Raw genomic sequence first — 107,714 nt, 5'->3', positions numbered from 1 at the left:
CCCCACCCCCCCCCCCCCCCCCCCCCCCACACCCCACCACACAACCTCCCCCCCCCCCCCCCCCCCCCCCCCCCGCCCCCCCCCCCGGACTGGTCGGTCATCGCACCGGTCCGAAAGTCGTGGTCGATTTTCGGCAAGCCCGGTGCGAAGATTTGGCGCCGGAGCGTGGCAATGCGTCCGCATGGACGTATGTCGCTCTGGCCGAAGCGGGGCGCCGATGCTGCGATACATCTTACGGCGGCTTTTGACCGCCATTCCGACGCTGTTCGTCATCGTGACAATGGCGTTCTTCCTGATACGCGTCGCACCGGGCGGCCCTTTCAATCAGGAGCGGGGCCTCAGTCCCGAGATCAGGGCCAATCTGGAAGCACAGTTCGGCCTCGACGATCCGCTCTGGCTGCAATATGCCCACTATCTCGGCAATCTCCTGCGCGGCAATTTCGGGCCGAGCTACAATTTGCCTGACTTCACCGTCACCGAACTGTTTGCCAAGGGGCTGCCGATATCGGTCCAGCTCGGCACCTCCGCGCTGATCCTGGCGCTGCTGCTTGGTTCGGTGCTCGGCACCATCGCCGCGCTCAACCAGAACAAGCTTGGCGACTATACGGTGATTGCGCTGGCGACCGCCGGCAGCACTATCCCCACCTTCGTCATCGCTCCTGTGATTCAGCTGGTGTTCGGATTGACCTGGAAGCTGTTGCCGATCGGCGGCTGGGGTGATGGCGCATTGATCAACAAGATCGGCCCGGTGCTGACGCTGGCCTTGCCGCAGATCGCCATCGTTGCCCGCCTGATGCGCGGGTCGATGATCGAGAGCTTGCGTTCGCATCATATCCGAACGGCGCGTGCGCTCGGCCTCTCCGACTGGTCGGTGGTGGTCAAGCACGCGCTGCGCGGCGCCATCCTGCCGATCGTTTCCTTCACCGGTCCGGCAGCCGCGGCGCTGCTCACCGGTTCGGTCATCGTCGAGACCATCTTCTCCATTCCCGGTGTCGGCCGCTATTTCGTCGATGCCGCGCTCAACCGCGACTACACGCTGGTGATGGGGACCGTGGTGGTGATCGCGCTCTTCACCATCGTCTTCAACCTGATCGTCGACGTCATGTACGCGGTCGTCGACCCGAGGGTACGCTATGACTGAGGGTGCGCTATGACTGACATCACAGCCGCCGCCGCTCCGCCGGCCGTCGTCGGCCGCTCGCTCTGGGGCGACGCATGGGCGCGCCTCAAAGCCAACCGCGCCGCCATGTTCAGCCTCTATTACCTGGCCTTCATTGGCGTCATCAGCATCTTCGGCCCCTGGTTCGTGCCGCATCAGTACACCACCATCTATGCCGACTATGTGCGCACGCCGCCAAGCTTTTCAGCCTATCCGAAGCCCGACATGATCGAGACGGCGCTCAAGGATGCCATCAAGCGCATGCGCGTCGACATCAAGGAGTGGAAACTGGACGGCAGTCGCGTCACCGTCACCGTCACCTCGACCAAACCGATCGACGACCGCAACATCCGCTATCTCGACCGCTCCGATGCCTTCGACGATACCAAGATAGAGAGCAAATCGGCCGACGGGCTCGAATTGACTATGACTGCGTCGGTCAAACAGCAGTACTTCCTGTTCGGCACCGACAACACCGGTCGCGATCTTCTCTCGCGAACGCTGATGGCAGGGCGCATCTCGCTGGCCATCGGCCTGCTTGCCGGCATTGTCGCCGTGGTCATCGGTGTCCTCTACGGGGCGGCGGCAGGCTTTTCCGGCGGCAAGATCGACGAGGTGATGATGCGCATCGTCGACGTGCTCTATTCCTTGCCCTTCATTTTCTTCGTCATCATGCTGGTGGTGTTCTTCGGCCGCAACTTCGTGCTGATGTTCCTGGCGGTGGGAGCGGTGCTGTGGCTCGACATGGCGCGCATCGTGCGCGGCCAGGCGCTGTCGATCCGGCGGCAGGAGTATGTCCAGGCGGCCGAAGCCATGGGCGTCGGCCAGCGCGGCATACTGCTGCGCCATGTCATCCCCAATCTGCTCGGACCAGTGGTGATCTACATGACGCTGCTGGTGCCGCAGGTCATCATCCTGGAAAGCTTTCTGTCCTTCCTCGGCCTTGGCGTGCAGGAACCGATGACCAGCTGGGGCGTGCTCATCTCCGTCGGCGCCAAGAACATCGGCACCGCCAACTGGCTGCTTTTGTTCCCCGCCTTCTTCCTCGTGTCGACGCTGTTTGCGCTGAACTTCGTCGGCGACGGCCTGCGCGACGCGCTCGATCCAAGAGACCGATGAAGATGGGACCGATAAAGATGGGGACCGATAAGATGGGGACCGTTGCGATGGAAACGCCCGAAACGATCCTCAGCGTCAAGGACCTTCGCGTCCGCTTCCGCACGCTCGACGGCGCGGTCGAAGCGGTCAAGGGCATCAACATCCACGTCAAGGCAGGGGAAACCGTTGCCGTGGTCGGCGAATCCGGATCCGGCAAGAGCCAGACCATGATGGCGGCGATGAGCCTGCTGGCGTCCAATGGCGAGGCGACGGGTCACGTCGATTATCGCGGCCGCAATCTTCTGACCATGACCAAGAGCGACCTCAACAAGGTGCGCGGCGCCAAGATCAGCATGATCTTCCAGGAGCCGATGACCTCGCTCGATCCACTCTATTCGATCGGCAACCAGCTTATCGAACCGATCCGCAAGCACCGCGGGCTGAACGCAGCCGAGGCACGGAACGAGGCGCTCAAGTTGCTCAGGCTGGTGCATATCCCCGATCCCGAGCGGCGGATGAAATCCTATCCGCACGAAATGTCGGGTGGCCAGCGCCAGCGCGTCATGATCGCCATGGCATTGGCCAACGACCCCGACATCCTGATCGCCGACGAGCCGACGACGGCGCTCGACGTCACCATCCAGGCGCAGATCCTGGTGCTGCTCGCCGAATTGCAGCGCAAGCTCGGCATGGCCATCGTCTTCATCACCCACGATCTCGGCATCGTCCGGCGCTTTGCCGACCGCGTCTACGTCATGCGCTATGGCGAGGTGGTCGAGGAAGGCGAGGCGGAAGCACTTTTCGCCAACCCGCAGCATGCCTATACCAAAATGCTGCTGGCCGCCGAACCGACCGGCACCAAGGCGGCGCCGCCGCCCAGCGCTCCGGTGCTGCTGGAGGGCCGCAATGTCGAAGTGACCTTCAAGATCGGCGGCGGCTTCCTTGCCGGCGAACCGCTGCTGCTACGCGCCGTCGATCACATTTCGATCCGGCTGAAGCGCAACCAGACCATCGGTATCGTCGGCGAGTCCGGTTCGGGAAAATCGACGCTCGGCCGCGCACTTCTGCGCCTGTTGCCCAGCGACGGTGTCATCCGCTTCGGCGACCGCGACATCTCCACCGCCGACCGCCAGGCGATGCGGCCGCTGCGACGTGAGATGCAACTCGTCTTCCAGGATCCGTTCGGCTCGCTGTCGCCGCGCATGACCGTCGGCCAGATCATCACCGAAGGGCTTCTGGTGCATGAGCCGAACCTGTCAGGCAAGCAACGCGATCAGCGCGCCGTCGAGGCCTTGCTCGAGGTCGGCCTCGACCCCAACGCACGCAACCGCTACCCGCACGAATTCTCCGGCGGCCAGCGCCAGCGCATCGCCATCGCGCGTGCCGTGATCCTGAAGCCCAAACTGGTGGTGCTGGACGAGCCGACTTCGGCGCTCGACCGCTCGGTGCAGAAGCAGATCGTCGAATTGCTGCGCAAGCTGCAGGCCGACCACGAACTGTCCTACCTCTTCATCAGCCACGATCTCTCCGTGGTGCGCGCCATGGCCGACTACATCATCGTCATGAGGCAGGGCAAGATCGTCGAGGAAGGCCCGACGGAAGAGATCTTCAGCAACCCGCAGGCCGCCTACACCCAGACGCTGATGGCTGCGGCGATCGATGTCACGCGCTTCAGGCTGAGTGCTTAAGGCGTGACGTTCAGCAGATAATCAGGGTAGGGCCAGTTCGCTTAGCCCGCTGACCTGGGGCATCTGTTGGCCCTTGTCGCGACAATGGCCTCTTGCCGCTGCTTCAGCAGTTCGATTCTGGCCGTCTCACGCTTGGCCACTGCGCTCTTCACGCGCGTGCCGCCGAGCAGCCAGTTCGGCACGCTGGTGTTGGCGACCTTGCCGCGGGTGATGGCGGTTTGCGAGATGTCGCGCGCGGTATCGCCTACGGCGGTGTTGAGCTCGGCGCATGTCATGCTGTCGTATTTCGCCGGGTTCACCGCGCTGCCCAGCGATGAGCAGCCTGCCGCCAGGGACAAAGCGAGCAGCGCTGACAGCCGGCTTGAAATCAACAAATTCATCTTCCGCAAACCTCGTTCCGGCCGCTGTCTCGGCGGCATTCCTATTATCGAGGTAGCGCGGAAGGTTGTCGCGTCAAAACACCATGCTGACAGCGACGCCGACGCAGCCGGTTTGCATCAAGCTATCTTGTGGGTCGGGAGAACAAACACCTAAGTGTCTGTTTTTTCTGGTCGGAGTGGCAGGATTTGAACCTGCGACCCCCTCGTCCCGAACGAGGTGCGCTACCAGGCTGCGCTACACTCCGTGACCAGACCGCGGGCTTATAGCTGCCGCATACCGTTCCTGCAAGCGGCAATGGCAGCGCTTCTGTCGCATTTCGTTGGCTTTCGTCGGCATTCCCGCAAAGCCAGGATGTTCTGTTGGGATAAACCCGGCTTAAAGCCTTGTGTGCTAAGTCGCAGCCTCGATAAATCGTGCTTTCGCCATCTGGAGCTCTGCTGCCTTGCCCCTGAAAATCGTAGGCGACGCCCGGTCCAACAGCTTCGAATTCGAAACCGAAGCGCTGATCAAGGCGTCCGGCTTTCGCGAATACGACGCGCGCTGGTGGTTTGGCCATGCCGGCTCCAGCCAACCGCCGGAGCTGAACCTGATCGGCGTCCAGGCGCTGGGCATGGGCCTGGGCACCTTGATCCGCCGTCTTGGCGCCGGGCCCGACATCGTCACCGGGCATGATTTCCGCTCCTATTCGCTTGCCATCAAGTTGGCGCTGGTTTCCGGCCTGATGGCTGCGGGCGCAAAGGTGAAAGACATTGGCCTGGCGCTGTCGCCTATGGCCTACTTCGCCCAGTTCGCGCTCGACGCGCCTTCCGTCGCCATGGTCACCGCATCGCACAACGAGAATGGCTGGACCGGAGTCAAGATGGGTGCGGCGAGGCCGCTGACCTTCGGACCAGACGAGATGAGCGCACTGAAACAGATCGTGCTGTCGGGCGATTTCGATCTTGCCGGCGGTGGCTCCTACGAATTCGTCTCCGGTTTTCGCGAGACCTATCTCGACGATCTGGTGAGCGACAAGCGCATCGCGCGAAAGCTGAAAGTCGTGGCCGCTTGCGGCAACGGCACTGCCGGCGCCTTCGCGCCACAGGCGCTGGAGCGCATCGGCTGCGAGGTGATCCCGCTCGATGTCGAACTCGACCACAGTTTTCCGCGCTATAACCCGAACCCGGAAGACATGCAGATGCTGCATGCCATCAGGGACAAAGTGCTGGAAACAGGTGCCGATGTCGGGCTGGGCTTCGACGGCGACGGCGACCGTTGCGGCGTGGTCGACAATGAGGGCAACGAGATTTTTGCCGACAAGGTCGGCGTCATGCTCGCGCGGGACATATCAACCCAATACCCCGGCTCGACCTTCGTCGTCGATGTCAAGTCGACCGGCCTGTTCAACACCGACAGCGTCCTGCGCGCCAACGGCGCGAAGACAGATTACTGGAAGACCGGCCATTCCTACATCAAGCGCCGGGTCGCCGAACTGGGCGCCGTTGCCGGCTTCGAGAAGTCGGGCCATTTCTTCTTCAATCCGCCGATCGGCCGCGGCTATGATGACGGTCTCATCACCGCGACCGCCATTTGTGAGATGCTCGACCGCAACCCCACAAGTTCGATGGCCGATCTCTATCGCGCGCTGCCGCTGACCTTCGGCACGCCGACCATGTCGCCGCATTGCGGCGACGAGGTGAAGTACGGCGTGGTCGATCGGGTGGTGGCGGACTTCCAGGCGATGCAGCGCGCCGGCAAGACTTTTGCCGGCCAGAAGATCGCCGAGCTGATCACCGTCAACGGCGTGCGCGTCGTGGCCGAAGATGGCACCTGGGGCTTGGTACGGGCGTCGTCGAACAAGCCGGAGCTTGTCGTGGTTGTCGAAAGCCCGGTATCGTCCGACCGCCGCCGGCAGATGTTCGAGGCGGTCGACGCCGTGCTGCGCCGCAGCCCCGAAGTCGGCGCTTACAACCAGACGTTCTGATTGGACCTTTCATGACCGAGCGCATCGTCAGTTTTGTCATGAGCGGCGGTGTCGGTTCGCGGCTGTGGCCGCTGTCGCGCGAGGACAACCCGAAACAGTTCCACGATCTTTCCGGCGACGGCTCGATGCTGGCCAAGACACTGCGCCGGCTGACGGCGCGGCCGGAGGGCGAAACGCCGATCTTCCTGATCGCCGCCGAGCGCCATGCCGAGCGCGTGCATGCCGACCTTGCCGGCCTCGACCTCGCCGGCGGTGGCCCGCTGTTCGAGCCGACCGGGCGCAACACGGCTGCCGCCGTGGCGCTGGCCGCGTTGCGCACATTGTCGGAGTTCGGCGACAGCCTAGTGCTGGTGGTGCCGTCAGACCATGAAATCGCCACGCCCAAGCAGTTCTGGCAGAGCGTCGAGGCGGGCAGCCAGGCAGCGCTTGCCGGCCGTCTGGTGGTGTTCGGCATCAAGCCGACGCAGCCCGAGACCGGCTATGGGTATATCGAAGTTGCAGCCGAAAGCGGCGGCGTCTTCGACGTGTCGCGCTTCGTCGAAAAGCCCGACCTCGCCACTGCGCAGAGCTATCTCAGTGCGGGCACCTTCTACTGGAACACCGGCATTTTCCTGTTTCGCGCCGGCGCCATGCGCGACGCATTTGCGGCCTTCCAGCCCGACATCTGGCAGGCCACCGAAGCGGCCTACAAGGCAGCGACTTCGGATCTGTCCGGCCTCTATATGCCGCTCGACCTCTACGCCGCCATCCCGTCGAACTCGATCGACTACGCCATCATGGAACGGGCCAAGGACATCGCCATGGTGCCGGCCGGCTTCCGCTGGAACGACCTCGGCTCCTGGCAGTCGCTGCTCGATGTCGGCCCTGCCGACGCCAAGGGCAATGTCGTCGTCGGCGATGTCGTCGCCATTGATTGCGAAAACTCCTACATCAGAAGCGACGGCCGGCTTTTGTCGGCAATCGGTATGAAGGATGTCGCCATCGTCTCGACGGCGGACGCCACCTTCGTCGCCCCGGTCAGCCACAGCCAGCACGTCAAGAAAATCGTCGAGCAGCTGGAAAAGTCGGGCCGGCTGGAAACCAGGTTCACGCCGGCACACGACCGCGTCATCGAGAGCGGCGCCTGGCGTCGGCGCGTGCATCACTGGCTGTTCGAGGAGACCTTGCCGCTGTGGTCGACTTCAGGCGTCGATGAGCGTCATGGCGGTTTCCACGAGGCGCTCGGCTTCGACGGCGAGGCGCTGTTGAAGCCCAAGCGCATGCGCACGACGGCGAGGCAAGTCTACGCCTTCGCCGTTGCCAAGGCCCGCGGCTGGGACGGTCCAGCCGATCGCCTGATCTCCCATGGCATCGCCTTCATGGCCGGCAAGGGCCGCACGGACCGGGGCGGCTGGGTGCGCACGCTCAATGTCGACGGCTCCGTCGCCGACCCAACCGAGGATGCCTACGACCATTCCTGCGTGCTGCTGGCGCTGGCGCATGCGCATATGTGCGGCGATCCGGATGCGCTGCGGCTGGGCCAGGAGACCTTCGTGTTCCTCGACGCGCATCTCGAGGACAGCCGCATGACCGGTTTCCTCGAGACGTCGGACGGGGAGGGCGAGCGGCGCTCCAACCCGCATATGCATCTGCTCGAGGCCTTCCTCGCCTGGTATGAGGCGACCGGCGACCGCACCTATCTGCGCCGCGCCGCGCGCATCATCGACCTTTTCCGCAGTCATTTCTTCGATGCCGAGAGCTGGACGCTGGGCGAATATTTCGATGCCGGATGGAAGCCGGCCGCCGGCGAGAAGGGCACATGGACCGAGCCCGGCCATCATTTCGAATGGGCCTCGCTGCTCACCGATTTCGTCGCCCGCAGCGGCCAGGGCGAGTTGAGCAATTTTGCCCGCAAGCTCTACGCCTCGGCCATCGCCAACGGCCTCAACCGCGCCACCGGCCTTGCCTATGGCGCCGTCTCAAGACAAGGCCTGCCGCTCGACCTTGTATCGCGCAGCTGGCCACAGGCAGAAGCGATCAAGGCGGCGATTGCGCTGGATGGCTCGGGTGGTCCCGACCTCAAGCCGGAAATCGAGGCGCGCGTCGGCCGCCTGTTCCGCTGGCACATCGATCCGGCCCCGCTCGGCCTGTGGATTGACCGCATCGACGAACGCGGCCGCTCCTTGGCATCGGACGTGCCGGCCAGCATCTTCTATCATCTGGTCTGCGCGCTGACGCAGTATCTGGACGGCACGGCGCAGAAGGGGTGAGGCGTTGGAGCTGCCAATCTCCCCCCTTGCGGGGGAGATGCCTGGCAAGGCAGAGGGGGGTGCTGTCCCGCCGACGTCTCAGCTACTCGAAGATCAGACCAAAGGTGGCGATCCGTCACACCCCCCTCTGGCCTGCCGGCCATCTCCCCCGCAAGGGGGGAGATCAGCTGTCACTTCGCTTTCAACCCTCAATACGGGCTCGCCACGTCCCCGGTCTCGACATACACCGCCTTCAGCTGCGAATAGAGCGCTAAAGCCGCCAGCGAGTTCTCGCGCCCGATGCCGGATTGCTTCACCCCGCCAAACGGAATTTCCACTGGCGTCAGATTGTAGGCGTTGATCCAGCAGGTGCCGGCCTGCAGTTCGGCGATCACCCTATGAGCGCGCTGCAGGTCGCGGGTGAAGACGCCGGCGGCGAGGCCGAATTCGGTGTCGTTGGCGCGGTCGATCACCTCGTCCTCGCCGTCGAACTTCAGCACGCTCATCACCGGCCCGAAAATCTCCTCGCGCGCAATGCGCATCTTATCGGTGACACCGGTGAACACGGTTGGCTCTACAAAGAAGCCGCCATCGAACCCTTGCAGCGACGGCACGTTGCCACCGCAGGCGAGCGTTGCTCCATCCTGCCTGCCGGCCGCGATGTAGGAAACGACCTTCTCCTGCTGCGCCTTGTTGACCAGCGGCCCCATCTGCGTCTCAGGATCGAGCGGATCGCCGATGCGGATCTTTTTCGTCCGCTCGACCAGCCGGTCGACGAAGCGGTCATGGATGCCGCTTTGTACGAAAACACGCGTGCCGTTGGAGCAGATCTGCCCGTTCGAATAGAAATTGCCGAGCATGGCGCCGCCGATGGCGTTTTCGAGATCGGCATCGTCGAACACGATCAGCGGCGACTTGCCGCCGAGTTCCATCGTCGCATGCTTCATCTTCGAACCGGCGAGCGACAGCACCTTGCGGCCGGTCGGCACCGAGCCGGTCACCGAAACCTTGGCAACGACATCATGGCCGACGAGGCCGGCGCCGACTTCGCCATAGCCTTGCACGACGTTGAACAGCCCGTCGGGCAGGCCCGCCTCTGAGTAGATCTCGGCCAGCGCCAGCGCCGACAGCGGCGTGTTCTCCGAAGGCTTGAATACCATGGCGTTGCCCATGGCGAGCGCCGGGGCGGATTTCCAGCCGGCGATCTGGATCGGATAGTTCCAGGCGCCGATGCCGACGCACACACCGAGCGCCTCGCGGCGCGTATAGGCAAAAGGTCCACCAAGATCGATCGCCTCGCCGTTGAAGGCGGCAACCGCGCCGCCGAAATATTCGAGGCAGTCGGCGGCCGATAGTGCATCCGCCACCAGCGTCTCCTGGATCGCTTTGCCGGTGTCGAGCGTCTCGATCCGCGCCAGATCGGCGTTGCGCGCGCGCAAAATGTCGGCGGCGCGGCGCAGGATGCGGCCACGCTCGACCGGCTTCATCCGCGCCCAGGCCGGTTGTGCGGCCCGCGCGGCTTCGATGGCGAGCTCCAGCACGTTCGGAGTCGCCGAATGCAAAGTGGCGATGACCTCACCGGTCGCCGGATAGATCACCGGCAGCGGCGCGCCGCCTTCGTCCTCGATGTAGCGGCCGTTGACATAGTGCGATGCCGTTGGCTGGGCGCGCATGCTGTTCTCCAGATGTATTCGCTATTGCGGAGCAGTCCGCCGGACAATGCCCTATCGATCCGCCACCTGCCAGCGCGGATTGATCCAGGGTTCCTGGTTGGATGGCGCCAGCGGCGTGCGGCCGAGAATGTGGTCGGAGGCCTTTTCGCCGGTCATGATCGAGGGCGCGTTGAGATTGCCATTGGTGACGCGCGGAAAGATCGAGGAGTCGGCGACCCGCAACCCGTCGATGCCGATGACGCGGCACTCCGGATCGACGACGCTCGTGATGTCATCGGCGCGGCCCATCTTGCAGGTGCCGCACGGGTGATAGGCGCTCTCGGCATGATCCCGGATGAAGGCGTCGAGATCCTCGTCCGACTGGACATGCGAACCTGGCGAGATTTCCTTGCCGCGGAAGCCGTCAAAAGCCTTCTGGCCGAAGATCTCGCGAGTCAGCCTGATGCAGTGGCGGAACTCGGCCCAGTCGTCTGGATGCGACATGTAATTGAAGCGGATCACCGGTGCCGCTTTCGGGTCGGGAGAGCGCAGCGTCACCGAGCCGCGCGACTTCGACCGCATCGGCCCGACATGGGCCTGGAAGCCATGGGCCTTCGCCGCCGCCTTGCCGTCATAGCGCACCGCAGCCGGGATGAAGTGATACTGGATGTCGGGGTAGTCGACGCCGGCCTGCGAGCGCACGAAGGCCGCGGCCTCGAAATGGTTGGTGGCACCGAGGCCGGTCTTGAAGAACAGCCACTGCGCCCCGATCAGAGCCTTGGAGAATGGGTTGAGAACCGAATTCAGCGTGATCGGCTGGGTCGATTCCTGCTGGATGTAGAGCTCCATATGATCCTGCAGATTGCGGCCGACACCGGGCCGGTCGGCCACGACCTGGATGCCGTTCTCCTTGAGATGCGCGGCCGGGCCGATACCGGATAGCATCAGGATCTTGGGCGAATTGATCGATGATGCGGCAACGATCACCTCACGTCGCGCCTTAACGACCTGAATCTGTTTGTGAGCTTCGATCTCGACGCCGACAGCGCGCTGATTCTCGATGATCACACGACGGGCGAAGCCTTTGATCACGCTGACATTTTGCCGCTTGAGCGCCGGCTTCAGATAGGCTGATGCGGCCGACCAGCGGCGGCCGCCGCGTATGGTCTGCTCCATCGGCCCGAAGCCTTCCTGCTTCGAACCATTGTAGTCGTCGGTCAGTTCGAACCCGGCTTGGCGGCCGGCCTCGACAAAGGCGCCGTAGAGCGGATTCTTGCGCGGGCCACGCTGGACGTGCAGCGGGCCGCCGTGGCCGCGCCAGCCGTCCTCGCCCCCGTCACTGTCCTCCATGCGTTTGAAATAGGGCAGCACGTCGGCGAAGCCCCAGCCGGCCGCCCCCTGTTCGGCCCAGTGGTCGAAGTCGCGTGCGTGGCCCCTGACATATACCATGCCGTTGATCGAGGACGAGCCGCCGATCACCTTGCCGCGTGGCGTCGCCAGCACGCGGCCGCCGAGATGCGGCTCTGGTTCGCTGGCAAAGCCCCAGTCGTAAAGGCTCATGTTGAGCGGGATCGACAGCGCCGACGGCATCTGGATCAGCGGCCCGATATCGGTGCCGCCGAACTCGATGACGATCACCGAATGCTTGCCGTCTTCCGACAGCCGGTAGGCCATGGCCGAGCCGGCCGAGCCGGAGCCGATGATGACGAAGTCTGCTTCAAGCATGGTTCACATGCGCCCATCGTTCATATGCGAAATAAAATCGGCGAGCGAGACATTGCCGCCGGTAGCCATGACCAGGACCGTTTTACCCGTCACATCCACCTTGCCGCCGAGCAGCGCCGCCAGAGAGGCGGCGCCTGACGGCTCGAGCACCAGCTTCATCCGCTCGAAGGCGATCTTCATCGCTTGCCTAACCGACTGGTCGTCGACGGTGATGCCGCGCACGCCGGCGGTCCTGACCGCCGCGAACGGCGCGTCGCCCGGCCGCCGCGACATCAGCCCGTCGCAAATCGATTTCGGCGCGATCGGCATGGTCTCGATGGCGCCATGCGCTAGCGATGCACCCATGCCGTTGAAGCCTTCCGGCTCGACGCCGATGATCTCGGTTGCCGGCGACAGATAGTGGAAGGCGAGCGACATGCCGCCGATCAGTCCGCCGCCGCCGACCGAGCAGAACAGAAGGTCGGCACTGGCGTCCTTTGCCTCGAATTGTTCGAGCGCTTCGAGCCCGGCGCCGGCCTGGCCGGCAACGATCTCCGGATCGTCGAATGGATGCAGCAACGCCAGCCCTTCGGTCTCGGCAATCTCGCGGGCCTTGGCGGCTGCGACCTCTTCACGGGCGCGCTCGCCATGATCGGTCAGCACGACGCGCGCGCCATAGCCTGCGGTCGCATCGCGCTTGGCGGCCGGCGCGTCGATCGGCATGACGATGGTGACGGGAATGCCGAGCGCCTGGCCGGCAGCCGCCAACCCTTGCGCGAAATTGCCGGAGGAGTAGGCGACGACGCCTTTTCTGGCCTCATCCGGCGACAGCCGCTTCAACCGCCAATAGGCCCCGCGCACCTTGAACGATCCCGCCCATTGCAGCGATTCCGGCTTGATAAAGACGCGGGCCGCACCCGTCTCGTTGGCCAAGGCTGTCGATTCCAGCAAAGGCGTGATCTGCGTCGCCTTCGACGTCACGGCATAGGCCTGTCTGAGGTGCTCGAGGGAGGGGACAATTGTCATCATTCGCCTCGCGGAAAGCGTTTCTGTTCCTCGAGATTGTCGAGGTTCATGTGGTTGCGCATGTAGCGTTCCGACGCCTTCTGCAGTGGCTGGAATTCCCAGGGGTAATGCGTGCCGTTGCGCAGCGCGGGATAAACCACCCAGCGCCGCGCCTGGCTGACGCGCACCGCGGCATCGAATGCCGTCATGTCCCAGCGCGCTCGCACGGCTCCCGTGAAGGCCGCCACCAGATCGGCATGCGCCGGATCGGTGGCAAGATTGGTGCGTTCTTGCGGATCGGCTTCGAGATCGAACAGAAGCGGCGGGTCGATCTCGCAATGGATGAATTTGTAGCGGCCGTCGCGGATCGCCACCAACGGCGCGTTGGAGCCCTCGGCGGCATATTCCATCAGCACCGGCGCGGTGCGCTGTCCGCCATCAAGCAACGGCAGCAGCGACTGGCCATCGGTCCACGGCGCGATGGCAGAGATGTCGATGCCGGCGAGATCGCACAGTGTCGGCGTCACGTCGAGGTTGGAGACCGGCGCCTCGACCAGCCCGGCAGGAATACCCTTGCCGGCGATCATCAGCGGCACCCGCGCCGAACCTTCGAAGAAGTTCATTTTGAACCACAGGCCGCGCTCGCCAAGCATGTCGCCATGGTCGGAGCAGAACAGGACGACCGTGTCGTCCAGCATGCGCGTGCGTTCCAGCACCGACACCATCTCGCCGACCTTGTCGTCGAGATAGGAGATGTTGGCGTAGTAGCCGCGCCGCGAGCGGCGGATCTGCTCGGGTGTGATGTTGAAACTGTCGTAGTCGCTGGCCCGGTAGAGCCGCTGCGAATGCGGGTCCTGATTGGCATAGGGGATGAATCCCACCTCCGGCTCAAGCGCCGGACAGTCTTCATAGAGATCCCAATATTGCCGCCGTGCGACATAGGGGTCGTGCGGGTGGGTGAAGGAAACCGTCAGGCACCAGGGCCGGCTCGCCGCATCGTCGGAGGTGCGGGCAAGATCGTAGAGTTTTTGCACCGCGTGGAAGGCGACCTCGTCGTCATACTCCATCTGGTTGGTGATCTCGGCAACGCCGGCGCCGGTGACCGAGCCCAGATTGTGATACCACCAGTCGATGCGCTCGCCGGGCTTGCGGTAATCCGGCGTCCAGCCGAAATCGGCGGGATAGATGTCGGTGGTCAGCCGCTCCTCGAAACCGTGCAACTGGTCCGGCCCGACGAAATGCATCTTGCCCGACAGGCAGGTGTAGTAGCCGGCGCTGCGCAGATGATGCGCATAGGTCGGGATCGAGGAAGCGAATTCGGCGGCGTTGTCATAGACCTGGATGCGCGACGGCAATTGCCCGCTCATGAAGGCGGCGCGGCCCGGCGCGCAAAGCGGCGAGGCCGTGTAGTTGTTGCCGAAGCGCGCCGAGCGTGCGGCCAGCGCCTTGAGGTGCGGCGCATACAGGAAGTCCGCCGGCCCGTCCGCAAACAGCGTGCCGTTGAGCTGATCGACCATGACGATCAGGATGTTGGGTCGCCTTGATATCACTGAGGGTGTCACTGTGTCTGTCGCCCGCCGAGTTTGATTTCGAGATAATCTTCGACCAGCGCGATCGCGGTTTGAGCATCCGGCACGCCGTCCTTCAGCGCGCGCCTGATGTACAGCCCGTCGATCATCGCCGCGACCGCTTCCGCCGCGCGGTCGGCCTCGTTGCGCGGCAGTATGCCGGTCAGTCCGCTCATCAGGTTGGAATGCAGCCGCCGCGCATAGACCCTGAGCAGCCGGCGCAGGGCCGATGATTTCTGTGCATCGACATAAAAGGCGAGCCAGGCCGCGATGGTTTCCGGCCGGAACTGGATGTCGGAGAAGTTGACGGCGACCACCGCCGAAACGCGTTCGCGCGGCGAGCCGGCGGATTGCAGCGCGCGCCGCATGTCGATCGTCAGCTCGGCCAGAATATGCCTCATCGTCGCCAGCAGCAGCTCATCCTTGGCGCCGAAATAGTGGTGAGCCAATGCTGACGACACACCGGCGCGCCCCGCTATCTCCGACATGGTCACGTCAAGCGAGCCGCGCTCGCCGATCGCCGAGATCGTCGCGTCGATGAGCGCCTTGCGGCGCAACGGTTCCATTCCGACTTTAGGCATGATGTTCCCGGCTTTTGCGGCGGAGATTATTTTTTATTGACGCGTCAATCAACAAAAAATCGATCCGATTGGAACCTGCACCAAGCGATTGTCGGCTTGCGGCCCTTTTCGATGCGGGCGGGATTATATTTGAACAATAAAGGCGAAGTGCGCCATTTGCCCACATGTTAGGCTGGCGCCAAGGATGGAGACCGCCATGACCGCATGCATCGTTGGCTGGGCGCATTCGCGCTTCGGCAAGCTGGAAGGCGAGACGCTGGAAGGCCTGATCACCAAGGTCGCGGTCGACGCGCTCGACCATGCCGGCATTGGCCCGGACGAGGTCGACGAGATCGTGCTCGGCCATTTCAACGCCGGCTTCTCCCCTCAGGATTTTACCGCCAGCCTGGTGCTGCAGGCCGATGACCGGCTGCGCTTCAAGCCGGCGACGCGGGTCGAGAACGCCTGCGCCACGGGTTCGGCAGCGGTCCGCCAAGGCATCCGCGCCATCGACGCCAATGCCGCCCGCATCGTGCTGGTGGTCGGTGCCGAGCAGATGACGATGACCCCCGGCCCCGAGATCGGCAAGAACCTGCTCAAGGCTTCCTATCTGCCGGAGGAGGGCGACACGCCGGCCGGTTTCGCTGGCGTCTTCGGCAAGATCGCGCAGGCCTATTTCCAGCGTTATGGCGACCAGTCGGACGCGCTGGCGATGATTGCCGCCAAGAACCACAAGAACGGCGTCGACAATCCGTACGCGCAGATGCGCAAGGATTTCGGCTACGAATTCTGCCGCCAGGAAAGCGAGAAGAACCCCTTCGTCGCCGGTCCGCTGAAGCGCACCGACTGCTCCCTGGTTTCCGATGGTGCAGCCGCCCTTGTGCTGACCGACACCTCGACGGCGCTGAAGATGCGCCGCGCCGTCGCCTTCCGCGCCAACGAGCATGTCCAGGATTTCCTGCCGATGTCGAAGCGCGACATCCTGTCGTTCGAAGGCTGCGAACAGGCCTGGAACCAGGCGCTGAAAAAGGCCGGCGTGACGCTCGACGATCTCTCCTTCGTCGAAACACATGACTGCTTCACCATCGCCGAACTGATCGAATATGAGGCGATGGGCCTGGCCAAGCCCGGCGAAGGCGCCAAGTTGGCGCTGGACGGCACGACGGCCAAGGACGGCAGGCTGCCGGTCAATCCTTCGGGCGGGCTGAAGGCCAAGGGCCATCCGATCGGCGCCACCGGTGTGTCGATGCATGTGCTGACCGCCATGCAGTTGACCGGCGAGGCAGGCGGCATCCAGGTGCTGGGGGCAACGCTCGGCGGCATCTTCAATATGGGGGGGGCGGCCGTCGCCAACTACGTTTCCATCCTCGACCGGATCAGGTAGAAGCGGCCCGTATTTTTGGGGCGTGGTGATGACAAATCCGGTTCTGGTCGAGGTCTTGCGCGGCGCGATCGTCGAGAGCGCCCATCGCGGTGCTGTCGCAATCTTCGACGGGGACGGCAAGCCTGTCCTGGAGATCGGCGATACGGCGCGGCCGGTGTTTCCGCGCTCGGCGGTCAAGGCGATCCAGGCGCTGCCGCTGGTCGAAACGGGTGCCGCCGATGCCTATGGCTTCGGCGACCGCGAACTGGCGCTGGCCTGCGCTTCACATTCAGGCGAACCCGCGCATGTCGAACTGGCGCAGGCGATGCTGGCCAAGGCCGGCCTCGACGAGTCGGCGCTGGAATGCGGCGCCCATTGGCCGTCGAGCCACGACGCGACGATCGCACTGGCCCGCACAGGCGTCTCTCCGAACGCGCTGCACAACAATTGCTCCGGCAAGCATTCCGGCTTTCTCTGCACCTGCGTGCACTCTGGAATTGCCCATCAGGGCTACGTCAAGGCCAGCCATGCTTTGCAGGAGATGGTGCGCGACGCCATGCAGGCGGTGACCGGCGCTGCCCACGATGCGGATCACCGGGCAACCGATGGCTGCTCGATCCCCACCTATGCCGTGCCGCTGAAAAGCTTTGCGCTGGGCTTTGCCCGCATGGCGACGGGCAGGAGCCTTGGCCCTGAGCGCGCCAAGGCGGCCAAACGCCTGCTGTCTGCCTGTATGGCCGAGCCTTTCCTGGTCGCCGGCACCGGCAAAGTGGATGTGGCGCTGATGCAGGCCGCGCCCGGCCGCATATTCGTCAAGACGGGCGCCGAGGGTGTCTATTGCGCCGCCGTTCCGGAGCTTGGCCTCGGCATCGCGCTAAAATGTGATGACGGCGCCGGCCGCGCCGCCGAGGTGATGATTGCCGCTGTGCTGGCAAAACTTCTCAGCGCCGACGGCGCACTGGAGGCGAACCTTCTGGAGCGGGCCAATCCGCCGATCGAAAGCCGCATCGGCGCCAAGGTCGGCTCGCTGCGGCCGACGACGGCGCTCAGCTGACCCTGTTTCGCTCAACCGTCAGATGCGCATAGCCGCTTACGCTTGACCGCGCGAGGTCGCCGGTCGCCGGTTCGGCCCAGCGCTGGCCGATGATGGCGCCGTTCTTGGCGCCGTCGATGACGTTGTCGGAAATGATGGCGTTTCCAGCGCCTTCTACCACAGTGACGGCGATGCCGGTTCCGGCCTGACGGATGATGTTTCCCGTCGCCACAACATTGCGCATATAAGCGCCCCAGCCGATCTGCATGCCGTAGAGCGGCGCGTTCTCGATGACATTGCCCGAGACGGTGGTGTCGGCCTCGACGCTGATACCGACGCCGAAGCCCGGCGCGTCGGCGGGGTAGGGGCCGGTGGCCGAGAGGTTGCGCACGATGTTGTTCGAGCAGACACCCATACGGCCGCCGTCGTTGAAATTGACGATCGAGATGCCGTTAGCGGCACCATCGACGATGTTGTTGCCGATGATGGCGCCTTCGAAGGAGAATTCGGAATAGAGCGCCGTTTCGCCCGACCGCGAGCACGTGTTGCCGGTCATCTGCAGATTGCTGGAACTGTTGGCGCGGATCGCCGAGAAGGCGCAGTCCGAGACGAAGTTGCCGGTGAGCGAGACATTGCCGGCACGGAAGGCGTTGATGCCATTGCCGTTCTGCCCGGTGCCGCCGCCGCGCGCGCCGATCCGCTGCACGCGGTTGCCGCTGACCATCGTGCCGTCCTCGGCCTGCTGCCAGCGATGGACAAGAATGCCGCCATTGCCGCAGTCGGATACGGTGTTGTCGGATATCGCCAGGCCAGCGGCCTCGACGGAGTAGATGCCGGCGTCCGCAGCCCCCGAAATCTCGGAGCGCTCGATGCGGCCCGACGCATGCTCCAGCGCCAGCCCATGCTTGCCGCTGCCGGTGATCGTGCAATTGTCGATGACGAGATGGGCGACGCGGCGCAGGTCGAGCAGGCCTTGGGCATCGTCGGCCAACTCGCCGTTGGCGCCGTCGAAGACCAATGCGGTGAACTCTATATGCTCGGCCTGTTCGGCCGTCAGCAAATGGCCATTGCCGCCATAGAGGATGCGCGAGGCGCCCGGCACGCCCGAAAGCCTGACGCGGGCGGGCAGGGTCAGGTTGGACACGACATAGGTGCCCGGCGGCAGGAACACCGGCGCGTTGCGGTCGCTGGCCTCGGCTAGCATCCTGGCGAAGGCCTTGCTCTGGTCGTCCGGTGCGTCCGGCTCCACGCCAAGCTCGGCGGCGTTGATCGAGCCGCGCACCGCCGTTTTCGCCAAGGCGTTGCCCACCGAAAGGCCGAGCACGGCAAAGCCGGCCGTCCCCTTCAGAAGCGTTCGTCTGTTCAACATCGGCACATCCCTTGCGATCATCCGGCTGATCGCAGGAATTGGGCCAGCCGCATCGGTCTCCGCTCGGCCATAGTCCGGCCAATGACCGGGTCCGGCAAGTGGCTTGTGCAGTCACGGAAGCGGGCCTAAGTTTATCCGATGAGCAGAGCTTTTACCCGCGAGGAAGACAGCGAAAACGCCATTGCCGGCATCGGCGAGCGGCCGATCAGCCAACACCGCAATCTGGTGACGGAGCGCGGCCTGGCGATGATCGAGGACAATCTGGCCGATCTGCGCGACATTTTGGCGAAAGCCGAGCGAAAAGCCGATCGCGAGCGCATTGCCGTTGTCTCGCGCGACCTGCGCTACTGGACAGCGCGCCGCGAAAGCGCCGAGCTTTCCGTGCCGGAACCGGGCAGCGACCAGGTGCGCTTCGGCATGGGTGTCACGCTGGAAGGCGATGACGGCAAGAGAGTGCACTGGAAGATAGTCGGCGAGGACGAGGCCGACCCCTCAAAGGGCAGCATCTCACACGTCTCGCCAATGGCCGTGGCGCTGTTCGGCAAGAAGGTCGGCGACGTCGCAAGCGTCAACGGCAAAGAATGGGAAATCCTCAAGCTGTCGGACGCCTGACGCCAGCTCACCCTATTTGCACAGCCAGCTTTCGCAACGCGGGCTCATACTTGGCCATGACATCGCGAGCAGCACGTATTTGCCGTTCGACGTCGTCACACGGCACCGGCCTTAGGATGATGCCGTCGTCGGTTTCGATGATCTGGAGTTCATCGCCCACTTGCAGGCTCAAGCTGTCGAGCGTTTCCCGCGGCAGGATTACAACGCCCGATCCGTCCTCAAGTCCGTGAATGATGGTGTTCATAGCTATACCATAGGTTGCGCCCGATATTGCAACGCAACTTTGATAAGCAGTGCAACTGTTTCAATCAGCCCGCCAGCAGCCGGTCCAGCAACCGATCCGCAGCCTCCGGGATAACCGTCCCTGGCGGGAAGATTTCCGCGGCACCCGCTTCCAGCACTGCGCCGTAATCCTGCGGCGGGATGACGCCGCCGGCGACGATCAGCATGTCGCTGCGGCCGAGCTTCTTCAGCGCGTCGCGTAGTTCGGGGATCAGCGTCAGGTGCCCCGCCGCCAGCGATGAGGCGCCGATGACATGGACGTCCTGCGCCACCGCCAGCCTGGCGATCTCGTCGGGTGTCTGGAACATCGCGCCGACCGTCACGTCGAAGCCGAGATCGGCGAAGGCCGTGGCGATCACCTTCTGGCCACGGTCGTGGCCGTCCTGTCCCATCTTTGCGACCAGGATGCGCGGCTTGCCGCCGGACTTCTTCTCGAAAGCTTCGAGCTTCTCCAGCAATCGGTCGACCGTCAGATTGTCGCCAAGCGCATTGCGATAAACGCCGGAGATCGTTTGCACCGAGGCGACGTGACGGCCAAAGACCTTTTCGAGCGCCAGCGAGATCTCGCCGACCGTGGCATTGGCGCGCGCGGCGCGGATGGCAAATTCCAGCAGGTTTTCGTTACCCTGCGCAGCGCGGGTCAGCGCATCGAGCGCGCTCTCGACCGCGCCGACATTGCGCGTGCCTTTCAGGTTCTGCAGCTTCGACAATTGCCGGGCCTTGACCTCGGCATTGTCGATCTTCAGCACGTCGACGTCGATTTCGTTCTCGGGGCGATGCGCGTTTACGCCAACCAGTATCTGCTCGCCGGAATCGATACGCGCCTGCGTGCGCGCCGCCGCTTCCTCGATGCGAAGTTTTGGAATGCCCTGTTCGGTTGCTGCCGCCATGCCGCCAAGCGCCTCGACCTCTTCGATATGGGCGAGCGCACGCGCCGCCAGATCGTGCGTCAGCCGTTCGATATAGGCCGAGCCGCCCCACGGATCGATGATGCAGGTGGTGCCGGATTCCTTCTGCAGGATCAACTGCGTGTTGCGGGCGATGCGCGCCGAGTGGTCGGTCGGCAGCGCCATCGCCTCGTCGAAGGAGTTGGTGTGCAGCGACTGGGTATGTCCCTGCGTCGCCGCCATCGCCTCGATCATGGTGCGGGTGATGTTGTTGTAGGGGTCCTGCGCCGTCAGCGACCAGCCGGAGGTCTGGCAATGGGTGCGCAGCGACAGCGAGCGTTCGTCGTTCGGTGCAAAATTCTTCTGCATCAGGGTCGCCCACAACAGGCGCGCCGCGCGGAGCTTGGCGATCTCCATGAAGAAGTTCATGCCGATCGCCCAGAAGAAGGAAAGCCGCGGGGCGAAACGGTCGATGTCGAGCCCGGCGGCGACGCCGGCGCGGGCATATTCGATGCCGTCGGCGATGGTGTAGGCGAGCTCCAGGTCCGCGGTCGCGCCGGCCTCCTGCATGTGATAGCCGGAGATCGAGATCGAATTGAACTTCGGCATGTGCTGGGAGGTATAGGAGAAGATGTCAGACACGATCCGCATCGAGGGCTTCGGCGGATAGATGTAGGTGTTGCGGACCATGAACTCCTTCAGAATGTCGTTCTGAATGGTGCCGGCGAGATCCTTCTGAGCAACGCCCTGTTCTTCGGCCGCGACGATATAGAGCGCCATGATCGGCAGCACCGCGCCGTTCATGGTCATCGACACCGTCATCTCGCCCAGCGGAATGCCGTCGAACAATTGCCGCATGTCGAGGATGGAATCGATGGCCACGCCCGCCATGCCGACATCGCCGGCAACGCGCGGATGGTCGCTGTCATAGCCGCGATGGGTGGGCAGATCGAAAGCGACCGAAAGGCCCTTTTGGCCGGCGGCGAGATTGCGCCGGTAGAAGGCGTTGGATTCCTCGGCCGTCGAGAAGCCGGCATATTGCCGGATCGTCCACGGCTGCTGGACATACATGGTCGGGTAGGGACCGCGCACGAAGGGCGGCATTCCCGGATAGGTGTCGAGATGCGGCAGCCCCTTGAGATCGCCCTGGCTGTAGAGATGCTTGACGGCAATACCTTCCGGCGTCAGCCGCTGGCCCTTGACCTCGACCGGCGCGCGCCGTGGCGCCGACCAGCCAATGTGGCTGAAATCCGGGATCACTGTGCGGCTCCGATTGCCTGGTCGATGCGGACCGGAAACAGCGCCTCGCACACCGCCACGCCCTCTGTGAAAGGCGGCCGCCGCTCAGCCGCCAGCGTCTCGACCGGGGCATCGTTTTTCAGCGGGTAAAGCGTGGTGCCGATGATTGCCCGTTCACCCGACCGGTAGGCCTCGGCGCGGCGCTCGGATGCTGCCTTGACGCGCTTCTGGATATGCCCTTGCTGCAGGCTTGCCAGAACGCCGCCTTCCGCTTCGATCCGCTGGAACTCTTCCCACGCCGCTTCGCACAGGCCCAGGGTCAGCGCCTCGACTGCGCCCGACCCAAATGCTGGGTCGGCGACATGGTCGATATGGCTTTCATTGGCCATGATCAACTGCGCATTGCGGGCGATGCGGCGGGCAAAGCCGGCCGGCAGCCCGAGGGCGACGGTGTGTGGCAGGATGGAGATCGAGTCCGCGCCGCCTGCTGCCGCTGCAAAGCTGGCGATGGTGGTGCGCAGGATGTTGGTTTCGGGATCCGCCGCCGTCATCATGCGGAACGACGTCTCGGCATGGATGTTGGCTGTCGATGCCGGGATGGAACAGGTTTCCTGGATGCGCGCCCACAGCCTGCGCAAGGCCCGGACCTTGGCCATCGACAGGAACTGGTCCTGGTCGACGCTCAGCGCAAAGCCGATATGGGGAGCGGCATAGACAAGCGGCTGGCGCGCATCCTCGAACATCCTGAGGTATGACACGGCGGAAGCGAGCATGGTGCCGAGTTCCTGCGCTTCCGTGGCGCCGGCATTGTGGAACACCCGCCCGTCGGCCTCCAGCAGCACACCCGGCACGCCCAGCGAGAAGAAATGCGCCAGCGATTGCGGCATCGATGCCTGCAACGCCTCGATCGACATGCGCAGCCGGCCGGTTCCGGCAAAGATTGCCGCCGGGTCGATGCCGAAGGAGAGGTTCAGCTTTGCCGGGTCGGAGCGGCGCTTGCTCAGGAACGCCACCAGCCAGTCGGCGACGGCACGGCTCCAGGGATGGGCGTCGATGCGGATCTGCGTGCGGTTGAGCGGTACGCCATCCAGCACCGTTTCCAGCGCCTGCGCCGTCCTTGGCAGGCCATAGCCGAACGCATTCGGAGCACCCTCGAAGACAAGCGACAATCCCGTCGCGCCTTGTGCCACATCGTCCAGGGCCTGCGCCTTGGCGCGGCCGATATCGGGATCGTCAATGCGCTGGCTGACGATCCAGGGCAATTTGGGGTTGGCGCGCACAAGCGGCTCGGCGCCGGCGGCGCGATCGTAGAGCGGTTCGATGCGAATCTGATCGTCGGTATGCGAGACCAGTTTTTCCTCGAAGGAGGCGCCGGCGAGCGCCTTTTCGGCCAAGGCCAGCCAACGCTGGCGCTCGACGTCAGCGGGTTCGATGCTCCTGGTCAAGGATCCGGCGCCCATCCATGTTCCTCGTTTTTATGCGGCCGCACCAGCGTCAGCCGTCCAGTCTACGGTTCCCTGCCAGATATCGCAATGCAATGCGCTTGCGCGGTTGGGATTCGCTTCCCTGACATAGGGCAGCCTGCGTGGACGAACCATGGAACGATTGCCAAACAGCGGCAAAATCCGCAAGTTCCAAAAACCGATTTGGAGGATTGGTTCAATTTAGACGATTGGCCCAATCTGGATGAATAGCCAACTGGATGGATAGCCCAATTGGAGAATAGCATTGTCGCTGCGCAATGGCCTGACTATACCCTGCGGCACGGCCACAGGCTTTTAACACATCAGTTTGCGGAGACATGGTCATATGGCTGACGACACCAGCATTTTCCTCGGCGCCAGCCGCAAGCCCGACGACAGCTATCAGCGCGCCGAACAGCTCTTGCTGCAATATGGGAACCGCCATGGCCTGATCACCGGCGCCACCGGCACCGGCAAGACAGTCAGCCTGCAGATCCTGGCCGAGGGGTTTTCCAATGCCGGCGTGCCTGTGTTCTGCGCCGATATCAAGGGCGACCTGTCCGGCATTGCCATGATGGGCAAGGCGCAGGATTTCCTGGTCAAGCGGGCCGAGCAGGTCAAGCTCGACCCTTACGACTTCCAGGAATTCCCGGTCATCTTCTGGGACCTGTTCGGCGAGCAGGGCCATCCGATCCGCGCCACCGTCTCGGAAATGGGGCCGCTGCTTCTGTCGCGGCTGATGAACCTCTCCGAAGCGCAGGAAGGCATCATGAACATCGCCTTCCGCATCGCCGATGAGGATGGCCTGCTGCTGCTCGACATGAAGGATCTGCAAGCACTGCTGGCCAACATCGCAGCGCGCGCCGACGAGATCAGCTCGCGCTACGGCAATGTCACCAAGCCGTCGGTCGGCGCAATCCAGCGCACGCTTCTGGTGCTGGAACAGCAGGGCGCGGCGCATTTCTTCGGCGAACCGGCTTTGCGCATCGCCGACATCATGCGCACCACCCGCGACGGCCGCGGCGCCATCAGCGTGCTCGCTGCCGACAGATTGATGATGAACCCCAGGCTCTACGCCACCTTCCTGCTCTGGCTGATGTCGGAGCTGTTCGAGGAATTGCCCGAGGTCGGCGATCCCGAAAGGCCGAAGCTGGTGTTCTTCTTCGACGAGGCGCATCTGCTTTTCGACGATGCGCCGAAGGTGCTGATCGACCGCGTCGAGCAGGTGGTTCGCTTGATCCGTTCGAAAGGCGTCGGTGTCTATTTCGTCACGCAGAACCCTTTGGACATCCCTGAAAAGGTTCTCGCCCAGCTCGGCAACCGTGTGCAGCACGCGCTGCGCGCCTATACGCCGCGTGAGCAGCAGGCGGTCAAGACCGCCGCCGACACCTTCCGGCCCAATCCCGATTTCGACTGCGCCACCGCCATCACCCAGCTCGGCACCGGCGAGGCGCTGGTCTCGACGCTGGAGGTCAAGGGCGTGCCGTCCATGGTGCAGCGGACATTGATCCGGCCGCCATCGTCCAGGCTTGGCCCGATCACAGCGGACGAGCGCCGCAAGTTGATCGACCAGAGCCCGGTCGTCGGCCAGTACGACCAGACCATCGACCGCGAATCGGCCTTCGAGATGCTGCAGAAGAAAGCCATGGGCGCGCAGGACGAGCAGGCGCAGCAGGCCGACACTGGCCGCTCGCGCTGGACCATTCCGGGCTTCGGCAATGACGATCCGCCGCCGCCGCAATCAGGCGGTCGCCGCGCCCCGGCGCCGCGCCCGTCCAACCGCCAGACGGTGGCCGAAGCCGCGATCAAAGCGGTGGTGCGCTCGGTCGGCTCGTCGGTCGGCCGCGCGATCGTGCGCGGGATTCTGGGCAGCCTGTCCAGGGGGCGGTAAAAGGCATCAGCCCGCCTCGGACATGATCAGCGGCCAAAATATCGCTATTGACGGCGGTTGGTAGGGATGGCCGGCCTCCTGGAACTGCGCGACGACAGCGCCCGTCTGGTCCTGGCGCCGCAAAAGGGCGCGGCGATCGCCCGCTTCGATGCACTGGTCGGCGGCGCAACGGTGCCGCTGCTCCGCCCCGACGATGGCACCGGCGCCTCCGGCTGCCAGCTTCTGGTTCCCTGGTCGAACCGCATCTCAGGCGGCGGTTTCGCCTTCGACGGCCGCTTCCATGCGATCGAGCCGAACGTGCCGGGGGAGGCCTTTCCAATCCATGGCGACGGCTTCCAGAGGGAGTGGCGGATTGCCAGCCACAGCGCCACCGAGGCGGAACTGGTCCTCGACGCCGGTGAAATCGGCCCCTACCGATATACGGCGCGGGTCGCCTATGAGCTGCATGACGGAGCCTTGGATGCCACGCTGACGGTGGAGAATCGCACCGGCATTCGCCTGCCTTACGGGCTCGGCTTTCATCCCTGGTTCCCGCGCAGCGTCGGAACGACGCTCGAGGCGAAGGCGGCGCGGGTCTGGCTGGAGGACAAGCATCATCTGCCGGTCGGCGTGGCGCCGGTGGCCGATTACCCCGCGTGGAATTTCTCGAACGCCTCCCTGTTGCCGCGGAGCTGGGTCAACAACGCCTTCGACGGCTGGGACCGCCGCGCCAGGATCACCCGGCCCGAGGACAGGATCGCTATCTCGCTCACCGCCTCGCCATTGCTCGACGTCTTTATCCTCTATTCGCCGTCGATTGATGCGGATTTCTTCTGCTTCGAGCCGGTGTCGCATACCGTCGATGCGCATCACGGCAAAGGGCTGACCCCGCTTGAGCACGGCGCTACGCTGAGTGCAAGCATGCGCCTCGATTGGCGTTCCGCTGCTTCGCTCTGATGCGTCATGTGCACACCCACTCGCGGATCTTGCATTTTTGTCCGTTCCGCTCGCACGCCTGCAGTGTCAGGTCTTCGGCATCCCGGCGTGTTTGCGCCGTCTCGGCGCCCCAACTGGTCAGCCGCCCTTCCGGCTTCTCGCCTACGGCGAGGGCGCCGCAATGCTTGTAGGGAAAGCCGGTATTGTCGTCATCGTCCCAATGGCGATGATTGCGGAATACGCTGACCACGGCGCAGCTGCCGCCGCCGGCGTTCTGGCAATGCTTCAGCGCGATGTCCATCGCCTCCTGCCGCTTGTCGGCGCCCCAAAAGAAGCCGTGCTTCTCGTCGGGGCTCGAATAGGCGATCGCCGCCCAGATGCCTCTCTCCTCCTGGGCCGGCGGCTCGGGCACGTCCGCCGCCGGGGCGAGGTCCGCCGCGCCCAGCCGTCCGGCGCAAAGCAACAGCATGCCGATCGCCGCAATGGCGGAATTCACCCTCATTGTACGCCTCCTTGTTTACCTGCTGCCGAGGCCACGGAAATGACAACGCAGCTGTTGCCGGTTGGCAGCAGCATCGCGTTGCCCCCTCCATTGGCCAGTTCATAGACGCTGATTTGTCCAAGATTATTGGCGAGCTTGCTGTCTTTCGGAAGCAGGGCCGGAACATCGGCGCAATTGGCCGCGAATGGCGCCACCCTGACCATCGTACCTTCGCAAACGGATGCGGTGGGTGCCGCGAACACCAGGCCTGCCGCCGGGCCGCTGTAGCCCTGTGTGGCGTAGTTCATGCCGACCAGGGCTTCCACGAGGTGTTTGTCGGGGGCCTCGTTGTTCCAGATCGACTGGACGCTGTACGTCGTGCCGGTTGTCAGCATCTGCCCAAGGGCTGGGAAAATGTTGGAACAAGACTGCAAGCCTGCCTCTTTGGCGTGTTGCAGAAATGGCGTCTCGGCCAGGGCCGGATTGGGCTGGTTGGTCTCCGCGACCGCCGGCTGCGGCAATAAATTGTGGAGCAGGTCGTAGCGCATGGCCGCGAAGCCGGCCGTGGCGACGACGGCAATGGCGAGCAACGAGAAGACAGCGGTCCTCGCGCGGTTTCGTTGCGGTCTGCTCCGGTCTTCGATGCCGGCCCGGACAGCATCCTTTCCCTGGTTGCGGGACATTATCCGGTCATGGATCGATTGCTGGTTCATCGCGATTGCCTCGTCAATTGATCGCCGCAACGGCCGCGGCCAAGCCCTTGAGGGTCGCGGTTACGTTGATCGTCCTGCCATCCGTGGTCGGGAAGGAGATGACGGATGCCGCGGCCTTCGAAATCTGTTCGCGCATGATCGGACCAACCGGCAGCATGCCGACGCAGACGGCCTGATTGCATCCGTCGAGTTGAATTTTTATCGGCTCCTTGCGCCCCTCGAATGTCAGCGAGACAGGAGCGTCGCTCTTGGCGATCGGCGGGGCGCGCAAGATCATGTAGGGGTTGCCTTCCTTGGTGGCGGCAAGCGACCAGCTGAACGCAACCTGTCCTGCCTGGTCCTCGATGATCTGGGTGACATTGCAGACCTTTTGGCGCGCCTTCAGGTTCTCGTCGCAGATCAGCGTCCAGTTCTCGAACGGACGGGTGGTCCGTTGATATTCGCCAAGCTTCGCATCCGCAGGGATCGCTACGTCGGAAGGTTTTACCCTGTAGCCGGAAGGGATTGCTTCCTGCCCGGCCGCTAACTGGCCGGACAGGAGCATTGACGTCATGGATATCGCGACAGCAAGGACTGCCTGCCTGATCATGGCCGGGCTCTAGTTCAGCGTAAGGCTGACGCCCGCGCCGACACCCCAGTGTCCGCCTGCCGTCGTACCGGACAGGTTCGCTCGAACACGTCCTTCCTCGCTGGTGTAGCCGGCGCCGAAGGCCAGGGCGCCTTCACCGCGCCAATAGCCTCCGCCGGCGGCCACGCTCAGCTTGCCGGGACGATCGTCGTAGCGCAGCGAGCCGGCCGCCAAGCCGATTGCCGCAGCCTGGCGCGCCTCGCCCCTGACCTCTCCCATGTCCATGTTGAGCTGGCTGAGTTTGGAGTCCGCATACGCATTGGCTTGCTGCAGCGTGGTGGCCGCCACCTGGTTGGTGTAGTTCTTCGAATTGTCCAGGTTGAGTGCTAACCCGCTGTTGAACTGCTGAACATTGACCGCATCGGTGTTGGCAACGCCCGGCCCGACATTGTGGATGACCACCGGCGTGTTCGGGTCGCCGCCGGCAAGGGTAATCGAGTTGGACTTGTTGCCGTTCCCGTCCTTGTCGTACTGGACGGCGAACTGATTCAGGTCGCCGACGCTACCCTGCATGGCTTCGACCGCCTGGTTGGTGGCGAAGAGCTGGCTGCCGTTGATGGCGTCGGTGGAGGTGCCGCTGATCCGGCCCGCCGCGACATTGGTGACGGTGCGCTCGTTGCCGACGGTGCCGACGCTGACCGTGCTCGTCGGAGCTGTTCCGGCGAAGGTATAGGCAACGCCGTTGATCGTGGTGCCGGTGGTGGCGACCGCCGCCGCCGTCGTCGAGCCCGCGCCGAGCGCGACGCTGCCCGGCTCGTTGGCCTTTGCGCCGGCGCCGAGCGCCACCGCCTGCGCTCCGTTGGTGGTCGCGTTGGTACCGAGGGCGATGCTGTCGGCCTGGTTGACCGTCGAATTCTGGCCGATCGCGATGCCTCCCGGCGCCGTCTGCTGCACGATGGCGCCATTGCCGATGCCGATGCCGTTGTCGCCATTGACGGTGGTGCGCGGACCGACCGCAACCGAATCGACGCCGACCGCAAGCGAATCCGCGGCCGTCGAATTGGCGTGGAAGTACAGGCTCCCCGTCACCGCGAACGAGCTCAGCGCGCCCTTCAACTGGCGAAGCGTGACCGCGTCCTGGTCCTGCGTGCCGTCGGCCACGTTGATGATCTGGCGATAGGAGGTGGAGGTGCCGACCGAGACGGCGCCGAGCAGGCTCATGTCCGCGGTGTTGTAGGGAATGAGGCCGGTGCCGGAGAGGATCGATCCCGATACGGGTGCGACCGCCCGATCCGAAACCGAGCCGGCGCCGAGCGCCACGCCGCCGATGACGCTGGCCTGGGTGTCGCGGCCGAGCGCCAGCGCATTGTCGGCGCTCGCGGTCGCCTGGTAGCCCAGGGCGGAAGAGCCGATCCCTTGCGCGAAGGAGTCCGCGACGGCAAGCGTCCTATCGTTGGTGCGCACATAGCGGATGCCGTCGCCATTGGCGTCGGTGTAAGCCAGCGAGGTGTCGCCGGTAATATTGCTGATCGAATTGCCGAGATTGGTGATGTCAGCAGTATTGGCGGCGATATCGGTGGTGTTCTGCGTCACCTGCTGGTTGGTCGCAAACAGCTGCGAGCCGTTGACCGCATCGGTCGAGGAGCCGCTCAACTGCCCGGCCGCGACATTCTGGATCTGGCGTTCCGCGCCCACCGAGCCGACCGAAAACGCTCCCGCCGGCGTGGTTCCGGCGAAGGTGTAGGCAACGCCGCCGATCGTGGTGCCGCCGACCGCCGTGGTCGCGGTCGACACCGCATTCGCGCCGATCGCCACGTCGCCGGCATTGTTGGCCACGGCATTCGGGCCGATGGCAACGGAATCCGTCCCCAGCGCCTGCGAATCCGCCAGCGTCGAATTGGCGTGGAAATACTTGATGCCGCCGCCGGTGCTGATGCTGTTGATCGTGTTGCCGAGATTGGTGATGTCGGCGGTGTTGGCGGCGATCGCCGTGGTGTTCTGCGTCACCTGCTGGTTGGTGGCGAAGAGCTGCGAGCCGTTGATCGCGTCGGTCGACGAATTGCTGAGCCGCCCCGCCGCGACATTGGTGATGGTCCGCTCCGCGCCGACCGCGCCAACGCTGACGGTGCTCGCTGGCGTCGTACCGGCGAAGTTGTAGGCGACGCCGCCGATCGTCGTGCCGGCGGTGCCGACCGCCGCGGCGGTTACCGAGCCGGAGCCGAGCGCCACGTCACCTGCGTTGCTGGCAGCAGAGCCGGCGCCCAGCGCGATTGCATTCTGGGCGCCGGCATTCGCTCCTACGCCGAGAGCGGTCGCTTGAAAGGCGGTTGCAAGCGCGTTCTGGCCGATCGCGGTGCTGGACGTGGCTGTGGCATTGGCGTTGGCGCCGACGGCGGTGCTGTATTGGCCCGAGGCCTTGGAGATGTATCCCATCGCCGTTGCGTCAAGCGCCGATGCGACGGCGCCGCTGCCAATGGCCGAGGCGTTGGCATTGGAGGCGCTCGAATTGACACCCGCCGCGATGGCGTTCGTCCCCGTCGCGGTGGAGACCGGTCCGATGGCGACGGAGTCCGTGCCCGTTGCCGACGAATCCGCCGCCGTCGAGTTGGCATGGAAATACTTGATGCCGCCGCCGGTGCTGATGCTGTTGATCGTGTTGCCGAGATTGGTGATGTCGGCGGTGTTGGCGGCGATCGCCGCCGTGTTCTGCGTCACCTGCTGGTTGGTCGCAAACAGCTGCGAGCCGTTGATCGCGTCGGTCGACGAGTTGCTGAGCCGGCCCGCCGCGACATTGGTGATGGTCCGCTCCGCGCCGAGCGCGCCGACGCTGACAGTGCTCGTCGGCGTCGTGCCGGCGAAGCTGTAGGCCGTGCCGCCGATCGTCACGCCGCTGGTGCCGACCGCCGTCGCGGTCACCGAGCCCGAACCGAGCGCTACGTCGCCGGAGCTTGCCGTCGCCGTCGCGCCGTTGCCCAGCGCGACATTGCCGGCAAGGCCGGCTGCACCCGCCGTCGAGCCATTGCCCAGCGCCACGGAGCCTTGCCCGACGGCCTTGTTGTTGTTGCCGATGGCAACCGCGCCTGCGGCCTGGTTTGCGGCTGTGGCGGTTGCCGTGCCGTCGCTGTTGGCGATGTTGTTGGCGCCGCCGGTGAAGGCGCCGGTGCCGCTGGCATAGCTCGGATCGCCGATGGAGACCGCGCCGTTGCCGTAAGCCGTGTTGCCGGCGCCAATGGCGACAGCCTTGCCGCCCGTGGCCGTCGCGGCCGTGCCGATGGCAACCGCGTCGGCGGAATTGGCGACCGCAGCATTACCGATCGCCACGGCGTTGGTGGCACTGGCCTTGGAGCCGATGCCGAGCGCGGTGCTGGCAATCCCGCTAGCGGCGGCGCTGACACCGGCGGCAAGAGAATTGTCTCCCGTCGCATTCGCGCCGGACCCGAATGAGGAGGCGTTCGCGCCGCTGGCGACAGCCGTGTTGCCGATCGCTGTGCTGGCGGAGCCACTCGCAACCGAGGTAGCACCCATCGCCGTGGCGAAAGCGCCCGAAGAGAGCGAATTGGTACCGATCGCGATGCTGTTGGGCACAGCCGTGTTGGCCTGAACGCCCGCCTGCGCGCCCGTGCCGAATGCGATGGACTGGTTGCCCCATGCACTGGCTCCTCTACCCACCGCTGCGGCGTTCGTTCCCGTTGCTTTGGTCAGGACGCCAATGGCAAGGGCGTTTTGCTGATTTGCTGTGACATCCGTGCCAAGGGCGATGGCGCCTTGGGCCAAGGCCCCTGACCCCGCAACGGTGCGCGCGCCGATATTGATAGAGTTGATATCGGACGCGACCGACTGGAAGCCTATCGCGATGGCGTTTTGACTGCCTGCATTGGCGTTGGTGCCTTGGGCAAGGGAATCGATTCCGCTCTGGGTTGCTTGATATCCAAGCGCCATACCGCGCAGGCCACTAGCACTGGACTGATAGCCCATGGCGTATGCGTATTGGGCGCTGGCTACCGACCCGTAGCCAGTGGCGAACGCATAATTGTTGCTGGCCGTGGCGCCGACACCGACCGCGGTGGAGTTCGATCCCGAAGCGTGGGAGTTTGTGCCCAGTGCGCTGGCCCCGGCCGCAGTGGCGTCGGACTGAACGCCAATGGCTACCGTATTGATGTTGTTTGAAATCGCGCCGCCGCCGATCGCCACCGCGCCGCCGGTGCCTGTGGCCTGCGCATCCTGGCCGATTGCCACTGCGTATTGCGTTGACCCGACAGACCGGGTCCCGATCGCAACAGCATTGAGCTGAGAGGCCGTCGCGGCCGGGCCGATAGCGACTGAGCCACTGGCCGTCGCGGTGCCGCCGCCGGCGGCATACTGCGCGGACGCCGGGGTGGCGATGCTCCCGAATGCGATTGCACCCAGCGCCGCTGCCGCAATTCTGCCGCTGCCCAGCGTGCCAAGCCCCAGACATTTGCGTCGCATGCCGAGCACGCGGCACGCGTTGCGCAGCACCGCCATCAGGCGGCGCCGCACCGAGCGGCTGTCGGCCGCGCCCGCGATCCAGTTTCCGACAAAGCTTGAAGAAAGTTCGATCCTTCTCCGCCCCTCGACGCGTTTGGTCATGCTAGTTTTTCCTCGCAATTGCCGAGGCGCTCTGATGTGCCGCACCATTCGCCTCGGTGGCCAAAAAATCTTCGAAATTGCGCGTCTTCTCCCGCAACGAGAGACCGACCTTCGCGCCTTGTTTTTCAATCAGCTGATAGGCGCTCGCGACCCATGGCTGCGTCGGTTCTGGAACCGCATGCAGTGCAGCCTCCGTCCGTTCCGGCGGCAGGTTTACCGCCACCAGCGCGCGGCAGAGATCGAAATGAAATCCCGGATCGCCTTCACCACAAGCCGGAGAGGTCAGTCCAAGCACGAAACAGGCCAGGAGATGGTCGAGTTCCGCAGCGCTGATCCGGCTGGCGTATTGGCGTTGCAGTGCAGCCCAGGCCGCTTCGGCCTTAGGCGCGAAGACCTCGATTTCCGCGAATTGAATGTCCATGGGACAATCCGACATGCTGTATCATCTGGTTGCTCCCCCGCCCCAAATGACTTCAATCGCGACCATGAGCACATTCGCGGTGCAGGTATTTTGGAATAATCCGGAATCTTTGTAGGAAAATCCGGTATTTGGTCCCTGCGCGACAACTGTGACTGCTCTGCCACACAACCTTCGACTATACTGAAGATCAATCGAGGTATCGCCGCGGACAATCATGCGCACCGCAACAGTCGTTAACGTTGCAGCTTCACCTGCCTGGGGGTTCTGTTCCGGTATCTGGACATGGTGACTGTCAAGTGGCTCTGGTCCGAGAATCCACTGAGATGAGCGACTTCCGCAATCGACAGGTCGCTCTCGATGAGAAGTTTTTCGGCGAAATCGAGACGCAGCCGCAGCAGGTATTTGTGCGGCGGCTCGCCAAAGGTCTTGGTGAATGCCAGGATGAAATGGCTCGGCGAAAGGCCACAGAGTGCGGCCAGCTCGGCCACCGCGATTTTGCTGGAAAAATTTACCTCCAGGAATTCGCGCACCCGCCGGGCGCTGCGGTTCGACAGACCGCCCTTTGGGGCTTGTGGCAACTTTCGCGCTCCTGCGTAGTTCCGAAGCAAATGGACGCCGAACATGGTGACCAACGAATCGATATAGAACTCGTTTGGAGTTTCCCGATCCGTCAGTTCCGCCTTCAGCAACTGCGCGAGTTGCAGCGCTTGGAAGTCGACGGTCCCGTACGGCGGCGGCTGAAGCTCGGCATGGCCGGTGTCGAATTCACGCGTTGCCAGCTCGAAGAGACTCTCGGGGGTGAGCGCCACGATTACGCTTTCCGTGGTGGATGACCGAGTCACCTTGCCGCCGAGGTCGGCTGGGACGATCATGATCATGCCGACGTCGCCGTCGTATTCGTGGACTTTGTCGCTGCCCAGCGATGCCGCAATCCCTGGTGAGGGTGTAAGCAGAACCGAAGCGAAATGTTCCGCCGCTTTGAATGTGTGTGATCCCGGCCCATGAACGACATGTGCCGCGCCGCCTCGAAACGTGACCAGGTAGCGCCCCGCGCTTTCCGGAATTCCGTCGAAGATGCGACGATCCGCGCGCCGCCGCTCTGTCCCGGCGCTTTCCTGGACGTTGCCTCTATGTTGCATCTTCGTCTCTGCCACTGCTGCGCCGATCAATCCAATCCTGTGCTGTATCGAGGCGCCCAGAATTCACGTTTGCTCCTGGGCGTTCCTTCGAATCCTACAGATGCTGCTTTATATTGCAAAGAAGAATTTGAGCTCAAATGAAAATTTTACCAGGATTTTGACTATAAATTTACAGGTTTGAATTTTTAGCCAAGGCTACCTGACTATTTTCCGATCTTATCTTACCATTTTGCCTAGTTATTGTGCATAGTGTGCCGTCGCAATCCAGCGTTGTATTCCGAATATAGATCGCGCGGCCATTGACAGAGCTGGTCGACTATCTGTCATTGCCACGGACGATCCGGCAGCAGTTATCGCCCGAATCATGGCTTCTTTCCCTTGTGCTTCTTCATGGCGGTGGCCAAATGGCCTTGATCCGAAAATCCCGCGAGGTAGGCGACTTCGGCGATGGCGACCCTCCGGGAGCGATCCAGGGCTGCGGACAGAGCATATCCCGCTCCCCCGCATGGTTGCTCTTCTGGGATTGGCATTTTCGGGGATTATGTCCGAGGGCGTGCCGATCGACCCGATCGGCGCCTGCGCTGCGTTCCTGAACCTCGCCCGCATTTTTCATTCAGCCTTGCCTCAGCCGCTTTGCCAGCCCATCGAAATTCCGTGCCGTGCAAACAGCCAACCCGGAAATCCGGACGGTAATTTGTATCCCCCATAGTCCTGCCCAAAGGCAGCGTAGCGCATCCCGCGGATAGAAAAAACATTGTAAGTGAAGAAAAAAGTTCGCGCGAGAAAAACATGGCCTGGCTTGGCCGGCGCTACGGAATTATCCGGCTCACGCAGGCCTGCTAAAGATCGCCTCGGCGTTTCTCGTACAGATCCCAGGACAGCTCGACCATGGCCAGAAGAACGTCTTCCTGGCTCCACCCGGCGGCAACCGCCGCCTCGACAATTCCGCGGACGAGCGGCAGCAATTGGCGCTCGCATTCGGCCGACAGGTTGGCCTCGGCGCCGTCGGCAGGCGGACTATCGAAATCAAATCCCACCATCGGCGTTCCCCCGCCATCAATGATCTAATGAAATGTATGTCTCTGCAATCATACTCCCGTCTAATATACATCAATCGGTAACGAAACACAGCAGCGTCGAGATTGACAGGGCATGGCCGCCCCGATTGCAGCGGCTCCATGGTTCGTCTGGACGTCTTTTTTGGCCTCCTGTTGCCGGCATTGCACATCTTGGATGCGAACCCCAGGCATTCGCGTAAAGCTATCGGGATCCTGGCGAGCTTTGCCGCATGGAGCGGAACCTGCCGCTTCATGGCATCGATGAAGTCGATCAGGTCACCGGGCCGAGCAGGACCGAGCCATCCGGCACCCCGCCATCGATCGGGATGGCTCTGCGGTTTGCGCTCGCCGCCATCGGCTGGCCGATGTCGGACGTCACGATGACCGGGCTCTTCGACGGCACGCGGTCGTAGAGGTCGATGATGTCCTGATTTATCAGGCGCACGCAGCCTGACGAGACGGATTTGCCGATCGAGTTCCATTCCGGCGAGCCATGCAGGCGGTAGAGCGTGTCGACGTTGTCGTGGAACAGGTAGAGCGCGCGGGCGCCGAGCGGGTTCTTGAGGCCGCCGGGCATGCCGCCGTTCTTGGCGCTGTATTCTTCCAGTTCAGGCTGGCGGGCAACCATCTCATCGGGCGGCGTCCATTTCGGCCATTTCTGCTTCCACTGGACGACGGCGTCTCCCGACCATTCGAAGCCGGCGCGGCCGAGGCCGACGCCGTAACGGATCGCCTGGCCGCCTTCGCGCACCAGATAGAGGAAATGGTTGGTCGTATCGACGATGATGGTGCCTGGCCGCTGGCCGGTCGGATCGGGAACGATCTGGCGCAGGAACTGCGGGTCCATCTTCTTGATCGGGATGGCCGGGAGCTCGAACCCGCTGTCGGAAATCGGGCCGTACATCGTCGCATAGTCGCCGAGCGGCGGCTCGTCATAGGTCGGCGGTGGCGGTTCGACCGGCGCCGGCGCCGGTCCGGTGGTGGTGCAGGCGGAGACCGCAATCGAAGCGGCGCCAAGGGCTGCAGCATTCAGAAAGCCGCGACGGCTCAGGCGATAGGGGTCGATTTCGGTCTTCAACATGGTTGCCTTTTTTAAGTCTCGAATCGCAAGAAAGCGTGAATGCCTTCAAGCGGCGCAGTGGTCGGCCTCCCCCAATGCCTGACGCGATAGGCGGTTCCGATTCTGGCCTGAGGGTGGACAAACAAAGGCGAAGCTGTGACCGCCCTGCCACTGTTGCTCGAAGGCAACAGAGTGATCAGCCGCCGGTCAGCAGGCCTTCAAGCGACGGCAGGATCAGCGCCGGCGGGAAATCCCGGTATTCCTCGGGCTGGTTGGCGCGGTTGATCCATACGGTGCGAAAGCCGAATTTGGTGGCGCCGGCGACGTCCCAGCGGTTGGACGACTGGAACGAGACGGCGCCCGGATAGAGTCGCCAGCCCGTCGCCACCATGTCGTAGGTCGACGGGTCGGTCTTGAAGCGCCTGACGGCGTCGACCGAAAAGATATCGTCCAGCACCTGGTCGAGGGCGGCCGACTTGACCGCCGCTTCCAGCATCTCGGGCGAGCCGTTGGACAGGATTGCGAGCTTGGCGCCGGATGCTTTCAGCGCCTTGAGCACGGCCGGCACTTCCGGATAGCAGTCGAGCCGCCAATAGGCTTCGAGCAGCTTGGCCTTCAGTCCCTTGTCGGCGGAGGGAACCTTGAGCAGGGCGAAATCGAGCGCCTGTTCGGTGAGCTGCCAGAAATCGGCATAGCCGCCCATCAGCGTGCGCACCCAGGAATATTCCAGCTGCTTGGCGCGCCAGATTTCCGAAAGCAGCGGGCCGTCGGGGCCGATCTCGCCGTCATGACGGCGCACGGCTGCGTGCACGTCGAACAACGTGCCATAGGCGTCGAAAACGTAAGCCGCGTAATGCATGGCGACAGTTTTGAGGGCAGGCGGCGCAAGGTGCAAGCATCGATTGTGGTCTTGATCGCTTTCTTGGGGCGCTCTGGCCTCAACAAAAACCGCTCCATGCCGGTTGACGGCGCCGGTCAAAGCATCTTCCAATGCTTGGCACAGGCAGCTTTGAAGCGGAACCGAACAATGACACTGGTGACTGCGGCGCTATCGGCGACATGGACCTTCGTCGACGGCGACTGGTACGAAGGCAACGTCGCCATTCTGGGTCCGCGCAGCCACGCCATGTGGCTCGGCACCAGCGTCTTCGACGGCGCCCGCTGGTTCGAAGGCGTCGCCCCCGATCTCGAGCTGCATGCCGCCAGGGTGAACGCATCGGCGACCGCGCTCGGCCTCGCGCCGTCGATGAGCGCCGATGAGATTGTTGGACTGACCTGGGACGGGCTGAAGAAGTTCGACGGCAAGACAGCGGTCTACATCAGGCCGATGTACTGGGCCGAGCATGGCGGCTATATGGGCGTGCCGGCCGATCCGGCCTCGACCCGTTTCTGCCTCTGCCTTTACGAATCGCCGATGATCTCGCCGACCGGCTTTTCGATCACCGTGTCGCCGTTCCGGCGGCCGACCATCGAGACCATGCCGACCAATGCCAAGGCCGGCTGCCTCTATCCCAACAATGGCCGCGCCATTCTCGAAGCCAAGGGACGCGGCTTCGACAATGCGCTGGTGCTGGACATGCTGGGCAATGTCGCCGAGACCGGAACCTCGAACATCTTCCTGGTCAAGGACAGCCACGTGTTGACGCCGGCGCCGAACGGCACCTTCCTGTCCGGCATCACCCGCTCGCGCACCATGACGCTGCTTGGCGATTACGGCTTCAAGACCACGGAGAAGATGCTGTCGGTGCGCGACTTTCTCGAAGCCGACGAGATCTTTTCGACCGGAAACCATTCCAAGGTCGTGCCGATCACCCGCATCGAGGACCGCGATCTGCAGCCCGGGCCGGTGGCCAAGAAAGCGCGCGACCTTTATTGGGAATGGGCGCATTCGACTTCCGCCGGTTGAGCCGCTAAAAGGCAATTGGCGCTTCATTCCGGAGTTGTTCCAGATCAATGCAGCCCTATCTTAATCCGGTATCCGCACCGGATTTTTCCATGAGGAGTATGACCGATGGCTTTTGAATTGCCCGCCTTGCCCTACGACTACGAGGCCTTGCAGCCTTACATGTCGAAGGAGACGCTGGAGTATCACCACGACAAGCACCACAAGGCCTATGTCGACAACGGCAACAAGCTGGCCGCCGAAGCGGGCCTTGGCGATCTGTCGGTCGAAGAGGTGGTCAAACAGTCGTTCGGCAAGAATGCCGGCCTCTTCAACAACGCAGCCCAGCACTACAACCACATCCATTTCTGGAAGTGGATGAAGAAGGGCGGCGGCGGCAACAAGCTTCCGGGCGCCCTGCAGAAGGCTTTCGACGCGGATCTCGGCGGGTACGACAAGTTCAAGGCCGACTTCATCGCCGCCGGCACCACGCAGTTCGGTTCGGGCTGGGCCTGGGTCTCGGTCAAGGACGGCAAGCTGGCGATATCCAAGACGCCGAACGGCGAGAACCCGCTCGTCCATGGCGCATCGCCGATCCTCGGCGTCGATGTCTGGGAACATTCCTATTACATCGACTACCGCAACGCGCGGCCGAAATATCTCGAGGCCTTCGTCGACAGCCTCATCAACTGGGACCATGTCCTTGAAATGTACGAAGAGGCGAAAGCCTGATCGACCCAGAGAAGCCCCGGTACTCCGGGGCTTTTCTTTCTCAGCTGAAGCAGCAGGCACACAAAATTCGGCAGAATCCGGCCGGCGGACAGGGAATAATCCCGGCCCGCCCTCCGTTAACGTTAGGTCGCGACCCCTCATCATCCTGGAGCCAATTGAATGAGAAAGCTTGTTATCGCCATCTCTATGCTCAGCCTCGCCGCCTCGGCGGCTTTTGCCGACCCGATCCTCGACCGACAGGGACTGATGAAGGAACGAGGCAAGATCGTCGGCGGCCTGTCAAAAATCGCCAAGGGCGAGGCAGACTTCGATGCCGCCGCCGTGCTGACGGCGCTGCAGGCGCTGCAAGTCAATGCCGAGAAGTTCGATGTCGACACGCTGTTCCCGGCCGGCAGCGACAGCGGTGATACCACCGCCTCGCCCAAAATCTGGAAAGACATGGCGGGCTTCAAATCGACCGAAGACAAGTACCTCGCCGACGTCAAGGCCGCAGTCGCCGCCGCCCCCGCCGATGTCGATGCGTTGAAGGCGCAGATCGATACGCTCGGCAGTGATTGCGGCACCTGCCACAAGACCTATCGGGTGAAGAAGAGCTGATCCCGGGCAATGCCCTTGTGGAAAAAATTTGTCGGCGCCGCCCTTGTCCTGGGCGTCGTCGGTGCGGGCGCCGGCTGGCTGTTGTCGGCGCCGGTCAAGCTCGACACTGGCACCCTGGCGCAGCTCGGCCCCGGCGACGCCGCCAGGGGGAAGCGCATTTTCAATGCCGGCGGCTGCACCTCCTGTCACGCCAAGCCGGGCTCGCAAGGCGACGGCCGTTTGCAACTGGTCGGCGGCCTCGAGCTCAAGACGCCGTTCGGCACCTTCGTGCCGCCCAACATCTCGCAGGATCCCAAGGACGGCATCGGCGCCTGGACGGTCGAGGACCTTGCCAACGCCATGCTGAAGGGCGTGTCGCCGTCGGGCGAGCATTTCTATCCGGCCTTCCCCTACACATCCTACGCCCGCATGAAGCCGGCTGATATTGCCGATCTCTATGCGTTCCTGAAGACGCTGCCGGCGGTCGCCGGCAAGGCGCCGGACAATTCGCTGAGTTTCCCCTTCAACATCCGTCGCGCGCTCGGCCTGTGGAAGCGGCTCTATCTCAGCAAGGAGCCGGTGATTGCCTTGGCCGATGGCACGCCTGATCCGGTACTGGCCGGCCGCTATCTGGTCGAGGGACCCGGCCATTGCGGCGAATGCCACACGCCGCGCGACGTCACCGGCGGCATCAGGAAGAGCCAGTGGCTGGCTGGCGCGGCGGCCGCCGAAGGCAGCGGCATCGTGCCGAACATCACATCGGGCGAGGGCGGGCTCGGTGACTGGTCGGAAGCCGACATCGCCAACTATCTCGAAACCGGTTTTACCCCCGATTTCGACTCGGTAGGCGGCGCCATGGTCGACGTGCAGCGCAACATGGCCGAACTGCCGCCGGGAGATCGCGCGGCAATAGCCGCCTATCTCAAGGCGGTGCCGCCGCATCCCAACGGCTACCCGGTGCGCAGCAAGCCGGCCAAGTGATCCCGGCTACAGGTGGCCATCTACAGGTGGCGATCGCCGAGGAAGTCGAAGCCCGTCTCGAAGAAATGGCTGTAATTGCAGGTCAGTTCCTCGCCGGGTGCGATGTCGCGCAAGGCATAGGTTTCCTCGGGCGAGGAGACATCGCAATTCGGTTCGTCGTCATGGTTCATGTAGCGGGCGTCGTCGGCTTCGAAGACGATGTAGTTCGGATCCCGGCGGTCTGGATAGGAATAACGGTCGAGATAGTTCTTCACCGGGCCGCTCTCGCCTTCATAGGTCTCGACGTCGATGATCCGGTCGAATCTGGGGTCGAGCTTCCAGACCAGCGTGCCCTTGGCAATGTGGTTCCTGGCGAAAACCCCGATGCCCTGGATCGGTGATTTCTCGAGATAGGTGTCGACGAGCAACATAGTGGCCCCTTTGCGTATGTCATGGTCTGGAAGGTGGCGCGCATGGGTAGCGCGCAGCCATTGCAAATGCGAGTGAAAATGAGCAGCCCGGAATTCAAAAAGTGACGACCGGCGCGCCTCGACGGGCGCGCTTTTCGCTTCGACATCAGCGCTGCTGCAAGGCCAGACGAACGCCTAACGCGCAGTAGATGCCGCCAACCACCTTGCCTTGCCATTTCACCACCGACGGATTGCGGCGCAGGAACGTGCCGAGCCGGCCCGCACTCACGGCAAAGACGACTGTGCTGAAAAGGCCGAGCAGAACAAAGATTATGCCCAGCGTCATCAGCTGGAGCATCACCGATCCGTTTTCAGGCCGCACGAACTGGGGCAGGAAGGCAAGGAAGAAAAGCGCCGTCTTTGGATTAAGCACTTCGGTCAGGACAGCTTGACGAAACGCCTTGCTGGCGGAGATCGCGAGTGCACCGGCAGTAGGATCGGCCGGTATTCTCTCGATGATTGCGCGAAGGCCGAGGTAAACGAGATACGCCGCGCCGATGTATTTTACGACGCTGAACAGCGTTGCCGAAGTGGCGATGATCGCCGAAATGCCGACCATCGCCATGATGGTATGGAACACATCGCCAGCCGCGACGCCCGCGCCCGTCGCGACGCCAACCCTGGTTCCGGAACTCGTCGCTCGCGCGACCGTCAAAAGCGTGGCTGGGCCTGGAATAAACACAAAGCCAAGCACAACCGCTATGTAAGCCGTCAAGGTGGATAGATCGATCATTGCGACGCCTCCGTTGCATTCTCAGCCTTGCCCGTAACCTCGGGTTCGGGCTTGGCCGTAACCTTGAGCGCGAAGGAGTAGGTATAGGCGATCTCCTCCAGCCTTGAAAAGCGGCCGGAGGCGCCGGCATGGCCGGAATCCATGTTGATCTTGAACAGCACCGGATTGTCGCCGCTCTTGCGCTCGCGCAGCCGCGCCACCCATTTGGCCGGCTCCCAATAGGTGACGCGCGGATCGGTGAGGCCGGCCAGCGCCAGGATCGGCGGGTAGTCGTGATCGGCGACATTGTCATAGGGTGAGTAGGCGGCGATCGTTTGGTAATCTTCCGCCGACGCGATCGGGTTGCCCCATTCCGGCCACTCCGGCGGCGTCAGCGGCAAGCTTGCGTCGAGCATCGTGGTCAGCACGTCGACAAAGGGGACCTCGGCAACGATGGCGCCGAAATTTTGCGGCGCCATGTTGGCGATCGCACCCATCAGCATGCCGCCGGCCGAGCCGCCTTGCGCGACGATGCGGTCGTGTTGGGTGTAACGCTCGGCGACGAGATGCTGCGCGACGGCGATGAAATCGGTGAACGTGTTCATCTTGTGCGCCCGCTTGCCGTCGTCATACCAGCCATAGCCCTTGTCCTTGCCGCCGCGGACATGGGCGATGGCAAAGACAAAGCCACGGTCGACCAGCGAGAACCAGTTGGTGTTGAACGCCGCCGGAATGGCAATGCCGTAAGAGCCGTAGCCGTAAAGCAGGCACGGTGCGGAGCCATCGAGCGGCGTGTCGCGGTGGTGCAGCAGCGAGACCGGCACCAGTTCGCCATCGGCGGCCGGCGCCATCAGCCGGCGCGTGACATAATGATCCGGATTGTGACCGGACGGCACTTCCTGGGTCTTCAGCAGCACACGCTCGCGGCTGCGCATATTGTAGTCGAAGACCTGCGCCGGGGTCGTCATCGACGAATAGGTGAAGCGCATGATCTCGGTGTCGTATTCATAGGACCCCGACAGGCCGAGCGAGAACGCCTCTTCGTCGAACGAGATCAGATGCTCCTCGCCGCTGCGGCGATCGCGAACGACGATGCGCGGCAGCCCTTCCTTGCGCTCGAGCCTGACCATATGATCCCTGAAGCCGACCACCGACAGGATCAGCCGGCCTGGCTCGTGCGCCACCAGCTCTTCCCAATTGGCGCGAACCGGGTCATTAGCCGGCGCCGTCATGATCTTGAAGTCCTTGGCGCCGTCGGCATTGGTGAGGACGAAGAAGATGTCGCCGCCTTCTTCCAGATCATATTGCAGGCCAGTCTCGCGCTTTGCCACCAGCTTTGGCTCGGCGAAAGGCTCATCGGCGCGCATCAGGTGATATTCCGAGGTTTCGTGATCGTTGATCCCGATCATGATCCATTCGTTGGAGCGCGTGCCGCCGACATCCATGAAGAAGCCGGGATCGGTTTCCTCATAAATCAGCCGGTCATTAAGGGGGCTGCCGCCGAGCGCGTGGAACAGCACCTTGGACGGGCGATGATTGTCGTCGAGCCTTGTGTAGAAGAAACCGTCATCGGCGGCATTCCAGACCCCGCCACCACTGGTGGCCTCGATCTGGTCGCTCAGTTCCTTGCCGCTGGTGAGATCGCGCACGCGAAGTGTGAAGAATTCAGAGCCCTTGTCGTCGAACGCCCACAACAGCTTGCGGTGATCGGCCGAATGGTCGACGCCGCCGAGGCGGAAATAGGGCTTGCCCTCGGCTTCCGCGTCGCCATCGAGCAGGATCTGCTCATCGCCGCCATCGCGCGGCATGCGGAAATAGCGGGGCTGTTCGCCGCCAAGCTTGAAGGATGAGCCGTAAGCATAGGGGCCATCCTTCATCGGCACCGTCGAATCATCTTCCTTGATGCGCCCCTTCATCTCGCCGAACAGCTGCTTCCGAAGCTCTAGCGTATCGGCCATAAGCACTGCTTGATAGGCGTTTTCGGCTTCGAGATGGGCGCGGATGCGGCCCTCAAGCAGGGAAGGGTCCCTGAACATCGCCTGCCAGTTCTCGGCCCTCAGCCAGGCATAGTCATCTGTGCGGGTAATGCCGTGATGCGTGTCGAAGACGGGGTGTTTCTCGGGGATCGGCGGGCTGGCGGACGGAAAAGCTGAGGTCTTGGTCATTGCGTCTCACTGAAGAAATTACTTGAATGGCAAATGAACACGCCGATCAGCACGGGTTCAAGGGCCGGGATGTATTGGTTGCGGCGGGCTCGGGAGATGAGCCAAAAGGAGAGGATGATGAATTTCCATATCAACACCGCTGCGGCTCTCGCCGTCGTCGCTTCGACCGTTCTGGCTTTCACCGGCCAGTCTCATGCAACCGCGTTCGCCGCTTGGCAAGTGGCTGGCGTGCCGTTCGGCGACACGCTCAACGTTCGCAAATATCCGTCCGGCACCTCGCAGAAGCAGGCCGCCTATCCCAACGGGACGATCCTGCAGATGACCGGCAAGTGCACCGGCGGCTTGAATCTTCTGGAGATCGCCGGCCAGCCGCACTGGAAACAGAAACAGGCAATTCGCTATCAATGGTGTCAAGTTTGGCACGACCCGGCGCAAAATGGTGGTTTTGTTAGTGGCTGGGTCTATGGAAAATACCTCACGCCGTATTGAATCCGGTCAGACCGAAGATCTTCTTCGGCGGGTTTCGCCAACGCTTTGCAACTTGCGGTTTGGTACGAATCCGACAATCAGCTGCCCAAACCTTGAAGCATAGATCAAGCATCGCTGCCCACTTTATGAGTCCCTGCTGATTTAGCGATGGCGTGACCTTACGTCATGCTAGTCCTGGTCCGACCAGAAAATATCGCGAAGTTACAGAGTGCACGAAAGATTGAAGCTGAAGAGCGACTATTCGATGAATATCGTTGAATATAGCGCAAGATGCGAATTGACTTACTTTGTCTGTGGGCTCATTAAGATGCCCGGACGCGAATCCATGAAGCTCTTCCCGCGTGAAATTCGCGCCATGCCCGATCTTCCAAAAAGGGCGCAAACAGAAACATCCTTCGTTGGGGCCTAAACCATGGATATCGTCGAAACACCTTCCAGAAATAGCGATGCGCTGATCGAGCTGACCGCCGATGTGGTGGCAGCCTATGTCAGCAACAATCCCGTGCCGGTCGGCGAATTGCCGAACCTTATCGCTGATGTCCATGCCGCTCTCGGGCGCGTGGGCGGAGCAAGCGAACAGCCTCCGGCCGACAAGCAGAAGCCTGCGGTAAACCCGAAGCGCTCTGTTCATGACGATTACATCGTCTGCCTTGAAGATGGCAAGAAGTTCAAGTCGCTGAAGCGCCACCTGATGACCCATTACGGTCTGACGCCCGATGAATACCGCGAGAAGTGGAATCTCGACGCCAGCTATCCGATGGTTGCCCCTAACTATGCCGCTGCCCGTTCGCAGCTGGCCAAGAAGATGGGCCTCGGCCGCAAGCGCAAGGGGCGGTAACACCGGCTCCAATGGACAAGATCAACGGCGCCCCTTACGGCGCCGTTTTTGTTTCTAGAACAATTCCAGGAAAACTGCCGAGCGCTTTCCCTTGGAATTGCGTCGAAAGAAGAGAAGATAGAGCAATCAAGCAGTCTGCTTGAGAGCCATCTCGGCGTCCCGCTTGACGCGCTTGACCATCGAGCGCAGGCCATTGGCCCGCTGCGGCGACAGATGTTCGTCGAGGCCAAGCGACCTCAGCGTCGCCTCTGCGTCCGTTTCAAGGATCTGGCTGGCAGTCCGTCCCGAAAACAGCGCCAGCATGATGGCGACCAGACCGCGCACGATATGAGCGTCTGAATCGCCTGTGAAGGTGATGACCGGATCGGCGCCCGGCGCTCGGCTCGTGGTCAGCCAGACCTGGCTGACGCAGCCCGGCACCTTGTTGGCGGCGTTGCGTTCGGCGTCGGGAAATGGCGGCAGCGCTTCGCCGAGCTCGATCACATAGCGATAGCGGTCTTCCCACTCGTCGAGCAGGGAGAAGTCGTCGCGGATCGTCTGGATCGTCGTGGCCATTGCTCGGGATATAGTCATCCGCGGCTGCGGCGTCACGGAAAAAGAAGAAAAGCACCGCAGGCATCGAGAGGTCCGACCGGCCTGCGGTGTCGCTGTAGATACAGCTGAAACGGTGTTTAGTTCTTCGCCACCAGCTTGGCAGGTATGTTGACTGTCGCCGGCAGCACGATGTCCTTGGCGACGCTGCCGGTGGCCAGCGATGTATCGGGCGAGGTCTCGGCGCTCTTGTCGTCCAGCATGGCGGCGGCGATCTTGGCGGTTTCCTTGGCCCGGGCGCTGATCGTATGCATCGCCGACTTGCCGGTTTCGCAGACGTCCGGCTTGCGCTCGCAAATGCCCGCGATGTCGCCGACCGCTTCGCGCGCCGCAAAAAGCGCCTGGAACGGCCCGACGCTCTCGCGGCCATCCTCGTCGGGGCCGACGGTCAGCGGCAGCGCCAGCAACACCAGCGAAAACCAGAACGCCATTCTTATCAAAAAGCCCATCGATCTGCCCTCTCGTCCAATGACCGGATCATGCGTCCATGCGCAATGACCTCTTTATATCAGCGACAATGGCACATGAGGCGCAAAGGACGGCTTTCTTGCTCAGCGAAAATTTTCCTCAAATTTTAGGCAAATTCGAAGCGAGGCGTTTTGCAGTGCATTAGCCTCAAATGCCGGCAATTTTCTTAACCTTGCAGTAACCATCTAAGCGATTGTTGCGCATGGATATCTTCAGAAGAGCAGGCATGCCGGCTCAGGGTTTCGCAGCCACGGGCACGCCCTTTGCACATAACGCTCCGTTTACTATGGCCACAAATGGCGGTGCATTCCGGTGCCGGCGCTCCAATTTTTGCCGCAGCGCGCTCGTTGTTCCGGTCAGCCTTATTCATTCCTTAAACGCTGGATGCGAGTTTCAAACAAGCAAAAGCGACCTGCAAAGCAGGGCAGTCACGACCGGGTGCGAGTGCGTTGAGTTTGACAACTGCCAGATATATTGAACTGCCTGGCGCGCTGGCGGCCGGTTGCGAACGCATGGTCCATCCGGCCATCATCGGCCAGGGCGATCGCCTGCGCCAGCGCCGGTTCATCGGCATCATGCTTGCCGCTCCGTTCTTCGCCGCCGGTGCGGCGGTGACACTGGTCACCTCGGGCATGGGCGCCGCCGTCACCGTCGCAGCCATTTTCGCCGCCTTCGGTCTTTGCTGGTTCGCCGCCTTGCTGGTGGCGGCGTCAGGCAAGATGACGCTGGCAGCCCAGGTTGCCCTTGCCGCCGGCGGTCTTGCGCTTGCCGGCGCCGTCGCGGCAGCAGGCGGCCTGGCGTCGCCGGTTGCGCTGCTGGCCCTGGCACTGCCATTCGAGGCCTGGTGGATCGGCGGTTCAAAGCGCGCGGCACTTTGGGGCGGCCTCTCGGCCTTGGCCGCAATGCTGCTGCAGCCCTTTGTCGCCTCTGTCGTCCCGCTCGGCGGGGCGCAAGTCGCGGCGTGGCACTGGCTGCTGCCGCTCGCCTGGGGCCTGACGCTGGTTCCCCGGCTCGCAGCCCTAGGCGATGCCGCACGCGCGCAGCCCGCGCTGCTTCCAAACGACCGCATTGAAGACATGATCGACGCCGTTGTCCTGCATGTCGCCCGGCATGGCGAGGTCCTGGATGCCTCGGCCAAGGCGCGCACCATCCTGAAGCTGCCGCCGGAACTGCTTTTCGGCGCCGGGCTGTTCGACCGCATCCACCTGTCCGATCGCGTCGCTTATCTCAGCGCGCTTGCCGACATGCGCGATGGCGCCCTGGCGCGCCGGCTCGATCTTCGGGTAAGGCTGCCGCAGGACGGCAGCGCCTCGACGGCCGACAATTACCGGCCATTCCAGCTCGAACTGGTGCGGGCCGAAGGGCAGCAGGAGACCTTCACCCTGCTGCTGCGCGAGAACGACGAGACTGCCGAATTGCGCGACGAGCTTGCTGCCGCCAATGAGGCCGCAGCGTCGGCCGAGGTGGCGAAGGGCCGCTTCCTGGCGGTCGTCAGCCACGAGCTTCGGACGCCGCTCAACGCCATCATCGGTTTTTCCGACATGCTGCTGCATGAGATGTTCGGCGGCTTCAAGGACCCGCGCCAGAAGGAGTATGTCGGCCTGGTGAAAGAGTCGGGCCAGCATCTGCTTGCCGTCGTCACCTCAATCCTTGATGTCTCGAGGATCGAGGCCGGCGCCTACGCGACCGAGCCCGAACCGTTCCGCTTCATCGAAGCGGTCGAGATGTGCCAGTCGATGATGCAGCTGCAGGCGAATGCCAAGAACATCGGTCTCCAGGCGCAGATTGCGCCGGACGCCGGGGAGATCAATGCCGACCGTCGTGCCGTGCAGCAGATCCTGATCAACCTCGTCTCCAATGCGGTCAAATTCACGCCCGATGGCGGCGATGTCGTCGTCGGCGCCAAGCGGATCGGCTCGCGGCTGCATTTCTGGGTCAGGGACACCGGCATCGGCATCGCCGAGGAAGATTTTGTCAATCTCGGCAAGCCGTTCATGCAGGTCCAGAACGACTATACGCGCCGCTTCGAGGGCACCGGGCTCGGCCTGTCGCTGGTCAAGGGCCTGGTGGCGCTGCACGACGGCACGATGTCGATCGAAAGCATGCCTGGCGAGGGGACGACGGTCACGATCAGCCTGCCGGTGAACGGGCCGAAGAGGAGCGCGACCGACAGGAACGGCGTGCTGCCGATGTCCGCGACCAGGACGAAAGGCGACGCGAAAGGGGACAGGAATGGCTCGCTCCGCAAAACAGCCTAAGGCGGTCAAGCGCCGCAGCGGCGCGTTCGAGGCCGGCGCGATTGCGCTCGGCGGCGCGATCTCGCGCAATCCGGTCCTGGTCGGCGGGTCGACCGCCTTCCTGGTGACGCTGTTCTACGTTTCCGCCAACGCGCTGTGGTACCAGCCGTTTCCGCATGCCGGCGCCTTCTTCGCCACCCGCAGCATCGAGGGTTTTCCGCACCCCGGCGCGGACGAACCCGAAACCACCATCAACATCCTGCGGCCCGGCCCGGCACCGGTCAAAAGCGACCCGACCGTCGAGCAGGTCCAGGGCATCCTGAAGGATCTCGATTTCTACACGGGAACGGTCGACGGCATTTCCGGGCCGAATACCCAAAAGGCGATCCAGGCCTACCAGCAGAAAGTTGGCCTGCCGGCCTCCGGTGAGATCGACGCCGTGCTGCTCGACCAGCTCGGCGCCAAGCAGACCACAGCTGGCATCCCGCATCCGCTGCCGCGGCCCGTGGATATGGCCGTCGCTCGAGTTGCCGCGCCCGAGGCCGCGCCTGCGCCCATCCCGGTTTCCGCGCCGGTATCCGCCCAAGCGCCCGATGCCCGCATCGTCAAGATCCAGGCCGGCCTGAAGGCATTCGGCAATGACGACATGCAACTCGACGGCGTCGTCGGCGCCCGCACCAAGGCGGCGATCAAGGAATTCCAGTCGCTGTTCGGCCTGCCGGAAACGGGCGAGCCCGACGAGGTCGTCTACGTCAAGATGCGCGAGATCGGCCTGACCAATTGAGTGGTCAAGACGACCGCTCGCGGATAGCCGAAAATCCGGCTAAGACGCCGCGCATGTCCTCCGGAGCCTCGTCATGCGCGTAACCACCGAGTTTTGGGTGTCGGCCCTGCTGCGCCGTGTCTTCGGCGCCGGCGGCTTTGCGGCCGTCGTCAAGCGCGGCGCGACCGAGGCCGGCGCTGTCTTCGTGCTCTCCCGCGGCAGGCTGGGCGACGTCTCCCTGTTCGGCCCGGCGCCGCAGACGAGCTACGATTCGGACAAACCGGATGATCGCTTTTTCACGCTGCTCGGCGCCGGCGACGATGCCGCCGCGCTTGACGCCAGGCTTGAGCGGGAGAAAAAATTCGATCCCGACATCTGGGTGGTCGAGATCGAGGCCGGAACGGTTTCCGTCGAGGAGCTTCTCTCCGTCAAGACGCCTTGAGGCTGGCCCCTAAGCTGGCTTTGTCGACGTCCGGCGCTTGGTCGCCATTCGCGGCGACAGGGGTGTTGCCGCGCACCGCTCGCGACAATGTTTCGGCCTTCCAGCCGCGCACCTTGTCGAGCGCCGCCTCGTGGTGCAGCAGCCGGTAGCGGTCGAGGAAGATGCGGATCGCCTGCGGGTGCGGAAACTCCCGGGGGTAAACCGCGACCACGATCAGGAATGCCCTGTCCTCACTGAGGTCGAGCGCCCGCAGCGCGGCGAGCAGCGAGACATAGCTCGAATGCTCGGTCAGCGACCGCGCCGTCGAGAAGTCGATGTCGAGCGCGTCGGCAAGCGCGGTCTGGAAGAAGGCGGCCTTGCCGGTCAGCGCCGTCTCGCGCAGCTTGCTGTAAGTTGCTAAGCCGACGAAGGGATTGACCGATGTCGCCTCGCCCTCGGCGAGCATCATCGAGCGCAGGCGGCGCCTGGCGGTTTCGGCGGCGCTGCCGGGCAGTTTTGGTGCGCTGGGAGCGGCGGCAGCGGCTTCGGCGTCGGCGCCCGCCACGTCGGCGATCGGCTCGGGCTGCCGCACGCGCACCAGGGTCGGCTTTTCCAGCGCCTTGATCAACTGCGCGATGGTCGGGTTCAAATCCTTGCGGCGGGCAATGGCGCGCGCATGCGGCAGGCCGTGGCGGCCGATCAACGCGATCAGGTCGATGTCGCCCAGCGCCCGCGAACGGACGAGCAAGGGCGCGCAGACATCGACCGGCTCCTCGCAAAGCCGCCGCACCAGGGCGGCCGGCACATATTCGCATTCGGACAGGGCGGCGGCGACATAGCGGCGCGATTCGACCGGTACGCTGTCGAACAGCGGCAGCGTCAGATCCTCGAGCTGGGCGATCTCGCGGCGCGACGGGCGGGTCAGCGAGCAGAACGCCGACACGGCGGCGCGAAACAGCCTTTCGGCTTTTCCCGATTCCGTCCGTATGGCGATTTGCCTGAAATCCGAAGCTGACACGGAAGATACGCCCGACACTCGACACAACCCGGACCATGCTCAACCGCAACTATGTCGGTTTCGCGCAAGGCCTGGAACAAACATCAAATTAGCCGCGATCCGTTAGCGCTCCGTTAACCCTCTGCCGGCCTTAATCACATTTGGAGGCGTTGCGTTGTGCTCCGGGGCAACCGAGAGGAATACGCGAACCATGGGCATGGTACTGTCTTTCGTGCCGCGATCGGCACCAGTCAATCGAGCAGTTCAGGACACCGGTACGCCGGCGGCGGTGATCATTTTTCCCGGCGTCCGCTACGAGCATCCGCCATTGGCGGGCCAGGCGCGACCGGCGGACCAGCCGGGCACACCACGGACGCCCGTTCCGCACCACTGAATTTGCTGGTCGTCGGGGTGAGGTCAGTAGTCCTGCAGTTCGCAGGAGCTCTGGTCCAGGAACTGCGACACAACCGGCTTCCAGCTGTCGTCAGGCACCAAGGCGCGGATGACGAAGATGCCTTCCTCGATCGGCGCCTCGACGAAGATCGCCCCTTGCAGGTCTTCGGGAAGCTCCCTGCGCACGTCGATCATCTGTGCCGGCGTCAGCACCACGGTGTCCAGCTTGTTGCCGGTCGCCGTGCGGTCGTTGAATGAATAGAAATTGTGGCCGTTGCGGTCATAGACCGACACCGACCAGAACGGCACGCTGCCCGGCGCCTTGATCCGCACCACGCCTTCGGCAAGGTCGAAGCGGCAGGCGGCGGCGTAAAACAGCGGATCCACCGACTTCACCACCGGCGCGCCGCCCGCCTCGGCATCCAGCCTGGTCATCTTGTAGAGGTCGGACGCCATCGCCAGCCGTGACCAGGCATCGCGCTCGGTAAATTCCGGCACCAGCAAAAGCACCACGATGTGGACGATGCCGGCGCCGAGCAGGCCGAGCAGGATGGCGTGCAGCAACCTACGCATTGCAGCCAGCCTTGACGATCCGGGGCAGCGACACGTCGGAAAGGCCGGTGCTTGAGGCAATCGGCGTGTCGTAGAAGGTGAGCACGAAATACATCCGGCCAAAACCTTCGGTCAGAAGCCAGTTGCCGGGGGCCGGACGGTTGCCGACGGCGATGATCACCGAATTGTCGGGCTGACGCAGCACCTGGTAGGATTGCAGCGCCGCCAGCCTCGGCTTGCCGGTGTCGACCACGCCGAGCGATTGATCCGCGGCATAGAGCGTCCAGAACCGGGCGGTCGGGAAACTGCCTTCGATCCTGTAGTCGCATTGCCGCTGAAGCTCATCGCCGGCCGCATCGCGTTCGGCGATGAAGGACAAGCCTTCCGCCTTGCCGAGCGCCAGCACGCCCTCGCGCGCCACGCGCGCCTTCGAATAGGGGTCGGCATCTTGCGTGCCGATCTCGGGGAAGGCGGTCCATTGGCCGATGCTGATCGCGCCGACGCCGCTCTGCGCCTGCAGCGCATACCAGACGCTGCCGCCGCCGAGGCCGATGGCTATGGCAAGCGAAAGCAGCGTGAAAAAGGCGGTCTTGAGCATGAAGAACCGGGACGAGAGAATTATCGTTCGGGGATATAGCGGGGCAGGCCACAGAGCAAGCAGCGCTGTGGAATCAAAGCGCCGACAGGGTCTCCGGTGTCTGCGGCGAGCCGAGCACGGGCGCTGTCTGGAACACCTTGGTCATCTCGCGCAGCGTCTGTGTCGTGCGGCTGGACAACACCGCCGGGCGCTCGGCCGCGGCATCGGCGGCTGCCTGATCGGCGTTTTTCTTCTCCGCTTCCTCGGCTTTGGCCGCGATCTCTTCGTCGACGAAGGGCTTGTCTAGGCCGGGGATCGGCTTCAGGTCGATATTCTGGTGCGCGTAGACCATCAGCCGCTGCCACACCATCGCCGGCAGCGTGCCGCCGGTCATGTTGCGGGTCGGGGTGAAGTCGTCATTGCCGAGCCAGACGGCAGCCGTGTAATTGCCGGTGAAGCCGACGAACCAGGCGTCGCGGTAGGATTGCGTCGTCCCCGTCTTGCCAGCGACGACGATGTTGGGCAGCTGCGCGCGCCGCGCGGTGCCGATCGCCGGCACCGCAGCCAGCATGGTGTTCATGTATTTCAAAGCCTGTTCCGACAGAACCCGATGCGGCGCCGGCGCATCCTTGGCAAAGTCGTAGACGACATCGCCGGTGCGGGTGACGAGCTGGGTGATGCCGTGCCGCGAGCCGGCGAAGCCGTTCTGCGCGAACACGCTGTAGCCCGTCGCCTGGTCCATGACCGTCATGCCCGATGTGCCGAGCACCATGGTCTTGTGCGACTCCAGCGGCGATTCCACGCCGAATGATTCGGCCATCGCCTTGATCGGGCCGATGCCGAGATAGTCCTTGGCCAGCCGTACCGGCACGGTGTTGATCGATTTGGCGATCGCCGTGATCAGCGTCACATAGCCGGCCGAGCCGCCATTGTAATTGTGCGGTGACCAGCCGCCCCAGCTGATCGGCCCGCCTGAGACGACGGAGTCCGGGGTGAACCCGTGCTCCATGGCGGTGGCGTAGACGTAAGGTTTGAACGAGGAGCCGGTCTGGCGCAGCGCCTTGGTGGCGCGGTTGAACTGGCTTGCGCCATAGTCGCGGCCGCCGACAATGGCGCGTACCGCGCCATTGGTCTCGATCACTACAACGGCGCCCTCGGTGACGTTGTATTCCTTGCCGAACTGGCGGAGATGGAATTCGACGGATTCCTCCGCCGCTTTCTGGATGTTGGCGTCGAAAGTGGTGTGGGCGACCAGCGAATGCTGGCCGGGCTTGGCGATTTTCTTGACCTCATCGAAGGCCCAGTCGAGGTAATAATCCGGGCTCTTCTGCTCGCCGCGGTCGACGATCTCGGCTGGATGCAGCCTTGCCTGCAGCACCTGGCCTTCGGTCATGAAACCGGAATCGACGAGGTTCGACAGCACCACATTGGCGCGAGCACGGGCGGCGGGCAGGTTGATGTGCGGGGCGTATTTGGTCGGCGCCTTGAACAGGCCGGCCAGCATCGCCGCCTCGGCGAGGTTCAGATCCTTGACGCTCTTGCCGAAATAGAAATCCGCCGCCGCCTCGATGCCGAACGTGCCGCCGCCCATATAGGCGCGGTCGAGATAAAGCTGCAGGATCTCCTTCTTCGACAGATTGGCCTCCAGCCACAGCGACAGGAAGGCTTCCTTGATCTTGCGTTGGAAGGTCCGCTCATTCGACAGGAACAGGTTCTTGGCCAGCTGCTGGGTGATGCTGGAGCCGCCCTGGACGACGGAATTGGCCCGCACATTCTCGAAGATGGCGCGCGACAGGCCGAGCACGTCGATGCCGTAGTGCTCGAAGAAGCGCCGGTCCTCGGTCGCCAGCACTGCTTTGATGACATGGTCCGGCATCTCGTCGACAGGCACGGAATCGCGCTGGATGATGCCGCGCTGGCCAATCTCGTTGCCGTAGCGGTCGAGGAAGGTGACGGCGAAATCGCCCTGACTGCGCCAGTCGCCGGTGGTGATCTGGAAGGCCGGCATCGCGAGTGCGAGCAGCACGACGACGCCGCCGGCGCCCATCGTAAAACCTTCGCTCAGCACCTCGATGATGCCGCGTCGCCAGCCGGTGACTCGGAAGCGCCGCGAAAAAATGGTCGCCGATTCCCAGAACTGGCCGGCCTTGAAGCCGATTTCGTAGAGCGAGGAATCGATCCACGCGTCCACCGCCAGCAGTGCGGCGGCGATCGGACCTCTTCGTCTTGGACGTCGTTCTAAAGGACTGGCCATTCCCGAAACTCACCCAACCCACCTGAGAACCGCAAGCGGGCAATTTCAGGGCGGGCATACCCGGCGAAGACTATTCTTCCATTTCAGCCCGGCTCACAAGGGCAGCCAGGCCACACCGCACGGTTTGTTGAGCGCCGCCCGGATCGTGACGCTGGAGGTCGACGCCGTCGATGCCGACGCCAGTGGCTTCGAGCCAGTCTGGCACAAGGGCCGGCGCGTCGGCTTCGTCGCCTCAGCCGGCTATGGCTACACAATAGGCAAAAGCGTCGCGCTGACGTTGCTGGGCGACGAATTCGCCGGGGAGGGGACCGCGCTTTGGGTGCACATTGTCGGCGTCGAGCGGCCGGCGCGAATTATTCCGGCCTCGCCATACGACCCCGAGGGCAGGCGATGCGGCAATGAGGAGTTTTGGCCATGGTCGATGACATTATAAGGGAGACCAGGCGCGAGCGCCGGCGCGGGCACACCGGTGAGGCCGGCAGCGGGTCAAGCCGCCACCCGAACTATCGCTCGCTCAAGAACCCGTTCCTGCCGCAGCCGGTGTTTTCGGACGACCAGGTCGCGGCCATCCACGACACGGCGTTGCGCGTGCTGGAAGAGCTCGGCATCAAGGTGCTGCTGCCGGAGGCACGGGCGATCTACGCCAAAGCCGGTGCGCTGGTCGACGAGGACAGCCAGATGGTGCGCATCGGCCGCGATATTGTCACTGCGGCACTGGCCTCGGCGCCGAAATCCATCCGGGCGCTGGCGGGCAACCGTAGCCGCGATCTCATGCTGGAGCTCGGCTCGATGACGTTCCTGGCCGGAGCCGGGGCGCCCAACGTCACCGATCTCGAACGCGGACGGCGTCCGGGCACGCTCGCCGCTTTCGAAGAACTGACCAAGCTTGTTCAGAATTTCGACGTGCTGCATATGCTCGGCCCCTGGATCGAGCCTCAGGATGTCGACAACCGTTTGCGCCACTATGCCGTCAACCGTGCGCAGCTGACCCTGTCGGACAAGTTTCCCTTCGTCTTCGCCCGTGGCACGCCGCAGGTCGAGGACGGGTTCGAGATGATCAGGTTGGCGCGCGGCCTCTCGCAGGACGAGTTCCTTGCCGGCGTCCATTGCTATACCGTCATTAACACCAATTCGCCGCGCCAGCTCGATATCCCGATGGCGCAGGGCATCATCGACTTCGCCAAGGCCGGCCAGGTGTCCATCATCACGCCCTTCTGCCTGGCCGGCGCCATGGCGCCGATCACCGTCGCCGGCGCATTGACGCTGCAGCATGCCGAGGCGCTGGCTGGTCTCGCGCTGGCGCAGATGGTGCGGCCGGGCGCACCGGTGGTTTACGGATCCTTCTCCTCCAATGTCGACATGAAGTCCGGCGCACCGGCCTTCGGCACGCCCGAGCACGTCAAGGCGACGCTGGGCGCCGGCCAGCTGGCGCGCTTCACCGGCCTGCCTTGGCGGTCCGGCGGCGGCAGTGCGGCCAACATTTCCGATGTGCAGGCGGCGCACGAGACGCAGTTCGCGCTGTGGGGCTCGGTGCTTGCCGGCGCCACCGTCTGCATCCATGCCGCGGGCTGGCTGGAGGGTGGCCTCAGCGTCTCCTACGAGAAGCTGATCACCGATATCGAGGCATTGCAGACGGTTGCCGAACTCTGCGCTAGGACCCCCGGCGACGAGGATTCTATCGGCTTCGAGGCGATCGCCGAAGTCCAGCCGGGCGGGCATTTCTTCTCCGCCGGCCACACCATGACGCGCTACCGCACCGCCTTCTACGAGCCGCTGGTCGCCGACTGGTCGAATTTCGGCAGCTGGACGCAGTCCGGTTCGAAGTCGGCCACCGAGCGCGCCACCGGCATCTGGAAGCGGACGCTGGCCGAGTTCCAGCCGCCGGCGTCGGCCGTTGCCACATCCGATGTGCTCGACGAGTTCATTGCCCGCCGCACCGAAGAGGGCGGAGCGTTGCCGATGTCGTGAGGTTGGCAGCCGTCACATCGGCCGCTTGTCGCCGGTCTTCGACGGCTCGCGGCCAATCGGCCCGGCATCGGCCTGCGTGTGCTTGTCGGCGGCGATCCGGCGGATGCGATCGAAGCGGCTCTCCTCCGCCGGCTTGGTCGCGGATACAGCGTTTGGCTTCGGGGCAAATGTGATCATCTGTCGATCTCCCTGTCGTTGCTGACTGGTCTTGACTGACTGACGGAAATTCCTGGCTCGCCGGGGAAATGTCCCCGGCAGCCTGTTCTGATTTATGCCCGCCCAGATTCCCAGGCGGGCAATTTTCGGGCGATGGTCAGTAGCCGCCCATGCCGCCACCGCCGCCCGCAGGCGCCGCATCCTTGGCCGGAACGTCGGTGATCATCGCTTCGGCGGTGATCAGAAGCGCTGCAATCGAGCCGGCATCCTGCAGTGCGGTGCGCACCACTTTCGCCGGATCGACGATGCCCGCCTTGATCATGTCGACATAGACCTCGTTCTGGGCATCAAAGCCCTGATTGTGGTCCTTGCTGTCGGACAGCCTGCCGACGACGATCGAGCCTTCGACACCGGAATTCTCGGCGATCTGGCGGATCGGCGCTTCGAGTGCCCTGAGCACGATCGAAATGCCTGCCGTCACATCGTCATTGGCGCCAGTCAGCCCGGCCAGCGCCGATCTGGCGCGCAGAAGCGCCACGCCACCGCCGGGCACGATGCCTTCTTCCACCGCCGCGCGCGTCGCATTCAGCGCGTCGTCGATGCGGTCCTTCTTTTCCTTCACTTCAGACTCGGTGACGCCGCCGACGCGGATCACGGCGACGCCGCCGGCGAGCTTGGCCAGCCGCTCCTGCAGCTTCTCCTTATCGTAATCGGACGTGGTCTCCTCGATCTGGCCCTTGATCTGCGCGATGCGCGCCTGGATGGTCGCCTTGGTGCCGGCGCCGTCGATGATCGTGGTGGTGTCCTTCTCGATCAGTACGCGCTTGGCGCGGCCAAGCATCTCGATGGTGACGTTTTCGAGCTTGATGCCGAGATCCTCGGAAATCATCTGGCCCGATGTCAGCACGGCGATGTCTTCCAGCATCGCCTTGCGGCGATCGCCGAAGCCCGGCGCCTTGACGGCCGCGACCTTGAGGCCGCCGCGCAGCTTGTTGACGACCAGCGTCGCCAGTGCTTCGCCTTCGACGTCTTCCGAGATGATCAGCAACGGCCTGCCGCTCTGCACCACTGCTTCGAGGATCGGCAGCATCGCCTGCAGATTGCCGAGCTTCTTCTCGTGGATGAGCACGTAAGGCTCTTCCAGTTCGACGCGCATCTTGTCGGCATTGGTGACGAAATAGGGTGAGAGATAGCCGCGGTCGAACTGCATGCCTTCGACGACGTCGAGTTCGGTGTCGGCGGTCTTGGCCTCCTCGACGGTGATGACGCCGTCATTGCCGACCTTGTCCATCGCCTTGGCGATCATGGCGCCGACGCTGGCATCGCCATTGGCGGCGATGGTGCCGACCTGCGCGATCTCGGCCGACGACTTGACCTTCTTGGCCTTCGCCTTGATGTCCTTGACCACGGCGGCGACAGCCTGGTCGATGCCACGCTTGAGGTCCATCGGGTTCATGCCCGCGGCAACCAGCTTGGCGCCTTCGCGCAGGATCGATGCGGCCAGCACCGTGGCGGTGGTGGTGCCGTCACCGGCGAGGTCGTTGGTCTTCGAAGCCACTTCGCGCACCATCTGCGCGCCCATGTTCTCGAACTTGTCAGCAAGCTCGATTTCCTTGGCCACCGTCACACCGTCCTTGGTGATGCGCGGCGCGCCATAGGCCTTGTCGATGATGACGTTGCGGCCCTTGGGGCCGAGCGTGACCTTCACCGCATTGGTGAGGATCTCGACGCCGCGCAGCATGCGGTCGCGCGCGTCGGTGGCGAATTTGATTTCCTTGGCAGACATTTTTTTCAATCCCGTTGGTGTGGTGAAGCAAGCGGCTCGCCGGAGCCTGGCAAAGCCAGGCCGGTCAGGCAGCCTTCTTGGCTTTGACGCTCTTCTCGGTGACGACCGTCCCGCTCTTGCCGATAGCGGCCGTCTCGCTCTTGTCGATGACGCCCATAATGTCGGCTTCCTTCATGATCAGCAGGTCCTCGCCGTCGATCTTGACCTCGGTGCCCGACCATTTGCCGAACAGGATGAAGTCGCCGGCCTTGACGTCGAGCGGAACAAGCGCGCCGTTTTCGTCGCGTGCGCCCGGCCCAACGGCGATGACTTCGCCTTCCTGCGGCTTTTCCTTGGCATTGTCGGGAATGATGATGCCGCCCTTGGATTTGACATCGCCTTCGGCGCGCCGGATGACGACGCGGTCGTGGAGTGGCCGAAACTTCATGAGAACTTCTTTCTGGGGCCGGCATAGGCGACCGCGCCGTTCTTATAGGCGTGTTGGCACTCGATAGATAGGAGTGCCAAAAATTATTCGTGGCCAAAATTAAATATTAAAAAGTATTATGATGTCTGCCGGGTTCGAAACGTCGCGAGGCGCCTAGATATTTCGAAAAATTGAATTTCGAGGCCAAAGCGACTATTTATATCGTAAGTTCGATTTCACAATTTCAGGCACGAGGAGATTTATGCGATGGCCGAAGGCAATCAGAGCATCATGGAAAAAGCTGAAGCCCGCTTCATGGACAAGCAGAAGAAGACGGCCGAGCGCAACAAGGCAACCTCCGACTACATGTCCGAAGCGAGGGCCAGGGAGATCAAGACGGCAAGGCTCAGGGAATTGCGCCTGGCCAAGGAAGAGGCCGACCGCGTCGCGGAAGCCTTGAACCCGACACCGAAGAAGAAGCGGGCTACCGTCAAGAAAGCCGCCGCCGCGCCGAAGGGGGGCACGTCATGAGCCTGACATTCCCCAATCCAAGCCGCTTCTATGACGAGGCCGGCAAGCGCATCCGCTTTGTCGGCCATGACGGCATGTTCCAGATTTCCTTCTCCGTCGCAGCCGATGCCCTCTCGAAGGTGCCATCAGGGACGGCGACCGCGGAAGCCACCTATCTGGCGGCCTTCGACACCGCGTCCAGCTCCATCCATGACATTGCCAGCAAGGCCTACGCCCGCACCCGCAAGAGCATTTATGTGCTCACAGCCGCGGATTTCGGCTAGCGCGCGTTCGTCTTGCATCAGGGCGGCTGAGATCAGCGTGCGTCAGGACTTGCGGTCGGCTTTTGCCCGCCGCTTGACGTCCCGGCTGTTCAGGCGGTCGGCCATCGCTTCCGCATCCCGCAAATTCATGGCCACCATTACCTGTTGCTTAAGCTCGACAGGCTGGCCGGTGAAGATGTCGAAGATAGTCCAGCTCTCGGGCTCGTCCATGCGCAACGCGTAGCGGTTTGCCATATCGGCATCAGGCCCTTGACATGAAAAATGCCGCCGCCAGGATCAGGATTGTCCAGGCCACCACCGACAGCTTCAAGGCCAGGCCGCCATGCATTGAAAGTATCTCGCGCATGCGCAGGGCCACGGTGCTCTTCGACAGGGCGGGTGCTGCCGCAATCGCGACCGGGGGCTTGACGCCGAGCTTTCCAAAAGCCGGCAGCAGCGGTGGCGTTCGCATGAAATGACCTCGAATTGCCGGAGAAAACAGGGCTCCTCATAACACCCTTCTTGAAACTCCCCGCATGCCAAATAGAACCCGGTCCGTGAAAGGGCCATGCCGCCCGATTCGCCGCCTTCCATCAGGCGGATCGTCATCTGGCGAAATCCGTGCAACGCGGTTAGGTTGCGCGCGAAACTGAGGTTGTTCAAAGCGTGACAGGCGAACGGAGACGACGATGACGGCGCCCGGCGATTTGCTGCAAGCCTTGTTCATGAGATTGAAGAGCGATGCCTCGCTGACGGCGCTGCTCGGCGGCGCCGGGTTGCGCGAGCAGGCGGCCGACAGTGCCGCCTTCCCTTATGTGACCTATGGCAGGACCAGCGCATTCGATCTGGACACCGGCGCCGACAATGATGACGACCAGCTCATCACGCTGCATGTCTGGTCGAAGGCGCAAGGCGAGGCCGAGACGCGTCTGATCATGGACAGCATCCGGGCGCGCCTTGACGGCGCCGCTTTCGCCACCGGCTCGCGCGACCAGACCCGCCTGTCCCTGGAGTTCGCCGAGGCCCGCTACGACGAGGACCTGGCGCTCTACCACGGGGTGCTGCGGATACGCGCTCTCACCGAGCAAAGTGATTGAAGCAACCTAGATTTGCGCCTGAATCTCGGCCTTGTCGATGACTGACCACACCTCGCGGATGCGACCCTCTCCGAATTCGTAGAAAACATTCTCAGCGAACGACACGCGCTTGCCGTTCACCGGCAGGCCGAACAGCACGCCCTTGGGATGACAGTCGAAATGCAGGCGCGCCGCCACGCGCGGCGGCTGGCAGACCAGCAGTTCGATGTTGAAGCGGAGGTCGGGAATCGCCTCGAAATCGCCTTCGAGCATACGGCGATAACCCGACAGGCCGAGCATTTCGCCATTGTGCTGCACCTCGTCGCCGACAAAGTCTCCAAGTTTCGCCCAGTCCTGGGCATTCAGGCAAGCGATATAGCCCCGGTAAAGGTCGGCAAGGTCTTTATCCGTCATGGCGCCCTCCGATGATTTGGCGTTTCCCGCGCTATTTAGGGCGGCCTTCAGAATGGTCTCGCCTTGACCTGTTCCCAATCTGGCTGCGAATTGAGAACCTGCGCGCAAAAACCATAGCCGCGCAGCCGGTTTTCCGGTTATGAATCCATTGCCCGGTCTGAGGGACTGGGCGGTAGGATCGCATTCATTCGTTGCGCGCGCAGGGGGTATTGCGGGGATGGATTTTCACCCGTTCACCGTTCATTTCACGTTCAGCACAGTTGCGTTACAACGCCGACCATGAAAACGCTTCGCTCTCATGTCAGAACCGCGATACTGGCGCTCACAGCGGCCGGCCTGTTGGCGTCGCAAGCGACGCCGGCAGCCGCGGCGGATTGCTACGCGATCGGCCAGCAGGTTGCCGAGCAGAATGGCGGCACGCTGGCCAAGGCTTCGCAGACGACGCGTGGCGGCCAGGAGGTCTGCGTCATCGTCGTGCTTGTGCCGGGCAAGGACGGCCAGCGTCCGCGCCGTTCCGAGATCGTCGTCCCGGCGAACTGATCCAATCTTCCCTCTTGCAGGGCTCGTTTCCCAGACCACCGGAATCGGCCTATAGCTGACACATCAACAGGCCTGACCGATCATGCGCGTACTCGTCGTAGAAGATGACAAGGATCTCAACCGGCAGCTGGCCGACGCGCTGGTCGATGCCGGCTATGTCGTCGACCGCTCCTATGACGGCGAGGAGGGGCATTTCCTCGGCGACACGGAGCCCTACGATGCCGTCGTGCTCGACATCGGCCTGCCGCAGATGGACGGCATCAGCGTCGTCGAGCGCTGGCGCCGCAACGGCCGCAAGATGCCGGTGCTGATCCTGACAGCGCGCGACCGCTGGAGCGACAAGGTGTCGGGCATCGATGCCGGCGCCGACGACTATGTCACCAAGCCGTTCCACATCGAGGAGGTGCTGGCCAGGGTGAGGGCGCTGATCCGCCGCGCCGCCGGCCATGCCTCGTCCGAGCTCACTTGCGGGCCGCTGCGCCTCGACACCAAGGCCTCCAAGGCCGATGTCAACGGCGTGCCGCTGAAGCTGACCTCGCATGAGTTCCGCCTGCTGGCCTATCTGATGCACCATATGGGCGAGGTGGTGTCGCGCACCGAGCTGGTCGAGCATCTTTACGACCAGGATTTCGACCGCGATTCCAACACCATCGAGGTCTTTGTCGGCCGGCTGCGCAAGAAGATGGGCATCGACATGATCGAAACCGTGCGCGGCATGGGCTATCGCATGCGTGAGCCGGAGGCGTAAGGCGGAACCGCTCCCCATACCAGCAAGGAAGCCTTTTTCGGCGCGGCTCTGGCCGCGCTCGCTGGCCTTCCGCGTCATCGGCTTTTCCACGATCTGGGCGATCCTCACCCTGATCGTCATCTTCACTCTGATCACCACGCTCTACCGCCAGGCCAGCGAGCGCGGCTTCGACAGCCTGCTGTCGGCGCATCTGTTCAATCTGATCGGCTCGGTCGGCGTTTCCGAATCCGGCCAGCTCACCGGTGCTCCCGACCTTGGCGACCTGCGCTTCTCGGAGCCGAATTCGGGCTGGTACTGGTCGGTGGAGCCGGCTTCCGAAGGTGTGCACGGCAACCTTCATTCGTCCTCGATGACCACGACGATCCCGTCGCCGACCGTCGCCGAGGTGCCGTTCAATTCGAGCTTCCAGCGCAGCTACTCCACCGACGGTATCGGCGACGAGCAGCTCGAAGTGTTCGAGAGCGAATTCGTGCTCGATGCCAAGAACCGCGCCGCGCGCTTCCGCGTGATGGGCAACAAGACCGAGCTCGAACAGGAGATCGCCACCTTCCAGGGCCGATTGCTGACCTATCTCAGCCTGTTCGGCGTCGGCATGATCGCCATCAATGCGATTGCTATCCTGCTCGGCCTCCAGCCCTTGCGCCGGGTTCGCAACGCGCTTGCCCAGGTGCGCGAAGGCACGGCGCAGCGGCTCGATGGCCGGTTTCCCGCCGAGATCGAGCCGCTCGCCAACGAGACCAATGCGCTGATCGAAAACAACAAGCGCATCGTCGAGCGCTCGCGCACGCAGGTCGGCAACCTCGCCCATTCGCTGAAGACGCCGCTCGCAGTTTTGATCAACGAGGGCCGGGCGCTCGGCGGCGCCAAGGGCCAGCTCATCGCCGACCAGGCCGCCTCGATGCAGAAGCAGGTCGACCATTATCTGCAGCGGGCTCGGGTCGCCGCGCAGCGCGACAGCGTCGTCTACCGCACGCCGGTGACCCCGCTGGTGCAGCGCATGGTGCGCGTGCTGCAAAAACTCAAGCCTGATGTCAGCCTGTCGCTTACGCTGCCGGCGGCCGACATCGTCTTTGCTGGCGAGCGCGAGGATTTGGAGGAACTGCTCGGCAACCTTCTCGACAATGCGATGAAATGGGCGAAGAGCACTGTTGCCGTATCCGTCACGCCGGCCGCAGCCGGCCTGTTCGAGCTATCGATCGAGGATGACGGTCCCGGCATCCCCGAGGACAAGGCCCGCGATGTCTTGAAACGCGGCCGGCGCCTCGACGAGACAAAGCCGGGAACCGGGCTCGGACTTGCCATCGTTGCCGACCTCGTCAACGAGTATGGCGGGGCGCTGGCGTTGGAACGCTCCACGATGGGCGGGCTGAAGGCGGTTGTGCGCTTGCGGAGCTTGCAATGATGTACTGCCCAGGGCCAATCGACACGGCCGAATGCCTGTGTTATGGCGGCCCCTCGATTGCACAAAGGCCGTTAAAAACGGCCAAATTTCCGACAAATGTCAATAGTATGACGTCCTGACGCCCCCGATGACGCGGCCCCCAGCGCATCCCGTTCAAGAAAACCGGTTGTTGGCATGAAGATTCGCGTTGCGCTCGTTTCCGCACTGCTCGCTCTTTCCGGCTGCGGAACGCTGGGCAAGGGCAGTGGCCCGGATATCTCCATCACCACCCCCCCCGCGTCGCCTCCTTCAGGGGCCAAAGTCGCGACGACGATCATCTCGGCCATGGCCGGCGGGCTCGTCGGCGGATCGATCGGCAGCGGCCTGAACAGCACCGAGAAGCGCAAGGCGCTCGAGGCGGAATACAAGGCGCTCGAATATACGGCGAGCGGCCAGAAGGTGACGTGGAAGAGCGACAGTTCGGCTCATTCCGGCGAAGTCGTCGCGGCCCAGCCCTACCGCGTCGGCTCGCAGGATTGCCGCCAGTACACCCATACGGTGTTTACCGGCACGGCCGGCCAGACCGCGCGGGGCACCGCATGCCGCAACGCCGACGGCAGCTGGACGCCGCTGACCTGAACATTGGGCCGGGGTCGGAATCCCGTCAAAGCGTCGCAGCACCCTCATGTTGTGAGAGCAGGGCTCTCGCTCTATTGGAAGAACCATGCTGTTCTGGGTCATAGCCGCAATCCTCACGCTAGGCGCAAGCCTGACGGTGCTGCTGCCGCTGACCAGTGGCGGCAAGGACGCTCCGACCAGCAGCGACCACGACCTCGAAGTCTATCGCGACCAACTGGCCGAGCTTGAGCGTGACGCCGCGCGCGGGCTGATCCAGCCGGCGGAAGCCGAGGAGGCGCGCACTGAGATCGCCCGCCGCATCCTTCGCCTGGGAGATGTTGGTCAAGCCAATGTCGGTCAAGCCGATGCGCCTGGCACGCGGCAGCCGTCAAAGGCGGCAAGGCTGGTGGCAACGGCTGCGGTACTGGCGGTCCCTCTGCTCAGCTGGGGCCTTTACAGCCAGCTCGGCTCGCCGGATCTGCCGTCGCAGCCGCTTGCCGAACGGCTGGCCAAGAATCCGGCCGATAGTTCGGTCGACGAGTTGGTGGCGCGCGCCGAGGCCCATCTTGCCGCCAACCCTGGCGATGGACGCGGCTGGGACGTGCTCGCCCCGATCTATCTGCGCCTGCAGCGCTTTCCCGATGCCGTGACCGCCTATCGCAATGCCATCCGCCTCGATGGCGACACGGCTGCCCGCGAGGCCGGTCTCGGCGAAGCGATCGCCAATGCGGCCGGCGGCATCGTTTCGGCCGATGCGCAATACGCTTTCGAACAGGCGCTAAAACTCGACCCGGGAAACGCGAAAGCCTCGTTCTATTTGGCGATGGCGCTGGCCCAGGAAGGCCACATACCCGAGGCAACCACGGCTTGGCAGAAAATGCTCGATTCCCTGCCGCAGGATTCGCCATGGCGCGGAGCTGTCCAACAGGCACTGGCCGAGGCCGCCAACCGCAGCGTCGCGTCAGGAGAGCCCGCCAAAGGCCCCGACGCCGCAGCCGTCGATGCCGCCTCGTCGATGGCGCCGCAGGACAGGCAGGCCATGATCGAAACCATGGTCGCCGGCCTCGACGAAAAATTGCGGCAAAATCCGCGCGACACGGAAGGATGGATGCGGCTCATTCGTTCCTATGTTGTGCTGGGCAAGGCCGACCAGGCGCGCGACGCGCTGCATCGCGGTATTGCCGTGTTTGGCGCCGACAGTGAGGAAGCGAAGAAATTCACCGCCTTTGCCGCCTCGCTCGGCCTGACGGCGACGGAGTAGGACATGACGCGCAAGCAGAAGCGATTGTCGGTGATTGTCGGAGGTCTTGCCTTCCTCGGCGCCGCCACCGGGCTGACCTTCTATGCGTTGGGCCAGAAGGCCTCCTATTTCTATATGCCCGCCGATCTGACCACCGCCAGCTTGCAGCCGGGACAGCGCATCAGGCTCGGCGGCCTCGTCGAAAAGGGCACGGTCGTGCGCGGGCAGGGCGCGACGGTTGCGTTCTCGGTCACCGACACGCACAAATCGGTCAAGGTCAGCTATACCGGCATCCTGCCCGATCTGTTCCGCGAGGAGCAGGGCGTCATCACCGAAGGCAGCTTTGGCGCCGACGGCGTTTTCGTCGCCGACAGCGTGCTGGCCAAGCATGACGAGCGCTACATGCCCAAGGAAGTCGCTGACGGGCTGAAGGCCAAGGGCGTGTGGCAAGAGAGCAAGAGCCAGTAATGGTTGAGACCGGACACTTCGCGCTCGTCCTCGCCTTTGTGCTGTCGCTGGTGCAGACGCTGGTGCCGCTGATCGGCGCCCGTACCGGCAACCAGAGGCTGATGGCTGTCGGCGGTCCCGTCACGGTCACAGGCTTCGCGCTCACGGCGCTATCGTTCGCAGCACTCGCCGGCGCCTATGCAAGTTCCGATTTCTCGGTGGCGAGCGTGTGGGAAAACTCGCATTCGCTGCAGCCGCTGATCTACAAGATCACCGGAACCTGGGGCAATCACGAAGGCTCGATGCTGCTCTGGGTGCTGATCCTGACCTTCTTCGGTGCGCTGGTCGCTGTCTTCGGCTCCAACCTTCCGGCGACGCTGCGCGCCAATGTGCTGGCCGTGCAGGGGGCTATCGGCGCCACCTTCTTCCTGTTCATTCTGGCGACATCCAATCCGTTCACCCGGCTCAATCCGGCGCCGATCGAGGGCCGCGATCTCAACCCGGTCCTGCAGGATCTTGGCCTCGCCATCCATCCGCCGCTGCTCTATCTCGGCTATGTCGGGTTCTCCATCTGCTTTTCCTTCTCGGTCGCCGCCCTCATCGAAGGCCGCATCGATGCCTCCTGGGCGCGCTGGGTGCGGCCGTGGACGCTGGTCGCCTGGATGTTCCTCACCGGCGGCATCGCGATGGGCTCCTACTGGGCCTACTACGAGCTCGGCTGGGGCGGCTTCTGGTTCTGGGATCCGGTCGAAAACGCCTCCTTTATGCCGTGGCTGGCCGGCACGGCTCTTCTGCATTCGGCGATCGTCATGGAGAAGCGTTCGGCGCTCAAGATCTGGACGCTGCTGCTTGCCATCCTCACCTTCTCGCTGTCGCTGCTCGGCACCTTCCTGGTGCGCTCCGGCGTGCTGACCTCGGTGCATGCTTTCGCCACCGATCCGACCCGCGGCATCTTCATCCTGTGCATTTTGACGCTGTTCATCGGCGGCTCGCTGGCCCTGTTTGCGCTGCGCGCCTCGCGGCTGACGGCCGGCGGCCTGTTCCACCCGATCTCGCGCGAAGGCGCACTCGTCCTCAACAATCTGTTCCTGACCACGGCCACGGCCACCGTGCTGGTCGGCACGCTCTATCCGCTGGCGGTCGAAGCGCTTTCGGCCGGCAAGATCTCAGTCGGCGCCCCCTTCTTCAACCTGACATTCGGCCCGCTGATGGTGCCGCTGCTGGTCGTGGTTCCGTTCGGGCCGCTGCTAGCCTGGAAGCGCGGCGACCTCTATGCCGTCGCTCAGCGCCTGATGGCGGCTTTCGGCGCCGCTCTCCTGGCGATGCTGGTCACGGGGCTGTTCATCGACGGCGCGTCGGTGTTCGCCGCCCTTGGTGTCGGCCTCGCCTGCTGGCTGGTCTGCGGCGCGCTTACCGACCTCGCCGTCAAGTCCGGCTTTGGCAATGTGTCGCCCGCCATCATGCTGCGCCGTTTCGCCGGCCTGCCGCGTTCGGTGTTCGGCACTGCACTTGCCCATCTCGGCCTCGGGCTGACGACGCTCGGCATTGTCGGCACGCTGTGCTTCGGCACCGAAAGGATACTGTCGATGCATGCCGGCGAGAGCGTCGAACTCTCCGGCCACACGCTGCGTTTCGACGGCCTCTTCCCGGCGCAGGGTCCGAATTACAGCGAGCAGCGCGGCCGCTTTTCCCTGATCGGCGCCGGTGGCGGCGTTTCAGCCGAGATCACCTCGGCCAAGCGCTTCTTTCCGGTGCGGCAGACGACGACGACCGAATCCGGCATCGAGACGATCGGCTTCAGCCAGCTCTATCTGTCGCTGGGCGATGAAGGCACCGATGGATCCGTCGTGGTGCGCCTGTGGTGGAAGCCGCTGGTGACGCTGATCTGGGGCGGAGCTCTGGTGATGATGGCGGGAGCCGCAATGTCGCTGCTCGACCGTCGCCTGCGGGTTGGCGCACCCTCGCGCCGCCGCAAGCAGGCAGCCTCCATGCCGTCGGCAGGCGCGCCGTGAGCACCAGGTTCTCGTTGGCCTCGCTCACCCTGCTTCTGGCGCTGCTGTTTGCCGGCGCGGCGCAAGCGGTGAAACCGGACGAGGTTCTCACCGATCCGGCGCTCGAGGCGAGGGCGCGGCTGCTGTCGGAAGGCCTGCGCTGCATGGTCTGCCAGAACCAGTCCATCGACGAATCCGATGCAGACCTCGCCCGCGACCTGCGCATCCTGGTGCGCCAGCGCCTGGTTGCCGGCGATACCGACCAGCAGGTGATGGACTATATCGTGTCGCGCTACGGCGAGTTCGTGCTGTTGAAGCCGCGCTTCAGCCCGCGCAACGCCTTGCTGTGGGGCACGCCGGTGCTTCTGCTTCTGGTCGGCGGCATTTTCATTGTGCTGACCACACGCTCCCGCCGCTCGTTGGCAACCAAGGCGCTGAGCGCCGAGGAACAGGCGGCGCTGGACAAGATGCTGAGCGACTAGCTCGGCCATTCCTCCAAAGGCCAGTCCCGCGACGTGTGGATGGCGCGCAGGATAACAATGCTCTGACGGCCGGCGACCAGGCGCAATTCATAGGCAATGATGTAGGGCAGGCGGCCGATGGGCTTCTCATAAGTGCCTGTTACCCGGCCAGGTCGGCCCGTCGCCATATCACCAAGGCCCCGGCCCATTTCACGGATACGGTCCGCGAGGCGTCGGGCGGCGGCAGGATTGTCCTGAGCGATAAAGGCAACTTGCTGCGTGAGATCGTCCAGCGCTTCTCGCGACCAGGTGACGAACCGCTTCACGCCTTGCCTGCGCGCCTGGCTTTCGCTGCTTCGATCACCGCGTCGAGCTCCGCCATGGCGTCGTCGTGGGGCACGACACGGCCAGCCTCTGCGTCGGCCATGCCACGTTTTATGCCTTCGATGATATCCAGCTCGCGATCGACATAGGCTGAGACCGCCTCGGCGGCGAGGAACGATTTACTACGCCTGGTATCGGTAGCGATCTGCTCCAGCTTCAGCTTGGTCTCGGACGAGACTCGAATGGTCATGGTGGTGCTTGCTGTCATTGTGAAAGCCTTGTGCTGAGTTGTGTACACCATAGGGCAGCAGGCGAGCGCAACCAAGCGATTTGTGCGACCGCCCAACATTACAAAACTTTCATGCACCGGAAATGGCGCCGTAATGTGCGCCTCTCTATTTCTCTTGTCCGAGGATGCTCTGCCTGAGCCGCATCCAGTGAAAAGAGGATACGAGACCCATGACTATCGCCCCCAACCCATATTCCCGCACCCGCAAACGCCTGTTGGCCGCCGCCGCTTCGCTGGCCATTGCCGGCGGCATCGGTTTCGGCGCCGTTGCCACTGGTACAGCTCCCGTTCTGGCCGACGCCGTGCGGGTCGAAGCGCCCCAGGTGCCGGGCTTTGCCGATGTCGTCGAGCGCGTTTCGCCGGCCGTGGTCAGCGTCAAGGTCAAGGCCAAGATCGAGCCTGCCGCCGATGACGGCTCCGACCAGTCCGACGATCCGGACGGCATGAACAACCTGCCCGACAATCCGCAGCTGCGCCAGTTCTTCAAGCAATTCCGCGGCTTTGGTGATCAGAACGGCCATGACGGCGGCAATCGTCGCTTCAGCCACCGCGACCATAACAACGACCAGCCGCGTCCGGTGGCGCAGGGTTCTGGCTTCTTCATCTCCGATGACGGCTATCTCGTCACCAACAACCATGTCGTCGAGGAAGGCTCCGCCTTCACAGTGGTGATGAATGACGGCAAGGAGCTTGACGCCAAGCTGGTCGGCACCGATCCGCGCACCGATCTGGCGGTGCTCAAGGTCGATGGCGTCGGCAAGTTCACCTATGTCGATTTCGCCGACGATTCCAAGGTTCGCGTCGGCGACTGGGTGGTGGCCGTCGGCAATCCGTTCGGCCTCGGCGGCACCGTCACCGCCGGCATCGTCTCGGCCCGTGGCCGTGATATCGGCGCCGGTCCCTACGACGACTTCATCCAGATCGACGCCTCGGTCAACCGCGGCAATTCGGGCGGCCCGACCTTCAACCTCAACGGCCAGGTCGTCGGCATCAACACCGCGATCTTCTCGCCGTCGGGCGGAAGCGTCGGCATCGCCTTCGACATTCCGGCCTCGACCGCCAAGCAGGTGGTGCAGGATCTGATGAAGAGCGGCTCGGTGCAGCGTGGCTGGCTCGGCGTCGAAATCCAGCCGGTTACATCGGACATCGCCGAATCGCTGGGCCTGAAGTCGCAGAACGGGGCTCTGGTTTCGGGCGCCCAGGACGGTGGCCCCGGCAAGAAGGCCGGCATCACCGCCGGTGACGTGATCACCCAGGTCGAAGGCAAGGACGTCGCATCGCCGAAGGAACTGGCTCGTCTGATCGGCGCCTACCCACCCGGCAAGTCGGTCGACGTCACGGTGTGGCGCGACGGCAAGAGCCAGACCATCAAGGTCGATCTCGGCACGTTGCCATCCACCGACAAGCAGGCCTCGGCCGACCCGCAGCAGCCCGCGGCACCGGCAAAGCCCGCCGCGCTGGCCGATCTCGGCCTCACCGTCACCAAGTCGGAAAACGGCAAGGGCCTGGTGGTGACCGATGTCGATCCCGACAGCGATGCCGCCGACCGCGGCATCCAGCCCGGCGATGTCATCACCTCGGTCAACTCGACGGAGGTGAACGGCACCGACGACGTCGCCAAGGCGATGGCCGATGCGGTCAAGTCCGGCCGCAAGGCGGTGCTGATGCAGATCACCCGCGACGATTCAAACCGCTTCGTCGCGCTGCCAGTCGCCAAAGGCTGACATCACACAGTTTCCAGTGCGGCGGTTTCAACACCCCCGAGCCGCCGCACGGGAAGCAAGGGGCCGAACGCGTTAGTCAGTCATCGTGTTCTGCCCCCGGCGGCAGCGGGCCCCCATCGCCCGCTGCCGCTCTAACAGCGGAGCATGTCGCCCAAAAGTGCACTGCGGTTTTGGCAAAACGACATGCTTGAACGAAAGCTTTTGCGCTCATGGCGGCCCCTCAATCTTCCGGCGAAATCGCGTATAACGGCTCTATGAAGATTCTCGTCATAGAAGACGATCGCGAGGCGGCCGACTATATGCAGAAGGCCTTTGCCGAGGCTGGGCACACCGCCCATGTCGCCGGCGACGGCGAAACCGGCTTTGCGCTGGCCGATGCCGGCGACTATGACGTGATGGTCGTCGACCGCATGATGCCACGCCGCGACGGGCTCTCCGTCATTGCCGGCCTGCGCTCGCGCGGCAACACCACGCCGGTGCTGATCCTGTCGGCGCTGGGCGAAGTCGATGACCGCGTCACCGGTCTGCGCGCCGGCGGGGACGACTATCTGACCAAGCCCTATGCATTTTCCGAATTGCTCGCCCGCGTCGAGGTGCTGAACCGCCGCGCCAGCGCCAGGGAGGCCGAAACCGTCTACAGGGTCGGCGATCTCGAGCTTGACCGGCTGTCCCATTCGGTCAAGCGCGCGGCGCGCGAGATCACGCTGCAGCCGCGCGAATTCCGCCTGCTCGAATATCTGATGCGCCATGCCGGCCAGGTGGTGACGCGCACCATGCTGCTCGAAAATGTCTGGGACTATCATTTCGATCCGCAGACCAACGTCATCGACGTTCACGTCTCGCGCCTGCGTGGCAAGATCGAGAAGGGTTTCGACAAGCCGATCCTGCATACGGTTCGCGGCGCCGGCTATATGCTGAAGAGCGGCTAGAGCATGATCCCAAAAAGTGGGTACCGGTTTTTGGAGAAGATCATGCTCCAACAAAGGGGTAGGTCATGATGAGATTTCAGCCAAATCTCATCATGAGCTAGAACTCGATGGCCCTTTCCCTGCCGGCCATCATGAGGACGACGGCGGCGCGGCTTTCAGCGCTTTATTTCCTGCTTTTCGCGCTATGTGCCGTGTTGCTGGTCTTCTACATGACGTCGTTGTCGGCCCGCATGCTGACCGGCCAGACCCAGCAGACCATCAATGACGAGGTGCTCGGCCTCGCCCGTGCCTATCAGAGCGGCGGCCTGCCGCGGCTGGTGCGCGTCGTCGAGCAGCGCTCGCGCCAGCCCGGCGCCAACCTCTATCTCATTGCCGACGTCAACGGCCAGATCCTCACCGGCAACGTGCAGAGCCTGGCACCGGGGGTGCTCGAGACCGATGGCTGGACGACCGAGCCCTTCTCCTATCGCCGTTTCGGCGAAGGTGAGCTCGAACGGCAGCGCAACCAGGCTGCTGACCCGAACGGCGCGGAGCCCGGCGAGAGCGAAATTCAGTCCGAGGGCGAGAAGGGCCACAACGCCATCGCGCTGGTGCTGCGGCTGCCCAACCAGATGATCATGCTGGTCGGCCGCGATCTCGGCGAGCCCGAGCGCTTCCGCGCCGTCGTCCGCCGCGCCCTGATGCTGGCGCTGGGCATGATGGGCCTGGGCGGGCTGCTGATCTGGTTCCTTGTCGGCCGCGCCGCGCTGAAGCGCATCGACAGCGTCTCGGAGGCAAGCCGCCGCATCATGGGCGGCGATCTCACGGGACGGCTGCCGGTGACCGGCGCCGGTGATGAGTTCGACCGCCTGTCGGAAAACCTCAACACCATGCTGGCCAGGATAGCGACGCTCAACGAAGGGCTGAAGCAGGTCTCCGACAACATCGCCCATGATTTGAAGACGCCGCTGACCAGACTGCGCAACCGCGCCGAGGCGACACTTTCGGGCAAGCACAAGACCACCGACTACCGGCAGGCGCTGGAAGGCACCATCGCCGAATCCGACCAGCTGATAAAAACCTTCAACGCCATCCTGATGATCTCCAGGCTGGAGGCCGGCTATTCCTCGGAGAGCACCAGCAAGGTCGATCTCGCCGCCGCGGTGCATGACGTTGTCGAGCTTTATGAGCCGGTCGCGGAGGAGGCTGGCGTGGTGCTTGAAACTGCCGCGGACGGGAATTTTTCCGTCGATGGCAACCGCGAGCTGATCGGCCAGGCACTGTCGAACATCGTCGACAACGCCATCAAATACTCGACCGATGCGACGGAAAAGCCTGCCGTGCGCGTAGCCCTGCAGCGCGTTGGTCACGAAATCCGCCTTTCCGTTTCCGACAATGGCCATGGCATCCCCGACGATGCCGACCGCGCCAGGGCGACCGAGCGCTTCGTGCGGCTGGAAAAGAGCCGCTCGCAGCCGGGATCCGGCCTTGGTCTCAGCCTCGCCAAGGCGATCATGACTTTTCACAATGGCCGGCTTGAACTTCTGCCTGCCAATCCCGGATTGTCCGTTATCATGAGCTTCCCGGGGCGGGAGGACCATTGATGGCGGTGCGGATGGCGCAGAAACGGATCGAGACCGAATGGCGCCTGCAACTGGCGGCGCAGCTCGCGCCGCTGGATGAGACCCGCGCCCGGCGTGAACTGTCGGAGATCGCTGGCGATGCCAAGGACGAGAACCTGCCGCGGCTGGCGAAATTCCTAGGAGGCAAGGGCGCGGCCCAGGAGTTTCTCGCTGCCGTCTTCGATCTCTCGCCTTTCCTCCGCGATGTCGCGCGCCGCCGGCCGCAAATCCTCGACGCGCTGTTCGATGGCAGTGTCGAGGCTCGGCTGCTCGCCATCGCCGAAGCGATCGGCAAGGCCGCCTTTTCCGAGACCGTTTCCGAATCCAGCCTGATGATGGAACTCAGGCAGTGGAAGGGTGAAGCTCACTTCCTGATCGCACTTGCAGACCTCTCCGGCGAGGCCGATGCAGCGCTGACGGTAAGGCGCCTCAGCAATCTCGCCGATGCCTGCACCTGCGCGGCGGTCGACTTCCTGCTGCGCGAGGCGCACAGCCAAGGCAAGCTCAAATTGCCCGATCCCGAAAATCCGTCACGGCAATCCGGCTGGATCGTGCTCGGCATGGGCAAGCTTGGCGCGCATGAACTGAATTTCTCCTCCGACATCGACCTCGTCGTCTTCTTCGATCCGGATGCGCCGGCAATCGTCGATCCGCTCGACGCCACAGAGCTGTTTGCGCGCCTGACCCGCAGGCTGGTCCGCATCCTGCAGGACCGCACCGGGCACGGCTATGTCTTCCGCACCGATTTGAGGCTTCGTCCCGATCCAGGCTCGACGCCGCTGGCGATCCCGGTCGAGGCAGCACTTCGCTACTATGAGGCGCGCGGCCAGAACTGGGAGCGCGCCGCCATGATCAAGGCGCGTCCCGTGGCCGGCGATCTCGATGCCGGGGATGCGTTCCTGCGGGAATTGCAGCCCTATGTCTGGCGCAAATACATGGACTATGCGGCGATCGCCGACGTTCATTCGATCAAGCGCCAGATCCATGCCCACAAGGGTCATGGCGAGATCGCGGTCAAAGGACACAACGTCAAGCTCGGCCGCGGCGGCATTCGCGAAATCGAGTTCTTCGTCCAGACCCAGCAACTGATCGCCGGCGGCCGTTTTCCGGAGCTGCGCGGCCGCGAGACGGTGCCGATGCTGAGGGCGCTGGCGGCTCGCAACTGGATCACCGCCGATGCCCGCGGCGCGCTCACCCGCCAATACTGGTTCCTGCGCCGCGTCGAGCACGCCATCCAGATGGTCGCCGACGAGCAGACACATATTCTGCCCGACGATGATGAAGGGCTGGAACGCATCGCCCATATGCTGGGCTTTGCCGATGCCGCCAGATTTGCCGAAACCTTTCGCGCGGCTTTGCACGAGGTCGAGCGCCATTACGCCGCGCTGTTCGAGACCGCGCCTGAATTGTCGGCCGGCGTCGGCAATCTGGTCTTCACCGGCGATGTCGACGATCCCGACACGCTGCAGACCTTGCACGGCCTTGGCTTCCAGCGGCCAAGCGACATCTGCCGCGTGATTCGAGGCTGGCATTTCGGCCGCTATCGCGCCACCCAGTCGGCGGAAGCGCGCGAGCGGCTGACCGAACTGACGCCGGCGCTGCTCAAAGCCTTCGGCCAGACGCGCCGGGCCGACGAGGCGCTGGTTCGCTTCGATGAACTCCTCGCCGGCCTGCCCGCCGGCATCCAGCTGTTTTCGCTGCTGCAGTCGAATCCCGCTCTGCTGAAGCTTATGGCGACGATCATGGGCGCCGCGCCTCGGCTGGCGGCAATCATCACAAGGCGCCCGCATGTCTTCGACGGTCTGCTCGACCCGGCGCTGCTCACCGAACTGCCCAACCGCGCCTATCTCTCAGCGCGGTTGGCCGCTTTCATCGATGGCGACAGGCCCTACGAGGATGTGCTTGACCGGCTGCGCATCTTTGCCTCCGAGCAGAAATTCCTGATCGGTGTCAGGCTGCTCGCCGGCTCGATCGACCCGGCGCGCGCCGGCCGCGCCTTTTCCGATCTCGCCGACCTCACCATCGACGCCGCATTGCAGGCGGTGACCACCGAATTCGCGCTGCGCCACGGCGGTATCGCCGGCGGCACCGTGTCGCTGCTCGGCATGGGCAAACTCGGCAGCCGCGAGCTCACCGCCGGCTCCGATGTCGACCTCATTCTGCTCTACGACCACGACGCGAATGCCGACGAGTCCGACGGCGACAAGCCGCTCGCACCATCGCACTACTATACCAGGATGACGCAGCGGCTGATCGCGGCTGTCTCGGCGCCGACCGCCGAAGGCGTTCTCTACGAGCTCGACCTGCGCTTGCGGCCATCCGGCAACAAGGGGCCGGTGGCCACCCACATCGATGCCTTCAAGAAATACCAGCGCCAGGAGGCCTGGACCTGGGAGCACATGGCGCTGGCCCGGGGGCGCGCCATCGGCGGCGACGCGGCCCTTTGCGCCGAGGTCGAGGCCGAGGTGGCGGCACTTCTGGCCTTGCCGCGCGACGCCGCCAAGGTGAGGGCGGAGGCATCCGAGATGCGCGCGCTGATCGAGAAGGAAAAATCGCCGCGCGATCTCTGGGACATCAAGCTCATCTCCGGCGGCCTCATCGACCTCGAATTCATCGCGCAGGTGGCGGTTATAACCGGGCAGGTCGAAGCCGGCCGCAGGGTGACCGCGACCGGCGAAATCCTGGCGCATCTGTCGCCGGGTTTCGCCGAGGCTGACGTCAGGCAGCAGCTTTGCGAAGCCTACCAACTCTATCTGGCGCTGACCCAGATGACGCGGCTTTGCCTCACCGGTGCATTCGAACGCGATGACGTTCCGCCGGGATTGTCGGATCTGCTTCTGGCGGTGACTGACCTGCCGGATTTCGGTGTGCTGGAAGCACATCTCAAGGAAACGTCGCAAAAGGTCAGAAAGGATTTCAACCTTTTGCTTCGTACGAAACGGTCGTGAGGGCGTGAAGCGTTGGCGGCTGTTTCGGATCGCATCGGGGGTGACGATGCAACAGGAGATACCCATGAGAAAGACAACCGGACTTGCCCTTGCCTTTGTCGCGCTTGCCGGCGCCGTTGGCACCACCGCCTATGCCGAGAACAATGCCAGCGCCAGAATGCGCGAGGGCGCGATGATGCGCCTCGACAAGGCGATGAAGGATTCCAACGGCACCATCAGCTTCGACCAGTTTTCCGACGCCATGAACGCGCGGCTGAAGAAGCTGGTCGCCGATAATGGCGGCAAGCTGACAGTCGCCCAGCTCGCTGACGCGCTGGAGAAGGCGCGGTTCGAGGAAATGGCCAAGCGCATAGTTGCCCGCTACGACAGCAAGGGCGACGGCACGCTGACCACGGACGACATCACCGGGCGCGAGAAGAAGGTGTTCGCCATGCTCGACCGCAACAATGACGGCAAGATCGAGCGCAACGAACTGCCAAAGAAAGGCCGCATGGGCCGCCACCACCAATGGGACGGCGGCGACGACAGCATGGAGTGAAATGGCGATATGTCTCCGGCGGCGAAAGCCGCCGGAGCCCTTACATGACCGGGGCTACTCAGTCCTTGAACGCGGCGGAGAGCACCGCTCGCATTGGCGGGCCGTCAGGCCGCCGCCTTCACCGCCAGCGCCGGCTTCTTCACCGGAATGCGCACCGACACGATCGTGCCGACGCCTTCGGTCGAGCGGATTTTCAGCGCGCCGCCCTGCAGCTCGGCCAGCGAGCGCGAGATGGCAAGGCCGAGGCCGGAGCCGGCGTGGTTCTTCGAAAACTGGTTCTGCACCTGTTCGAAGGGGCGGCCAAGCTTGCTCAGTGCCTCCTTCGGAATGCCGCAGCCATTGTCCTCGATGGTCAGCACCAGCGCGCCTGACGTGTTGCGGGCGCGCACCGAGATATGGCCGCCCCGGCCGGTGAACTTCACCGCATTCGACAGCAGATTGATGGCGATCTGCTTGATCGCCCGGCGGTCGGCGAACAGCGTCATCGTATCGGCGATGCGGGTTTCGACCGTGATCGATTTCTCCGCCGCCTGCAGCGAGATCACCCGCACCGTCTCGCGGATCAGCGGGCAGAGATCGATTTCCTCGCGGTCCACCGAGAATTGGCCGGCTTCGATCTTCGACATATCGAGTATGTCGTTGATGACGCCGAGCAGATATTTGCCGCTGCCGTTGATGTCGTTGGCATATTCCTCGTAGCGCGGCGAACCGAGCGGCCCGAACAGGCCTTGTTCCATCAGTTCGGAGAACCCGATGATGGCGTTGAGCGGCGTGCGCAGCTCGTGCGACATGTTGGCTAGGAATTCGGATTTGGCCCGATTGGCGGCCTCGGCGCGCTCGGTTTCCTTCATATATTCGCGGTTGAGCTCGACCAGTTCCTTGGCGCGCTCTTCCTCGGCCCGGCGGGCGAGGCTGAGGTCGTGGATGGTCGCCATCAGCCGGCGCTCGCTGTCGACCAGCTTTTCCTGGTGCAGCTTGATCTGGGTGATGTCGGAGCCGACGGAGACCGTGCCGCCGTCCCGGGTCCTCAGTTCGTTGACCTGCAGCCAGCGGCCGTCGGAGAGCTGCCGCTCGAAGGTTGCGCCCCCTTGCGGCCCGTTGGTGTTGGCCAGCCGCCGTTCAGAGGCGAAGGCAAGCATGCGCTCTTCAAGCACGGCGCGCGCAGCGCCCGGCATGACGTCGCGGTCCGACAGGCCGTTGTCCTTCTGGTATTTGGAATTGCACATGATCAGGCGCTGGGCGGCATCCCACAGCACGAAGGATTCGTTGATGTTTTCGATCGCGGTCCGCAGGCGCAGGTCGGCCGCCTCCGAGCGCAGCGCCAGATGCCGCTGCTCGGTGACGTCGACGGCAATGCCGATCAGCTGGATCTCAGGCGCTTCCGGGTCGATCACCTGGGCCCTGGCGCGCATCCATACCCACTGGCCGTCGGCGTGACGCATCCGGAACACCTGGTCGATATGGTCGATCTCGCGCTCGACGATTTTGTTGGCGAGCTCGAACAGGTCGCCGTCTTCGGGGTGGATGATGTCGTCGACCTCGCCGAACGACAGCATCGAGTTGCAGGGCTCGTAGCCCAGCATGTCGTACATCGAGCGCGACCAGTACATCTTGCCGCGCACCATGTCCCAGTCCCACAGGCCGCAGCGACCGCGCACCAGCGCCATGTCGATGCGCTGATGGGCTTCGAGATAGATGCGGTCGGCTGTCTGAGCGCGCGATGCCTGGCCGAAATAGGCGTAGAGGATGATGATCAGCACGCCGGCTGTCAGCACAAACAGCGTGACGTTGAGCGAGACGGTCTTGCGCCAGCTGTCGAACACCGCTTCCTGCGGCACCAGCACGGCGGCGGCGTTCTTGCGGTCCCGGGTCAGGCTCACCGCCGCGTACCAGTCCTGGCCGCCGATGCTGACATCCATGACCCCGGCGCGGTCGCCGAACATGAACAGCGGCTGGCCGTCCAGCACCAGGCTGTCCAGCGATCGCCCTTGCCAGCCGGTCGACAGCGGCGAGACGGCAATGATCTTGAAGGCGCTGTCGGTGATCACAAGCACATGGCTTCTGCCCATGGCGCCCTGGCGGCTCGTGCTTTCCAGAAGATCAATTGCACCGCTGGATGCCGCGGTCGGGTCGGCCGAGATTGCGTTCGCCATCTGGCCGGCGGCGAGACCCAGCACCGCCTTGACGTCGCGCTCGGCCTCGTCGCGCTCGTTCATCAGCGACAGCACGCGCAGTGCGGCGATGACGATCAGGAAGATGATGATGAGAGCCGGTATCGAACGGCGCAGAAGGGGTTCGGCAGCCAGGAGCCGCCGGTAGGCTGGTTCAGCGATGAGCCGCGTATTGCCGGCGAGGCCGTCGCCTCGCGCCTTGCGCCGCTCAAAAGCCGTCCCTTCGGGCGCGCCCCACGCGTCCGCCTTGGCCATAAATGGCACTCCCCGAATTTCCGTACGCTTGACGATCCGGCAACACCGCACGTCCGAATCGTCTGTAAAGAATCAAAGGTGATTCGCCTTGTCCAGAGGCGCGGCCGAAAAACATTAAAAATTGATTGAAATAACGCTGAAATCCCTCCTTGAGGCGAGAGTGGCCCGAAGGGCCGGGTGGGGTCCTCGGCGAAGCGCTCGACTCTCTCAATCACGGTCGAAGTTGGTCGAGGTCGCGCACTGCCGCAACGACCCCACCCGTCCATCCGCCTTCGGCGGCTGTCCACCGTTCCCTCAAGGGGGAGGGATCAGGCTAGCGTTCGCTCCACAATATCCCGCAAATCCGCCGACAGGTTCTCGGCACCGGCGATCGCCAGCAGCGCTTCCCTGGCCTGAGCTTGCCTGCCCGGCTCCAGCGAGCGCCACGAGCGCAGCGCTGTCGCCAGCCTGGCCGCCACCTGCGGATTGCGTTTTTCAACCTCGAGTACGGTCTGGGTAAAAAACCGGTAGCCTTGGCCATCGGCTCGGTGGAAGCCGGTCTGGTTGGCGCTGGCGAATGTGCCGACCAGCGAGCGCACCCGGTTCGGATTGGCCATCGAGAAAGCTGCGTGACCAGTCAGCTCGCGTACCGTGTCGACTGTCCGGCGTCCCGGCACGCTGGCCTGGATCTGGAACCATTTGTCCATGACCAGCGGATCGGCGCCATAACGCGCCTCGAAATCGGCCAGCGCCTTGGTCGCCTCCGGCGAACCGTCATGGCGGTGCGCAAGGACGGTCAGCGCTGCGGCGCGGTCGGTCATGTTGGTCGCGGTTTCGAAATGCCGGGCGGCGAGCGCAGCACCTTTCGGCAGCAGCGAGAGGTAGTCGAGCAGGATGTTGCGCAGCGCGCGGCGTCCCGCACTTGCCGCGTCGGGGCTGAACGGCCCGTCGCCGGCGAGGCGGCCGTATAGGTCGGTGAACGTTTGCTGATTGGCGCGCGCGATTGCCAGCGCCAACGCCTCGCGAGCGGCAAAGATGGCGTCGGGATCGATGTTCGTGCCGATGTCGCGGGCAATGTCGGCCTCGCCCGGAAGTGACAGCGCCAGCGCCCGGTAGGCAGGTTCCAGGGTCTCGTCGCCGGCGATCTTGCCGGCAAGTCCGGTCAGCCTGGCGGTGAAAGCCGGCTTCGCGCCGCCGAGGATCTGGCGGAAGCCCGCTATCAGCGCATCGGTGAGCAGCGTGTTGAACGCCTGCCAGCGCGCGAAGGCATCGCTGTCATGGCCGGCGAGGAAGAACTGGTCGTCGGCCTTCTGCTCGACCGAAAGTGTGATCGGCGCCGAAAAGCCGCGATTGAGCGACACCGCCGGCCGCTCGGCGACGCCTGAGAAGCGCACCATATGTCGGCGCTTGCGGATATGGATGACACCGTCTTCGACGGTGGCGCCTTCGACGCCGCCATAGGCGACCGGTTCGCCGCCGGCGCCGACCAAGCCAAAGGCGAGCGGAATGTGCATCAGGCGCTTGCGGCTCTCCGACGGTGTCGGCGGCACCGACTGCTCGATCTCGAGCGTAAACTCGCGCGTCGCCGGATTGTGCGTCGAACTGACGGTCAGGTTCGGCGTGCCCGCCTGGTGATACCAGAGCGCGAACTGCGACAGGTCGCGCCCGGAGACGTCCTCGAACACCTTCAGGAAGTCCTCGATCGTCGCGGCCTCGCCATCATGGCGCTCGAAATAGAGGTCCATGCCGGTGCGGAAAGCCTCGGCCCCGAGGATAGTGCGGATCATGCGCACGACTTCCGAGCCTTTTTCGTAGACGGTCGCCGTGTAGAAATTGTTGATCTCGCGGTAGCGGCGCGGCCGCACCGGATGCGCCAGCGGTCCCTGGTCCTCGGGGAACTGGTGTGCCCTCAGCGTGCGCACTTCGGCGATGCGCTTGACCGCGCGCGAGCGCTGGTCGGCGGAGAATTCATGGTCGCGAAAGACCGTCAGCCCTTCCTTAAGGCAGAGCTGGAACCAGTCGCGGCAGGTGATCCTGTTGCCGGTCCAGTTGTGGAAATACTCATGCGCGATGATCGCCTCGATATTGGCGAAATCGGCATCGGTGGCGGTTTCCCGGTCGGCCAGCACATACTTGTCGTTGAAGATATTGAGGCCCTTGTTCTCCATGGCCCCCATGTTGAAGTCGGAAACGGCGACGATGTTGAAGACGTCGAGGTCGTATTCGCGGCCGAAGGCCTGCTCGTCCCATTGCATCGAGCGCTTCAGCGCATCCATGGCGTAGCCGGCAAGCCCCTCCTTGCCTGGCTCGACATAGATGCCGAGTTCGACCTCGCGCCCGGACATGGTGACGAAACTGTCCGCAACCTTGCCGAGATTGCCGGCCACGAGCGCAAACAGATAGGACGGCTTGGGGAAAGGGTCGTCCCAGACTGCAAAGTGCCAGCCGTCGGCAAGCGCGCCGCTTTCGACCGGATTGCCGTTGGAAAGCAACAGCGGCGCTTCGTCCAGCCTCGCCTCGATACGCACGGTATAGACCGACAGGATGTCGGGGCGGTCGAGGAAATAGGTGATGCGGCGAAAGCCCTCGGCCTCGCATTGCGTGCAATAGACATTGCTGGAGCGGTAGAGGCCCATCAGCGCCTCATTGCTGGCCGGCGCGATCTCGGTCTCGAGCAGCAGCTGGAAACGGGCCGGCGGCCTCAAAATGGTCAGCTGGTCCGGCGTGGCGAGATACTCGGCCGGGGCAAGCTCGCGACCGTCGATGGCAATGCGCTTGAGCACCAGCCCGTCGCCGTCCAGCACCAGCGACGTCGAGGCGGCGGCGCCATCGCGGCGTTCGATCGTCAGCACTCCGGTGACACGCGTTGCGTCTGGCGAAAGGCGGAAGGTGAGGCCGGTTTGCGGGATGGAAAAGTCGTTGGGGCGGTAGTCTTCGAGCTTGAAGACCTGGCCGGTATCGGTTCGCATTCCCTTGGGTTTCCCTGTCGCTATCGGAGCCGCTGACGTGTCCTGGCCCATTAAATCTAAAGTTGCGCGCTCTTTACACGAAACGGCCACTCGACAAAACTGCGCCAATGCCTATTTCACGGCGTTCCCCTTCCATCTTCATCGCGAGGCCTTGATGACCGTCGTCACACCGAAATTCGGCATGGGTGCCTCTGTGCTGCGTCCTACGACACATATCTGGGCAACGATTCGGGAAGCGGCGGAGGCGTGACTTTAGGGCTGAGAGACGAGGCGGCAGGGAAACTGTCCGATCATCCAGGCCGTGTGCTGACCGGGATCATGCTCAAGGTGATGTCGGTGGCGGTCTTCGTCGGCATGCAAACCTGCATCAAGGCAGCCGGCACCTTGCCGGCCGGCCAGATCGTCTTCTTTCGCTCCTTCTTCGCCATCTTCCCGATCATTATCTTCCTGGCCTTCAGGAGAAAACTGGGTACGGCGTTTGCCACCAAACGTCCGCTGAACCACATTGCGCGCGGTGTCGTCGGCGTTTGCGCCATGGGGCTCGGCTTCTTCGCGCTGACCCGGCTGCCGCTGCCGGAGGCGATTACGCTGAACTATGCGCAGCCGTTGCTGGTGGTGGTGTTCTCCTCGCTTTTCCTCGGCGAGGCCATCCGCATCTATCGCTGGAGCGCGGTCGCGGTTGGTCTCGTCGGCGTGCTGATCATCTCCTGGCCGGAACTGACGCTGCTCACGTCGGGCGCCGCACTCGGCGACCAGGAGGTGCTGGGCGTCATCGCTGCTCTCTTCTCAGCGGCAATCTCCGCCAATGCCATCCTGCTCGTGCGCAATCTGGTTCAGACCGAACGGACAGCGACCATTGTGTTGTGGTTTTCGGCGACGGCGAGCGTCATGGCGCTGTTTTCGCTGCCTTTCGGCTGGCAGGCGCTGACGCTATTGCAGACCGGCCTTCTGGTCGCCGCAGGCTTCTGCGGCGGGCTGGCGCAGATCCTGATGACGGCAGCCTATCGCCACGCCGAGGCCTCGGTGGTGGCGCCGTTCGAATACACCTCGATGATCCTCGGTGTCGTCGTTGGCTATTTCGCCTTTGGCGATATCGCCACCATCAACACGCTCGTCGGCGGTGTGATCGTCGTTGCCGCCGGCATGTTCATCATCTGGCGCGAGCGCCAACTCGGCCTGGAACGCACCCGAACGCGCAAGGCAGCGCCACCACAGGGGTGAGGAGGTCCGCGGGGTTGGCTCAGTTAGCTTCCGCACGTTCCTTCGCCAGCCGCACCAGCACCGCTCGCGTCTGCTCGTCGGCCGGGAAGAAAGACTCGATCGCCAGTTCCGACAGCGTCACGTCAAGCGGCGTGCCGAAGACGGTGATGGTGCTGATGAAGGACAGCACCTGGTCGCCATGCGCCAGCCGCAGCGGATGGACGATGCCGTTGGGCTCGACCGGCACCGGCCGCGCACCCTTGAGCCCGGACGGATAGGTTCGCAATTCGCGCTCCAGCTCGACCAGGACGGGATCGCCGGCGGCATCGTTCTGGTGTTTCAGCCGCTCCAGCAGATGCGCCCGCCATTCCGCGAGATTGACGATGCGCGGTGCGATGCCGTTCGGGTGCAGGCTGAGGCGCAGCACATTGACCGGCGGCTGGAGCAGCGACGGGTCGGCAACATCGGCCAGAAACGGGCCGATGGCGGCATTGGCGGAAATCAGGTTCCAGTGCCGGTCGACGGCCAGGGCGGGGAACGGCTCATGCCCTTTGAGCACGCTCTCGACCGCGGCAAGCGCCGGCGCCAGCGTCGTATCTGTGAGTGGCCGCTCGCTGAAGCTCGGGGCAAAGCCGGCAGCCAGCAACAGCTGATTACGCTGCCGCAGCGGAATCTCAAGCTGCTCGGCCAGATGCAGCACCATCTCGCGCGAGGGCGCGGCGCGGCCGCTTTCGACGAAGGAGAGATGACGCTGGGAAATCTCAGCCTCCATTGCGAGATCAAGCTGGCTCATGCGCCGGCGCGTGCGCCATTCGCGGATCAGGCTGCCGGCGGAGGTTTGGGCTGTTGTCATGGGGGATGAGTAGGCCGGGGAGAGGCGTATTTCAATTACCTGGGAGGTCATTGGCGCGGTTCTCCCTTCTCCCCCTGTGGGAGAAGGTGGCCGAGCGAAGCTCGGTCGGATGAGGGGTGTTCCAGGGAACGCCAACGTCTCACTCCGCTGGAACACCCCCTCATCCGTCTCGGCGCTGCGCGCCGATCCACCTTCCCCCACAAGGGTGGAAGGAAGAGGCGCGCTTCACCCCACCTCCCGCAACTTCGCCTTCACCTCGAGAAAATCCCGCCAGGCCAGCTTCTTGTGCGCAGGGGTCCGCAAGAGATAGGCCGGATGCAGCGTCGGCATCGCCGGAATGGCGACACCGGAAGCCGTGGTGTGGACGCGCCAGTTGCCGCGCAGGCGCAAGATACCTTCGCTCGTGTTGAGCAAGGTCTTGGCCGAAGGGCCGCCGAGATTGACCAGCACCTTCGGATTGACCAGCTCGATCTGCCGCTCGATGAAGGGGCGGCAGATTTCGGTCTCGTGCGGCGTCGGCGTGCGGTTGCCGGGCGGCCGCCAGGGAATGACGTTGGCGATATAGACCGAAGTCCGGTCAAGCCCGATCGCCGCCAGCATGCGGTCGAGCAGCCGGCCCGAGCGGCCGGCGAAGGGCAAGCCCTCAATGTCCTCGTCGCGGCCGGGCGCCTCGCCGACCAGCATCACCGAACCCTCCGGATTGCCGTCGGCGAAGACCAGGTTCTTGGCGGTGAATTTGAGGTTGCAGCCATCGAACGACGCCATGTGCTGGCGCAGTTCGTCGAGCGTCGAGGCACTTGCCGCCATTTGCCGGGCCAGGGCCGCCTGTGCCTCGTCGGGCACCGTCGCCATGGCCGGAACGGAACGCGCCGGCGCGTCCGGCACCCGGCTTGCGTCCAGCCCGGGGCTGGCGGCGGCTTGTTCCGGAAACTTGTTTTCGCGAGGCGGCGCGGCAGGCGCCGTTGTGCGCTCGGGGCGCTTCGGTGCTGCCCCGGCAAACCGGTTCACCGGCGCGTCCTCCAACGCTTCGTCGACACCGGCAGAGGCGTAGAAGGCGAGCAACTCGGCCAGGTCGGATCGGTTGTTGGGGGAGGCGGCAGTCATACCGGGCACATTCGTCCGCCGAGAGACGATTTGCAAGGTTGGGCGGTTAGTAATCTCCCCCTCAAGGAGGGAGATTACGCGCTCGTCGGCTTTCGCCAATCACGAAGGGCATTTCGTGGCGATTTTCACGGCGTCTGCCGCTTACCCCGTCGGTATCCGCGGATCCTGCACCAGATAGAACGTCCAGCGCGGCGTGTAGTCGGTGATCAGAAACTCGAAGCGTCCCCTCTTCAGCGGGTCGATCTGTCCACTCTTGAACAAGAGCCGGTCATAGGGTTCGAAATCGCGGTCGAAATCGGCGTACGCGCTCGACAGGATGTTGTCGGGCGTCTTGTTGCGCTGGTCGAAGGACAGGCCGTCGCCGAACACGCTCGGCTGGTTGAGTATCTCCTGCAGCTCGAACTGGAATTCGACCCAGGCCTGGCCGCTGTTGTTGAGCACCTCGATACGCATGTACAGGATGCCGTTGGCGAATTCGCCGTTGGTGCTGAACGGCTGGATCGGTTTGGTGGTGCGGATGGTGAGCGTCACCGGCGTCGACGAATTCAGCTCCTCGGAGATGACCAACGGATCTTCCTTGGTGCCGGTGCCCGAGGCGCCGGTGATGTGGAAACCGCCAAGCTCGTCGGAAAAGGAATAGGCGCCGGTCGCCCACACGTTCACCGGCTCGGCCTGAGCGCGAACCGGCGTAAGCATTGAAAGGGCGAGAAGGATCGCTCGGCAGGTCCGGCCGGGCGGAAGGGGGAAGCGCGTCAATGAATAGCCGGACGGCGTGCGCATGGAAATAAGTATGGCCGATAAGAGAGCCGTCGAACAATTAAAATATGGGACGCTGAGCGCGGCCGCGCGCAAAACGCTTGCGGCAGAGTTGTCATCCGCGACTTTTTGTCGAAATCGGCATTGTCACGTCAGCGCCGGTTTCCTGTCGCGGATTGATGCGCTATGCAGCGCAGGAGCCAGCAAAATGCCGGAAACGGTTGGCCAGAGCGGAGGGGTTGATGAGCGAGATCGAACGCGAGAGCATGGAATTCGACGTGGTCATCGTCGGGGCCGGCCCGGCGGGCCTTGCCGCAGCGATCCGTCTCAAGCAGGTCAATCCCGAGCTTTCCGTCGTGGTGTTGGAAAAGGGCGGCGAGGTTGGTGCCCACATTCTGTCAGGCGCCGTCGTCGATCCCATAGGCATCGACCGCCTGTTGCCGGGCTGGCGGGAGGAAGATGGCCACCCCTTCAAGACGCCGGTTACGGCCGACGATTTCCTGGTGCTCGGCCCCGCCGGCTCGTTCCGTCTGCCCAATATCCTGATGCCGCCGCTGATGAACAATCACGGCAACTACATCGTCTCGCTCGGCAATGTCTGCCGCTGGCTGGCAACCAAGGCTGAAGCGCTAAGCGTCGAAATCTATCCGGGCTTTGCTGCCGCCAGCCTCGTCTACAACGATGCCGGCGCGGTCACGGGCGTCGTCACCGGCGACATGGGCGTCGAAAAAGACGGCACACATGGCCCGGGCTTTGCGCCGGGCATGGCGCTGATGGGCAAATACGTGCTGATCGGCGAGGGCGCGCGCGGTTCGCTGTCCAAGCAGCTGATCGCAAAATACAAACTGTCCGACGGCCGTGAGCCCGGCAAGTACGGCATCGGCCTCAAGGAGCTGTGGCAGGTCAAGCCCGAGAACCACCGGCCGGGCCTGGTGCAGCACTCCTTCGGCTGGCCGCTCGACCTGAAGACAGGCGGCGGCTCCTTCCTCTACCACCTCGAGGATAACCAGGTCGCGGTCGGCTTCGTCCTGCATCTAAACTACAAGAACCCCTGGCTGTCGCCCTTCGAGGAATTCCAACGGTTCAAGACGCATCCGGCGATATCGCGCACCTTCGAGGGCGCCAAGCGCATCGGCTATGGCGCGCGCGCCATTACCGAAGGCGGCTGGCAGTCGGTGCCGAAACTCTCCTTCCCCGGCGGCGCGCTGATGGGGTGTGCGGCGGGCTTCGTCAACGTGCCGCGCATCAAGGGTTCGCACAATGCGGTGCTGTCCGGCATGCTGGCGGCCGAGCATGTCGCGCAAGCGATCGGCTCCGGCCGCGCCAATGACGAGCTGTCGTCTTATGAGGACGCCTGGCGCGCGACCGATATCGGCAAGGATTTGAAGAAGGTCCGCAACGTCAAGCCGCTCTGGTCGCGCTTCGGCACCATTATCGGCGTCGGCCTCGGTGGTCTCGACATGTGGCTGAACACGCTGTTCGGCTTCTCGCCCTTCGGCACGCTGAAACATGGCAAGGCCGATTATGCCACGCTTGAGCCCGCGGCCAAGCACAAGAAGATCGCCTATCCCAAAGCGGACGGCGTGCTGACCTTCGACCGCCTGTCCTCGGTGTTCCTGTCCAACACCAATCACGAGGAAAACGAGCCGGTGCATCTCATCGTCGGCGACATGGAGTTGCAGAAGCGTTCCGAGCATGATGTCTTTGCCGGGCCTTCGACCCGCTATTGCCCGGCCGGTGTTTACGAATGGGTCGACAAGGACGGCAACGCCGCCGCCGATCCGTCTGCCAAGGATGTGCGCTTCGTCATCAACGCGCAGAACTGCGTGCACTGCAAGACCTGCGACATCAAGGATCCCAACCAGAACATCAACTGGGTGCCGCCACAAGGCGGCGAAGGCCCGGTCTATCAGGGCATGTGAGCCTCACCGACCGGGACCGTCTCAACCAGCAAAAATGGCGGCGATGGCCGGGTTTACCAAGGCATGTAAGGCGCTCGGCGCCAAGATTGTTGAAACCGTCGTCTGCTTGTGGTCTCATTGCCGCGTCCATGGGGAAAATGGCATGCGCGTGTTGGTCTTGTTTTGCGTCGCCGTCATAAGCGCGGCCTGCGGCGTCGTCGGGACGGCGTCGGCGGGGGTGAAAACCGTCGTCAAGACGCGAACCTATGACATCACCGGCACGACAGGTGCCGGTCTGGTTATCGCCATGAACCGCAGGGGCCCCAAGCACGGTTTCATGACCCACGCCATCGCGCAGACAAGCTACACCGCCGACTGGAGCCTGGACGTGGGTCAGGTCAACGGCGTCTGCCGCCTGCGCCAGGCCAATGGAACGCTCAACATCGCCTACACCTACCCGCGCGTCGCCTCGGCCGTCACGCCGGCGCTGCGCAAACGCTGGAACCGGTTTTTCACAGGCGTTCTCGCTCATGAAGGAACCCATGGCCGTATCGCCGGGCAGATGATGCAGGCTGCCGAGCGGTCGGTTCGCGGCCTGAAATTTGCCAACGATCCGCAATGCAACAAAACGCGCGTCGAAGCCACGCGGCGCTTGCAAGCCACTTCCAAGCTCTATGAGGCAAAACAGATCGCGTTCGACGCGCGCGAGCACAGTGAAGGCGGCCATGTCGAGCGCATCATCGAGGCCTTGGTAGGCTTGTGAAACCGTAAGCCCCGTGGCGTACGATCTAGCCGCCCATGCTGGGCTGGGTCAGCGACACAGTCGCGGTAGAATCCTCGTCGACCGGCTTGGTCTCGTCGCGCATCAATGAAAATTCCACCATCACCGGCAGATGGTCGGAGCCGGTCTCTTCCATCTGCGTCGACGACAGGATGGTCACCCCGCCCTTCGAAAACACCTGGTCGATCGGCAGGCCCACATAGCGCCGCAGGAAATCGGGCAGGGTCCGGTGGATCCAGGTCGGTCCGGCCGACGGCATCACGGTCAGTCCGCCGAGCGAGGCAACGCGCCGTACCGCGGCGCTCCACGGCACGGCATTGCAGTCGCCGGCCATGATCGCCGTCTCGCCGAGCGAGGTGAGCGTCTCGGTCAACTCGCCGATCTGCCAGTATTGTTCCTTCGGCCACGGCCAGCTCAAATGGATCGCCGCGACATCGACCGGAGTGCCGCCGAAATCGACGGTGGCGGCCGCCATCGCGCCGCGCGGTTCGCAATGCGGCTCGGTGCCGGCCGCAAAGGGTCGCCGGGACAAAAGCGCCACGCCCCACACGCCGTCGGGATGGGCGCACAGGATGCGATAGGGATAGGCGTTCTGGATATAGCCGAGTTCGGTCGCCCACATGGCCGATACTTCGTCGAGCGTGATCACGTCTGGGTTGGTCCTGGCGATCAGCGAAAGAACCTTCTTGGGTGTCGGATTGTTGAAACGCAGGTTCATCTGCAGCAGCCGGTAGACCGGTTCGTTGCCGGGCGAGGCGTCATTGGCGGCCTGCACCGGCCACAGGCGCGGCAAGGTGCTCAACGTGCTGGCGAAGGCGGCCACGGCCAGCAGCAGGCCCACGCCCGCCTGCAGGCGAAACGAGGTGGCGAGCAGCGGCAGCGCAATCAGCCCCATCAGCACGGCAAAATGGATGCGGAAATGGGCGAAGGAATCGAAGGCCGGATGCAGTGCGCCAAAGAACCCGGCTACAAGCGCGGCCGAGAGGCCGAGCATTGCCAGGAACGCCATTGAAGCCATCATCTTTCGCACGCGTGCCATCAGACCGGGGTTTGCCCATAGACCGGGTAATACATTGCCGAGGTAGCAGGCCTTTATCGGCTGAAATGCGGCCCAATCAAGATGACGAAACGCCTCGCGGCAAACATTTACGGCAAGCCGGTCTACTGAAAGGCCGTCTCCGAAAAGCTTCTCAGCTTGCGCGAATGCAACCGTTCCATCGGCATTTCCGCCAGCTTCTCCATCGCCTTGATGCCGATGGTCAGATGCTGCGCCACTTGCCGCTTGTAGAATTCGGTCGCCATGCCGGGCAGCTTCAACTCGCCATGCAGCGGCTTGTCGGAGACGCAAAGCAGCGTGCCGTAGGGCACGCGGAAGCGGAAGCCATTGGCGGCGATCGTGGCCGATTCCATATCGAGCGCGATGGCGCGCGACTGCGACAGCCGCTGCACCGGTCCGCGCTGGTCGCGCAGTTCCCAGTTGCGGTTGTCGATGGTGGCGACGGTGCCGGTGCGCATGATGCGCTTGAGATCGTAGCCGGAAAGTCCGGTGACTTCGGCGACCGCCTCCTGCAGCGCCACCTGGATCTCGGCCAGCGGCGGTATCGGCACCCACACCGGCAGGTCATCGTCCAGCACATGGTCTTCCCGGACATAGGCATGCGCCAGCACATAGTCGCCCAGCGCCTGAGTGTTGCGCAGGCCGGCGCAATGGCCGAGCATCAGCCATGCATGTGGCCGCAGCACCGCGACATGGTCGGTGATCGTCTTGGCGTTGGACGGGCCGACGCCGATGTTGACCATGGTGATGCCGCCATGGTTCGGCTTCTTCAGATGATAGGCTGGCATCTGAGGCAGGCGCGGCGCCGCCACGCCTTCGCTGGGCGCGTTTTGCCCTGCCTTGGTGATGACATTGCCCGGTTCGACGAATTCGGTATAGCCGTGGCCGCCTTCAGCCATCTGGGCCCGCGCGCGGGCGACGAACTCGTCGATGTAGAACTGGTAGTTGGTGAACAGCACGAAGTTCTGGAAATGCTGCGGGCTGGTCGCCGTGTAGTGCGTCATGCGGTGCAGCGAATAGTCGATGCGCTGCGCCGTGAACGGCGCCAGCGGCCTTGGTTCGCCGAACGCGACCTCGAAGGTGCCGTTGGCGATCTGGTCGTCGGTGCCGTCGAGATCCGGCACGTCGAACAGGTCGCGGATCGGCCGTTTGATGCGGTCGGCGGCGGCGCCATCGACATGGGTTCCTTCAAGGAACGCGAAATGCAGCGGGATCGGCGTGGTCGATTCCGAAACCGTTACCGGCACGCCGTGATTGCGCATGATCAGGCGAAGCTGCTCTACGAGATAGCGTTCGAACAGCACCGGCTGGGTGATGGTGGTCGAGAAATGCCCGGGGGTCGGCATGTGGCCGTAGGCCTGGCGCGAGTCGATCTGGGTGAACGAATTGGTGGTGACGCCGATCTCCGGGTAGAAGGCGCGGTAGCGCTTGCTTTCGTCGCCGCCGGCGGCAAGCGTGGCAAAGGAGTCGCGCAGAAACTTGGTGTTGCGGTCGTAGAGCACCTGCAAGGCGGCCACGGCCTTTTTGGCGTCGTCGAAGCTCTGCTTGCCGAAAGGCTCCGGCATGACGACCGATTCGATAGCTTGTGGGTAGATTCGCTTTTCCATGGCTCAATATAGAGACTTGAGGCCGCACTTGGGAGGGGAGGGTGGCCGCCAAGTGGTCGATTTATTCGTCCACGCCCAAGGTGTGCTGAGATTCAGGTAACGCTGAGCCGGAGTCGAGGACGGGCGCGAAGCGACCAAACTGGCTGGCTTCGAGAACCGGAGCGGAGCGTACTCGAAGCATGTGAGCACCAAGGCCGCCACTTGCAGGCCGGCATCACCTTAATACCGGCACACCTTACCCGCGCTGCAGACTGACCAGCAAGACAAAGCCGACGCCATGCTTCTTCGTCGCCGGCGCGTCGATCGTCGTGTCGGCATTGGCCCGCATCATTGGCATGGCCAGGACCGGCGCCGACAGCACGACCAGGACGAGCGCCGCCCGCGGCAGGAGCCGAAGGGTCTGGAGGGCGTTGATGGCGATGCGGTTCATGGCTTTTGCTTTTCTGTTTGGATCTATGTCTTTGTCGTCTCAGGGGCGAAAATGGTTCATGCAATCGAATTGGCAGGAACTGGCTGCATCCCAGGAACGGGCCGGACGGCCGGATTCGGCCACGAGGATGGCGAAGAGCATCCCGAACAGGCTCATCAACAGGCAGACGATGGTGAAGCGGCGAGCGAGCATTTGCGGAGTGTCTCCTTGAACACGCCATCAAAATGCCCTGATGCGACTGAACCGGCGCTGATGCCGGCGTTCATCTGCGGTTCAAAGTGATTGACGATGTTTTAGGGAGAGCATCGGTTCGGGTTTGCGCCGCCGCAAACGGCACGGTCGTCGCTATGGCGCGGACCGTCCTGCAAAAGAAAACGGGGCCTGTGAAGGCCCCGTTGGTCAACTCAAAGCAGCAAGATCAGAGCTTGTGCCAGGTCTGGCTCTTGCAGATCAGCCCGCCGAGCACGCAGCCGCTCATTTTGAGCGAGGTGCCCGACAGTGTTGCCTTGCCCGAATAGGTCTTGTCGTTTGCCGGATCGGTGATGTTGCCGGCATATTTGTTGGCCCCGGCCGCCTTGAGCGAACCGATGGTCTTCCCGGCATATTTGCCGGTCTTCAGGGTGATGGAGAATGAACCGCTGCCGCCGATAACTGCTGTGTCGCCGGCTTGTGTCTTCCAGTTCCCTTCGATCGGATCGGCCCAGGCCGCACCAGCCATCATCACGGTGGCCGCCAGGGCCAAGCTCACTTTGCGAAACATATCTGTCCTCCCTGGTGTTAGGTGGGGCAGCCGCCTCTCTGCCCCTTACGCAAACGTAAGCTAATCCAGCTCCCGGCAAAACAAAAGCGGGTGCCGCGACGGAAGGTTTCGCAATTTTCATGCGGGGTCGGGAGAGCGCAGCCCGTGAAAATGAAACGATCGAGGCGTTGGCTTTGGTTTGCGTGGTTAGCAGAGTGTTGATCGGCGCCTTGCAAATTTTCGTCAAATCGATCGAAAAACGGCGGGATTGCTGACTTTGTATCCTTAACGAATTTCCGCGTTTACCTCTTGTTTTAGCTTTGTTTTCTCCAAATTAAGCACGCCATTTAACGACGGATTCAAGGCTCGGCCTCATTCTCGGAAGCATCGAAAGAGCGGCTCCCCAGGGAACACCGGGGGACAGAAGAGGCCCGCTCTCGGGAGCCAGACAGGGGACTAAAATGGCACGTTTTGAAATGCTTGAAGCCGGCTTCGGCGCCATGGGGGCAACTGCCCAGGCCGACATTCTTTTCGAACTGGGCATGATGTATGCGACCGGCCGCGATTGCGAGACCGATGTCGTTGCCGCCCACAAATGGTTCAACATCGCCGCCATCAAGGGCTCGGTCCGCGCCGCGGAACTGCGCTCGGAACTGTCGGCCGCAATGTCCAAGGTCGAGATCGCCAAGGCGCTGCGCGAAGCCCGCGAATGGATGACGATGCACTGAGATCGCGAGCAGATTATCGCAGGCAGATTATCGAAAACAGGGAAGCCCCGGGATCAAGACCGCAAAGACGGTCGGAACCGGTGAAACGACAAGGCCGCGACAAGACGGCCGACCATGAAAGAACAAGAACGCGGCAGGCCGGCACGGTCCAGTCGTGCACAATGGGGACGGCGGGCAGGTTTTTCTTGGCGCGGGGGCGCATGGGGACTGCTCTACGAGCAAAAAGCCACGAGCGGCCGGAACAGGCTGGCGTGGCTTTTTGCGTTGATGAGGCCCAATCGAGCGGCGCCGATGCGCCTAGACAGGCCCAATGAAGGATGAAATTGTCCCGCCTTCGGAAAGAAGCGCGGCCAGAGCGGCTGCGCGAGTGTGGGAGGAGTTCTATCACCATGAAAAAAATGGGTATTTTGAGCGCGGCCGTATTTGGCCTGATGATGAGCGCGCCGGTTGCCTTTGCCGATGACATCACCATTTCGGTGGTCGGCCCGATGACCGGACAGCTCGCCACGATCGGCGATCAGTTCAAGCAGGGCGCAACGGCAGCCGCCGATGCGATCAACGCCGCCGGCGGTGTCAACGGCTTGATGATCAAGCTCGACATCGAGGACGACCAGTGCGATCCCAAGCAGGCGGTTTCTGTGGCCAACCGGATCGTTGCCAACAGCGTCAAGTTTATTGACGGCCATGCCTGTTCAGGTTCGAGCATCCCGGCTTCCGCCGTCTACGCCGAGGCCGGCGCGCTGATGATGAGCCCGGCCTCTTCAAATCCCGAGCTGACCGATGCCGCCGCCAAGGCCGGCTGGCCGACGATCATGCGTCTCTATACGCGTGACGACGCGCAGGGCGCCTTCATCGGCCCGTGGATCGCCAAGAAATATGCCGGCAAGAATGTCGTTATCCTGCATGACAAGAGCGCCTACGGCCAGGGCGTTGCCGATGCCGTGAAGGCGACGATGAATGCCGGTGGCCTCAAGGAGATCGACTATGAAGGCATCAATGCCGGCGAGAAGAATTATTCGGCTCTCGTCACCAAGCTGAAGGACCTCAAGGCCGACGTTGTCTATTTCGGCGGCTATCACCCGGAAGCCGGGCTTATCCTGCGTCAGTCGGCCGAGCAGAGCGTCAAGTTCCAGCTGATCATGCCGGACTCGATCGCCTCGCCGGAATTCTGGCAGGTCGCCGGCCCCGCCGGTGAAGGCACCCTGTTCGTCTTCCCGTCGGACCCGCAGGCCAAGCCGGAAGCCAAGGAAGCCATCGCCAAGATCAAGGCGGGCGGCTTCGTGCCGGAAGGCTTCACGCTGTTCTCCTACGCCGTCGTTCAGGCGTTTGCAGAGGGCGTCAAGCGCGCCGGAACAGACGATCCGGTCAAGGTCGCCGAAGCGCTGAAGAACGGCACGCCGTTCAGCACCGTGGTCGGCGACGTGACCTTCGACGAGAAGGGCGATCTGAAGAACGCCAGCTACGACATCAACCAGTGGCACGACGGCAAATACGCACCGATCGCGCAGTAAGCGGCGCGTACTCATGGAAATGGCCGGGCTTGTCCCGGCCATTTTTGTTCAAGCCTCAGCCGGCTATGAAGCCTCTTCAACGAAGCGCACCAGCACCGTTCCGTCGGTGACCTGCGCGCCCTCTGTGGCGATCTCGGCGATCACGCCGTCATGGCTGGCCGCGATCGTGTGCTCCATCTTCATCGCTTCCAGGATCAACAGCGGCTGGCCCTTGATCACCCTTTCGCCCTTTGCCGCGTGCACCAGCTTGACCAGGCCCGGCATCGGCGCGCGCAGGCTGCCGGAAGCGGCGGCCGCCTCGTCGGTTCGCGCCAGCGGATCCGGGACGAGGAAACTGTAGCCGACGGCGCCTTCGAACACGGTGACGTGGCCTGGCCAGCGGGCAAGGCGAGGGGCGGCGCGAAGATCATGCGAATTGACGCTGTCATAGGGCGCGTCGAGCGCCACCTCGAAGCGCCCGTCCGGCCGCACTGAAACACGCGCCAGTATATCGTCCTCGCCATGGCGCAGGCGCGTGCGGCGCGCAACGCTGTGGAAATGCGCATAGCCGGCAAGTGACGACCACGGATCGTTCGACGGCGGCAAGGCACCGGCGCCCGCCGCGGCAAGGGCCGCCGCGGCAACGATCTCGCTGCGCGGCGGGGCGACCGCGGTCAGCGCTTCCTGATGCCTGCCGATCAGGCCGGTATCGACATCACCGGCCGAAAAATCTGCGTCCGCGGCAAGTGCCGCGAGAAACGCGGTGTTGACGGTCGAGCCGGCAATCTCGGTCTGCGACAACGCAGTGCCGAGCGCGTCGAGCGCCGCCTGCCTGTCCTTGGCGTGGACGACCAGCTTAGCGATCATCGGATCGTAGAAGGGCGAGATCGCATCGCCCGCCCGCACGCCGGTCTCGATGCGCATGCTGGCGCCTTCGGGCGCGTTGTCGGGAAACGCCAGGTGATGCAGCGTGCCGGTCGCCGGCAGAAACCCTTTCGCCGCGTCCTCGGCATAGATGCGCGCCTCGAAGGCGTGGCCGGAAAGCGTGATTTCGCTCTGCGTCTTCGGCAGCTTTTCGCCGGCGGCTACCCGCAACTGCCACTCGACCAGGTCGGTGCCGGTGACCATTTCGGTGACGGGATGCTCGACCTGCAGGCGGGTGTTCATTTCCATGAACCAGAAGCGGTCGGCCTTCAGCCCTTGCGAGGCATCGACGATGAATTCGATGGTGCCGGCGCCGGAATAGCTGATCGCCTTGGCGGCCTTGACCGCCGCTTCCGTCATCGCCTCGCGCAGCGCCAGCGTCATGCCGGGCGCCGGCGCTTCCTCGATCACCTTCTGGTGGCGGCGCTGCGCCGAGCAGTCGCGCTCGTAGAGATGCACGGCATTGCCAAAATTGTCGCCGAACACCTGGACCTCGATGTGGCGCGGCTTGTCGACGTATTTTTCGACCAGCACGCGATCGTCGCCGAACGCGGCCTTGGCCTCGCGCCGTGCGCCTGACAGCGCTTCCGAAAAATCTTCGGGATGTTCGACGCGGCGCATGCCCTTGCCGCCACCGCCGGCGCGCGCCTTGATCAGAACGGGATAGCCGATCTCACGCGCCTTGGACGCCAGCAGCACGATCTCCTGCGCCTCGCCATGATAGCCCGGCACCACCGGCACGCCGGCCTTTTCCATCAGCCGCTTGGCCGCGTCCTTCAGCCCCATGGCGCGGATCGAGGCGGCCGACGGGCCGATGAAGGTGAGCCCTGCCGCCACCACCTGGTCGACGAAATCGGGGTTTTCCGAGAGGAAGCCATAGCCGGGGTGAATTGCTTCGGCGCCGGTCGCCAGCGCCGCCGCAACAATCCTGTCGCCGCGCAGATAGCTTTCACCGACGGGCGAAGCGCCGATATGCACCGCCTCGTCGGCCATTTCGACATGCAGAGCCTTGGCGTCCGCGTCGGAATAGACGGCAACGGTGCGCACCCCCATCTTCCTGGCCGTGCGTATCACCCGGCAGGCGATCTCGCCGCGATTGGCGATCAGGATCTTGGCGAACATGGAGCCTCCCGGGTTTGTCTCGGGCGGCGCCGGTCTGGCAGGAATGAGCCTATTTCGAAGCCGAGATTTTGCAGCCGCCGCTCGCGGTCTGAACCTTCCACTTTTTCAGGCCAACCTGACAGCTTCGCAACGCCAACTCTTCCGCGGCCTTCTGAGATGGCGCGTTCAGCCGCGCACCGCAGATGATGTAAAGATCGTCGACGCGCGAGTAGAATGTGGTCGCGTAGGCCGAGTGGCCACTCGCCGCGACATAGGCGTTGTACGACTTCGTGCAGGGCTCCTTTGGATTCAGTGACAACGGAGGCCAGAATCGGGTGTCTCCCTTGCTGCCCGCCAGCGATCCAGCCGCCCCGATACCGGGTGCCGTAAATACGAGCAGGCCGGCAAGCATCGATACAGTAATTCGTTTGATGCGTGTCGATTTCATCTTGCCCCGCCCATTTGAAAAATGCCCAAGCCGATGCTTGTCGGCCTACTTCGATGCCGCAACTTCGCAGCCAGCCCCTGTAATGACCTTGTAGTGGCTGCGGGCGGACTCGCAGGATTTCATCGCCCGTTCTTCGGCAGCCTTCTGTGACGGTGCATTCAAGCCCGAGCCGCAGATGATGTACAACGAACGGATCCGGGCATAGGGCGTGGTCGCATAGGCCGAATGGCCGCCGGCGGCCACATAGGCGTTGTAAGCCATGGTGCACTGGTCTTTCGGGCTTTTCGGCAAATACGGATAGAAATGGATGTCGCCTTTGCTTCCCGCCAGCGATGCCGCGGCGCCAACGCCGGGTACCGCAAATATAAGCAAGACTGCAAGTACCGACGCAGTCGTTTTTCCCGAATATTTCGGCCTCATCTTTACCCCATCCCCGTTGCCCAATGTGGGATGAACAATAGCGTCTATTCTCCAGTGCCGCCAGCCTGCTCACCGAAAATTGCTTTTGCGTAGGTGGAGGAACCATCTTATCCATGCAGACTAGCATCCTCCAATGGCAGCAACGGCTTGTCGGTATAGTTGAGCTATTGGCTCGTCGAAGCAGCAGAAAATAACTGTTTCGGCCGTTGAGTTCTGTCCGACGAAGGTACCTGCGATGCCAACGGCGATCTGCGTCGCCTCATTTTCGGATAGCGGTACATGCCGGTGGAGATCGCCCGAAATGCCACGGTCCGGCAATCCCTGGCGGCGGCGATTTCGAGCGATCGGATATAGCAGGAGGCGAGCAGTCCGGCTTCGCCTTTGCCGCCGCCTTGCCAGACAGGTCCGACCGTGTGGATGATGTAACGTGCCGGCAGGTGATAGCCCTTGGTAAGCTTTGCTTCGCCGACATTGCAGCCGTTCAGCATCCGGCATTCGAATTCGAGCTCCGGGCCGGTGGCGCGGTGAATGGCGCCGTCGACGCCGCCGCCGCCCAGCAGCGAGGAATTGGCGGCATTGACGATGGCATCGACCGCAAGCCTGGTGATGTCGCCGGTGTGGACATGTATCCGTTGGCCGAGCTTGCTCATCACTACATCCTGAACACGCCGAACTTCGTTTCCTCGATGTCGGCGTTGAGCGCGGCCGACAGGCTGAGCGCCAGCACCTCGCGCGTTTTCGCCGGGTCGATGATGCCGTCGTCCCATAGCCGCGCCGAGGAGTAGAGCGGATGGCCCTCATGCTCGTATTTCATCAGGATCGGCTTTTTGAATTTCGCTTCCTCCTCAGTGCTCCATTCACCACCCTTGCGCTCGATGCCCTCGCGCTTGACCACCGCCAGCACGGTCGCCGCCTGTTCGCCGCCCATCACCGAAATGCGCGCATTCGGCCACATCCACAGGAACCGCGGCGAGTAGGCGCGTCCGCACATGCCGTAATTGCCGGCACCGAACGACCCGCCGATGATCATCGTCACCTTCGGCACCTTGGCGGTGGCAACCGCCATCACCAGCTTGGCGCCGTCCTTGGCGATGCCGCCGGCCTCGTATTTTCGCCCGACCATGAAGCCGGTGATGTTCTGCAGGAAGATCAGCGGGATCTTGCGCTGGCAGCACAGCTCGATGAAATGCGCGCCCTTCACAGCACTTTCGGAAAAAAGCACGCCATTGTTGGCGATGATGCCGACCGGCATGCCCTGAAGATGGGCAAAGCCGGTGACCAGCGTGGTGCCGTAATTCTGCTTGAACTCGTCGAACTCGGAGCCGTCGACGACGCGCGCGATCACCTCGCGCACATCATAGGGCTGGCGCAGATCCGTCGGCACGATGCCGTAGAGTTCATGCGCGTCATGAAGCGGCGGCATGGGTTTCTGTAAGGTCAGGCTTACAGTCTTGCGCCGGTTGAGATTTTTGACGATGCGCCGGCAGATGGCCAGCGCATGTTCGTCGTCCAGCGCATAGTGGTCGGCGACACCGGACAGCCTGGTGTGCACGTCGGCGCCGCCAAGCTCCTCGGCGCTGACATCTTCACCCGTAGCCGCCTTCACCAGAGGCGGGCCGCCGAGAAAAATGGTCGCCTGGTTGCGCACCATGATCGTCTCGTCCGACATTGCCGGCACATAGGCGCCGCCCGCAGTACATGAGCCCATGACGCAGGCGATCTGCGGAATGCCGGCCGCCGACATGTTGGCCTGGTTGTAGAAGATGCGGCCGAAATGCTCGCGATCGGGAAACACCTCGTCCTGATTAGGCAGGTTGGCGCCGCCGCTGTCGACCAGATAGACGCAAGGCAGATTGTTTTGCAGCGCGATCTCCTGTGCGCGCAAATGCTTCTTCACCGTGAGCGGATAATAGGTGCCGCCCTTCACCGTGGCGTCATTGACCACGACCATCACCTCGGTGCCTTCGACACGGCCGACGCCGGCGACGAGGCCGGCCGAGGAAATCTCCTCGCCATACATGGACCATGCCGCGAACTGGCCGATCTCGAGGAAAGGCGAGCCGGTGTCGAGCAACTGCGCCAGCCGCTCGCGCGGCAACAGCTTGCCGCGCGAAACATGACGCTCGCGCGCCTCCTCCGAGCCACCGCGCTCGACGGTTGCCGCCTTGTCCGCAATGTCGGCAACCAGCGCCCGCATGCGCTCGGCATTGGCGAGGTAGGTTTCGGAGGAGGGCGAGATCTGGGTCTGGAGTACGGCCATTTCGAGCTCTACATCTGGGCTAGGAGTTTGCCGTTGCGGCGTTCGAAAATTTTATCGGATAGCAGATTGAAGCCATCCTCGAACGTGACGTCGATCATCTGTCTGGCCGCGCTTTGGGCCTGCGGATTGCTCGCATCGAAGATGAACAATTGATCCCGGCGCGGCAGCGCAAATAAAACATCGCCGGGAAACTGTGCTTTGATCGACAGCCAGAACTCGTCGAGCAGCACAAGGCTCGTGGAGAGCATCGTATTGCCGTCGACGTAATAGAGATAAAATGTGCCAATCTGGCCGTCGGAGACAATTTTCGGCAGCCATTTCTTCACATTGCCTAGTGCGACATCGCGCAAATCCGAAAGCGCCCGGCCGGGGAAGTCCTTCGGAGCAACAGGTGAGACTGAATCGGGAAGGTCGGCCGTGTATACGACCGCAATTTCACCAACCAGCGGTTCGCACAATAAATCCAAACCCATCGATTTGAGGTGCTCGACATACTGCTGGGTCCGTATCACCGCGATCAGACTTTCTTCACTCGCCCTAGGTCGTATTTCGGCGAGGCCTCGGACAAGCCTGCGTATGGCCGCATCGGCGTCTTCGTCGGGGTATGAGTTCAAGTGCCCGAACACGTTTGTGACGTCTGCCGTCACTTCTGCGCCATCGAGTTTTGCACCGATTTTTGCAGGATCCGATGGGTCTGCGACAGCGCTATCGACACCCGGCTGCCGTTTGAATTCGGCAATTACGAGCTCTCTGAATTCCGCCATATTAGAAAAGCGACGCTTCTGAGCCTTCGCGCGCCCGAGAAAGGCAGCGATTGTGGAAAACAAGGCCATCGCAAATATCCCCCGCCTTGTGACTGGATGCCCCGATGACGTAACCATCTATCGCCCTACTTGTCTCTCGATACCCGCAAAACTACAGCCTGCCATCTTGGCAGGTACTAAACCCCTTCCGCCATGATCTCGCGCCCGATCAGCCAGCGGCGGATTTCGCTGGTCCCGGCGCCGATCTCGTAGAGCTTGGCGTCGCGCAACAGCCGGCCGGTCGGATACTCGTTGGTATAGCCGTTGCCGCCAAGCAGCTGGATGGCGTCGAGCGCCATCAGCGTCGCTTTTTCGGCGGCAAACAGCACGCAGCCAGCGGCATCCTTGCGTGTCGTCAGGCCGCGATCGCAGGCAGCCGCGACAGCATAAACGTAAGCGCGCGCGGCGTTCATCGTCGAATACATGTCGGCAAGTTTGCCCTGCACGAGCTGGAACTCGCCGATCGGCTGGCCGAACTGCTTGCGCTCATGCACATAGGGGATCGCCACGTCGAGACAGGCCGCCATGAGCCCGAGCGGTCCGCCGGCGAGCACGGTGCGCTCGTAGTCGAGGCCCGACATCAGGACCTCGACGCCGCGGCCCTCCTCATGCAGCACATTGTCATAGGGCACCTCGACATTGTCGAACACCAGTTCGCCGGTGTTGGAGCCGCGCATGCCGAGCTTGTCGAGCTTTGGCGATGCCGAGAAGCCGGCCATCGTCTTTTCGACGATGAAGGCGGTGATGCCGTGCGATTTCCGCTCCGGATCGGTCTTGGCGTAGACCACCAGCGTTTCGGCGTCGGGGCCGTTGGTGATCCACATTTTCGAGCCGTTGAGCACATAGCGGTCGTTGCGCTTTTCGGCGCGCAGTTTGAGCGAGACGACGTCGGAGCCGGCGCCCGATTCCGACATGGCCAGCGCACCTGCCCTTTCGCCCGAGCACAATGCCGGCAGGAATTTCTCCTTCTGCGCCGGCGTCGCCCAGCGGTTGATTTGGTTGACGCAGAGGTTCGAATGGGCGCCGTAGGAGAGACCAACCGAGGCCGAGGCGCGCGAAATCTCTTCCACCGCAATGACGTGGGCAAGATAGCCCATGCCGCTGCCGCCGAAATCGGGATCGGCGGTGATGCCGAGAAGGCCGAGCGCGCCGAGCTCTTTCCACAGATGCGTGGGGAATTGATTGCTGCGGTCGATCTCGGCAGCGATCGGCGCTATTTTCTCCTGGGCAAAGCGGCGCACCAGATCGCGCAGCGCCTCGATGTCCTCGTCATGCCCGAAGCTGAGTGTGTTCGTGTACATGCCGTTCCTCCCCGATTTCGATCTTCGCGCCAACCAGGCGCATTGTCATTGAAAGATATGTCGCCGTGACTTTAGCCATCGACAGCCGCTCGCCCGGCCGGAACCAGACGATGACGCCGGTCATCATCTGGATCAGGGCCATGGCAGTGAGCCCCGTGTCATCGACACTGAAGGCGCCGGCCTCCGCGCCGTCGCGCAGGATGGCGCGCAACTCCTTCTCATAGGCGGTGCGCATGCGCAGTATCTGCGTCAGCCGGTCATGCGACAGGCTGCGCAATTCCATGTTCGAGACATGGGTGGAGTGGCGGCGCTCGATGTGGAAAGCGATGTGGTTTTCGACATAGGCGGCAAGCCGCGTTGCCGGATCGGCAGCGTCGGGGCGTGCGGCGTCCCACGCTTCGATCAGCCCTTCCATATGTTCGCGCATCAGCGTGAACAGCAGGTCTTCCTTGGTCGGAAAATAGCGGTAGAGCGCGGCGGCCTGGACGCCGACCTCGGCGGCAAGCTGCCGCATCGACATTGCCTCGTAGCCGAAGCGGGCGATCAGGCTGACCGCAGCCTCCCGGACGGCCGCTTCAGTTTTTTCGCCGTCGGATCCCGTTGTGCGTGCCATGAACGTCTCCCGATACCTAGCAATAAAACGAACGTTCAATTAATTCAAGCGGCAATAAAGTGGTTCCGTCTAGACGATGATCCGAAAGTCGATGGGCGCGTCGAGGAGTTCGAATTCCTCGGTCTCCACCTTCGAAACCGAAGCTCCCCTTGGCTCTTGCCGGAGCTGTTCGATCATTGTGGAAACCGCAGCATCGGCACCGGCAATCCAGGCCGTCACGGTGCCGTCTCGTTCATTGCGTACCCAACCTACGAGGCCAAGCCCTGTCGCTTCGCCTCGCGCCCACATCCGGTAGCCGACGCCTTGCACCTTGCCATGCACACGCGCCTGCACTGCCCTTTGCCGGTTATCCATCGTTGCCTCCCATGCACAGAAACTGGCGCGGAATCGGACGAAAGCAACAGGCTTGAGTGTCGGATTGCTGCTGGATCGACGGAGTCGGGGTCGCGGCTGATTCTGTTTTGGCCTTGGCGGCCTCGGCAGGCTCTGTTGCGATGGCAATTGGCGGGGCTAGTTTCCCCGCGCAGCGGCGAGTGCGCCGGGCAGTTCCTCGGCAAAGATGTCGAGTTCATGATCGAGGCCGACGCTGACCCTTATGCAACGTTCGAGCCTTGGCGCCATCGGCTTGCGGATGAAAACGTCGCGCGACAAAAGGTTTTGCAGCACTTTCAGCGCGAAGGCGCCGTCCTGGCCGCAGTCGATGGTGACGAAATTGGTCGCCGATGGCAGCGGCTTCAGCCCGTTCGTCTCCGCAATCCCGGCTATACGTGTGCGGCCGGCAGCAACTCGCGCCACCACGCTGTGCAGCCAGTCCTGGTCGGCCAGCGCCTCGACGCCGGCGATCTGCGCCATGCGGCTGACGCCGTAATGGTTGCGGATCTTCTCGAAATCGCGGATCACCTCAGCCTCGGCCACCGCGTAGCCGCAGCGAATGCCGGCCAGCCCGTATGCCTTGGAGAAGGTGCGCATGCGGATGACGTTGGGCCGCGCGACATCGATCGGCGGCAGCGCCGAGGCCGGCCCCAATTCGCCATAGGCCTCGTCGAGCACCAGCATGGTGGTTTCCGGCAACGCTTCGACGAAGCGGGTGATATCTCCTGCTTCCCACCAGCTGCCCATCGGATTGTCCGGATTGGAGAGATAGACCAGCGGCGCCTTCTCCTTGATGACTGCCTTGAGCAGGCCGTCCAGGCTTTCCTTGTCGTTCTCGTAAGGCACCGTGACCAGCCGGCCGCCGACGCCGGCAATGTGGAAGTTGAAGGTCGGATAGGCGCCGAGCGAGGTGACCACTGCGTCGCCCGGCGCGACATACATGCGCGCCACCAGGCTGAGCAGCCCGTCTATGCCTTCGCCGACCACGACGTTTTCGGCGCCGACGCCGAGATGGCGGGCCGCAGCCTGCTTCAGATCGTAATTGTCGGGATCGCAATACATCCATTGGTCACGCGCGACGCGCTCCATACGGGCGATAACGCGCGGCGAAGGCCCGAAGCTGCTTTCATTGGCGCCGATGCGGGCGCGAAAAGCACGTCCGCGCTCGCGCTCCTGCGCTTCCGGTCCGACAAACGGCACCGTCGAGGGAAGCGCGCCGACAAGCGGCGTGAGGGCAGGGCGCTGGCGCATGGCAAAGGCTCACGAGAAGATGGGCCTTCTTGCTAGCGTGCCCGATAGGACGGCGCAAGTTCTGGCGCGGCTGGAAATAGTGGCCATGACGCCCGTGATGAAATCGGCGCGGGTGGCCACGCTCTACGGCCTGACCGCCGGTAGGCGGCAGCCTTTTGAAGGCCAGCACTGCAGCCAATGACTATGGCGACGGATGCTTCAAAAAGAAAAACCCGGCGGTTGCCCGCCGGGTTCGATTTTCAGCCAGGCTCTGCCGGTTAGAACGAGCGCTGGAAGCGGAGGAGACCGCCAATGCTGCTCTTCTTGTCGGCGTTGGTGAAGTTGGAGAAGTTGGCGTCGTCGAACTTGCCTGCGTTGAGGTAGTCGACTTCGGCCGTGACCGTGAAGCCGGGAACAACGTCGTAGGCGATGTTCGCAGCGACGCCGAGGTTCTTCCATTCGTCATACGAGACCTGAGCATTGAACGAGGTCTTCTCGTTGATGGTGTAGGTGCCACCACCCCAGAAAGCCCAGTTGCCGCCCCACTGCTTGTAGAAGCCGCGGCCGCCAGCGTCGATCGCATAGCTCGAGTCCGTCAAATTGTCGTCGGTGCCGTAGCCGCCCATGATGAAGAGCGACAGGTTCTGCATCGGGGTGATGTCCAAACGAACTTTGCCGGCGACTTCTTCGTAGTTGCTGTCATAAGCGACGACGCCGGTGATGGCGCCCCAGCCCTGCGTGTACTTCACGCCGCCGACGACATGCGGAACGTAGCTGTCGATGGTGCCAACGGTTCCGGAGCCTTCTTCGAGAGAGACCACGGCCGAGAAGCCGTTGCCCGCATCGAAGTAGTACTGGACGACGTTGGTATCGAAATCGCCGTAGGGAACGAGCGTATCCTGGAGGACGTTGCCGGCGTAGCCGATGAACGTGTCGAAGGCCGATTCGTCCTTACCGACGCGCAGGCCACCGAGCTGGATCCAGGCGAAGTTCAGCGAAACGTTCTTGTTGCCGGCAGGGTTGGAGTTGAACTCGTCTGCTTCGGTCGTCGGATCGTCTGCCGAGGGGTAGCCGTTGCGGTTGCCGAAGTTGAAGCGGGTCTCGGTGTAGGTCTTCAAGGTGCCGAGTTCGGTTTCCTGGCCGGTCCAGGTCTTCAGCGTGAAACGGGCGTTCTTGTAGAAGGTATCCTGCTCGTCGCCATCCTTATGGTCGAAGGACCTCGCACCATCGAACGAACCCACGTCGCCGGCACCGATGTCGTAACGGACATAGCCGCCGATGCGCAGGCAGGTTTCGGTGCCGGGAATGTAGAAGTAGCCGGCGCCGTAGACGTCGCAAATCTTGACGTATTCAGCCGGTTCCGGCTCGGCGACGACGACGGCGTCGGCGGCACGCGCACCGGAAACTGCGATCAGGGCCGCAGCGGAGCCGAGGAGAAGGCTCTTAATGTTCATTTTCTGACCTCCAGTCAAAAGTTAAAAAACGGGTCTGGGTATTCTTTGCTGAAGGACAGCGTTCCCTGCCCCATCCCCACTACCGAAAAAGATGCGCACCGCGCCGCTCCTTCGAAATCGACATTACCCATGAGGCGGCGGCGTTCAACCACGATCGTACCGGCGAAAGGGCTATGCGGGCGCTATCCCCATGCGTTGTTGCACAAATGACACGATTTGGCCTCAGTCAGAAAGCTCTCATTAACTATCGAAGGGCCCGCAAGCCTTATCCAGCGCCGCGCAATGCGGCCGAATCCGGCGATGGCCGGCCAGAATTGCGGCCATGTCGCCGACTCGCCAGCCAGGGAACTGCCGTAGAATCGCCGCATGCAAAAGGCGCCGCTGCGGCCGAATGCGGATTTTTCAACGATTATCGCGCCGGCTTGTTGATTGTGCCGGCGCTTTTCTCTATCCAGCGGCGCAACGGAGAGGTGGCCGAGTGGTCGAAGGCGCTCCCCTGCTAAGGGAGTAGAGGTCAAAAGCTTCTCGTGGGTTCGAATCCCATCCTCTCCGCCATCCTGCTTCGCTCTTCGAGCTTCGCAGGACAAGCCCAACCCTCAGCGCGAAGCAGGATGGCGGAGAGGATGCCCTCCGAAGCCTTGGCGTAGAAGGGCCGGACCGTGTGGTGTGCTACGTGCCGCACAGCGTAAGCCCAGACAATCCCTTGCAAAATTCGATTGGCAGTCCTGCTTCGCTCTTCGAGCTTCGCAGGACAAGCCCACCTCAGCGCGAAGCAGGATGGCGGAGAGGATGCCCTTCGACGCCCGGCAAAGGAGAGCAGCTCATGTGGTATGTGTATCTTCTGGAGAGTGCGGCTGCCGAACGCGAACGCTATATCGGCATAACGACGGACCTGAAACGACGGCTTGTCGAGCACAATGCGGGGAAATCCAGCCATACATCCAAGTTTCTGCCGTGGCGGATCGTCACCTATATGGCCTTTTCGAACCAGGGCAAGGCAGCTTCATTCGAGCGCTATCTCAAATCCGGTTCAGGGCATGCTTCCGCAAACAAGCGCCTGTGGTGATGGCCGCATCACCCGCAGCAAAGTTCCATTTTTCAATAGACCTCAACAAAAACAACTGATTACAGCGAAAACGCCTGTCGCCGGCTTCACTGTCTTGTTCGATTCTGACTGGAGGTCAGAAAATGAACATTAAGAGCCTTCTCCTCGGCTCCGCTGCGGCCCTGATCGCAGTTTCCGGTGCGCGCGCCGCCGACGCCGTCGTCGTCGCCGAGCCGGAACCGGCTGAATACGTCAAGATTTGCGACGTTTACGGCTCGGGCTACTTCTACATTCCCGGCACCGAAACCTGCCTGCGCATCGGCGGCTATGTCCGCTACGATATCGGCGCCGGCGACGTCGGCGCATTCACGGGTGCGGAGTCGCTCGACCACGAAGATGGTGACGCGCAGGACACCTGGTACAAGAATGCCCGCGCCACCTTCAAGACCTGGACCGGCCAGGAAACCGAACTTGGCACCTTGAAGACCTACACCGAGACCCGCTTCAACTTCGGCAACAACAATCGGTACGCCACCAACATCGCTGATGATCCGGCCACACCCCTCGTCGATGAAACCGCTTTCGATAGCAATCCGGCCGGCATGAAGAGCGTTTCGCTGAACTTCGCCTGGATCCAGCTCGGTGGCTTGCGCGTTGGTAAGGACGAATCGGCCTTCAATACGTTCATCGGCTATGCCGGCAACGTCATCCAGGATACGCTGGTCCCCTACGGCGGCTTCGACACCAACGTCATCCAGTACTATTTCGATGCGGGCAACGGCTTCTCCGCCGTCCTCTCGCTCGAAGAAGGCGCTGGCGTCGTCGGCACCATCGACAGCTATGTTCCGCATGTCGTCGGCGGTCTGAAGTATACGCAGGGCTGGGGCGCCATCACCGGCGTCATTGCTTACGACAGCAACTATGAAGAAGTAGCCGGCAAGGTGCGTTTGGACGTCACCCCGATGCAGAACCTGTCGCTGTTCATCATTGGCGGCTACGGCACCGACGACAATCTGTCGGATCCGACCTGGGCAATCCCGGCCGGCGGCCGCGGCTTCTACAAGCAGTGGGGCGGCAACTGGGCAGTCTGGGGTGGTGGCACCTACACCATCAACGAGAAGACCTCGTTCAACGTCCAGCTTTCGTATGACGAGGACAAGAACTTCGGCGCCGCGGCGAA

General features: G+C 63.3%; 101 protein-coding genes, 2 tRNA genes and 3 pseudogenes (1 of these 106 only partly in view). 47 read left to right on the top strand and 59 right to left on the bottom strand.

Annotation, left to right across the window (positions count from 1 at the left end; genetic code table 11):
* Nucleotides 1-217: 217 nt before the first annotated feature.
* Genes NKI32_RS22180 through NKI32_RS22170 form a run of 3 tightly spaced genes read left to right on the top strand, consistent with a single transcriptional unit; the run spans nucleotide 218 to nucleotide 3,945 of the window.
* Nucleotides 218-1,141 (top strand): ABC transporter permease subunit, encoded by a 924-nt coding sequence (locus NKI32_RS22180; protein ID WP_023684574.1) that lies wholly within the window; start codon nucleotides 218-220, stop codon nucleotides 1,139-1,141.
* Nucleotides 1,142-1,150: 9 nt separating this feature from the next.
* The gene (locus NKI32_RS22175; protein WP_023670736.1) at nucleotides 1,151-2,278 is read left to right on the top strand and encodes an ABC transporter permease; all 1,128 of its coding nucleotides are present in this window, start codon (nucleotides 1,151-1,153) and stop codon (nucleotides 2,276-2,278) included.
* A gap of 47 nt (nucleotides 2,279-2,325) precedes the next feature.
* On the top strand, nucleotides 2,326-3,945 hold the full coding sequence (locus tag NKI32_RS22170; protein ID WP_353003604.1) for an ABC transporter ATP-binding protein: 1,620 nt from the start codon (nucleotides 2,326-2,328) through the stop codon (nucleotides 3,943-3,945).
* Nucleotides 3,946-3,986: 41 nt separating this feature from the next.
* Here the strand turns inward: NKI32_RS22170 and NKI32_RS22165 are convergent, their stop codons facing one another.
* Together NKI32_RS22165 and NKI32_RS22160 are read right to left on the bottom strand one after the other, a co-directional pair.
* Nucleotides 3,987-4,325 (bottom strand): hypothetical protein, encoded by a 339-nt coding sequence (locus tag NKI32_RS22165; RefSeq protein WP_023684572.1) that lies wholly within the window; start codon nucleotides 4,323-4,325, stop codon nucleotides 3,987-3,989.
* A 168-nt stretch (nucleotides 4,326-4,493) separates the two neighbouring features.
* Nucleotides 4,494-4,570, bottom strand: a tRNA-Pro gene (locus NKI32_RS22160).
* A 198-nt stretch (nucleotides 4,571-4,768) separates the two neighbouring features.
* On the opposite strand from NKI32_RS22160, the gene NKI32_RS22155 reads away from it, so the two are divergent.
* Both NKI32_RS22155 and NKI32_RS22150 read left to right on the top strand, forming a co-directional pair.
* On the top strand, nucleotides 4,769-6,289 hold the full coding sequence (locus NKI32_RS22155) for a phosphomannomutase/phosphoglucomutase (RefSeq protein WP_352512397.1): 1,521 nt from the start codon (nucleotides 4,769-4,771) through the stop codon (nucleotides 6,287-6,289).
* A gap of 11 nt (nucleotides 6,290-6,300) precedes the next feature.
* A complete protein-coding gene (locus NKI32_RS22150; RefSeq protein ID WP_352512396.1) occupies nucleotides 6,301-8,538 on the top strand; it encodes a mannose-1-phosphate guanylyltransferase/mannose-6-phosphate isomerase in 2,238 nt (745 codons plus the stop codon).
* Nucleotides 8,539-8,726: 188 nt separating this feature from the next.
* On the opposite strand, the gene betB is transcribed toward NKI32_RS22150, so the two are convergent.
* From betB to betI, 5 genes are read right to left on the bottom strand one after another with little or no spacing between them, the layout of a single operon-like run.
* The gene (gene betB, locus NKI32_RS22145; protein ID WP_353003601.1) at nucleotides 8,727-10,190 is read right to left on the bottom strand and encodes a betaine-aldehyde dehydrogenase; all 1,464 of its coding nucleotides are present in this window, start codon (nucleotides 10,188-10,190) and stop codon (nucleotides 8,727-8,729) included.
* A 51-nt stretch (nucleotides 10,191-10,241) separates the two neighbouring features.
* Entirely contained in the window at nucleotides 10,242-11,894 is a 1,653-nt protein-coding gene (betA, locus tag NKI32_RS22140) for a choline dehydrogenase (RefSeq protein ID WP_353003599.1), read from the bottom strand.
* A gap of 3 nt (nucleotides 11,895-11,897) precedes the next feature.
* Nucleotides 11,898-12,902: a threonine/serine dehydratase family protein gene (locus tag NKI32_RS22135; RefSeq protein WP_027050033.1), complete on the bottom strand. Its 1,005-nt coding sequence runs from the start codon at nucleotides 12,900-12,902 to the stop codon at nucleotides 11,898-11,900.
* Entirely contained in the window at nucleotides 12,899-14,428 is a 1,530-nt protein-coding gene (gene betC / locus NKI32_RS22130; protein WP_353003612.1) for a choline-sulfatase, read from the bottom strand. Before betC ends, NKI32_RS22135 begins: the two co-directional genes overlap by 4 nt.
* Nucleotides 14,429-14,436: 8 nt before the next feature.
* On the bottom strand, nucleotides 14,437-15,027 hold the full coding sequence (gene betI / locus NKI32_RS22125; protein ID WP_023816479.1) for a choline-binding transcriptional repressor BetI: 591 nt from the start codon (nucleotides 15,025-15,027) through the stop codon (nucleotides 14,437-14,439).
* A 196-nt stretch (nucleotides 15,028-15,223) separates the two neighbouring features.
* On the opposite strand from betI, the gene NKI32_RS22120 reads away from it, so the two are divergent.
* Together NKI32_RS22120 and NKI32_RS22115 are read left to right on the top strand one after the other, a co-directional pair.
* On the top strand, nucleotides 15,224-16,390 hold the full coding sequence (locus NKI32_RS22120) for an acetyl-CoA acetyltransferase (RefSeq protein WP_353003596.1): 1,167 nt from the start codon (nucleotides 15,224-15,226) through the stop codon (nucleotides 16,388-16,390).
* 28 nt (nucleotides 16,391-16,418) lie between these two features.
* A complete protein-coding gene (locus NKI32_RS22115; protein ID WP_353003594.1) occupies nucleotides 16,419-17,423 on the top strand; it encodes an asparaginase in 1,005 nt (334 codons plus the stop codon).
* Here the strand turns inward: NKI32_RS22115 and NKI32_RS22110 are convergent.
* Complete coding sequence (locus NKI32_RS22110) at nucleotides 17,416-18,771, bottom strand: TIGR03808 family TAT-translocated repetitive protein (protein WP_023749711.1); 1,356 nt, start codon at nucleotides 18,769-18,771, stop codon at nucleotides 17,416-17,418. The genes NKI32_RS22115 and NKI32_RS22110 overlap by 8 nt on opposite strands.
* Before the next feature lie 138 nt (nucleotides 18,772-18,909).
* Here NKI32_RS22110 and greA point away from each other — a divergent pair, with 138 nt between their 5' ends.
* Nucleotides 18,910-19,383 carry a transcription elongation factor GreA gene (gene greA, locus NKI32_RS22105; RefSeq protein ID WP_023702220.1) on the top strand — a complete coding sequence of 158 codons (474 nt, stop codon included), beginning with the start codon at nucleotides 18,910-18,912 and terminating at the stop codon, nucleotides 19,381-19,383.
* 7 nt (nucleotides 19,384-19,390) lie between these two features.
* On the opposite strand, the gene NKI32_RS22100 is transcribed toward greA, so the two are convergent.
* The 3 genes from NKI32_RS22100 to NKI32_RS22090 all read right to left on the bottom strand — a co-directional run bounded on the left by NKI32_RS22100 (nucleotide 19,391) and on the right by NKI32_RS22090 (nucleotide 23,251).
* Nucleotides 19,391-19,627, bottom strand: a complete 237-nt coding sequence (locus tag NKI32_RS22100; protein WP_023702219.1) for an AbrB/MazE/SpoVT family DNA-binding domain-containing protein — start codon at nucleotides 19,625-19,627, stop codon at nucleotides 19,391-19,393.
* A 64-nt stretch (nucleotides 19,628-19,691) separates the two neighbouring features.
* Nucleotides 19,692-21,812, bottom strand: a complete 2,121-nt coding sequence (scpA, locus tag NKI32_RS22095) for a methylmalonyl-CoA mutase (RefSeq protein WP_023684565.1) — start codon at nucleotides 21,810-21,812, stop codon at nucleotides 19,692-19,694.
* Complete coding sequence (locus NKI32_RS22090; RefSeq protein ID WP_352514197.1) at nucleotides 21,809-23,251, bottom strand: methylmalonyl-CoA mutase subunit beta; 1,443 nt, start codon at nucleotides 23,249-23,251, stop codon at nucleotides 21,809-21,811. Before NKI32_RS22090 ends, scpA begins: the two co-directional genes overlap by 4 nt.
* Before the next feature lie 349 nt (nucleotides 23,252-23,600).
* Here NKI32_RS22090 and NKI32_RS22085 point away from each other — a divergent pair, with 349 nt between their 5' ends.
* Both NKI32_RS22085 and NKI32_RS22080 read left to right on the top strand, forming a co-directional pair.
* Nucleotides 23,601-25,145, top strand: a complete 1,545-nt coding sequence (locus NKI32_RS22085; RefSeq protein ID WP_352909902.1) for a helicase HerA-like C-terminal domain-containing protein — start codon at nucleotides 23,601-23,603, stop codon at nucleotides 25,143-25,145.
* Between the two features lie 66 nt (nucleotides 25,146-25,211).
* Nucleotides 25,212-26,081 (top strand): aldose 1-epimerase, encoded by an 870-nt coding sequence (locus tag NKI32_RS22080; protein ID WP_353003591.1) that lies wholly within the window; start codon nucleotides 25,212-25,214, stop codon nucleotides 26,079-26,081.
* A 4-nt stretch (nucleotides 26,082-26,085) separates the two neighbouring features.
* Here the strand turns inward: NKI32_RS22080 and NKI32_RS22075 are convergent, their stop codons facing one another.
* From NKI32_RS22075 to NKI32_RS22035, 10 genes and pseudogenes are all read right to left on the bottom strand, one after another.
* Nucleotides 26,086-26,562 (bottom strand): DUF4189 domain-containing protein, encoded by a 477-nt coding sequence (locus NKI32_RS22075; RefSeq protein WP_023687219.1) that lies wholly within the window; start codon nucleotides 26,560-26,562, stop codon nucleotides 26,086-26,088.
* Complete coding sequence (locus NKI32_RS22070; protein ID WP_023732043.1) at nucleotides 26,559-27,254, bottom strand: hypothetical protein; 696 nt, start codon at nucleotides 27,252-27,254, stop codon at nucleotides 26,559-26,561. Before NKI32_RS22070 ends, NKI32_RS22075 begins: the two co-directional genes overlap by 4 nt.
* Nucleotides 27,255-27,267: 13 nt before the next feature.
* Nucleotides 27,268-27,843, bottom strand: coding sequence for an invasion associated locus B family protein (locus tag NKI32_RS22065; protein WP_353003589.1), 576 nt, complete (start codon nucleotides 27,841-27,843; stop codon nucleotides 27,268-27,270).
* Nucleotides 27,844-27,852: 9 nt separating this feature from the next.
* Nucleotides 27,853-30,480, bottom strand: a pseudogene (locus tag NKI32_RS31580) (YadA-like family protein); the annotation flags it as partial.
* Nucleotides 30,481-30,549: 69 nt separating this feature from the next.
* Nucleotides 30,550-32,289 (bottom strand): annotated as a pseudogene (locus tag NKI32_RS31575) (YadA family autotransporter adhesin); the annotation flags it as partial.
* A 142-nt stretch (nucleotides 32,290-32,431) separates the two neighbouring features.
* On the bottom strand, nucleotides 32,432-32,851 hold the full coding sequence (locus tag NKI32_RS22055; RefSeq protein WP_023673694.1) for a hypothetical protein: 420 nt from the start codon (nucleotides 32,849-32,851) through the stop codon (nucleotides 32,432-32,434).
* Nucleotides 32,852-33,084: 233 nt separating this feature from the next.
* The gene (locus NKI32_RS22050; protein WP_306413643.1) at nucleotides 33,085-34,020 is read right to left on the bottom strand and encodes a helix-turn-helix domain-containing protein; all 936 of its coding nucleotides are present in this window, start codon (nucleotides 34,018-34,020) and stop codon (nucleotides 33,085-33,087) included.
* 809 nt (nucleotides 34,021-34,829) lie between these two features.
* On the bottom strand, nucleotides 34,830-35,030 hold the full coding sequence (locus NKI32_RS22045; RefSeq protein ID WP_023684556.1) for a hypothetical protein: 201 nt from the start codon (nucleotides 35,028-35,030) through the stop codon (nucleotides 34,830-34,832).
* Between the two features lie 289 nt (nucleotides 35,031-35,319).
* Complete coding sequence (locus NKI32_RS22040) at nucleotides 35,320-36,129, bottom strand: L,D-transpeptidase (RefSeq protein ID WP_023692792.1); 810 nt, start codon at nucleotides 36,127-36,129, stop codon at nucleotides 35,320-35,322.
* A gap of 175 nt (nucleotides 36,130-36,304) precedes the next feature.
* A complete protein-coding gene (locus tag NKI32_RS22035; protein WP_023673689.1) occupies nucleotides 36,305-36,967 on the bottom strand; it encodes a haloacid dehalogenase type II in 663 nt (220 codons plus the stop codon).
* A gap of 168 nt (nucleotides 36,968-37,135) precedes the next feature.
* Between NKI32_RS22035 and NKI32_RS22030 the strand changes: the two genes are divergently transcribed.
* From NKI32_RS22030 to NKI32_RS22015, 4 genes are all read left to right on the top strand, one after another.
* Nucleotides 37,136-38,014, top strand: coding sequence for a branched-chain amino acid aminotransferase (locus NKI32_RS22030; protein WP_023692793.1), 879 nt, complete (start codon nucleotides 37,136-37,138; stop codon nucleotides 38,012-38,014).
* Nucleotides 38,015-38,119: 105 nt separating this feature from the next.
* On the top strand, nucleotides 38,120-38,722 hold the full coding sequence (locus NKI32_RS22025; protein ID WP_023673687.1) for a superoxide dismutase: 603 nt from the start codon (nucleotides 38,120-38,122) through the stop codon (nucleotides 38,720-38,722).
* Between the two features lie 159 nt (nucleotides 38,723-38,881).
* A complete protein-coding gene (locus NKI32_RS22020) occupies nucleotides 38,882-39,319 on the top strand; it encodes a c-type cytochrome (RefSeq protein WP_023684552.1) in 438 nt (145 codons plus the stop codon).
* 9 nt (nucleotides 39,320-39,328) lie between these two features.
* Nucleotides 39,329-40,279, top strand: coding sequence for a cytochrome c (locus NKI32_RS22015; protein ID WP_353003584.1), 951 nt, complete (start codon nucleotides 39,329-39,331; stop codon nucleotides 40,277-40,279).
* Nucleotides 40,280-40,299: 20 nt separating this feature from the next.
* On the opposite strand, the gene NKI32_RS22010 is transcribed toward NKI32_RS22015, so the two are convergent.
* The 3 genes from NKI32_RS22010 to NKI32_RS22000 all read right to left on the bottom strand — a co-directional run bounded on the left by NKI32_RS22010 (nucleotide 40,300) and on the right by NKI32_RS22000 (nucleotide 43,605).
* On the bottom strand, nucleotides 40,300-40,689 hold the full coding sequence (locus NKI32_RS22010; RefSeq protein WP_023673684.1) for an SET domain-containing protein: 390 nt from the start codon (nucleotides 40,687-40,689) through the stop codon (nucleotides 40,300-40,302).
* A gap of 145 nt (nucleotides 40,690-40,834) precedes the next feature.
* The gene (locus NKI32_RS22005) at nucleotides 40,835-41,461 is read right to left on the bottom strand and encodes a LysE family translocator (RefSeq protein ID WP_023754808.1); all 627 of its coding nucleotides are present in this window, start codon (nucleotides 41,459-41,461) and stop codon (nucleotides 40,835-40,837) included.
* Complete coding sequence (locus tag NKI32_RS22000; RefSeq protein WP_023754807.1) at nucleotides 41,458-43,605, bottom strand: S9 family peptidase; 2,148 nt, start codon at nucleotides 43,603-43,605, stop codon at nucleotides 41,458-41,460. The genes NKI32_RS22005 and NKI32_RS22000 overlap by 4 nt, the downstream gene beginning before the upstream one ends.
* Nucleotides 43,606-43,719: 114 nt before the next feature.
* Between NKI32_RS22000 and NKI32_RS21995 the strand changes: the two genes are divergently transcribed.
* Both NKI32_RS21995 and NKI32_RS21990 read left to right on the top strand, forming a co-directional pair.
* Nucleotides 43,720-44,094 carry an SH3 domain-containing protein gene (locus NKI32_RS21995; RefSeq protein ID WP_023702200.1) on the top strand — a complete coding sequence of 125 codons (375 nt, stop codon included), beginning with the start codon at nucleotides 43,720-43,722 and terminating at the stop codon, nucleotides 44,092-44,094.
* A 412-nt stretch (nucleotides 44,095-44,506) separates the two neighbouring features.
* Entirely contained in the window at nucleotides 44,507-44,932 is a 426-nt protein-coding gene (locus NKI32_RS21990; protein WP_023673680.1) for a Ros/MucR family transcriptional regulator, read from the top strand.
* Nucleotides 44,933-45,058: 126 nt separating this feature from the next.
* Here NKI32_RS21990 and NKI32_RS21985 read toward each other — a convergent pair whose 3' ends face one another.
* The gene (locus NKI32_RS21985; protein ID WP_023673679.1) at nucleotides 45,059-45,487 is read right to left on the bottom strand and encodes a SufE family protein; all 429 of its coding nucleotides are present in this window, start codon (nucleotides 45,485-45,487) and stop codon (nucleotides 45,059-45,061) included.
* A 116-nt stretch (nucleotides 45,488-45,603) separates the two neighbouring features.
* On the bottom strand, nucleotides 45,604-45,972 hold the full coding sequence (locus NKI32_RS21980; protein ID WP_023684546.1) for a DUF5330 domain-containing protein: 369 nt from the start codon (nucleotides 45,970-45,972) through the stop codon (nucleotides 45,604-45,606).
* A gap of 531 nt (nucleotides 45,973-46,503) precedes the next feature.
* Between NKI32_RS21980 and NKI32_RS21975 the strand changes: the two genes are divergently transcribed.
* From NKI32_RS21975 to NKI32_RS21965, 3 genes are all read left to right on the top strand, one after another.
* Complete coding sequence (locus NKI32_RS21975; RefSeq protein ID WP_353003611.1) at nucleotides 46,504-48,249, top strand: ATP-binding protein; 1,746 nt, start codon at nucleotides 46,504-46,506, stop codon at nucleotides 48,247-48,249.
* A complete protein-coding gene (locus NKI32_RS21970; protein ID WP_023821060.1) occupies nucleotides 48,224-49,012 on the top strand; it encodes a peptidoglycan-binding domain-containing protein in 789 nt (262 codons plus the stop codon). The genes NKI32_RS21975 and NKI32_RS21970 overlap by 26 nt, the downstream gene beginning before the upstream one ends.
* Before the next feature lie 73 nt (nucleotides 49,013-49,085).
* Nucleotides 49,086-49,433 carry a DUF1491 family protein gene (locus tag NKI32_RS21965; protein WP_023698568.1) on the top strand — a complete coding sequence of 116 codons (348 nt, stop codon included), beginning with the start codon at nucleotides 49,086-49,088 and terminating at the stop codon, nucleotides 49,431-49,433.
* Here NKI32_RS21965 and NKI32_RS21960 read toward each other — a convergent pair.
* The 4 genes from NKI32_RS21960 to NKI32_RS21945 form a co-directional block, all read right to left on the bottom strand.
* A complete protein-coding gene (locus NKI32_RS21960) occupies nucleotides 49,420-50,430 on the bottom strand; it encodes a hypothetical protein (protein WP_353003579.1) in 1,011 nt (336 codons plus the stop codon). The two genes, NKI32_RS21965 and NKI32_RS21960, sit on opposite strands and share 14 nt — an antisense overlap.
* 396 nt (nucleotides 50,431-50,826) lie before the next feature.
* A complete protein-coding gene (locus tag NKI32_RS21955; RefSeq protein ID WP_023702197.1) occupies nucleotides 50,827-51,375 on the bottom strand; it encodes a DUF1254 domain-containing protein in 549 nt (182 codons plus the stop codon).
* A complete protein-coding gene (locus NKI32_RS21950; protein WP_023670163.1) occupies nucleotides 51,368-51,952 on the bottom strand; it encodes a DUF1214 domain-containing protein in 585 nt (194 codons plus the stop codon). The genes NKI32_RS21955 and NKI32_RS21950 overlap by 8 nt, the downstream gene beginning before the upstream one ends.
* 73 nt (nucleotides 51,953-52,025) lie before the next feature.
* Nucleotides 52,026-54,185 (bottom strand): transglycosylase domain-containing protein, encoded by a 2,160-nt coding sequence (locus tag NKI32_RS21945; RefSeq protein ID WP_353003577.1) that lies wholly within the window; start codon nucleotides 54,183-54,185, stop codon nucleotides 52,026-52,028.
* Between the two features lie 127 nt (nucleotides 54,186-54,312).
* Here NKI32_RS21945 and NKI32_RS21940 point away from each other — a divergent pair, with 127 nt between their 5' ends.
* Together NKI32_RS21940 and NKI32_RS21935 are read left to right on the top strand one after the other, a co-directional pair.
* Nucleotides 54,313-54,618: a glycine cleavage T C-terminal barrel domain-containing protein gene (locus NKI32_RS21940; RefSeq protein WP_023727644.1), complete on the top strand. Its 306-nt coding sequence runs from the start codon at nucleotides 54,313-54,315 to the stop codon at nucleotides 54,616-54,618.
* A complete protein-coding gene (locus NKI32_RS21935) occupies nucleotides 54,600-56,153 on the top strand; it encodes a trimethylamine methyltransferase family protein (protein WP_353003575.1) in 1,554 nt (517 codons plus the stop codon). The genes NKI32_RS21940 and NKI32_RS21935 overlap by 19 nt, the downstream gene beginning before the upstream one ends.
* Before the next feature lie 12 nt (nucleotides 56,154-56,165).
* Here the strand turns inward: NKI32_RS21935 and NKI32_RS21930 are convergent, their stop codons facing one another.
* The 3 genes from NKI32_RS21930 to NKI32_RS21920 all read right to left on the bottom strand — a co-directional run bounded on the left by NKI32_RS21930 (nucleotide 56,166) and on the right by NKI32_RS21920 (nucleotide 58,522).
* Nucleotides 56,166-56,330 carry a hypothetical protein gene (locus NKI32_RS21930; protein ID WP_023698576.1) on the bottom strand — a complete coding sequence of 55 codons (165 nt, stop codon included), beginning with the start codon at nucleotides 56,328-56,330 and terminating at the stop codon, nucleotides 56,166-56,168.
* A 136-nt stretch (nucleotides 56,331-56,466) separates the two neighbouring features.
* On the bottom strand, nucleotides 56,467-58,095 hold the full coding sequence (gene groL / locus NKI32_RS21925) for a chaperonin GroEL (protein ID WP_023684537.1): 1,629 nt from the start codon (nucleotides 58,093-58,095) through the stop codon (nucleotides 56,467-56,469).
* Nucleotides 58,096-58,159: 64 nt separating this feature from the next.
* Nucleotides 58,160-58,522 (bottom strand): co-chaperone GroES, encoded by a 363-nt coding sequence (locus NKI32_RS21920; protein WP_023698577.1) that lies wholly within the window; start codon nucleotides 58,520-58,522, stop codon nucleotides 58,160-58,162.
* Between the two features lie 246 nt (nucleotides 58,523-58,768).
* Here NKI32_RS21920 and NKI32_RS21915 point away from each other — a divergent pair, with 246 nt between their 5' ends.
* Together NKI32_RS21915 and NKI32_RS21910 are read left to right on the top strand one after the other, a co-directional pair.
* Entirely contained in the window at nucleotides 58,769-59,032 is a 264-nt protein-coding gene (locus NKI32_RS21915; RefSeq protein ID WP_023670169.1) for a hypothetical protein, read from the top strand.
* Complete coding sequence (locus NKI32_RS21910; RefSeq protein ID WP_023698579.1) at nucleotides 59,029-59,295, top strand: DUF1488 family protein; 267 nt, start codon at nucleotides 59,029-59,031, stop codon at nucleotides 59,293-59,295. Before NKI32_RS21915 ends, NKI32_RS21910 begins: the two co-directional genes overlap by 4 nt.
* Before the next feature lie 42 nt (nucleotides 59,296-59,337).
* Here the strand turns inward: NKI32_RS21910 and NKI32_RS21905 are convergent, their stop codons facing one another.
* Together NKI32_RS21905 and NKI32_RS21900 are read right to left on the bottom strand one after the other, a co-directional pair.
* A complete protein-coding gene (locus NKI32_RS21905; protein ID WP_023670171.1) occupies nucleotides 59,338-59,529 on the bottom strand; it encodes a hypothetical protein in 192 nt (63 codons plus the stop codon).
* Between the two features lie 7 nt (nucleotides 59,530-59,536).
* On the bottom strand, nucleotides 59,537-59,746 hold the full coding sequence (locus NKI32_RS21900) for a hypothetical protein (RefSeq protein ID WP_023692810.1): 210 nt from the start codon (nucleotides 59,744-59,746) through the stop codon (nucleotides 59,537-59,539).
* A gap of 217 nt (nucleotides 59,747-59,963) precedes the next feature.
* On the opposite strand from NKI32_RS21900, the gene NKI32_RS21895 reads away from it, so the two are divergent.
* The gene (locus tag NKI32_RS21895) at nucleotides 59,964-60,371 is read left to right on the top strand and encodes a DUF3168 domain-containing protein (RefSeq protein ID WP_023670173.1); all 408 of its coding nucleotides are present in this window, start codon (nucleotides 59,964-59,966) and stop codon (nucleotides 60,369-60,371) included.
* A 6-nt stretch (nucleotides 60,372-60,377) separates the two neighbouring features.
* Here the strand turns inward: NKI32_RS21895 and NKI32_RS21890 are convergent, their stop codons facing one another.
* Entirely contained in the window at nucleotides 60,378-60,764 is a 387-nt protein-coding gene (locus tag NKI32_RS21890) for an ester cyclase (RefSeq protein ID WP_023684533.1), read from the bottom strand.
* Nucleotides 60,765-61,043: 279 nt separating this feature from the next.
* On the opposite strand from NKI32_RS21890, the gene NKI32_RS21885 reads away from it, so the two are divergent.
* From NKI32_RS21885 to NKI32_RS21850, 8 genes are all read left to right on the top strand, one after another.
* Nucleotides 61,044-61,304, top strand: a complete 261-nt coding sequence (locus NKI32_RS21885; RefSeq protein WP_023670174.1) for a hypothetical protein — start codon at nucleotides 61,044-61,046, stop codon at nucleotides 61,302-61,304.
* Nucleotides 61,305-61,386: 82 nt separating this feature from the next.
* Complete coding sequence (locus tag NKI32_RS21880; RefSeq protein WP_023670175.1) at nucleotides 61,387-62,052, top strand: response regulator transcription factor; 666 nt, start codon at nucleotides 61,387-61,389, stop codon at nucleotides 62,050-62,052.
* Nucleotides 62,036-63,454 carry an ATP-binding protein gene (locus NKI32_RS21875; RefSeq protein WP_023702189.1) on the top strand — a complete coding sequence of 473 codons (1,419 nt, stop codon included), beginning with the start codon at nucleotides 62,036-62,038 and terminating at the stop codon, nucleotides 63,452-63,454. The genes NKI32_RS21880 and NKI32_RS21875 overlap by 17 nt, the downstream gene beginning before the upstream one ends.
* Nucleotides 63,455-63,628: 174 nt before the next feature.
* Nucleotides 63,629-64,072, top strand: a complete 444-nt coding sequence (locus tag NKI32_RS21870) for an RT0821/Lpp0805 family surface protein (protein ID WP_023742652.1) — start codon at nucleotides 63,629-63,631, stop codon at nucleotides 64,070-64,072.
* An 85-nt stretch (nucleotides 64,073-64,157) separates the two neighbouring features.
* Entirely contained in the window at nucleotides 64,158-65,312 is a 1,155-nt protein-coding gene (ccmI, locus tag NKI32_RS21865; protein WP_353003573.1) for a c-type cytochrome biogenesis protein CcmI, read from the top strand.
* A 3-nt stretch (nucleotides 65,313-65,315) separates the two neighbouring features.
* Nucleotides 65,316-65,759: a cytochrome c maturation protein CcmE gene (ccmE, locus tag NKI32_RS21860; protein ID WP_023670179.1), complete on the top strand. Its 444-nt coding sequence runs from the start codon at nucleotides 65,316-65,318 to the stop codon at nucleotides 65,757-65,759.
* On the top strand, nucleotides 65,759-67,750 hold the full coding sequence (locus NKI32_RS21855; protein ID WP_353003571.1) for a heme lyase CcmF/NrfE family subunit: 1,992 nt from the start codon (nucleotides 65,759-65,761) through the stop codon (nucleotides 67,748-67,750). The genes ccmE and NKI32_RS21855 overlap by 1 nt, the downstream gene beginning before the upstream one ends.
* Nucleotides 67,747-68,211 carry a cytochrome c-type biogenesis protein gene (locus tag NKI32_RS21850; RefSeq protein ID WP_023670181.1) on the top strand — a complete coding sequence of 155 codons (465 nt, stop codon included), beginning with the start codon at nucleotides 67,747-67,749 and terminating at the stop codon, nucleotides 68,209-68,211. Before NKI32_RS21855 ends, NKI32_RS21850 begins: the two co-directional genes overlap by 4 nt.
* On the opposite strand, the gene NKI32_RS21845 is transcribed toward NKI32_RS21850, so the two are convergent.
* Both NKI32_RS21845 and NKI32_RS21840 read right to left on the bottom strand, forming a co-directional pair.
* Nucleotides 68,208-68,516 carry a type II toxin-antitoxin system RelE/ParE family toxin gene (locus tag NKI32_RS21845; protein WP_353003569.1) on the bottom strand — a complete coding sequence of 103 codons (309 nt, stop codon included), beginning with the start codon at nucleotides 68,514-68,516 and terminating at the stop codon, nucleotides 68,208-68,210. The two genes, NKI32_RS21850 and NKI32_RS21845, sit on opposite strands and share 4 nt — an antisense overlap.
* The gene (locus tag NKI32_RS21840) at nucleotides 68,513-68,782 is read right to left on the bottom strand and encodes a CopG family ribbon-helix-helix protein (RefSeq protein WP_023684527.1); all 270 of its coding nucleotides are present in this window, start codon (nucleotides 68,780-68,782) and stop codon (nucleotides 68,513-68,515) included. The genes NKI32_RS21845 and NKI32_RS21840 overlap by 4 nt, the downstream gene beginning before the upstream one ends.
* 191 nt (nucleotides 68,783-68,973) lie before the next feature.
* Here NKI32_RS21840 and NKI32_RS21835 point away from each other — a divergent pair, with 191 nt between their 5' ends.
* The 5 genes from NKI32_RS21835 (at nucleotide 68,974) to NKI32_RS21815 (ending at nucleotide 76,543) form a co-directional block, all read left to right on the top strand.
* Nucleotides 68,974-70,527, top strand: coding sequence for a Do family serine endopeptidase (locus NKI32_RS21835; RefSeq protein ID WP_353003566.1), 1,554 nt, complete (start codon nucleotides 68,974-68,976; stop codon nucleotides 70,525-70,527).
* Between the two features lie 254 nt (nucleotides 70,528-70,781).
* Nucleotides 70,782-71,456, top strand: a complete 675-nt coding sequence (locus tag NKI32_RS21830) for a response regulator transcription factor (protein ID WP_023670185.1) — start codon at nucleotides 70,782-70,784, stop codon at nucleotides 71,454-71,456.
* A 107-nt stretch (nucleotides 71,457-71,563) separates the two neighbouring features.
* Complete coding sequence (locus NKI32_RS21825; protein ID WP_353003564.1) at nucleotides 71,564-73,039, top strand: sensor histidine kinase; 1,476 nt, start codon at nucleotides 71,564-71,566, stop codon at nucleotides 73,037-73,039.
* Nucleotides 73,039-76,005 (top strand): bifunctional [glutamine synthetase] adenylyltransferase/[glutamine synthetase]-adenylyl-L-tyrosine phosphorylase, encoded by a 2,967-nt coding sequence (locus NKI32_RS21820; protein ID WP_353003562.1) that lies wholly within the window; start codon nucleotides 73,039-73,041, stop codon nucleotides 76,003-76,005. Before NKI32_RS21825 ends, NKI32_RS21820 begins: the two co-directional genes overlap by 1 nt.
* 64 nt (nucleotides 76,006-76,069) lie before the next feature.
* Complete coding sequence (locus tag NKI32_RS21815) at nucleotides 76,070-76,543, top strand: EF-hand domain-containing protein (RefSeq protein ID WP_023702181.1); 474 nt, start codon at nucleotides 76,070-76,072, stop codon at nucleotides 76,541-76,543.
* Between the two features lie 104 nt (nucleotides 76,544-76,647).
* Here the strand turns inward: NKI32_RS21815 and NKI32_RS21810 are convergent, their stop codons facing one another.
* Entirely contained in the window at nucleotides 76,648-78,969 is a 2,322-nt protein-coding gene (locus tag NKI32_RS21810; RefSeq protein ID WP_353003560.1) for a PAS domain-containing sensor histidine kinase, read from the bottom strand.
* 308 nt (nucleotides 78,970-79,277) lie between these two features.
* Complete coding sequence (pepN, locus tag NKI32_RS21805) at nucleotides 79,278-81,917, bottom strand: aminopeptidase N (protein ID WP_353003558.1); 2,640 nt, start codon at nucleotides 81,915-81,917, stop codon at nucleotides 79,278-79,280.
* Nucleotides 81,918-81,954: 37 nt separating this feature from the next.
* Here pepN and NKI32_RS21800 point away from each other — a divergent pair, with 37 nt between their 5' ends.
* Nucleotides 81,955-82,167 carry a hypothetical protein gene (locus NKI32_RS21800; RefSeq protein WP_352546225.1) on the top strand — a complete coding sequence of 71 codons (213 nt, stop codon included), beginning with the start codon at nucleotides 81,955-81,957 and terminating at the stop codon, nucleotides 82,165-82,167.
* A gap of 68 nt (nucleotides 82,168-82,235) precedes the next feature.
* Nucleotides 82,236-83,138 carry a DMT family transporter gene (locus NKI32_RS21795; protein ID WP_352546229.1) on the top strand — a complete coding sequence of 301 codons (903 nt, stop codon included), beginning with the start codon at nucleotides 82,236-82,238 and terminating at the stop codon, nucleotides 83,136-83,138.
* Nucleotides 83,139-83,157: 19 nt separating this feature from the next.
* Here NKI32_RS21795 and NKI32_RS21790 read toward each other — a convergent pair whose 3' ends face one another.
* From NKI32_RS21790 to NKI32_RS21780, 3 genes are all read right to left on the bottom strand, one after another.
* A complete protein-coding gene (locus NKI32_RS21790; RefSeq protein WP_353003554.1) occupies nucleotides 83,158-83,970 on the bottom strand; it encodes a helix-turn-helix domain-containing protein in 813 nt (270 codons plus the stop codon).
* 225 nt (nucleotides 83,971-84,195) lie between these two features.
* Complete coding sequence (locus tag NKI32_RS21785) at nucleotides 84,196-85,074, bottom strand: uracil-DNA glycosylase (RefSeq protein WP_353003553.1); 879 nt, start codon at nucleotides 85,072-85,074, stop codon at nucleotides 84,196-84,198.
* 141 nt (nucleotides 85,075-85,215) lie between these two features.
* The gene (locus NKI32_RS21780; protein ID WP_353003551.1) at nucleotides 85,216-85,770 is read right to left on the bottom strand and encodes a hypothetical protein; all 555 of its coding nucleotides are present in this window, start codon (nucleotides 85,768-85,770) and stop codon (nucleotides 85,216-85,218) included.
* Nucleotides 85,771-86,072: 302 nt separating this feature from the next.
* Between NKI32_RS21780 and NKI32_RS21775 the strand changes: the two genes are divergently transcribed.
* Nucleotides 86,073-87,752, top strand: coding sequence for an electron transfer flavoprotein-ubiquinone oxidoreductase (locus tag NKI32_RS21775; RefSeq protein WP_353003549.1), 1,680 nt, complete (start codon nucleotides 86,073-86,075; stop codon nucleotides 87,750-87,752).
* 34 nt (nucleotides 87,753-87,786) lie between these two features.
* The gene (locus NKI32_RS21770) at nucleotides 87,787-88,494 is read left to right on the top strand and encodes a DUF922 domain-containing protein (protein ID WP_502897977.1); all 708 of its coding nucleotides are present in this window, start codon (nucleotides 87,787-87,789) and stop codon (nucleotides 88,492-88,494) included.
* Between the two features lie 25 nt (nucleotides 88,495-88,519).
* On the opposite strand, the gene NKI32_RS21765 is transcribed toward NKI32_RS21770, so the two are convergent.
* The 5 genes from NKI32_RS21765 to NKI32_RS21745 all read right to left on the bottom strand — a co-directional run bounded on the left by NKI32_RS21765 (nucleotide 88,520) and on the right by NKI32_RS21745 (nucleotide 92,366).
* A complete protein-coding gene (locus NKI32_RS21765; RefSeq protein ID WP_353003547.1) occupies nucleotides 88,520-89,521 on the bottom strand; it encodes an endonuclease/exonuclease/phosphatase family protein in 1,002 nt (333 codons plus the stop codon).
* Between the two features lie 152 nt (nucleotides 89,522-89,673).
* The gene (locus NKI32_RS21760) at nucleotides 89,674-91,134 is read right to left on the bottom strand and encodes an AMP nucleosidase (protein ID WP_023731828.1); all 1,461 of its coding nucleotides are present in this window, start codon (nucleotides 91,132-91,134) and stop codon (nucleotides 89,674-89,676) included.
* 277 nt (nucleotides 91,135-91,411) lie between these two features.
* A complete protein-coding gene (locus NKI32_RS21755) occupies nucleotides 91,412-91,606 on the bottom strand; it encodes a hypothetical protein (protein WP_023670200.1) in 195 nt (64 codons plus the stop codon).
* Nucleotides 91,607-91,645: 39 nt separating this feature from the next.
* On the bottom strand, nucleotides 91,646-91,798 hold the full coding sequence (locus NKI32_RS21750; protein WP_023670201.1) for a hypothetical protein: 153 nt from the start codon (nucleotides 91,796-91,798) through the stop codon (nucleotides 91,646-91,648).
* A gap of 226 nt (nucleotides 91,799-92,024) precedes the next feature.
* On the bottom strand, nucleotides 92,025-92,366 hold the full coding sequence (locus NKI32_RS21745; protein WP_023705415.1) for a DUF2147 domain-containing protein: 342 nt from the start codon (nucleotides 92,364-92,366) through the stop codon (nucleotides 92,025-92,027).
* A 440-nt stretch (nucleotides 92,367-92,806) separates the two neighbouring features.
* Here NKI32_RS21745 and NKI32_RS21740 point away from each other — a divergent pair, with 440 nt between their 5' ends.
* Nucleotides 92,807-93,073, top strand: coding sequence for an SEL1-like repeat protein (locus NKI32_RS21740; RefSeq protein ID WP_006199745.1), 267 nt, complete (start codon nucleotides 92,807-92,809; stop codon nucleotides 93,071-93,073).
* A 389-nt stretch (nucleotides 93,074-93,462) separates the two neighbouring features.
* The gene (locus NKI32_RS21735; protein WP_353003545.1) at nucleotides 93,463-94,584 is read left to right on the top strand and encodes a branched-chain amino acid ABC transporter substrate-binding protein; all 1,122 of its coding nucleotides are present in this window, start codon (nucleotides 93,463-93,465) and stop codon (nucleotides 94,582-94,584) included.
* Nucleotides 94,585-94,647: 63 nt separating this feature from the next.
* On the opposite strand, the gene NKI32_RS21730 is transcribed toward NKI32_RS21735, so the two are convergent.
* The 10 genes and pseudogenes from NKI32_RS21730 to NKI32_RS21685 form a co-directional block, all read right to left on the bottom strand.
* The gene (locus tag NKI32_RS21730; RefSeq protein ID WP_353003543.1) at nucleotides 94,648-96,609 is read right to left on the bottom strand and encodes an acetyl/propionyl/methylcrotonyl-CoA carboxylase subunit alpha; all 1,962 of its coding nucleotides are present in this window, start codon (nucleotides 96,607-96,609) and stop codon (nucleotides 94,648-94,650) included.
* 49 nt (nucleotides 96,610-96,658) lie between these two features.
* The gene (locus NKI32_RS21725) at nucleotides 96,659-97,036 is read right to left on the bottom strand and encodes a hypothetical protein (protein ID WP_352986954.1); all 378 of its coding nucleotides are present in this window, start codon (nucleotides 97,034-97,036) and stop codon (nucleotides 96,659-96,661) included.
* A gap of 45 nt (nucleotides 97,037-97,081) precedes the next feature.
* A complete protein-coding gene (locus NKI32_RS21720) occupies nucleotides 97,082-97,456 on the bottom strand; it encodes a hypothetical protein (RefSeq protein WP_023670207.1) in 375 nt (124 codons plus the stop codon).
* Between the two features lie 120 nt (nucleotides 97,457-97,576).
* A pseudogene (locus NKI32_RS21715) lies at nucleotides 97,577-98,106 on the bottom strand (O-acetyl-ADP-ribose deacetylase).
* Nucleotides 98,107-98,108: 2 nt separating this feature from the next.
* The gene (locus tag NKI32_RS21710; RefSeq protein ID WP_352840243.1) at nucleotides 98,109-99,716 is read right to left on the bottom strand and encodes a carboxyl transferase domain-containing protein; all 1,608 of its coding nucleotides are present in this window, start codon (nucleotides 99,714-99,716) and stop codon (nucleotides 98,109-98,111) included.
* A gap of 8 nt (nucleotides 99,717-99,724) precedes the next feature.
* On the bottom strand, nucleotides 99,725-100,549 hold the full coding sequence (locus NKI32_RS21705) for a DUF1444 family protein (protein WP_352986956.1): 825 nt from the start codon (nucleotides 100,547-100,549) through the stop codon (nucleotides 99,725-99,727).
* A 107-nt stretch (nucleotides 100,550-100,656) separates the two neighbouring features.
* Entirely contained in the window at nucleotides 100,657-101,820 is a 1,164-nt protein-coding gene (locus NKI32_RS21700; RefSeq protein WP_023687268.1) for an isovaleryl-CoA dehydrogenase, read from the bottom strand.
* Entirely contained in the window at nucleotides 101,789-102,433 is a 645-nt protein-coding gene (locus NKI32_RS21695) for a TetR/AcrR family transcriptional regulator (protein WP_352512344.1), read from the bottom strand. Before NKI32_RS21695 ends, NKI32_RS21700 begins: the two co-directional genes overlap by 32 nt.
* Nucleotides 102,434-102,502: 69 nt before the next feature.
* Nucleotides 102,503-102,787 (bottom strand): acylphosphatase, encoded by a 285-nt coding sequence (locus NKI32_RS21690; RefSeq protein WP_352625975.1) that lies wholly within the window; start codon nucleotides 102,785-102,787, stop codon nucleotides 102,503-102,505.
* 156 nt (nucleotides 102,788-102,943) lie between these two features.
* Nucleotides 102,944-104,056, bottom strand: coding sequence for a pyridoxal phosphate-dependent aminotransferase (locus tag NKI32_RS21685; protein ID WP_023832462.1), 1,113 nt, complete (start codon nucleotides 104,054-104,056; stop codon nucleotides 102,944-102,946).
* Between NKI32_RS21685 and NKI32_RS21680 the strand changes: the two genes are divergently transcribed.
* On the top strand, nucleotides 104,055-104,237 hold the full coding sequence (locus NKI32_RS21680; protein ID WP_352512340.1) for a hypothetical protein: 183 nt from the start codon (nucleotides 104,055-104,057) through the stop codon (nucleotides 104,235-104,237). The two genes, NKI32_RS21685 and NKI32_RS21680, sit on opposite strands and share 2 nt — an antisense overlap.
* 76 nt (nucleotides 104,238-104,313) lie before the next feature.
* On the opposite strand, the gene NKI32_RS21675 is transcribed toward NKI32_RS21680, so the two are convergent.
* Nucleotides 104,314-105,489: a porin gene (locus tag NKI32_RS21675; protein ID WP_023743754.1), complete on the bottom strand. Its 1,176-nt coding sequence runs from the start codon at nucleotides 105,487-105,489 to the stop codon at nucleotides 104,314-104,316.
* A 464-nt stretch (nucleotides 105,490-105,953) separates the two neighbouring features.
* On the opposite strand from NKI32_RS21675, the gene NKI32_RS21670 reads away from it, so the two are divergent.
* From NKI32_RS21670 to NKI32_RS21660, 3 genes are all read left to right on the top strand, one after another.
* Nucleotides 105,954-106,044, top strand: a tRNA-Ser gene (locus NKI32_RS21670).
* A 268-nt stretch (nucleotides 106,045-106,312) separates the two neighbouring features.
* Nucleotides 106,313-106,555, top strand: a complete 243-nt coding sequence (locus NKI32_RS21665) for a GIY-YIG nuclease family protein (protein ID WP_023747471.1) — start codon at nucleotides 106,313-106,315, stop codon at nucleotides 106,553-106,555.
* 122 nt (nucleotides 106,556-106,677) lie between these two features.
* Nucleotides 106,678-107,714: the 5' portion of a porin gene (locus NKI32_RS21660; protein ID WP_352625976.1), read on the top strand. 136 nt of this gene lie beyond the right edge of the window; only the first 1,037 of its 1,173 coding nucleotides appear in the window; it begins with the start codon at nucleotides 106,678-106,680; its stop codon lies beyond the right edge, outside the window.

The sequence above is a fragment of the Mesorhizobium sp. M0761 genome, from assembly GCF_040320205.1.
Classification (GTDB): domain Bacteria; phylum Pseudomonadota; class Alphaproteobacteria; order Rhizobiales; family Rhizobiaceae; genus Mesorhizobium.
This window is presented reverse-complemented; position numbering and strand designations above follow the sequence as displayed.

Bases quoted from the DNA above. Each gene is read 5' to 3' on its own strand.
- NKI32_RS21730 (WP_353003543.1), bottom strand. From the start codon at position 96,609: ATGTTCGCCAAGATCCTGATCGCCAATCGCGGCGAGATCGCCTGCCGG.
- NKI32_RS21840 (WP_023684527.1), bottom strand. From the start codon at position 68,782: ATGACAGCAAGCACCACCATGACCATTCGAGTCTCGTCCGAGACCAAG.
- NKI32_RS21970 (WP_023821060.1), top strand. From the start codon at position 48,224: ATGGCTCGCTCCGCAAAACAGCCTAAGGCGGTCAAGCGCCGCAGCGGC.
- NKI32_RS21675 (WP_023743754.1), bottom strand. From the start codon at position 105,489: ATGAACATTAAGAGCCTTCTCCTCGGCTCCGCTGCGGCCCTGATCGCA.
- NKI32_RS22170 (WP_353003604.1), top strand. From the start codon at position 2,326: ATGGAAACGCCCGAAACGATCCTCAGCGTCAAGGACCTTCGCGTCCGC.
- NKI32_RS21885 (WP_023670174.1), top strand. From the start codon at position 61,044: ATGAAAACGCTTCGCTCTCATGTCAGAACCGCGATACTGGCGCTCACA.
- NKI32_RS21785 (WP_353003553.1), bottom strand. From the start codon at position 85,074: ATGACTGCCGCCTCCCCCAACAACCGATCCGACCTGGCCGAGTTGCTC.
- NKI32_RS22175 (WP_023670736.1), top strand. From the start codon at position 1,151: ATGACTGACATCACAGCCGCCGCCGCTCCGCCGGCCGTCGTCGGCCGC.
- NKI32_RS21825 (WP_353003564.1), top strand. From the start codon at position 71,564: ATGGCCCTTTCCCTGCCGGCCATCATGAGGACGACGGCGGCGCGGCTT.
- NKI32_RS22110 (WP_023749711.1), bottom strand. From the start codon at position 18,771: ATGTTGAACAGACGAACGCTTCTGAAGGGGACGGCCGGCTTTGCCGTG.
- NKI32_RS21690 (WP_352625975.1), bottom strand. From the start codon at position 102,787: ATGGATAACCGGCAAAGGGCAGTGCAGGCGCGTGTGCATGGCAAGGTG.
- NKI32_RS21990 (WP_023673680.1), top strand. From the start codon at position 44,507: ATGGATATCGTCGAAACACCTTCCAGAAATAGCGATGCGCTGATCGAG.
- NKI32_RS21740 (WP_006199745.1), top strand. From the start codon at position 92,807: ATGGCACGTTTTGAAATGCTTGAAGCCGGCTTCGGCGCCATGGGGGCA.
- NKI32_RS21965 (WP_023698568.1), top strand. From the start codon at position 49,086: ATGCGCGTAACCACCGAGTTTTGGGTGTCGGCCCTGCTGCGCCGTGTC.
- NKI32_RS21770 (WP_502897977.1), top strand. From the start codon at position 87,787: ATGGCGGCGATGGCCGGGTTTACCAAGGCATGTAAGGCGCTCGGCGCC.
- NKI32_RS21810 (WP_353003560.1), bottom strand. From the start codon at position 78,969: ATGGCCAAGGCGGACGCGTGGGGCGCGCCCGAAGGGACGGCTTTTGAG.
- ccmE (WP_023670179.1), top strand. From the start codon at position 65,316: ATGACGCGCAAGCAGAAGCGATTGTCGGTGATTGTCGGAGGTCTTGCC.
- NKI32_RS21830 (WP_023670185.1), top strand. From the start codon at position 70,782: ATGAAGATTCTCGTCATAGAAGACGATCGCGAGGCGGCCGACTATATG.
- NKI32_RS21915 (WP_023670169.1), top strand. From the start codon at position 58,769: ATGGCCGAAGGCAATCAGAGCATCATGGAAAAAGCTGAAGCCCGCTTC.
- NKI32_RS21895 (WP_023670173.1), top strand. From the start codon at position 59,964: ATGACGGCGCCCGGCGATTTGCTGCAAGCCTTGTTCATGAGATTGAAG.
- NKI32_RS21880 (WP_023670175.1), top strand. From the start codon at position 61,387: ATGCGCGTACTCGTCGTAGAAGATGACAAGGATCTCAACCGGCAGCTG.
- NKI32_RS21720 (WP_023670207.1), bottom strand. From the start codon at position 97,456: ATGAGGCCGAAATATTCGGGAAAAACGACTGCGTCGGTACTTGCAGTC.
- NKI32_RS22120 (WP_353003596.1), top strand. From the start codon at position 15,224: ATGACCGCATGCATCGTTGGCTGGGCGCATTCGCGCTTCGGCAAGCTG.
- NKI32_RS22065 (WP_353003589.1), bottom strand. From the start codon at position 27,843: ATGATCAGGCAGGCAGTCCTTGCTGTCGCGATATCCATGACGTCAATG.
- NKI32_RS21680 (WP_352512340.1), top strand. From the start codon at position 104,055: ATGGCAAAGGCTCACGAGAAGATGGGCCTTCTTGCTAGCGTGCCCGAT.
- NKI32_RS21755 (WP_023670200.1), bottom strand. From the start codon at position 91,606: ATGAACCGCATCGCCATCAACGCCCTCCAGACCCTTCGGCTCCTGCCG.
- NKI32_RS21910 (WP_023698579.1), top strand. From the start codon at position 59,029: ATGAGCCTGACATTCCCCAATCCAAGCCGCTTCTATGACGAGGCCGGC.
- NKI32_RS22040 (WP_023692792.1), bottom strand. From the start codon at position 36,129: ATGTTGAAGACCGAAATCGACCCCTATCGCCTGAGCCGTCGCGGCTTT.
- NKI32_RS21790 (WP_353003554.1), bottom strand. From the start codon at position 83,970: ATGACAACAGCCCAAACCTCCGCCGGCAGCCTGATCCGCGAATGGCGC.
- NKI32_RS22100 (WP_023702219.1), bottom strand. From the start codon at position 19,627: ATGAACACCATCATTCACGGACTTGAGGACGGATCGGGCGTTGTAATC.
- NKI32_RS21930 (WP_023698576.1), bottom strand. From the start codon at position 56,330: ATGATCACATTTGCCCCGAAGCCAAACGCTGTATCCGCGACCAAGCCG.
- NKI32_RS21920 (WP_023698577.1), bottom strand. From the start codon at position 58,522: ATGAAGTTTCGGCCACTCCACGACCGCGTCGTCATCCGGCGCGCCGAA.
- NKI32_RS22045 (WP_023684556.1), bottom strand. From the start codon at position 35,030: ATGGTGGGATTTGATTTCGATAGTCCGCCTGCCGACGGCGCCGAGGCC.
- NKI32_RS21835 (WP_353003566.1), top strand. From the start codon at position 68,974: ATGACTATCGCCCCCAACCCATATTCCCGCACCCGCAAACGCCTGTTG.
- betA (WP_353003599.1), bottom strand. From the start codon at position 11,894: ATGCTTGAAGCAGACTTCGTCATCATCGGCTCCGGCTCGGCCGGCTCG.
- NKI32_RS22030 (WP_023692793.1), top strand. From the start codon at position 37,136: ATGACACTGGTGACTGCGGCGCTATCGGCGACATGGACCTTCGTCGAC.
- NKI32_RS21725 (WP_352986954.1), bottom strand. From the start codon at position 97,036: ATGAAATCGACACGCATCAAACGAATTACTGTATCGATGCTTGCCGGC.
- NKI32_RS21750 (WP_023670201.1), bottom strand. From the start codon at position 91,798: ATGCTCGCTCGCCGCTTCACCATCGTCTGCCTGTTGATGAGCCTGTTC.
- greA (WP_023702220.1), top strand. From the start codon at position 18,910: ATGAGCAGAGCTTTTACCCGCGAGGAAGACAGCGAAAACGCCATTGCC.
- NKI32_RS22000 (WP_023754807.1), bottom strand. From the start codon at position 43,605: ATGACCAAGACCTCAGCTTTTCCGTCCGCCAGCCCGCCGATCCCCGAG.
- NKI32_RS21945 (WP_353003577.1), bottom strand. From the start codon at position 54,185: ATGGCCAGTCCTTTAGAACGACGTCCAAGACGAAGAGGTCCGATCGCC.
- NKI32_RS22180 (WP_023684574.1), top strand. From the start codon at position 218: ATGCTGCGATACATCTTACGGCGGCTTTTGACCGCCATTCCGACGCTG.
- NKI32_RS21735 (WP_353003545.1), top strand. From the start codon at position 93,463: ATGAAAAAAATGGGTATTTTGAGCGCGGCCGTATTTGGCCTGATGATG.
- NKI32_RS21815 (WP_023702181.1), top strand. From the start codon at position 76,070: ATGAGAAAGACAACCGGACTTGCCCTTGCCTTTGTCGCGCTTGCCGGC.
- ccmI (WP_353003573.1), top strand. From the start codon at position 64,158: ATGCTGTTCTGGGTCATAGCCGCAATCCTCACGCTAGGCGCAAGCCTG.
- NKI32_RS22015 (WP_353003584.1), top strand. From the start codon at position 39,329: ATGCCCTTGTGGAAAAAATTTGTCGGCGCCGCCCTTGTCCTGGGCGTC.
- NKI32_RS22075 (WP_023687219.1), bottom strand. From the start codon at position 26,562: ATGAGGGTGAATTCCGCCATTGCGGCGATCGGCATGCTGTTGCTTTGC.
- NKI32_RS21705 (WP_352986956.1), bottom strand. From the start codon at position 100,549: ATGGCCTTGTTTTCCACAATCGCTGCCTTTCTCGGGCGCGCGAAGGCT.
- NKI32_RS21795 (WP_352546229.1), top strand. From the start codon at position 82,236: ATGCTCAAGGTGATGTCGGTGGCGGTCTTCGTCGGCATGCAAACCTGC.
- NKI32_RS21855 (WP_353003571.1), top strand. From the start codon at position 65,759: ATGGTTGAGACCGGACACTTCGCGCTCGTCCTCGCCTTTGTGCTGTCG.
- NKI32_RS22165 (WP_023684572.1), bottom strand. From the start codon at position 4,325: ATGAATTTGTTGATTTCAAGCCGGCTGTCAGCGCTGCTCGCTTTGTCC.
- NKI32_RS22080 (WP_353003591.1), top strand. From the start codon at position 25,212: ATGGCCGGCCTCCTGGAACTGCGCGACGACAGCGCCCGTCTGGTCCTG.
- NKI32_RS22085 (WP_352909902.1), top strand. From the start codon at position 23,601: ATGGCTGACGACACCAGCATTTTCCTCGGCGCCAGCCGCAAGCCCGAC.
- NKI32_RS21710 (WP_352840243.1), bottom strand. From the start codon at position 99,716: ATGGCCGTACTCCAGACCCAGATCTCGCCCTCCTCCGAAACCTACCTC.
- NKI32_RS21890 (WP_023684533.1), bottom strand. From the start codon at position 60,764: ATGACGGATAAAGACCTTGCCGACCTTTACCGGGGCTATATCGCTTGC.
- NKI32_RS22025 (WP_023673687.1), top strand. From the start codon at position 38,120: ATGGCTTTTGAATTGCCCGCCTTGCCCTACGACTACGAGGCCTTGCAG.
- NKI32_RS21700 (WP_023687268.1), bottom strand. From the start codon at position 101,820: ATGTACACGAACACACTCAGCTTCGGGCATGACGAGGACATCGAGGCG.
- NKI32_RS22090 (WP_352514197.1), bottom strand. From the start codon at position 23,251: ATGGGCGCCGGATCCTTGACCAGGAGCATCGAACCCGCTGACGTCGAG.
- NKI32_RS21955 (WP_023702197.1), bottom strand. From the start codon at position 51,375: ATGCGTAGGTTGCTGCACGCCATCCTGCTCGGCCTGCTCGGCGCCGGC.
- NKI32_RS21985 (WP_023673679.1), bottom strand. From the start codon at position 45,487: ATGGCCACGACGATCCAGACGATCCGCGACGACTTCTCCCTGCTCGAC.
- NKI32_RS21935 (WP_353003575.1), top strand. From the start codon at position 54,600: ATGGTCGATGACATTATAAGGGAGACCAGGCGCGAGCGCCGGCGCGGG.
- NKI32_RS22055 (WP_023673694.1), bottom strand. From the start codon at position 32,851: ATGGACATTCAATTCGCGGAAATCGAGGTCTTCGCGCCTAAGGCCGAA.
- NKI32_RS21870 (WP_023742652.1), top strand. From the start codon at position 63,629: ATGAAGATTCGCGTTGCGCTCGTTTCCGCACTGCTCGCTCTTTCCGGC.
- NKI32_RS22010 (WP_023673684.1), bottom strand. From the start codon at position 40,689: ATGTTGCTCGTCGACACCTATCTCGAGAAATCACCGATCCAGGGCATC.
- NKI32_RS21975 (WP_353003611.1), top strand. From the start codon at position 46,504: ATGGTCCATCCGGCCATCATCGGCCAGGGCGATCGCCTGCGCCAGCGC.
- NKI32_RS21900 (WP_023692810.1), bottom strand. From the start codon at position 59,746: ATGCGAACGCCACCGCTGCTGCCGGCTTTTGGAAAGCTCGGCGTCAAG.
- betB (WP_353003601.1), bottom strand. From the start codon at position 10,190: ATGCGCGCCCAGCCAACGGCATCGCACTATGTCAACGGCCGCTACATC.
- NKI32_RS21980 (WP_023684546.1), bottom strand. From the start codon at position 45,972: ATGGGCTTTTTGATAAGAATGGCGTTCTGGTTTTCGCTGGTGTTGCTG.
- groL (WP_023684537.1), bottom strand. From the start codon at position 58,095: ATGTCTGCCAAGGAAATCAAATTCGCCACCGACGCGCGCGACCGCATG.
- NKI32_RS22070 (WP_023732043.1), bottom strand. From the start codon at position 27,254: ATGAACCAGCAATCGATCCATGACCGGATAATGTCCCGCAACCAGGGA.
- NKI32_RS21775 (WP_353003549.1), top strand. From the start codon at position 86,073: ATGAGCGAGATCGAACGCGAGAGCATGGAATTCGACGTGGTCATCGTC.
- NKI32_RS21685 (WP_023832462.1), bottom strand. From the start codon at position 104,056: ATGCGCCAGCGCCCTGCCCTCACGCCGCTTGTCGGCGCGCTTCCCTCG.
- NKI32_RS22115 (WP_353003594.1), top strand. From the start codon at position 16,419: ATGACAAATCCGGTTCTGGTCGAGGTCTTGCGCGGCGCGATCGTCGAG.
- NKI32_RS22020 (WP_023684552.1), top strand. From the start codon at position 38,882: ATGAGAAAGCTTGTTATCGCCATCTCTATGCTCAGCCTCGCCGCCTCG.
- NKI32_RS22150 (WP_352512396.1), top strand. From the start codon at position 6,301: ATGACCGAGCGCATCGTCAGTTTTGTCATGAGCGGCGGTGTCGGTTCG.
- pepN (WP_353003558.1), bottom strand. From the start codon at position 81,917: ATGCGAACCGATACCGGCCAGGTCTTCAAGCTCGAAGACTACCGCCCC.
- NKI32_RS21995 (WP_023702200.1), top strand. From the start codon at position 43,720: ATGATGAATTTCCATATCAACACCGCTGCGGCTCTCGCCGTCGTCGCT.
- NKI32_RS22035 (WP_023673689.1), bottom strand. From the start codon at position 36,967: ATGCATTACGCGGCTTACGTTTTCGACGCCTATGGCACGTTGTTCGAC.
- NKI32_RS22135 (WP_027050033.1), bottom strand. From the start codon at position 12,902: ATGATGACAATTGTCCCCTCCCTCGAGCACCTCAGACAGGCCTATGCC.
- NKI32_RS21780 (WP_353003551.1), bottom strand. From the start codon at position 85,770: ATGCTTACGCCGGTTCGCGCTCAGGCCGAGCCGGTGAACGTGTGGGCG.
- NKI32_RS21665 (WP_023747471.1), top strand. From the start codon at position 106,313: ATGTGGTATGTGTATCTTCTGGAGAGTGCGGCTGCCGAACGCGAACGC.
- NKI32_RS22005 (WP_023754808.1), bottom strand. From the start codon at position 41,461: ATGATCGATCTATCCACCTTGACGGCTTACATAGCGGTTGTGCTTGGC.
- NKI32_RS21905 (WP_023670171.1), bottom strand. From the start codon at position 59,529: ATGGCAAACCGCTACGCGTTGCGCATGGACGAGCCCGAGAGCTGGACT.
- betI (WP_023816479.1), bottom strand. From the start codon at position 15,027: ATGCCTAAAGTCGGAATGGAACCGTTGCGCCGCAAGGCGCTCATCGAC.
- NKI32_RS21950 (WP_023670163.1), bottom strand. From the start codon at position 51,952: ATGCTCAAGACCGCCTTTTTCACGCTGCTTTCGCTTGCCATAGCCATC.
- NKI32_RS21765 (WP_353003547.1), bottom strand. From the start codon at position 89,521: ATGGCGTTCCTGGCAATGCTCGGCCTCTCGGCCGCGCTTGTAGCCGGG.
- NKI32_RS21745 (WP_023705415.1), bottom strand. From the start codon at position 92,366: ATGTTTCGCAAAGTGAGCTTGGCCCTGGCGGCCACCGTGATGATGGCT.
- NKI32_RS21820 (WP_353003562.1), top strand. From the start codon at position 73,039: ATGGCGGTGCGGATGGCGCAGAAACGGATCGAGACCGAATGGCGCCTG.
- NKI32_RS21760 (WP_023731828.1), bottom strand. From the start codon at position 91,134: ATGCCGGAGCCTTTCGGCAAGCAGAGCTTCGACGACGCCAAAAAGGCC.
- NKI32_RS21695 (WP_352512344.1), bottom strand. From the start codon at position 102,433: ATGGCACGCACAACGGGATCCGACGGCGAAAAAACTGAAGCGGCCGTC.